This is a genomic window from Herbidospora sakaeratensis (genome assembly GCF_001570525.1).
Taxonomy (GTDB): domain Bacteria; phylum Actinomycetota; class Actinomycetes; order Streptosporangiales; family Streptosporangiaceae; genus Herbidospora; species Herbidospora sakaeratensis.
Map to the genome: position 1 here is coordinate 115344 of NZ_BBXC01000008.1, position 115343 is coordinate 230686.

The following is a 115343-nucleotide window of genomic DNA, read 5'->3' on the forward strand; positions in this document are numbered from 1 at the left end:
AAGCTGAACATGGTCGACGAGCAGAACGTGCTGCGCCTCAACCGCGACCAGCTCGACGAGTCGGGCCTCGTCGTCGCCGACGTGACCGCGCGCGCCGTCCAGCCCGGCGCCAAGGGCCTGTCGGGCGTCAACGTCGCCTTCCAGAGCGGCGACAAGTCGCCCGCCTGCCAGTGGCAGACCGACCCGCTGTGCGACGGCGGCAACTACAACAACTACACGGTCGAGGTCGTCGACCGTATGGGCGCCGACTCGTTCACGCCCGACTCGGGCGTCCTGATCGCCAAGACCAAGGACCAGGACTCCGCGCCGTTCGAGTGGGTCGTCGACGCCAACCCGCAGGACATCGGCATGACCGACTACGTCCTGCCCGACGGCACCGCCGTCCCGATCACGATCGGCGACTACCGCCAGCTGTCGGACGCCCTGTTCAAGGCCGGCGCCGACTCGGGCTCGGAGTACGAGTTCAAGGACGAGGCCAACAGGCTGCACTTCTACGTCCTGGACCTCAAGCGCGCCAAGGACGGCACGCTGTCGTACAAGGTGGCCGTGCGCTCCCTCGACGGCTCGGGCCCGCAGAAGCGCGGCGTGCGCGTGCTGCCCGCCGCCGGCATCACCCTGGGCGACGGCATGGCGACCTGCAAGTTCCCGCTGACCAACACCGGCAAGTCCGCGACCTCCACCGCGGCCCACCCGGAGGACGTGTCGGCGTACGCGAAGAGCGACGTGTACCGCCTGTCGACGACGGTGAACGGCAAGGGCTGGTCGGTCAACGTGCCGAACTTCCTGACCTCGGCCGAGTTCGGCAAGACGGTGACGGTGCCGGTCCACGCGATCAGGGCCAAGGGCGGCAGCCTGCTGGCGACGATCAAGCTGACGGCGACGTCGGAGAGCGACCCGACGAAGAAGGCCACGGCCACCTGCCTGGCCATCGGCCGGTAATGACCAGCTGAACCCGAGAACCGGGCGGCCCCTCTCCCCAGGGGCCGCCCTTTCGTTTTGCCCGACGCGCGCACGGCCCGGCCCGGTGAATCATTACGAACGCGCAGCGAGGGTCGCACTCCGAACGAGCAGAGGGAGAAGATGGCGCTACGGCCAAGGGGAGGTGAACCGTGCGGGTGAGCGGCGTTGTTCTGGCTCTGTTCTTCGGGATCTTTCTGGCCCTGCATTGGTCCGGTTCCGAATTCGAGCACGCCGATGTCACCGCCGCACCGGCATCGACCGTTCTCCCCACAGTGACACTGACCGTCATGGCGACCCCGCTGCCCGCGACCGCCATTCGCGAAAGCCCGGAAATGCCACCGACGGACGCCGCAACGTTGATGATCTGTTCCGCGGCGGCGACGCTGGCCTGCGTCACGGGGTTGCTGATGCGCCGGCGGGCCGCGTGATCAGCCTCGTCGTGGCCATAACGTGTCTGGTCGTGTCGGTCGTCGCGGTGCTTCTCGCGCGTCGCTTCCAGCACCACATCGACCAAATCGACCGGCGGCACACGGCCGTCCACGATCGGATCGACGACGTCGACGCCCGCCTGGAAAACGCCATCAGGTTCGCCGACGAACGGGCGGAACGCCAGGAAAGAGCGGCCGGGCAACGGTCCGAATTGATTCAGGAGAAACTGCGGAGCCACGCGCGTGCGCTGGAGAAAGACCTGAAAGAGATGGTCGCCGTGGAACTGGAGAAAGAGCTGGCAAGGGTGAACCAGCAGTCGACGCTTGCTGCGATCAAGGGAGAGCCCGCACCGCCCGTCCCGCTGACGGTGACCGCCGAGGTCCACAGCCCCCAGAACCTCGACGAGGGAAGGAACCGGGAACACCGGGAATCCACGCTGCGGCAGATTCTCGCGGGCGTCATGGCGATCGGCGCCGACAAGGTTATTCCCATCGGCGAGTCCTCTGGATCCTGGCACGTCCACTACCTGGTCGAGTTTCCGCTCGGCGTGACGTTCGAGAGAGTGCGCAGCGACCTCACTCAGGCGGTCTCGGGCGCCAGCGCGGATATGGCGGTCGAGAATCCCGAGAGCCAATGGACCGAACTGTTCAAGCAAGCCGCCCTCTCTCAGGCGACCTTCGCCCTCGGCCCTCTCATCGCGGCGGCCGACGAATCGGTCAGAGTCGCCGTCGCGACTGCCGATGAGTTCGCCGACCTCAGCCGCTCCGGCGCATCCGGTAGCGCTGACAGACTCAGGTCATGGCTGGACGACATCGAGGAGTCGAGAATCATCGACCTGGACTTCGGATTGTTCGACGTTCCGATCACCCGGGATCCCGTGGATCTCGACCCAAGAACCCTTTTCGACATCATCGATCGACCTTACCCAGACATCACCCGCGAGCCTGGAACACCCCCCGAACCCGAAATCATCCGCAGGCCCGAAATCGATGACCCTTGGGACAGAGGCCCAGACGGAAGAGGCCCGTTCGATTTCTGACGCCGGGAACTCTGCCGGCACGAATGGAGAAGACAGGTGTTGGCGCAGATCGGCACCATGGTCGCGTCGATTGTGGCCGCGATCGCCGCAATGAGCGTGGCCTATCTGTCCCGGCGGCAGATCCGCGTCGAAGCCGAACTCGCCCACGAGCGGAACAGGCAACTACAAGACAGCCAGGACGAGAAGGAACGGCGCCGGGAACTGCATGCCGCACGAATGCTCGCCTACACGAAGCTCCTCGCCGACATCCGCGCCGCGTCCGACTCGTTGAATCGTCACCTCGATGAGGATTCCGCCGATTCCTGGCGCGATTTCCACGGTCACCTCAACCGCCTGTCCCTGAGCCGCGAGGAGATGTTCCTCGTCGCCGGCCGAGATTCGGCCGAGGCGGCCACGTCCATCGTCGAGATCATCGTCGCGGCGGCGCTGCGCTCGGCCGAGAAGGCGGAGTGGCAGGCGCGGCTCAACGAAACGCTGGAGAAGCTGCTGACGTTGATGCGCACGGATCTGCATGTCAACTCTCACGAGATCGTGCTGGTGGATCCGAAAAGCCGTTAGTGGTCGTGGTCGAGGCCCGGTTTGTGTTCGACCAGCCATTCCAGGTTCGTCCGGCTCTCCGGGTCGGCCGGCGTGTAGACCACGATCCGTGACTCCGCCGGCGCTCCCAGGGCCAGGCTGGTGCTGATCAGGTTCAGCGTGCCCACGGCCGGGTGTTTCATGATCTTCGTTCGGGTCCATGAGCGGGCCACGTCGTGGGCCGCCCACATCTGGGCGAACTCGGCGCTCTCCAGGGTCAGCCGGTCGATGAAGGTCGTCCACGCCGGTTCGCCCAGGTGCCGTCCATACGCCGCGCGGAAGGTGGCCACCATCTGCGGCAGTTCCTCCTCGCGGTTCATGATCACCGCGCAGCAGCCGGGGCCGTTCAGCATCTGCCACAACGCGTTGCGCTCGCACCGTGGCACCGTGACCAGGCGGCAGAACAGCGCCGCGTAGGCGTCGTTCCAGGCCAGCAGGTCGTACCGGGCGTTGTAGACGGAGGCCGGGAGCGGGGCGAGGCCGTCGAGGATGTCGCGGACGGCGGGGTCGAGGTCGGCTCCGTCGGGGTCGCCGGCGGCTCCTCCGGGGACGTCGGCCAGGCGGTAGAGGTGTTCGCGTTCGGTCGCGTCGAGGTGGAGGGTGCGGGCCACCGCGTCGAGGACCTGGCCCGAGACGTTGATGGGGCGGCCCTGTTCGAGCCACGTGTACCAGGTCACGCCCACTCCGGCCAGCTGGGCGACCTCTTCGCGGCGCAGGCCGGGGGTGCGGCGGCGGGTGCCGGGCGGGAGGCCGGCGTCGGCGGGGGAGATGCGGGCGCGGCGGTTCTTCAGGAAGGCGGCGAGTTCGTGGCGGACCATAGGTGGTAGCCCCAATACCAGGATAAGCAGGCTCTTAGTAACTGGATAAGCGCAACGCCACCATACAGGGCATGTCCCTCCTCGAAACCCGGCCACGGCCCCTGCTCGGGCTCATCCTGACCGGTCAGTTCATGGCGATCCTCGACGTGTCGATCGTCAACGTCGCCGCCCCCACCATCCAGTCGGACCTCGCCGCCTCCGGAGCGGAGCTCCAGCTGATCGTGGCGGGGTACACGATCAGCTACGCGATGCTGCTGATCACCGGGGCCCGGCTCGGCGGGCGGTCCGGATATCGCCGGTGGTTCCTCGCCGGGCTCGCCGTGTTCACCGTGGCGTCGTTGCTGTGCGGGCTCGCGCCCGGGGCTGCCGCGCTCGTCGTCTTCCGGCTGCTTCAGGGCGCGGGAGCCGCCCTGATGGTGCCGCAGGTGCTCAGTCTCATCCAGGTCGGCGTTCCGCAGGCGGGCCGGGCGCGGGCGCTGGGGATCTACGCCGCCGTCATCTCGCTCGCGGCGGTCGCCGGGCAGATCCTCGGCGGGCTGCTCGTCACGCTCGACCTGTTCGGCAGCTCGTGGCGGCCGATCTTCCTGGTCAACGTGCCCATCGGGCTGGTGCTGCTCTGGCTCGGCGCCCGGAACCTGCCCGCCGACGAACCCCAGCCGGGCCGGGGGCTCGACGTGCCGGGGCTGCTCGCCCTGTCACTGGCGACGAGCCTGGTCGTGGTGCCGCTCGTGCTGGAGCGCAGCTGGGCGGTCATGATCGCGGGGGCGGTCGTCTTCGCCGGGTTCGTGGTGATCCAGCGCAGGGCCGCGCATCCGCTCATCCCGAGTCGCCTGCTCAGGGTGCCCGGGCTCGTGGCGGCGGGGGTCGCGATCTTCGGGGCGATGGCCGTGTACGGCGGCTTCCTGTTCGCCAACGCCCTGCACCTGCAGAACGACCTGCACGACTCGCCGCTGCGGGCGGGGCTGACCTTCGTGCCGATGGCGGTGGCGTTCGCGGTGGTGAGCCTCAACTGGAAGCGGATCCCGGCCGGGCTGCGCCGGCGGCTGATCGTCTCGGCCTTCGTGGTGGTGGCGCTCGGGCTGGTCGCGCTGGCCGGGGTGTTCTCCGGGGGCGGGCACGGGCTGCCGTACCTGCTGATCGTGCTGGCGGTGATCGGGGCCGGGATGGCGGGGGCGTTCAGCCCGCTCATGACGGTCGCGCTGGCCCGGGTGGCGCCCGCCGACGCGCCGGACGCGAGCGGGCTGCTCGCGATGATGTTGCAGCTGGGGCAGGTCGTGGGGGTCGCCGCGTTCGGGACGTTGTTCCTGAGCGGCGGGTCGATCTCGGTCACGATGACGTGCCTGGCCGCGACCGCGCTCGCGTCCGCCGTCGCGGCCAGGTGGCTTCGGTAGCCGCTAATAGGCGCACTGCACCACGAGGTCGTCGAGGTCCGACGTCGCGACCGACCCCGAGCCCGCCGGGTTGACGATGGAGAACCGCACCACGACGTCGGTGCGCCGGGCGGTCCAGCCCGCCGACACCTGCCGGTAGTTGCGTGTCCCGTCGGGGGTGAGCGCGGCGAACGCGATGTACGTCCACGTGTCCGGGTCGATCACCTCCACGTTCAGCGCGGTGTTCCGGCCGGTCACCGTCGCCCAGACGCCCAGGCCGCAGCGTGCGCCCGGGTGGGCGGTCACCGGCGTGAGCTGGATCGTCCGCGCGATCCAGCACCACTCGCCCGGATCCAGCGCGGCGATGCTGGCGAGTCCGCTTCCGGTACGCGGATTCAACGCCCAGCCGCCCCAGCTGGGGACGCCGCAGACGTTCGGGTCGCTGTTCGTCCACCTCAGGCGGGGGGCCGGCGGGGACTCGAAGCCCTCCGTGAGCTGCCAGATCCCGGCGGACGCGGGCGCGGCCGGGATCAGCGCGGTCGCGACGGCCGCCGCCACGAGCACGCGTAACGCTGAGCGCATCGATCTCATGCCCGCATTGTCGCCACCGCGCCCCGTGCTGTTGACCCTGGACTTTCCGCCCTCCGGCCCCAGGGTCTAGAGGCGGGCCCGCCAGATGTCGAGGGCCATGTAGGGCCGCATGCCCATCGAGGTGTACAGGCCCAGGGCGGGCGTCACGTTGTTGGTGTCGACGTCGAGGATGGTGCCGACCCGGCCGCGCCGGTAGTCGGCGGCGAAGGCCCGGCTGAGCAGCAGCTTCCCGAGGCCGCGGCCGCGGTGCCCGGGGAGCACCGCCAGGCGCTGGACGTAGCCGCAGTTCTCGTCCGGGACGAAGTTGTCGGTCCCCATGAGGGCGGCGGCCGGGCGGCCGTGCACCCGGGCCAGCAGCAGCTGACCCCAGTCGTTGCTGCTGGACGCCTCGCGCGACTCGTACCACTCGTCGTAGGTGCGCTCGTAGGCGCCGAAGTGCTCGGCGAAGCCGAGTTCCAGCACGCGGTGGACGTCGCGGAGCACGGGCTCCTTGTCGAAGGCGGCGGCCTCCACGGTCACACCGGGCAGGAACAGCACCTCCGGCTGCTCGGCGTGGTCGACGCGCATGCGGTGGAAGGTCGTCGCGTAGGTGAAGCCGCGTGACTCGACGGCCCGCCGCTGGGCGGCGTCCTGGGCGTACACCCCGATTTCGGCGGTGACGCCGGTGAAGCGGCCCAGCACCCGCTCCCACAACGCCTCGGCCGCGCCGGGGGTGCGGGCGCGGACGTCGAGCATGACCTCGTCGGTGCGGCCCTTGCGCATCGCCTGGCCGAAGCCCGTGAGGCGGCCGTCCTCGAAACAGAGCCAGCCGTCGGTCGCCGGGTCGAAGTCGGGGTCGACGAGCAGGTCGGCGACGTCGTCGAGGGTGGAGTCGGGACGGCCGACCACGATCGTGTCGAGTTCGGCGATCAGGGCGTGGATCGCCTGGGCGTCCGCCGGTTTGGGCCGCGTGAGTTCCATGGCTCTTTTATAGGATTGCCCGCTTGTCAGGGGCTTGTGAATTCATTGGAGACGGAATGGCCAGAGACCGGGCGACGGTCCGGGACGTCGCGGCGGCGACCGGGTTGTCCATCGCCACCGTCTCGCGGGTGCTCAACGGGCAGGCCAACGTCGCGCCGCACACGCGTGAGCTGGTGCTCGCCGCCGTCGGCCGCCTCGGCGACCAGGCGCCCCGGCCGCGGGCCGAGCAGGCCGCCGGGGCGGTGTTCGTGCGCTGCCCCTACCTGCTGACCGACTACTTCGGGCTCATCGTGTCGTCGGTCGCCGAGACCATCGACCTGCACGGCCGCCAGATGATCCTCAACGCGGGCGAGGCCGCGCAGCCGGCCGGGACGCTCGGCGACCTGCCGGGCCGCCCGGGCGTCGCGGGCGCGATCCTGATCCTGCCTCCGGAAGAGCCTCCTGCTCTGGTACGGCTCCGCGACCGGGGCTTCCCCTTCGTGGTCGTCGACCCCCGCACCCCGCCCGCCAAGGACATGGCCGCCGTGTCGGCCGCCCACTTCGCCGGGGGCCGGGCCGTGATGGCCCACCTGGTGGGCCTGGGCCACCGCCGGGTCGGCATCATCGGCGGCCCGGTCGAGTGGCTGGCCGCCGAGGCGCGGCTGGCCGGGTACACCGCCGCGCTGGCGGGGGCGGGCGTGCTGCCCGCCCCGGAGCTGACCCGGGCGGTGGTCGAGCCCAACACGCGCAACGGGCACCGGGCCGCGGCCGAACTGCTCGACCTGCCCGAGCGGCCGACGGCGCTGGTGGCGTTCAACGACAAGATGGCCGTCGGCGCGATGTGGGCCGCCGCCGAGCGCGGCCTGTCGATCCCGGGCGACCTGTCGATCGCCGGTTTCGACGACATCGACGTGAGCCGCGCGACCAGCCCGGCCCTGACCACGGTGCGTCAACCCCTGCAGGAGATGGGCCGCACGGCGGTCACCCTGCTCATGCGGATCCTCGGCCGGCAGGCCGTCGAGGCGCTGCACGTGTCGCTGGGGGCCGAGCTCGTGGTCCGGGGATCCACTGGACCGGTCCCGCCTGTTCCAGCTGTTTCACACTGAGCTTGACAGGATTTGTCGAGCGTGTTGTGCTGTGGCGCACAGCAAGGTTTCTTTCCTGTTTCATTTGTTACATGGTCCGCCAGCCGGCGTCCCGCGGACCGCGAAAGGAATCACGGTGTTACCTCCCCTTCGCCGGGCCGTCGCGATCAGCGCCGCCCTCGCCACCACCGCCGCCCTGCTGACGGCCCCCGCGTACGCCGCCAACGAGACCGTCAACGTCTGGCTCACCACCACCTCCGACGGGGGCGGCCGGAACGTCACCCGCGGCCTCCAGCAGCAGTCGCCCGTCACCTTCAGCACCACCGCCGGTGGGGCCACCCACACCATCACGGTGAACGAGAACACGACCTACCAGACCTTCGAGGGCGGCGGCGCGTCGATCACCGACACCACCGCCCACCTGTTCCGCGGCGGCGCGATCAGCGCGGCCACCCGTGACGCGGTGATGCGCCGCCTGTTCCACCCCGTCGACGGCATCGGCCTGTCGTTCGTGCGCAACCCGATCGGGGCCTCCGACCTGTCCCGGCCGGGCCACGTGTCGCTCGACGACACCTGCTGCAACCTCAACGACTTCGGCGCCAACGGCTACGACACCAACGTGCGGCTGCTCACCCAGCAGGCCAAGCAGCTCAACCCGCAACTGCGGGTGAAGGGCGTGCCGTGGAGCGCCCCCGGCTGGATGAAGGACAACGGCCGGATGGACCAGATGGGCTGGCTCCAGTCGCAGTACTACTCGACGTACGCCCAGTACTTCGTGAAGTACATCCAGAGCTACCAGGCGATCGGCGTGCCGGTCGATTACATCTCGGTGCAGAACGAGCCCAACTGCTGCCAGGCGGGCAACCCGACCGCGATGAACTACCCCGGCATGAGCTGGAACTCCTCGGGCCTGGTCGAGCTCACCAAGAACCACATCTACCCGGCGTTCCGGGCGGCCGGCATCACCACCAAGGTGATGGTGCACGACTGGAACTACGGCGACTACAACCAGATCGGCGCCGGCCTGCTGGCCGACCCGGCGGTGCGCAACGACCCGCTGTTCGCCGGCATCGCCTGGCACGGCTACTTCGGCGACCCGGCCGTCGGCACGCAGGTGCACAACCAGTACCCGAACGTGAACCAGTTCTCGACGGAGCACTCGGGCGGCACCTGGATCGGCAACCAGCACAACGAAGACATGTCCGACATCGTGAATTACACCCGCAACTGGTCGAAGAGCATCGTCAAGTGGTCGCTCGCGCTGAACCAGTCGATGGGCCCGCACAACGGCGGTTGCGACGTCTGCACCGGCCTGGTCACCGTCCAGGAGGGCGGCTCGCGCGCCGGGCAGGTGGACAACACGATCGAGTACTACACGACCGGCCACCTGACCAAGTTCGTGAAGCCGGGCGCGGCCCGCGTCGACTCGACCGCCAACGGCACCGTCCAGAACGTGGCCTGGAAGAACACCGACGGCACCAAGGCCCTGATCGCCCACAACGGCACCACCTCGGCGCAGTCGGTGCGGGTCAACTGGGGCAACCAGGCCTTCACCTACACCCTCCCGGCCCGGACCACCGCGACCTTCACGTGGACCGGCACCCAGAGCGGCGGCGGAGGCGGCGGCGGCACGACCGGCCAGATCACCGGCATCGGCGGCAAGTGCGTCGACGTCGCCGGGGCCAGCACGGCCAACGGCGCGGCGGTGCAGCTCTACACCTGCAACGGCACCGCCGCCCAGCAGTGGACGCGTCCGGGCGACGGCACCATCCGCGCCTTCGGCAAGTGCCTCGACGTGACCGGGCAGAGCACCGCCAACGGCGCGCAACTCCAGTTGTGGACGTGCGGCGGCACCGCCAACCAGCAGTGGACCTACACCTCGGGCCGGGACCTGGTGAACCCGGTGTCCGGCAAGTGCGCCGACGCCACGGGCAACTCCAGCGCCGACGGGACCAGGCTCCAGATCTGGACCTGCACCGGATCGGCCAACCAGAAGTGGAACGCCTAGCCACCTGAGTGACTCCTCCACCCCATGAAGGGAGTGGCTTCTCGCTAAGCCGCTGAGGCGGCCTCACGAAGGGCAAGCCCTGCCCTCAAGATGTTGATCGCCGCGTTCACGTCGGCGTGTGCGGTGTGCCCGCACGCCCCGCACGCGAATTCGGCCTGGGTGACGCGGTTCTCTTTCGCCGTGTGCCCACATCGATTGCACATACGGGAGGTGGTCGCGGGGTTCACCGCGACCACCTCCCGACCGGCGCTTTCAGCCTTGTCCACGAGGATGCGTAGGAACACCCCCCAACCCGCGTCAAGGATGCTCTTGTTCAGGCCGGTCTTGGCGGCAGCGTGGTTGGGCAGATAGCTCCCGTTCCCGTCGGGCTTGGGTGAAGCGCGCTTGGTCATGTTCACGATCTGCAGTGCCTCGTGGACGATGAGGTCGTAGCTGCGGACCAGGCGGTTGGCGATCTTGTGCGCGTAGTCGAGGCGTCGCCGACGAACCTTGCCGTGGAGCGCCGCCACACGGGCCGCGGCGTCACGATGGCGCTTGGATCCGCGACTCCTTCGCGCAAGATCTCGAGTTGCGGCACTCAGGAGTTTGACGCCGGCAGACAGGAATCGCGGATTGGCGAAGTGCTCGCCGTCACTAGTGGTGAGCAGCGAACAGACACCCAGGTCGATCCCCACAGCGGATCCGGTCGCGGGGAGCGGCTCGACCGGAACGTCGTCGCAGGACAGGAGGACGTACCAGCGAGCCCCCTCCCGCTTAACGCTGATCGTCTTGACGATGCCGAGGACGTCGCGGTGTTGATGGACCTTCACGTGGCCGACACCCTGTATGCGTACGAACGCGGTGGTCGGGTGTTCGGGCCGGGAGTTCCACCGGCAGCCGTCGCCGTCTTTGGGCCACTCGACGGTGTTGAACCGACCTCGACTCTTGAAGCGCGGAAAGCCCGGCGCGCGGCCTTGATGGATTCGTTCGAAGAACCTCCGGAACGCCCGGTCCAAGCGCCGTAAGGTGCTCTGCTGCGAGGAGAACGACCAGCGCCCTTGGCCTTGGGCGTCGTCTGCCCGGATGTGCTTCAACTCGGCCGACTGGTCGCCGTAGCGGACAGTGGTGCGCGTTTTGGCATAGACGATGCGCCGGTGTTCGAGTGCCGCGTTGTACAACTCGCGGTGGTCTTCGAGGCACTGGGCCAGTGCGATCAGTTGAGCGCCGGTCGGGCGCAGAAGGAATTTCATCGACCTACGCATGGCCCACCTCCGCCAGGTATTCAGAAAATATATATACGTCCGGTAGTCGTACACCTCCGCACCCATCGATGATAACGCCGCACCTGCGGTTGGGCCGTGGAATCACCGGAGCGGGATCATTGTCGACGTCGAGCCTTCTGGACGTCGGAGAGCGCCCAGACGCGGCCGGTCGGCGCCGGCTGCGGCGCGGTCTTGGAGTGGCGGGCGGCGCCGGGGTGGGCGGAGCCGTAACGAAAAGAGGCTTTTCAGCTCATGATCGGCTTGCCCTTGCCCTTGAAGAAGATGCCGGGGAAGCCGGCCGTCTCGAAGCCGAGGCTCGGGTTGTTCGCCAGCTTCGACCTGGTGATGCGCAGGGTGCCCGAGTTGTCGTTGCTGACGAAGAAGATCGCGCCGCCGCCCTCGTTGGCGCGGTTGTTCCGGATGGTCGAGCCGGAGATCGTGACGGTGAAGTAGTTGCCGTCCATGTAGAGCGCGCCGCCGCTGCCGCCGCCGGGTTTGCCGCTGCGGGCCGGGTTCGCGCCCGAGCCGGTGGCGCGGTTGCCGGTGAAGACGCTGTCGACGACCACCCACGAGACGCCGATGCTGCTCAGCGCGCCGCCGTTGGCGCAGGTGCCGTTGGTGAAGCGGCTCTTCCTGACGGTGACGGGCAGGTCCTTGTACTGGTCGAGCACGCGGATGGCCGCGCCGCCCAGGTCGGGGCCGCTCGCCTCGCAGCGGTTGCGGGTGAAGGCGGCGTTGCTGACCGACAGGCGCCCGCCCCGGACGAACACGGCGCCACCGCCGCCGCCCTCGGCGCGCTGCCCGATCGAGTTGCCGTCGGCGAACCCGATGTTCTTGATGGTCAGGCGCGGGGTGGCCTGGTCCTGGCAGTGGGAGGTGGTCCAGACCTGGGCCCGGTCGCAGGTGTTCATGTAGAGGATGCGGCGCTTGCCCATGCCGCTGAGGGTGACCTTGCCGCCGCCGTCGAGGATGACGTCGCGGCTGGTGTTGCGGACCTTCGCGGTGGCGGTCATCTTGATCGTGACCGGCTTCGGCCCGCACGCGAACCGGATGACGCCGCCCTTCGCGACGGCTTTCACGACCGCCTGCGAGGTGCAGCTCGCGGGGGTTCCCGTGCCGATGGTCTGTACGGCCGCCGCCTGGGCCGGGGCCGCCGGGAGCACGGAGACGAGCAGGACGGCGGGAAGCAGGAGACGCATCTGGCGAACGTTACTCCTGGGACGTTCCGGCGTGAAACGGCACGTTCCACGCCGGAACCGGTTACCACCAGGTGTTGTTGCCCCGGGCCAGCCGCCACAGCCGGTCGGTGGAGTTCTGGTCGGCGTCGAGGTGCAGCGAGTCCCAGCTGCCCCCGGCCTCCCACGTCGCGATGGTGATCGCCAGGTTCGGGTTCAGCCGGGGCCGGAAGGTCCCCCACCCGGTGGGCGCGTCGGCGTAGGTCTCCTCGGCCCGCCGCGACCAGTCCTGCGACTTCGAGCCGTCACAGGTGCGGATGACGAGCGGGTCGCCGGCCACCGGATTGGGCGTGCCCGGCTGCAGGCACTTGTTGGCCAGTTCGTTCCTGAAGACGGTGTAGCCGTCGGACCGTTCGTCGACCGTCCAGCGCGCGGTCGTGTACTGCCAGGCGGGCGACCGCAGACTGATCACCCGGGCGCCCTCGGCGGTGCCGTTGTCGGCCACCGCGAGGCGGCTGCCGTCCATCCGGTTGTAGACGCGGATGTCGGTGGTGTGGTCGGCGTACGCCGGACTCGCGGCCCCCAGCAGACAGACCACCGCGATCGGCACGATGCTTCGCACAGTCGGCTTCCCCTTCCCCAGGCGGACGCCCTTCCGGCTCCACTTATACACACCCTCCGCCGGATACCGTCGGACCTGGGATTTTCCGCACGCCCGGACGTCACCGGATGACCCCGGACGGCCACGGATTTCCCCGGAATTTTTCCGCCATATCCGCACATCGGCTCGCCGATTGAAATTCAGTAACTAATGGTGCATGCCATCACGACAGGCATTAGTCTCACAATTGCCACGGTTATCACCGCGTCCAGAAACGGATCCCCCAATGCGTGATGAGCTCGCCGGAAAGGCCTCCCGAGACCTGCTCCGCGACACGGCGGTCGGCCTGCGGGTCGACGCCGGCAACCCGTCACTCAAAGAGGTCGAGAAGGCCGCCACGGCCCTGTGCGCTGAGGAAGACCACGCGGGCTGGGTGCGGTTACCCGACTCGACCCTGTCCGACTACCTGTCGGGCCGGCGCGACGTGCTGCCCGACTGGCGGTTCATCCACACGTTCGTGGTGGTGTGCCACCGCCTGGCCATCGCCAACGGCCTCGACCCGGAGCCGCTGCGCGACCTGAAGGCGACGTTCGGCGCGTTGTGGAAGGCGGCCAAGCACAAGGAGAAGGGCTCGCTGACGGTGATCACCCCGCTCCCCTACCGTCAGTACGACATCCTGGAACCGACGATCTGACCGGGACCGAGGCGGAGGCCAGCAGCGCGAGCTTCTCGGCGTGCTCGCTGCCCGGCTCGGGATGGTAGATCACCAGCATCAGCCCGTCGGTGCCGCTGACGGCCAGCTTCTCGCGGTCGAGCCGCAGCTCCCCCACCTGGGGATGGTGGAAGGTGAGCGTGGCCCCGAGCCGCCCGGCGACGTCGTGACGTCCCCACAACCGCCGGAAGTGCTCACTGGCCAGGGAGAGCTCCCCCACGAGCTCGATGAAGCGCGGATCGTCGATGTCACTGCCGACCGACTGGCGGAACCCCGCGAGCAGAACGGCTGAGGCACGCTCCCAGTCGGGGAAGAGCGCCTGCTCGGCGGGGTCGAGGAAGACGTCGCGCAGCCGGTTGCCGCCCGCCCTCAGCCTCGGCGACAACGCCGTGGCGAGCGCGTTGGCGGCGAGCACGTCGAGGCAGCGGCCTTCGACGAAGGCGGGATACGGCAGTGCGGCGACCAGCCTCGCGGTGCTCGGGGGCACGACCTCTCTGCGGGGCCGCCTTCTGGCCCGGCGGGGCTTGTCCTCGGCCAGGCCGAGGAGGTAGGAGTCGTCGACGCGCAGGACCCGGGCGATCGACCGCAGGACCTGGGGCGAGGGATGGCGGTCGCGGCCCTGCTCCAGGCGCAGGTAGTACTCGGCGCTGATGCCGGCGAGCATCGCGACCTCCTCGCGCCGCAACCCCGGGACCCTCCGGGTGCCTTGAGAGGGGATGCCCGCCTGGTCCGGGGTGACGAGTTCGCGCCGCGCACGGAGGTATTCGCCCAGGAGGTTCGGCTCGACGGTCATGCCTTTCACGGTATTCGGCGTGGCCGGTGGGCTGCCTGTCCCTGTCGCCACCAGTGTCGGGAGGGACCTGGCTGGTCCACGGGCGCGTCGGGAGCCTTGGCGTCATGACTCAGCAACGTGTTCTCGTCACCGGCGGGTCCGGCTTCATCGCCGGGCACTGCATCCTTCGACTGCTCGACGCGGGCTACGCCGTCCGCGCCACCGTGCGGTCGCCTTCTGCGAGCAGCGCCGACCTCTCCTTCGTCACGGCCGACCTGATGGCCGACGACGGATGGGCCGAGGCCGTCGCCGACGTCGACTTCGTACTCCACGTGGCCTCTCCGGTACGCCTGGGACCGGTGGACGACGAGAACGCCGTGATCGCGCCCGCCGTGGACGGGACGCTGCGGGTGTTGCGGGCCGCGCGCGACGCCGGGGTGAAGCGGGTCGTGCTGACCTCCGCTTTCCACGCGGTCGGGTTCGGCCATCCGCCCACCGATCACGTGTTCACCGAGGAGGACTGGTCGGTTCTGGACGGTCCCGGCATGGACGCCTACGGGCGGGCCAAGACGCTGGCCGAGAGGGCGGCCTGGGAGTTCGTGGCCGAGGGGTCGATGGAGCTGGTGACACTGCTGCCCGTGGCGGTGATGGGGCCGATCATGGGCGGGGAGATCTCCGGGGCCAATCACATCGTCCGGCGGCTGCTTGACGGGCAGCTGCCGGGGTCGCCTGGGATGTGGATTCCGATCGTGGACGTGCGGGACGTGGCCGCCGCGCACGTCGTGGCGATGACCGAGGGCGCCGCGGCGGGGCACCGGTTCCTGCTGGCCGGCGAGCCTGCGGTGACGGTGCGGCGGATCGGGGAGATGTTGAGCGATCACCTGGCGGGGTCGGCGCCTGACGTGGCCGCTCGGATCGCCGGTTTGTTCCCTCCTGGCGTCGCGGAGACGGAGTCTGCCAAGAGGGTGTCCGGTGAGAAGGCTCGGCGGGTGCTGGGCTGGCGGGCGCGTGGCGCCGAGGAGGCCGTGACGGCGGGCGCGGACAGCATGATCAGGCCCAGGACTTAGTCTGCGGGACATGGATTATGTACGTTTGGGGCAAACCGGTCTAAAGGTCAGCCGCATCTGCCTCGGCATGATGAGCTACGGCCAGCCGAGCGAAGCCGCCAGCTGGATCCTCCCCGAAGACCAGTCCGAACCCCTGGTCCGCCAGGCCGTCGAAGCCGGCGTCACCTTCTTCGACACCGCCGACGTCTACTCCGCCGGCGCCTCCGAGACCGTCACCGGCAACCTGCTCAGAAAGTTCTTCGAGCGCCGAGACGACTACGTCCTGGCCACCAAGGTCTTCTTCCCCGTCCGCCAGGGCCAGAACGACAAGGGCCTGTCGCGCAAGCACATCATGGCCGCCATCGACGACTCCCTCACCCGCCTGGGCACCGACTTCGTCGACCTCTACCAGATCCACCGCTGGGACGACGAGACCCCCATCGAAGAGACGATGGAGGCCCTCCACGACGTGGTGAAGTCAGGCAAGGCCAGATACATCGGCGCGAGCTCGATGCGCGCGTGGCAGTTCGCCAAGGCCCAGCACGTCGCCGAGAAGAACGGCTGGACCAGGTTCGTCTCGATGCAGAACCACTACAACCTCCTCTACCGCGAGGAGGAACGCGAGATGATCCCGCTCTGCGCCGACCAGGGCGTCGGCCTCATCCCCTGGTCCCCGTTGGCCAGGGGCCTGCTGGCCCGCGCCGGCCAAGCCCACCACACCACCCGCCAGGACGGCGACGGCGACCGCCAGCGTTTCCTCTACGGCGGCCCCGGCGACGCAGACGTGCTGGCCAAGGTGGCAGAACTGGCCAGTGAGAGGGGCGTCGCCCCCGCCACCCTCGCCCTAGCCTGGCTGCTCCACCAGTCGGGCATGGTCGCCCCCATCATCGGCGCGACCAAGGACGGCCATGTCGCCGACGCGGTTGAAGCGGTGAACCTTGAGTTGTCGAAGGAGGAGTTGAAGGCGCTGACCAAGCCCTATCAGCCGCGCGAAGTCTCCCTCTGACCAGCTTCGTCGAGAATCGGCGATGCTGCCGACGCATCAGCAGTCCGCTGAGGGCTGCGATGCGTCCGGCCAATGCTTCGGCGGAACACTCAATGGATCGACCACGCGTAAACGAGCCGATGCGGTCGGATCAACAGCTCTCAAGGTGATCAACTGCTGGCGGTCCACGGTTTCAAGTAGCGCCAAGGCGGCGGGGAGGGCTGCGGCTACCGTGGCGATCGCAATCCCCATGCCGATGAGACCGGAATGTTTGTGCGGGTACTCGATCCGGTGGAGCCGCGATGCGGCGATGGCGGCCACCTCGCGCGGACGCTCCATCTGCCGGCCGTCATTGGTGAGTATGACGTGGAACCCCTCTGCAGCAGCACGGAGATAGAGCATCTCGTCCCGAGTTCCGGACCAGCCGGGCATATCTAGCAGGTGCACAATCTCGTGCCCCTGGATGAAGGTTGTCAGTACCCGGTGCAGAGGACGGGGGACATTCTCATCCAGCAGCAGCCTCACGCTGCTCCTTGAGTGGTTCGTAGCTGTCTACGTAGTCAGCGAAGTCTCCTGCGTCTCGCGCGGCCGTCGCCGAAACGCTCGGGTAGTAGTCGGAAATCCGCTCGGCCGACACACCGTCTCGCAGCAAGGCAGCGACATCGTCGTAGGGGACGCGAGTGCCCTCGATCACGGGGATTCCGCCTCTGACCGCCGGATCGACGGCGACATGTTCACGCGGACGGAGCAGGTCGGGGATGTGCCGCCCATCCCGGTAGAACGGCTTTAGGACGTCCACCATCTGATAAATGACAAGATTGGTTTTGTTGCGAACCAAATCGGTGGCCCGCTCCGGTTCGACTAGGTAGATCGTCGAGTCATCGGCCACCAACTGGTACGCCGACAGATGTTCGCGTTCCCCTAGATCGTCCCGCAGCGTGTCCAGGGCACGCCGGATCTTCTGGAGGGAGGTGTCGTTCCGGAGTTTCACGCAGGCTCGCAGAGCGACCAGATCGCGGAACGAGTAGAGAACCGGCCTGATGGCGGAGATCTCCGGCACCAGCACGGCGCCCCTGCTGGTGGCCCTACGCCAGTGAGCGAGTTGCTGAAGCGTGGCACCTGACAACGCCGCCGCTAGCTTCGGGCTGTAAGTCACCTGCTTCACCTCCCCTGAGCCGATCCGTCTCGGCCATCATTGCAAACGTCTGTTCTATTCGCTCGACTTACTGGCCAGTCGATTGCTCGGCTCTTGCGTTTGGCCACTCGTAGGCCACCTAACGCCGGAGGTGCACAATTACCACCTCCTTTACCGCGAGGAGGAACGCGAGATGATCCCGCTCTGCGCCGACCAGGGCGTCGGCGTCGCCCCGCCACCCTCGCCCTGGCCTGGCTGCTGCACCAGCCCGGCATGGTCGCCCCCATCATCGGCGCGACCAAGGACGGCCACATCCCCGACGCCCTGGCCGCCGTCGGCCTCGACCTCTCGGACGAGGAACTGGCCGAACTCGAGGCTCCCTACCAGCCCAGGTCAGCCCACTTCTAGAGAAGAGACGGACACCGCCCGGTACGGGTACCCGTCCTGCCCGGGCGCCTCCCATTCCAGGTCGACGGGCTGCCCGGCCGTCAGGGCCCGGTAGCCCTCGGCCTGGATGTGGCTGAAGTGCGCCCAGCACCCGCCGGGGGTCTCCGGAGAGTCGATCACTCCCCACCCCAGGTCGGCGTGCCACTCCCGTACGACCCCTCGAACGCCCATAGCCGGACGATACAGTCGCGACCATGGCGCCCATCGAGTTGTTCCACCGCGTCGCGGCCACCGTTCCGGCCTATGCCGCCTTCCTGAGGGAGCACGGCGTCGATCCCGCCGCGATCACGACGGCCGACGACTTCGCGACGCTCCCCTTCACGACGAAGGACAACTACACCCGCCGCCATCCCCTCGACGCCCTCTGCCGCGACGGCGTCCTGAAAGGCATGATCGCGGTCTCCTCCGGTTCAACGGGCGAGCCGTCGTTCTGGGCCCGGACCGCCGACGACGAGAAGGTCATCGCCGACCGGTTCGCGCAGGTCATGGACGGGTTCGGTAGAAGACCGACGCTGGCCGTCGTGTGCTTCTCCCTCGGCACCTGGGTCGGCGGGCTGTTCACCCTGGCCTGTATCCGGCATCTCCAGGACCGCGGCTACCCGATCACCGTCGTCGCCCCGGGCAACAACCCCGCGGAGATCAAGAGGGTCGTGCCGCAACTGGCGCCGCTGGCCGAGCAGACGGTCCTGTTCGGCTATCCCCCGTTCGTCAAGGATGTCATCGACACCGTCGACCTGCCCTGGACGAAGTACAACCTCAAGATCGTGACCGCGGGTGAGGTCTTCTCGGAGGAGTGGCGCACGCTGGTCGCCGAGCGGGCCGGGATCGCCGACCCGGTCAGGTCCTTCGCGTCCCTGTACGGCACCGCCGACGCCGGCGTCCTGGGCAACGAGACCCCGCTGTCCATCGAGATCAGACGGCATCTGGCCGCCCACCCCGAGAAGGCCAGGGAGTTGTTCGGGGCCGACCGGCTGCCGACGCTCGTGCAGTACGACCCCGCGGTCCGCTACTTCGAGGAGTCCGACGGCACCCTGCTGTTCAGCGGCGACAACGGCATCCCGCTGATCCGCTACCACATCGCCGACGAGGGCGGCCTCATCCCCTACCGCGAGATGCTCGAACGCGTCGGCTTCCAGCCTCGGCACGACGGTCCCGAGCTCCCGTTCGTCTACGTCTTCGGCCGCAGCCGCTTCGCGGTGTCCTTCTACGGCGCGAACGTCTACGCCGAGAACATCTCGGTCGGCCTGGAGCAGCCCGCGATCAACAGGTCGGTGACGGGCAAGTTCGTCCTGAGCGCCCCCGAAGGCGCCGACGGCCTGCACGTCACCGTCGAGCTGGCCCCCGGCCAAGAACCATCAGAAGAGCTCGCCAAGGAGGTCGCGGCCCAGATCGCCACCCACGTCAGGCGGCTGAACAGCGAGTTCGCCCACTACGTGCCCGAGCGCAGGCAGCTGCCGCTGATCACGTTGCGGCCCTACGCCGACCCCGCCGACTTCCCGCCCGGCGTCAAGCACCGCTATGTACGCTGATCGACATGGCACGGGCGAATGACGAGGCCGCTGCGGCCCTGGAAGAGTACGCCGAACTGTTCGCGCTGAACGGCGGCGACGCCTTCCGGGTGCGCAGCTACCAGAAGGCGGCCAAGTCGATCGCCGGTTACCCCGACGACCTGCGCGAGACGCCGGTGCGGCAGATCCCGGGGGTCGGCGAGGCGATCGCGAAGAAGATGGAGGAGTTCCTCGAACGGGGCAGCTTCCGCCAGCTCGACGACCTGCGGTCGAAGGTGCCCGACGGGGTGCGCAAACTCACGAGGATCCCGACGCTGGGGCCGAAGAAGGCGCTGTTCCTGTTCCAGGAGCTCGGCATCGACTCGCCCGGCGCGCTCGAACAGGCGATCGGGGAAGGCCGTCTCAAGGGGCTGAAGGGCTTCGGGCCGAAGACCGAGGAGAACATCCTCAAGGGCATCGCCCAGATGGCCGAGACCCGCGTCCACCTGGGCATCGCGGCCGAGCTGGCCGACCGGGTGATGGCCTCGCTCGACGCCGACCGCATGACCTTCGCGGGGTCGTTGCGGCGCATGCGCGACACGGTCGGCGACATCGACATCCTGGCCGTGGGTTCGCCCGAGCTGATGGAGACCTTCGCCGCGCAGCCCTACGTCACCGAGGTCATCGCGCGGGGCGAGAAGAAGACGTCGGTGCGCACCGATCGGGGGCTCCAGGTCGACCTGCGGCTGGTGCCGGAGGAGTCGTGGGGGGCCGCGCTCATCTACTTCACGGGGTCGAAGGAGCACAACGTCCACCTGCGCGAGATGTGCGTGAAGAAGGGGTGGAAGTTGTCCGAATACGGGCTCTTCGACGCCGACGACAACGTGATCGCCGCCGCCACCGAGGAGGACATCTACGCCGCGCTCGGCATGGAGTGGATCCCCCCGACGCTGCGCGAAGACGGCGGCGAGATCCAGGCGGCGCTCAAGCACGAGCTGCCCCGGCTGGTCACCCTCGACGATCTCAAGGGCGACCTGCACACCCACACCGACCTGACCGACGGCATCGCCACTCTCGAAGACATGCTGGCCGCCGCCGCGAACCGCGGCTACGCCTACTACGCCGTCACCGACCACGCCCCCGACCTGGTCATGCAGCGCATGACGCTGGAGAAGGCGCTCGCGCAGCGGGCCCGGCTCGACGAGCTCCAGAAGAGCTACCCGAACATGCGGCTGCTGCACGGCAGCGAGCTCAACATCGGGCCCGACGGGTCGGTTGACTGGCCCGAGGAGATCCTGGCGGGCTTCGACGTCTGCGTCGCCAGCGTGCACTCCCACTTCAACCAGTCGCGCGACGAGATGACCCGCCGGTTCATCGCGGCCTGCGAGAACCCGCAGGTCGACATCGTCGGCCACCCGACCACCCGCAAGATCGGCAAGCGTCCGGGCGTCGACGCCGACTGGGACGCGGTCTTCCGCGCCGCCGCCCGCACCGGCACCGCGCTGGAGATCGACGCCTACCCCGACCGCGCCGACCTGCCCTCCGACCTGGTCCGCCTGGCCCGCCACCACGGCGTCAAGTTCTCCATCGACAGCGACTCCCACGCCATCCCCCACCTCGACAACCAGAAGTTCGGCGTCGGCATCGCCCAGCGCGGCTGGCTGACCCCCGACGACGTGATCAACACCTGGCCGATCGAGAAACTGCTCCGCTTCCTGGGCCGCTGAAAAGCCTTCTTCCGTTACGGCTCCCGCCCGGCCGGCGCCGGCCACCGCCCCCCGGCCGGGCGCCGCATCCGGCGCTCCGCACCCGCTCCCGGCGGCCCGCCGTCACGCCTCAGCAGGCCGCCCGATCACCGACGGCCAGATCGCCGGGCCGCAGGACCTCGGCGTAGGCCCCCAGGCAGGGCGACCCGTCGACGCGGTTGTCCCGCAGCAGGGTCCTGACCGCGTCGGCGCGGCGTGGCAGGTCGCCGTGGGCGAGCGTCGGCACCGCGCAGCGCGGGGTCGGCGCGAGCACCCGCAGCACCACCGGCCCGACGGCGATCTCGCGTCCGGTCCAGTCGTTCTCGGCATAGGGGGTCGTGCCGGGCAGATCGAGCACCAGGTTGGGCCGGTAACGCACCATCTCCGCGCCGGCCCGATCGAGCGTGGCGGTGGTCACCAGGTGGATCGGGGCGTAGTCGACGAAGTTGCCGCCCGGCGTGCCCTGGCCGATCTGGAGGTGGATGAACGGCACGTCGGCGTCGACCCCGGCGTCCATGACCGCCTCGGGGTCGGGCCGGCCGACCGTGGCGTGCTCGGGCCGGGTGGTCACCAAACGGACCTCGCGCCCCAGCGCCCCCGAGACGGCGTCGGCGGCCTGGCCGAGCGGCACGGTCTGGCCGTTGGGACAGCGGATCAGCGTGATGCCGTCGTCCCAGTGGGCGGCGAAGCCGAGCAAATCGCGCCACAGGCGCGGGTGTTTGGCGCTGGCGACCATCCCGGTCGCCACGTCGAGCAGCGCGGCCACCCGGTCGCCTTCGACGCCCTGCTCGGTCACGGCCGCCGCCTCGACGTCCTCGCCGAGCATCGACTTGACGGGGTAGCGCCGCAGCGCCGTCACGGATCCCGGGCTCATGCCGTCGGATGGTACTTGGCGAGGAACTCGCGGATCAGCGCCGCGACCTCGTCTCCGGCGCTCTCCAGCAGGAAGTGGCCGCCGTCGAACAGGTGGACCTCCGCGTGGGGGCTGTCGCGGGCGAAGGCGCGGGCTCCGTCGGGGCCGAAGAAGGGGTCGTGCCTGCCCCACGCCGCCAGCACCGGCACCTGCCGGGTGCGCAGCCACTCGTGCAGCGCCGGATAGAGCGGCGGATTGGTGACGTAGTCGAGGAACAACCGCAGCTGGATCTCGGCGTTGCCCGGCCGCGAGATGAAGGCGTGGTCGAGGTGCCAGGTGTCGGGGCTGACGACGCTCTCGTCGGCGACGCCGGTCACGTACTGGCCGCGGATCGACTCCAGCGTGAAGGCCGAGCGCAGGGCCGCCTCGTTGGCCGGGCTCTGGTCGCGCTGGTAGTCCCAGACGGCCTGCCAGCCGGAGGCGACGAAGCCCTCGTCGTAGCCGTTGCCGTTCTGGGTGATCACCGCGACGACCGCCTCGGGGTCGCGCAGCGCCAGCCGCCAGCCGATCGGGGCGCCGTAGTCCTGGACGCCGATCGTGTAGCGGGTGACGCCCAGCTGGTCGAGCAGCCCGGCGGTCAGATCCGCCAGCGCGTCGAAGCCGTAGTCGAACGCGGTGACGGGCGGCGTGTCCGAGAGCCCGAACCCGAGGTGGTCGGGGGCGACGACCCGGTAGCCCGCCAGCTGCGGGATCAGGTTGCGGAACATGAACGAGCTGGTCGGGAAGCCGTGCAGGAGCACGATCGTCGGCAGGTCGGCTGATCCGGTCTCGCGGTAGAAGAGCCGATGCCCGTCGACCGTGGCGTACCGGTGGTGCACCACCACACTCATCGTTCTAACCACCTTTCGTCTCGATGATGGTTAGATCGTAGGCATGCGAGGTGTAACCTTGTCAACAGGCGAATGGAGGTTAGAACAACGTGGTCGACGACGAGGAGCTTCTACTTGCGCTGCTGAACACCACTCCGACCGTCTCCGGCGAGGCGCACGACCTGCTCGCCGACCCCGAGACGGCCCGCGCCTGGCTCGCCGGGCACGCGGGCGAAGACGCGCTCGGCGAGGACCTCGCCCTCCTGCGCTCCACCCGTGACACGCTGCAGGCGCTGGTGCACGACCGGGCCACCCCGGCGGCGCTCGCCCCGGCGCTCCACGGGGTCGGCTACCGGCCGGTCGCCGGAGACGCCGGCCTGACCTGGCGGCTCTCGACCCCGCCCGGCCACGCGGTGGCGGCCCGCGCCGTGGTGGCCTGGGACGCTCTGCGGCGCACCGCCCCCGGCCGGCTGCGCGCCTGCGAGAACACCGAGGAGTGCACGCTCTTCCTCATCGACCGCTCCAAGAGCAACAGCGCCCGGTGGTGCTCGATGGCCGGCTGCGGCAACCGCATGAAGGCCCGCCGTCACTACGAACGCCGCAAGAACACCCGTTGATGGATTTGCCGCTTTCCTGGTAGGAAATACATCTAGGGAAAGGGCTCCTCATGGACCGGACCGCTCTGTGCACCCTGGGCGACATCCCGCCCCTCTCCGCGCACCGCCGCCCCATCGTCAAACCGCTCCCCCACCACCTGTTCGCCGCCCACGGCGCCAGTGCCGCGACCCGCTGGGAGGCCATGGCGGGCCAGGGCTACCACACCCCGAACGACCTGTTCTTCGTCGCCAACCACACCGGCACCCCGCTCCTCGACGCCCACTCCTGGCGGTTGCGCCTGCACGGCGACGGCCTGGCCGGGCCGCGTGTCCTCACGTACACCGAACTGCGGAGACTGCCCGCCCGCACGATGGACGTCGCCATCGAGTGCGCCGACAACGGCCGCCCGCCGTGGGGCCTGGGCGGGATCGGGGTCGCGCGCTGGCGCGGCGTGCCGCTCAGAACGGTGCTCTCCCTGGCCGGGATCCGGCCCGGCGCGGTCGACGTGCTGGCCACCGGGCTCGACGACCCGGTCGACGGGCGGGGTCACGTACGGCACGTGCTGCCGCTCGCGAAGGCGCTCGACGACGTGCTGGTCGCGTACGAGATGAACGGCGTCACCCTGCCGCCCGACCACGGATATCCGGCCCGGCTCGTGGTGCCGGGATGGGCGGGCATCGCGTCGGTCAAGTGGCTCGGCGACGTGGAGGTGTCGACGGGCCCCCTGGACAACCCGTTCGCCGCCAGGGTCACCACCCCCTCGGTCAAGAGCGCGTTCGAGCTGCCGCGACCCGCCCGGATCCCGCTCGGGCGGCGGCACGTGCTGCGCGGGCGGTCGTGGTCGGGCGCGGGCGGCATCGCGAAGATCGAGGTCAGCACCGACGGCGGCCACTCGTGGCGGAAGGCCTTCCACCGCAGGGGAACCCGCGCGTGGACGCCGTGGCACCTGGAGTGGTGTCCGAGGGAGAAGGGCCCCGGCGTGCTGCTCGCGCGAGCGGTAGATCACAATGGGTACAGGCAGCCGGAGATCATGGCATACGGCAAGATGGGGTATTTGTTCGACGCCATCGTGGCGCATCCGGTGATCGTCGAGTAGCGAAGTGTTACCTTTACGGAAGGTTCGCTGCTTTTCTCGCAGCTCGGGGGGGTTTGCGGGGGGCTGGCCGCCTATGGGGGAAGTACGGGGAGCCGATTCGGCGCTGTCAGAATCGCTCCTTGGAGACGTCTTGGTAACGCCCCGGTAACCGCTCCTGAGGAGGATGGGGGCGGCATCCGGCGGAGAACGACAGGGGGAGGTTGCCCATGGGCCAGCTCACGGCACTCGACGCGCAGTTCCTCAGCACCGAGTCCGACACGACGGTCACCCACGTCGCCGGCGTCGCCGTCCTTGACGGCAGCGTCACCCGCGACCGGCTGGTCGCGCTGTTGCGCGATCGGGTGCATCTCGCGCCGCCGCTGCGGATGCGCCTCGCCGACGTGCCCTTCGGGCTCGACCGGCCCTACTGGACCGAGGACGACGACTTCGACGTCGCCGACCACGTGCACGAGTCGACCCTGCGGCACGAGGACGAACTCGCCGTCCACGTCGCCCGCCTGCACGCCCGCAAGCTCGACCGGAGCCGCCCGCTCTGGGAGATGCACCTGATCCACGGCCTGGGCGAGGGGCGCGTCGCCGTCTACACGAAGGTCCACCACGCCGCCATCGACGGCGTGTCGGGCTCGGAGATCCTCGGCGCCTTCCTCGACCTCACGCCCGAGCAGCGGCAGGTCGAGCCGCCCTCGGCCGACACGCCGCGCGCCAAGGCGCCCAACCCGGCCGAGATGCTCGCCGGGGCGTTCGGCCGGCTGCTGGCCCAGCCCGGCGACGCGGTGCGGTCGCTGACCCGCGCGGTCGCCGACCTCGACGCGATGCCCGTCTCCGGCGGCCTGCCCGGCGCCCACCGCCTGGCCAGCGCCGCCCGCCGCCTGCTGGGCGAGAAGCCGCTGCCGCCGCTGCCCTCGCTGGCCGCGCCGCGCACCCCGTTCAACGGCCCGATCACCCGCATGCGGACCTTCGCCTACGGGTCGATCGCGCTCAGCGACGTCAAGCACGTCGGCCGCTCGTTCGGCATGAGCGTCAACGACGTCGTGATGACGGTCGTGTCGGGCGCGCTGCGGTCGTGGCTGGAGGAGCACGCCGCGCTGCCCGGCCAGCCGCTGGTCGCGGCGGTGCCGGTGGCGGTGCGCACCACCAAGGGCCACGAGACCATCGGCAACCAGATCTCCGCGATGATCACCCCGCTGGCCACCGACGTCGCCGACCCCGAGGAGCGCCTGTCGGCGGTCAGGGGCCTGATGGCCACCGCCAAGCGCCGCTTCGCCGTGTCGCGCACGAACTGGCTCAACGACCTCTGCTCGGTGTTGCCCGCGCCGATCGCCGGCCTCGCGACCCCGCACCTGTTCCGGCTGGCCGGCAAGGTGACGCCCGGGGTGAACCTGATCGTGTCGAACGTGCCGGGGCCGCAACTGCCGCTCTACCTGTGCGGGGCCCGGTTGCTGGCCTACTACCCGATGTCGGTGCTCACCGACCTGACGGGCGGCCTGTCGATCACGTGCCTCTCCTACGACGGCAGCCTCGACTTCGGCGTCGTCGCCTGCCCGGCCCGGGTGCCGGACGTCTGGCGGATCATGGACCACCTGCGCGAAGCCATGGCCGAACTGGTGAAGCTGGCCGACGCCGTCGACGCGGAGTGATCTTCCGGGCAGGCTGTCCGGATGAACGTACGGGACCTCTATGAGCGCCAGGTTCGTGGGTTGTCTCCCGAACATCCGCCGTCGGGCGCCGTGGTCGAGCGCGACGGGCCTCTGGTCCGCGTCCACTACGGCACCCACGGCACGGTCGACCACGCCACGTTCGACCACGACGACCTGCCGGGGCTGATCAGGCGCCAGCAGGAGGTCTTCGCCGCCCGGTGCGAACCGGCCGAGTGGAAGGTGCACTCCACCGATCCCCCTCGGCTGGCCGAACACCTCCGGGCGGCCGGGTTCACCCCGGGTCCGGAGCGGGTCCTGCTCGCCGCCGGCGTCGAGGCCGTCCGACCGTCCACGAGCCTGCGCGACGGGACGACGATCGGCTCGCTCAGCCGATGGGATCCCCTGCCGCGGGGCGTGCCCGAGGCCGTGCCCGACCAGCGGCGGGCGCTGCGCGAACTGCTGGCCGACGGGCTCCCCGACGAGGAGTCGGACATGCGGATCTTCACGTTGGAGTGGAACGCTCACGTGCTGGGACTGCTCTGGATCGAACGGCTGGTGGGCACCGACTTCGCGGCCGTCGGCGGGATCACCGGCGACGGCGCGCGGTTGCTCCACCAGGCGGCGCGCGTGTGGGCGCCGCCGCCGGACGACGGGAGACTACGGGCGCCCCGGCGGCACACCCTGTTCCTGGTCGCCGAGGCGGCCGGTCCGCTGGTGGGCTCGTACACGGAGGCGGGCTTCGCGGAGATCGGGCGGGTGACCACCTACCGGTGGGCGCCGCCCGGCGAGCCCGCGCGGGATCGTCCCGTGGAGCACCCCGTGCGCGGCCGCGACGACGTCGAGGTCCTTCTCCGCTTCGAGGAGCGGTTCGGGGTGACCTACGAGACCGCCGAGAAGGGCATGGCCGAACCCGCCGCCTCCGCGACCTGGCATCTGGGTGACGCGGACGCACCCACGATCGCCCGGGTGGAGGAGATCGTCGAGCGGGGCCTGCGGGCCTGCGCCCGGCCGGGCGATCGGCTCTACCGGCTGAAGTGGTACATCACCAGCACCCGGATCGACCCCCTCCGTGTCGGCGGCCCGGGGCAGCCGCCGTGGACGTGCTACCCCTATCTCGACGACGAGCACGTCATCCTGGTCACCGCCGACCTGCGGATGGGCACGTTCGGGAACTGGCGGGAGTCGTCGCTCTGCGTCTTCGGCGACGACCTCGTCGGCCACGTGGACGAGGAGCTCACCGCGCTGCTCGGCACCGTGCTGCGGCGTGGTGGCCGGCCCGTCGGCAACGTCTGGTCGTTCGGCCCTCAGGCCGACTCGCGGACGATCAGGCGGGTCGGCACCGTCACCGACTCTACCTGATCGGCGCCGTCGATCAGGTCGAGCAGGATCCGCACCGTCTCTTCGGCGATCTCGGTCAGCGGCTGGCGGACGGTGGTCAGCGGCGGGTGGGTCGACATGGCGACGTCGGAGTCGTCGAAGCCGCCCACGGCCACGTCGTCGGGCACCCTGCGCCCGGCCGCGCGCAGGGTCGCCAGCGCGCCGGCCGCCATCACGTCGGAGGCGCAGAAGACGGCGTCGAGGTCGGGGGAGCGCTCCAGGAGGCGGGCCATCGCCGCCTCGCCCGACCGGCGGGTCCAGTCGCCGTGTTCGATCAGCTTCTTGGCCGCGCGGCGGCCCAGCACGTCGGTGAAGCCCTCAAGGCGCTGGATGCCGCCGGGGGTGTCCATCGGGCCGGTGATGATGGCGATCTTCCGGCGGCCCAGCTCGGCCAGGTAGCGGGTCATCTGCCGGGCTCCCCCGCGCTCGTCGCAGGCGGCGTAGGGGATGACGTTCTCCCGGCCGATCACCGCACCGCACGACACGGCCGGGATGCGCAGCCCGTCGAGGGCGTCGACGAGCGGGTCTCCGGCGTGGGTCGACTGGAGCAGCACGCCGTCGGCGTGGCCGCCCTTGACGTAGCGCAGCACCCGGTCGCGGTCGCCCGCGTCGCCCGCGATCATCATCACCAGCGACAGGTCGCGCTCGGCCAGGCGGCGGATGGCGGTGCGGATGGTGGTGCTGTAGTTGGGGTCTTCGAAGAGCTTCTCGTTGGGCTCCGAGAGGATCATGACCACCGAGCCGGCGCGCTGGGTGACCAGGCTGCGCGCGTTGCGGTTCACCACGTAGCCCGTCTCGGCGATGGCGCGCTCGGTGGCCAGCCGGGCGGCGGTGCTGACGTAGCGGTCGCCGTTGAGCACCCGCGAGACGGTCCCGCGCGAGACGCCCGCCGCCGCCGCGACGTCGTGGATGGTGGGCCGTTTCACCCCGTCATTCTCCACTAGCCCTTGACGGCTCCGCCCGACAGGTCGGTCCGCCAGTAGCGCTGCATCGTCAGGAACAGCGCGATCAGCGGGATGATCGACAACAGCGCGCCGGTGATGATCAGGTTGTAGAGCGAGGGCTGGTTGGCCCCGGCCGCGAGCAGCGTGTAGAGGCCGACGGTCAGCGGGAACTTGCCGTCGTCGCCGAGCATGATGAACGGCAGCAGGAAGTTGTTCCAGATGGCGACGAACTGGAACAGGAAGATCGTCACCATGCCGGGCACCATCAGCGGCAGCCCGACCTTCCGGAGCAGCCGCCACTCGCCGCCGCCGTCGATCCGGCCCGCTTCGAGCAGGGAGTCGGGCACGGCCGCGCCGGCGTAGATGCGGGCGAGGTAGATGCCGTACGGATGCAGGATCTGCGGCAGCAGCACGGCCCAGTAGGTGTCGGCGAGCCCGACCTTCGCGAACAGCAGGTACTGCGGCACGGCCAGCACCACCGACGGCACCAGCACCCCGCCGATCAGCACGTTGAAGATCAGGTTCCGCCCACGGAAACGATACTTGGCCAGCGCGAACCCGGCCACGGCCGACACGGCGGTCGACAGCAGCGCCCCGCCGCCCGCGTAGAGGGCGGTGTTGGCCGTCCACTTCCAGAAGACCCCGTCCCGGTAGGCGCTCAGCTCCGCCAGGTTGCCCAGCAGCCCCGACCCGGGGGTGAAGGCCCCGAGGGTGAACAGCTCCCCCGGCGACTTGGACGCCGCGACCAGCACCCAGCTCACCGGCAGCAGGCAGTAGAGCGCCCCGAGCAGCAGCACCCCGGTCGGCACGAGCCGGGTCATCGGACCTCCCCGAACGCGCGTCCGCGCACCACGCGCAGGAACCCGAACGACACCACGAGCGAGACCGCCGCGATGACCAGCGACGTCGCCGCCGCCGAGTAGAGGTCGCCGGTCACGAATGCGTCCCGGTAGACCTTCATGAGCGGCGACCAGGTCGAGCTGATCGTGTTGCTGAACGGCCGGAGCGTGGTCGGCTCGGTGAAGACCTGGACGGTGGCGATCAGCGAGAACACCGTGGTCAGCACGATCGCCGGCACCAGCAGCGGGATCTTCACCCGCAGGGCGATGGCGAGCTCGGAGGCCCCGTCGATGCGGGCCGCCTCGTAGTAGCTGCGCGGGATGGCCCGCAGGTTCGTGTAGAGGACCAGCATGTTGAACCCGGTCCCGCCCCAGACGGCGACGTTGGCCATCGAGAAGGTGACGGCCGTGGCCCCCAGGAAGTCGATGCCGCCGATCGGGGTGAGGCTCGGCAGGTAGAGGAAGCCCCACAGGAGCGAGGCGACCACCCCGGGCACGGCGTAGGGCAGGAAGATCGCGATGCGGGCGAACCGGGCCAGCCGGACGTGCGCCGAGTCGAGCAGCAGCGCGAACAGCAACGCCAGCCCGAGCATCACGACCAGCACCAGCGCCCCGTAGCCGACCACCCGCGACCACCCGGCCCAGAGCTCGCCGTCGGCGACGGCCGCCGTCAGGTTGTCGGCCCCCGCCCACACCTCCTGCCGCGACCCCTTGCCCAGGCCCAGCCCGGAGACCTTCGTGCGGCGCAGGCTCAGGTAGCCGGTGTAGCCGATGGGCAACGCGAAGAACAGCAGGAACAGCACGATCGCGGGCGCGAGGAACACCAGGGGCGCGCCACTACCGACGCGAGCGGCCGATCTCCGCACACCACCGCCGCGTGGAACGCCGTCTTCTCGGCCGGCCGTGTTCCGGCTGCTGTCGTCTTGGACGGACATCTAGCCCGCCATGGTGAAGCCGGACTTCTGCATGTCCGCCACGGTCGCGTCCTGCATCGACTTCACCGCCGTGGCGAACGGCGCCTTGTCCTTGAGCGCCTTGTCGAAGCCGTCCTTGTAGGCGTTGTAGGTCACGCCCACGTTCGGGCCGAAGGTGAAGCCACGCGCCGTCGTCCCGATCGTCGCCGCCTGCTGCCAGAAGTCGGGCTGGCTCTCGGCGAAGTAGGCCGGGGGGTCGCCCAGCGCCGTCTGGCCCTTGCCGGCCGCCGGGTACACGAACGCCTCCTTGACCAGCAGGTCGAGGGCGGCGGGGTCGGTGTTGAGCCAGGTCGCGAACTTCAGCGCGGCGGCGCGGTTCTTGGACCCCGACGAGACCGCGGTGGACGAACCGCCCCAGAAGCCGCTGTGGTTCTCCCCCGCGGTCCACTGCGGGAGCGGGGCCACACCCCACTTGCCCTTGCCGTCGGGGGCGTTGCTCTCCAGCACGCCGGGGCCCCAGACCGCCGAGGGCCAGCTGAGCTGGGTGCCGTCGTTGAGGGCCTTGTTCCACTCGGGGGTGAAGTAGGGCTGGTCGTCGATGACGCCCTCGGCGACGAGGCCGCCCCAGAACTCGGCGACCCTGGTCGTCGCGGCGTCGTCTATGCCGACCTTCCAGGAGTCGCCGGAGATCGACCACCACTGCGCGCCCGCCTGCTGGGCGAGGCCGGCGAACCAGCCGGGGTCCTTGCTGGAGAAGCTGCCCAGGTAGACCTTCGGGTCGGCCTCGTGCACGGTGCGGGCGGCCTCGGCGTACTCGTCCCAGGTCTTCGGGACGTCGATCTTGTACTTCTCGAAGAGGTCCTTGCGGTAGTAGAGCATCATCGGGCCGCTGTCCTGCGGGATGGCGTACACGCCCTCGGTGCCGAGCGTGACCAGGCCCCACAGGCCCTCGGCGTACTCGCCCTTGACGGCGGCGGTGTCGGCGGCCAGGTCGGCAACCGCGTCGGCGGCGACGAACGACGGCAGGTGCTGATATTCGGCCTGGACCAGGTCGGGGGCGTTGCCGGCCTTGGCGGCGGTGAGGAACTTGGCGGCCGCGTCGTCGCCGCCGGCCTGTTTGCTGACGGTGACCGTGATGCCGGGGTTGGCGGCGTTCCAGACCTGCGCGATCTTGTCCATGTTCGGGGCCCAGGTCCAGTACGTGAGCGTGACCGGGCCCGTGGGGGCGGCCGCTTCGGGTTCCGGGGCGGCGTCGCCGCCGCTGCTGCACCCGGCGGCGAGGGTGACGGCGAGCGCGGCGAGGGCCAGTCGGGTCGTACGCATCCGAACCTCCGGGGAGTCTCTGTGAACGTTCACAGACTGAAATCCCGGCGTTCTGCTGTCAATGCCCCGTTACATGCTCGTTAACTGGACGGCTCTCCTGCCGTGAATTACTGTGCACGTTCACAGAACCAAGCACTGGGGGGCCCGTGGCAGGCATCGCGTTCGGCGGCGACTACAACCCGGAACAGTGGCCGCGCGAGGTGCAGGAGGAGGACGTCCGGCTGATGCGGGAGGCCGGGGTGACCCTGGTCAGCCTGGGCATCTTCGCCTGGGCGCTGCTCGAACCGGCCGAGGGCCGCTACGAGTTCGGCTGGCTCGACGAGATCGTCGACCGCCTCCACGCCAACGGCGTCGCCGTGAACATGGGCACCCCGACCGCCGCGCCGCCGCCCTGGTTCACCCGCAAGCACCCCGACTCGCTGCCCGTCACCCGGGAGGGCCGCCGCGTCGGCTCGGGCGGCCGGGAGCACGCCTGCTCCAGCCATCCCGCCTTCCGCCAGGCCACCGCCGACCTGGTCACCCGGCTGGCCGAGCACTACGGCGACCATCCGGCGGTGGTGATGTGGCACGTCCACAACGAATACGGCGCCCCGCTGGGCGAGTGCTACTGCGACGCGAGCGTGGCCGCCTGGCGCGACTGGCTCCAGGCCCGGTACGCCACCCTCGACGCCCTCAACGACGCCTGGGGCACCACGTTCTGGGGCCAGCGCTACGGCGACTGGGCCGAGATCGACGCCCCCCGCTGGAGCCACACCGTGGTCAACCCGGCCCAGCGCCTCGACTACGCCCGCTTCGCCAACGACGAGCACCGCGGCCACTTCCTGCTCCAGAAGCGGCTGCTGGCCGGGAAACCGGTGACCACCAACTTCGCCGGCACGGTCAACTGCAAGTCCATGGACCTCTGGACGTGGGCCGCCGACGTCGACGTCGTCGCCAACGACCACTACCTCGACGCCGAACGCCCCGACAACCACATCCACCTGGCCATGTCGGCCGACCTCAGCCGCTCGCTGGCCGGCGGCGGCCCGTGGTTGCTCATGGAGCACTCCACCGGCGCGGTCAGCTGGCAGCGGCGCGGCATCGCCAAACGCCCCGGCGAGATGCGCCGCAACAGCCTGGCCCACGTGGCCCGAGGCTCCGACTCGGTGATGTTCTTCCAGTGGCGGGCCTCCCGGTTCGGCGCCGAGAAGTTCCACTCGGCGATGGTGCCCCACGCGGGCACCGACTCGGCGATCTGGCGCGACGTGGTGCGCCTCGGCGCGGAGGTCGGCCGGCTGGCCGAGGTCGCGGGCGCCCGGGTGACGGCCGAGGTCGCCATCGTGTGGGACTGGGAGTCGTACTGGGCGCTGGAGCTGGAATGGCGTCCGTCGGCCGAGTTGCGCTTCCTGGAGCGGGTGGAGGCGTACTACGAGGCGTTGTGGCGCGAGCACGTGACCGTCGACTTCGTGCACCCGTCGGCCGACCTCACCCGCTACCGGCTGGTGGTGGTGCCGAGCTCCTACCTGCTCACCGAGGGGGCGGCCAAGAACCTGCAGCGCCACGTCGAGGACGGCGGCACGCTCGTGGTGTCGTACTTCTCGGGCATCGTCGACGAGCACGACGCCGTGCACCCCGGCGCCTACCCGGGGGTGCTGCGCGAGGTGCTCGGGCTGAGCGTGGAGGAGTTCCACCCCCTCCGCGAGAACGAGACCGTCACCCTGACCCGGCTGAACCTTTCAGCCGCCGCCATGGGCCGCCCCGGTTCCGCCCGGAGCTGGTCGGAGCGGGTGCGGCCCGCCGGGGCGCGGACCGTGCGGAGCTTCGTCACCGGGCCGGACGCCGGATTTCCGGCGGTGACCCGGCACCGGCTCGGCGCCGGCACGGCCTGGTACGTCGCCACCGCGCCCGACGACCTGAGGGAACTGCTGGCCACGATCGCCGCGGACGCCGGCGTCGCCCGGCCGGCCGAACTGCCCGACACGCTGGAGATGGTCCATCGTGGCCCCTACGTCTTCCTCATCAACCACGCCGACGGCTCCGTCCGGGTGCCGGGCGTCACGGGTGAGGAGCTGATCACGGGCGCCTCCTTCACCGGGGAGGTGCCCGCCGGTGGGGTGTGCGTCGTGCGCACCCCCTGACACCCACCGGAGGAACCAGGTGAAACGCACCCTCGTGGCCGTCACGGCCACGCTCGCCCTGCTCGCCTTACCCGCCCCGGCGCAGGCCCAGCCGCCCGCGCCGGTCCGCGGCGCCGACGTCTCCAGCCTCGCCAAGTCCGAGGCGCACGGCGGCGTCTACCGCGACGCCTCCGGCCGGCGCGGTGACGCGCTGCGCATCATGCGCGACGCCGGGGTGAACCACGTCAGGCTCAAGGTCTGGGTGAACCCGGCCGACGGCTACAACGACAAGGCCCACGTCGTCGCGGTCGCCAAGCGGGCCAAGGCGCTCGGCATGAAGCTGCTGGTCGACTTCCACTACTCCGACTCCTGGGCCGACCCCGGCAAGCAGAACAAGCCCGCCGCCTGGGCCGCCCTCCCCTACGACCAGCTCAAGCAGGCCGTGTACGACCACACCTTCGACGTCCTGAACACCCTGAGGCGGCAGGGGGCGACGGCCGACCTCGTCCAGATCGGCAACGAGCTCAACGGCGGCCTGCTCTGGCCCGACGGCCAGTGGGACGCCTGGCCCGGCATGGCCGGGCTGCTCAACGCCGGATACGACGCCGTCAAGGCCGTCTCCCGGCACACCAAGGTCGTCATCCACCTGGCCGACGGCGGCGACAACGGCCTCTACCGGTGGTGGTTCGACAACGCCGCCACCCATGGGATCCGCTACGACGTGATCGGCCTGTCCTACTACCCGTACTGGCACGGCACCCTGGAAGCCTTCCAATACAACCTCAACGACGTCGCCACCCGCTACGGCAAGCCGGTGGTCGTCGCCGAGACCGGCTACCCGTTCACCACCGCCGACAAGGACGGCTGGGCGAACCTGGTCTACGCGGCCGAGCCCTACCCCGGCTACCCGGCGACCCCGCAGGGCCAGGCCGCCTTCCTGGCGAAGATGTACGAGATCGTCAGGGCCGTGCCGAACGGGCTCGGGCTGGGCCTGTTCTACTGGGAGGCGACCTGGACGGGCGTGCCCGGCAACGGCTGGGACCCGGCCGACCCGAGTTCCGGCAACGCCTGGGAGAACCAGGCCCTGTTCGACTACGCCGACCGCGCCCTCACGGGCCTGCGCACGCTGGGCGCCGGCCGCTGAAGGGTCCGCAGGCAGAACGCGGTGAACCAGGCTGAGACCACGATGACGCCGCCGGTGAAGAGCAGCAGGCTCCAGGCCGCCCCGCCCGCCGAGGCCATCGCGGCGAATCCCGCGTAGAAGAAGACCCCGCTGAGGGCCGAGCCGGCCGCCCATCCGGTCAGGCCCTCGGCGCGGAACCGCCGGGCCACGACGAGCGCGGCGACCGTGATTGCGGTGAAGCCGACCGCGCCGCAGGCGAAGTGCATGAGGCCCGAGAAGCTCACCTCGCCGCCCACCGGGTCGATGGTGAAGATCCCGGCGCCGGCGAGGCTCAGACCGTACAGGGAGAAGAGCACCCGGAGCAGCCCGGTGAACGCGAACGCGGCGGCCACGACGGCCAGGCCGGAGACTTCGAGGACGGCGACGTGGACCCAGCCGTGCTCGCCCAGCGACAGGGCGCTCCAGGGTTCGCGCAGGGGGTCGAAGCCGTCGCGGACGGCGATTTCGAGCAGGGAGCCGACGACGTAGAGGGGTCCGGCGAGCGCGCCGAGGAGCAGCAGGATTCGGTTCATGCCCTCCCCTCGAACGGGGACGGCGTTTTTCGACAGCCGGGCCGAGAATTTCTCAGACGTCCATGCCGAACGTCACCGACCGGCCCGACCGCTGACCGGTGGCGGTGAACTCGTGGCGCCCGTCGGGGAGGGTCAGGTGGTAGTGGAACCCCCGGAACCGGGCCCCGCCGAGCTCGTCCATCTCCATCTGCGCGGCCTCGCGGCCCGCGTTCGTCACGACGACGACCTCACCCGGCTCGAAGCCGCCGAACGTGAGGTCGACGGCGCGCAACTCCGGATTGCCCCAGATCTCCACGACGGGAGGCTTGGCGGGGTCGAACGTGGGGGCCGCCGTCTGCGGCGGGGGCGGCGGAGGGGAGGAGCTCACCGGCTCGACCACCTGCCGCATCGGGCCCGCGACCTCCGGCGTCGGGTCGGCGACCTCCTGCGTGGGAACCGCGGCCTCCCGCATCGGGCCGGCGGCGTAGATCGGGGGGACCTCCTCCGGGGAGCCGTCAGAAGAACCGGCCGTCAGGACCATCCCCACCGCGACGACGGTCGCCGCCACGGCGGCGACGGCGGCCGCGGCGACCACTTTGGCCGATTCCATGAATAGCTCCCAGCCTTTTCCCAAATGGAATTCCTAGGGAAAAGGCTAATTGATCGGAGGTCGCGAAAGAGAAACAGTTCTCGTGCGATTCACAAATGGGCCAGGGCCGTCGCCATCAGGTCGGCCACCACGTCGGCGTCGATCGTGTGCCCGGTCAAGTGGGCGATGCTCTCCTGATAGAGCAGCACCGCCGCGAAGGTGGCCGCCGCCGCCTCCAGCCGGGCCGCGTCGCCGCGCCCGCCCGGCAGCGCGAGTTCCAGCGCGAACCGCGCCCGGCGGATGATCTCGGAGTTCAGGCCGTGGATGCGGTCTTTCACCGACCGGTGCGTGTCGGCCTCGCGGAACAGGATGCGCCGCATCGACGGCGACGCCGTCAGCGGCAGCCGCCGGGCCAGCTTCGACAGGGCCCGCGCCGCGTCGCCGGGCGCGGGTTCGGGGTCCTCCTCCGTCACGAGGGTGCGTTCGTCGACCAGGGACACCAGCACGTCGATCTTGCGGGGGAAGTAGTGGAAGACGAGCCCCTTGGGGACCCCGGCGACGGCGGCGATCCGCGCGGTCGGGGTGGCGTCGTAGCCGCCGCCCGCGAACAGTTCCTCGGCGGCGTCGAGGATCCGGCTGCGCGCGTCCGATGGGCTGTCCACGCGCCGACCATAACCGCTGTCCGCACCGCCCCGACATGCCGGGAAAGGGGAGATCCGTCTTACAAACGAGAAGCCCCCGGGGGCGGGTCCCGGGGGCTTCTCTCCTGGAGGTGTTTCTGGGTGGCGTCTCTAGTGGGTCGAGGCCTTCTCGGCGCCGACGCCGGTGAGGGAGCGGACCTCCATCTCCGCGTACTTCGCGTCGTTGTACTCCTTGCTCATCCGCGTGGCGATGTAGCCGCACAGGAAGCCGATCGGGATCGAGAACAGGCCCGGGTTCTCCATCGGGAACCAGTGGAAGTCCATGTCCTTGATCAGCGAGGTCGGGCGGCCCGACACGACCGGCGAGAAGATCACCAGGACCAGGGCGGAGACGAGACCGCCGTAGATCGAGGCCACCGCGCCGGCGGTGTTGAACCTCTTCCAGAACAGGCTGTAGAGGATCGCCGGCAGGTTGCCCGAGGCCGCGATGGCGAAGGCCAGGGCGACCAGGAACGCCACGTTCTGCGCCTGGGCGAGGATGCCCAGGCCGATCGCGACCGCGCCGATGACGAAGGCGGAGATGCGGGCGACCAGGATCTCCTGCTTCTCGGTGACGTTGCCGCGCTTGAAGACGTGCGCGTAGAGGTCGTGGGCGAAGCTGGAGGAGCTGGCGAGGGTCAGACCGGCCACGACCGCCAGGATCGTGGCGAAGGCCACGGCCGCGATGACGGCCAGCAGGATCGTGCCGCCGACGTCGCCGAAGATGGCGTTGCCGATCGCCAGCGCGAGCTGGGGCGCCGCCGTGTTGCCGGCCGCGTTCTCCGTCCGGATCGCCTCGCTGCCGACCATGGCCGCCGCGCCGAAGCCCAGGACCAGGGTGAGCAGGTAGAAGGTGCCGATGATGCCGATGCCCCACAGGACCGACTTGCGGGCGTCCTTGGCGGTCGGCACGGTGTAAAAGCGGATCAGGATGTGCGGCAGACCGGCGGTACCGAGGACCAGGGCAAGGCCCAAGCTGATCAGGTCGAACTTGCCCCAGATGCCCTGGGCCTCGGTGGCGTACCGCAGGTTCGGCTCAAGGAAGGCCGCGCCCTTGCCGCTCTGCGCGGCGGCTTCGCCGAGCAGGCCGGAGACGTTGAAGCCGTACTTGCCGAGGACCAGCAGCGTCACCAGGGTCGCGCCGCCCATCAGCAGCACGGCCTTGACGATCTGGACCCAGGTGGTGCCCTTCATGCCGCCGACGACGACGTACACGATCATCAGGATGCCGACCCCGACGATGGTGAGCGCCTTGCCCGAGTCGGAGGTGATGCCGAGCAGCAGGCCGACCAGGGCGCCCGCGCCGACCATCTGGGCGAGCAGGTAGAAGATCGAGACGACGATCGTCGAGACGCCGGCCGCGGTGCGGACCGGGCGCGGGCTCATCCGGAAGGCGAGCACGTCGGCCATCGTGTACTTGCCGGAGTTCCGCATCAGCTCGGCGACCAGCAGCAGCGCGACCAGCCACGCCACCAGGAAGCCGATGGAGTAGAGGAAGCCGTCGTAGCCGTAGAGGGCGATCAGGCCGGCGATGCCGAGGAACGAGGCGGCCGACATGTAGTCGCCGCCGATGGCCAGGCCGTTCTGCGCGGCGCTGAAGGCGCGCCCGCCGGCGTAGTAGTCGGCGGCGGTCTTGTTCTGCCGGCTGGCCCAGAAGGTGATCGCCAGCGTCCCCACCACGAAGAGCAGGAACAGGACGGTGGCGAGTGTCGTGTGGCTCATTTATTTGTCCGCCTTCTCGATCTCATCGCGCAGCTCGTCGGCCAGGGGGTCGAGCTTGGCCGCGGAGTGCCGCGAGTAGGCCCACGAGATGTAGAAGGTGGACACGAACTGGAGCAGTCCGAAGATCAACGCGACGTTGATGTTGCCCAGCACCTTGATGGCCATGAAGTCGCGCGCGAACGCCGACAACACGACGTACAGGAGGTACCAGACCAAGAAGGCGACCGTCATCGGGAACGCCCACGAGCGGTAACGGCGGCGCAGTTCCTGGAACCGGTCCGTCGCTCTTATCTGCTCATATACCGACGAGTCATGTTGCTCCGTCGTCACGAGACCTCCCACGCTGTGATCTGGATCACCCACACGGTAGGAGTGGACGCTACCCCGGGAGGAGATACGGAGACCCGTCCTTCGCCGAGCAGACGGGCAAAGGCGCTCAGTGTTGTACGGCTTGCGCCGAATGGTCCGCTATCCACGACGAACGGCAGCCTTTTCGGCCGACCTCAACTGTCCGTTATGACGACCGTGGACGCCAATCGCCCCGGTCCACGTCAAGTGTCTCGGGTGTGTGGAGACGTACCATCGTGCGCGCCACGTTCGGCGGCGTCCTGGCGGGGGTCAGCAGCGACACCACGACCATGACGGAGAACGAGATAGGCACCGTCCAGGCGGCCGGTTGGGCCAGCAGCGCCCCGGCCCAGCCGCCGTGGGGCCCGCCGACGACGGTGACCAGCCCGGCCACCGCGGCCAGTCCGCCCCCGGCCAGCAACCCGGCGATGGCCCCCGACGTGGTGAGCCGCCGCCACCAGATGCCCAGCACGAGCAGCGGGCAGAACGACGAGGCGGCCACGGCGAACGCGAGCCCGACGACGTCGGCGACCGGCAGCGCCCGCGCGACGACGGCCAGCCCGAACGGCACCGCGACCCCGATCACCGTGGCGACCCGGAACGACCGCACGCCGTCGGTGAAGCGCAGGATGTCCTGCCCGAGCACGCCCGCCACCGAGACCGCCAGCCCCGACGACGTCGACAGGAACGCCGCGAACGCCCCGCCGGTGACCAGCGCGGTCAGCAGCTCCCCCGCGACCCCGGGCACCAGGTGCCCCGGCAGGGCCAGCACGACCGAGTCGGGCCCGTCGAGCGACAACGAGTAGACCCGGCCGAGGTAGCCGTAGATCGACGGCAGCAGGTAGAAGGCCCCCAGCAGCGACAACACGACCAGCGTGGTGCGCCGCGCGGCCCGCCCGTCGGGGTTGGTGTAGAACCGCACGAGCACGTGCGGCAGCCCCATCGTGCCCAGGAAGGTGGCCAGGATCAGCGAGTACGTCGCGTAGACCGGATGCTCGCGCCCGTGCAGCGGCAGCGCCCACGGGTCGTCGGCCTGCAGGCCGGGAGCGCCGTCGGCCCGCCAGGCCAGCAGCATGAACACCAGCGGCACGGCCAGCGCGGTCAGCTTCAGCCAGTACTGGAACGCCTGCACGAACGTGATCGACTTCATCCCGCCCGACAACACGTTGACCGCGACGACCCCGGCGACCAGCAGCCCTCCGGCCCACGCGGGCGCGCCGGTGATCGCCCGGAACACCATCCCGGCGCTCTGGAACTGCGGCATGAGATAGAGCCACCCGATGAGCACGACGAGCACGCTCGACACCCGCCGCACGGCCATCGACTCCAGCCGCGCCTCGGCGAAGTCGGGCAGCGTGTACGCCCCCGACCGCCGCAGCGGCGCCGACACCAGCACCAGCAGCACGAGGTAGCCGCCGGTCCAGCCGACCGGCAACCACAACATGTCGGCGCCGTAGGTGAGGATGAGCCCGGCGATGCCCAGGAAGGAGGCCGCCGACAGGTACTCCCCGCCGATGGCCGAGGCGTTCCACAACGGGGTGACGGTCCGCGAGGCGACGTAGAAGTCGGAGGTGGTGCGTGAGACCCGCACCCCGAACGCCCCGATGAGGACCGCCGCGAGCACCACGAGCACGATCGCGACGAGCGAGCTCAATCGCCCTCCACCAGCTCGGCGAACCGCCGTTCGTTGCGCTCGGCCGCCCGGACGTAGAACCAGGCCCCGACGACGAACGCGGGGTAGATGAGCCCGGCGAGCACCAGCCACGGCAGCGGCAGCCCGAGCACCACCACCTCCCGCATCGACGGGACCAGCATGAACAGTAAGGGCAGCCCGCCTATCACGCAGGCCAGCAGGGTGCAGACGAACAGCGCCAGGCGGAGCTGGGTGCGGATCAGCGAGCGCATGTAGACCTCGCCGAGCCGGGTCTGCTCGTCGATCTCCCGGGTGGCGGGATAACGCGGGCGGCGGGCGGCGCTGGTGCGGGGGCTCGTCACCGTCTCGCGGCGCGGCTTGCTCACGTCCGGGTCGTCTCCGGCGCGCGGCTGGCGGGCCGGCGCGCGGCGGCGGCGCGGCGCGGGCGGCGGGTCACTGCTCCGGCTTGGCACGGCGGGCCCGGCGGACCAGCAGGTCGCGCAGTTCGCGGGTGTGGCGGCGGCTGACCGGGATCTCGGTGTCGCCGATGCGGACCACGCAGCGGCCCGAGTCGATGTGCAGCTCGTCGATGTGCTTGACCGCGACGAGATGGCTGCGGTGCACCCGCAGGAAGCCGGCCGAGGCCCAGCGCTCCTCCAGGGCGGCGAGCGGGATGCGGACCAGGTGGCTGCCGGTCGCGGTGTGGAGGCGGGCGTAGTCGCCGCGCGCCTCGACGTACCGGACCTCGGTCGAGGCGACGAACCGGGTGACGCCGCCGAGCTCGACCGGGATGGTGTCGCTGGTCTCGGGCTCGGTGTAGGCCTCGCTCCCGGCGCAGACCCGGCGGATCGCCTCGGCCAGGCGGTCGGGGCGGACCGGCTTGAGCAGGTAGTCCTCGGCCTTGAGCTCGAAGGCGTCGACGGCGTGGTCTTCGTAGGCGGTGACGAAGACGACCTTCGGCGGGCGCGAGAACTGCGTGAGCAACCGGCCCAGCACCACCCCGTCGAGGCCGCGCATGCGGATGTCCAGGAACACGGCGTCGATGGGCCGCCCGTCGGCCATGGCCCGGTCGAGCAGCTTCAGCGCGGCGGCGCCGTCGCGGGCGGTCTGCACCTCGCCGATGCGGGGATCGGCGCGCAGGAGGTAGGCCAGATCCTCGAGCGCAGGCTGCTCGTCGTCCACGGCCAGCACCCGCAACCCGCTCACGTCCGACCCCTTCTCTCGATAAGTCCCTAGAGCGTGATAAATCGCCATTTGGAAGTCAACGTTCGTTCGGAATCGTTAACTACGAAGCTCTTCCGTTACGGCTCCGCCCACCACGGCACCACCCGCCACCCGGGGTGCGCACCGCCCCCGGCGCCAACCGGCCGCGCCGCCTCGCGCCGCGACGAGAATGTGCTTTGACCGCCGGAAGCCGGACTCCTCACCGGACCGTCACCCCCGGCCGGTACTTGGGCATCCGCATGCTGACCTTCGTGCCCGCGCCCTTGCCGGTCTCGACGATCAGCCCGAACTCGTCGCCGTAGACCTGCCGCAGCCGCTCGTCGACGTTGGCCAGCCCGACCCCCGTCGCCCGCTCCTCCCCCGCCAGCACCCGCCGCAGGTGTTCGGGGTCCATCCCGAGGCCGTCGTCCTCGACGGTGATCGAGCACTCCGACCCGGCGTCCTCGGCGACGATCGAGATCCGGCCCACCCCGGGTTTGCTCTCCAGCCCGTGCCTGACCGCGTTCTCCACGAGCGGCTGGATGCAGAGGAAGGGCACCGCCACCGCCAGCACCTCGGGCGCGATGCGCAGGGTCACCTGGAGCTGGTCGCCGAACCGGGCCCGCTCCAGGGTCAGGTAGCGGTCTATCGACCGCAGTTCCTCGGCCAGGGTCGTGTAGTCGCCGTGCCGCCGGAACGAGTAGCGGGTGAAGTCCGCGAAGTCGATCAGGAGCTCCCGGGCCCGTTCGGGGTCGGTCCGCACGAACGAGGCGATCGTCGTGAGGGAGTTGTAGATGAAGTGGGGCGAGATCTGCGCCCGCAGGGCCCGTACCTCGGCCTCCATGAGCAGGGTGCGCGACCGGTCGAGCTCGGCGAGTTCGAGCTGCGAGTCGACCCACCGCGCGACCTCCTGCACGGCCCGCACCAGCCCGGCGGAGGTGTGGTCGCCGTAGGCGGCCAGCGAGCCGACCACCCGGTCGTCGGTGGTGAGCGGGACGACGACCGCGTGCCTGATCGGGCACTCGGGCTGCGTGCAGGAGAGCTGGAGGACCTGGATGCGGCCGTCCTTGAGGGTGCTGGCCGCGTGGTCGAAGGCCTCGCGGGCGTGGTGGTCGCCGGTCCCGTCGTAGACGAGCAACTCCTCGGCGTTGGTGATCGCGATCGCCGGTGAGCCGAGGAGTTGCCGCAGATGACGTGAGGCTTTGAGGACGCCCGCCTGGGTGAGCCCGGCGCGCAGCGGCGGCGCGGCGAGGCTGGCGGTGTGCAGGGTCTCGAACGTGGCCCGTTCGGCCGGGCCGCTGCCGAGTTCCCGCCGCCCGCTGAGCACGCGCCACAACACGACCGCGGGGACGCCGACCAGGGCTGCGACCACCAGGACGGCGACCAGGGGCTCCACGTCGCGGAGCCTACCGGACCGTTTCGGGAACCTTGTCCTCGGAAACCGTTTCGTGCTCCTCGTCCAGGAGCGTGGTCTCGTCGAACGGATCCCGGCCCGACAGGACCTCCTGGGCCCGCTCCCGGTCGAACTCGCCGGTCCAGCTGCCGATGACGACGGTCGCGACCGCGTTGCCGGCGAAGTTGGTCAGCGCGCGGGCCTCGGACATGAAGCGGTCGATGCCGACGATGAGCCCGACACCGTCGACGAGCTCGGGCCGGTGCGACTGGAGGCCGGAGGCGAGGGTGGCCAGGCCCGCGCCGGTGACCCCGGCCGCGCCCTTGGACGCGATCATCATGAAGACCAGCAGCGAGACCTGCTCGCCGAACGACAGCGGGGCCCCGGTCGCGCTGGCCACGAAGAGGGTGGCCATCGTGAGGTAGATCGCGGTCCCGTCGAGGTTGAACGAGTAGCCGGTCGGCACGGTGATGCCGACGACCGGGCGGCTCACGCCCAGGTGCTCCATCTTGGCGATCAGCCGAGGCAGCGCCGACTCCGACGACGAGGTCGACAGGATCAGCAGGAACTCGCGCCGCAGGTAGGAGAACAGCGAGAGCACGTTCACGCGCGCCACCAGGTGCAGCAGCGGCCCGAGGACGACGAACACGAACAGCAGGCAGGTCGCGTAGAAGCTGAGCATGATGACGCCGAGGCTGGTCAGGGCGTCGATGCCGGTCGCGCCGACCACGGCCGCCATCGCGCCGAACGCGCCGACCGGCGCGACCCACATGATCATGGCGAGGATGCGGAAGACGAGCCGCTGGATGTGCTCGACCCCGGCCAGGATCGGCGTGGCGCGCGACCCCATCGCCTGGAGGGCGAACCCGGCGAGCAGCGCGACCAGCAGCGTCTGGAGCACCGAGCCCTCGGTGAACGCCGAGACGAGCGTGGCCGGGATGATGCCGAGCAGGAAGGCGGTGGTGTCGCTCTCGCCGCCCTTGGCGGCCTCGGCGGCGGCGGCCTCCCGCGCGGAGTCGGTAAGCTGCAGGCCCTGACCGGGGTCGACCAGGTTCCCCACGACCAGGCCGATCGCGAGCGCCACGGTCGACATGACCAGGAAGTAACCGAGGGCGAGCCCGCCGACCCGGCCGACCTTGGCGGCCTTGGCCACCGAGCCGATGCCGAGCACGATCGTGCAGAAGATGATCGGGCTGATCATCATCTTGATGAGCGCCACGAAGGCGGTGCCCAGCGGCTTCAGCGCCACCCCGAGGTCGGGGGCGAGGAAGCCGACGGCGACACCGGCGACGGCCGCGACGATGACGGCGAGGTAGAGGTAGCGCGTCTTGTCGCGTCTCACCTGGGGTTCGGTGGGTTCGGACATGGGGGTTCACTCTCCCTGGGGGGTGTCGGTCACGCGACTATCTGCCCGGGGAGTGACCTGGGTCACTATTGCGTACATTTCGTTCACCGGACCGAGTCAGGAGAGGTGAGGCCGGATGCGGCGGTGGAGCCTCGCGCGGCAGATGCTCGCGCTCCAGATCGTCGTCGTGGTGGCGACCGTGGCGGCCGGGACCGTCATGGCGATCCTGCAGACCCGTGACCTGGTCACCGAGGACGCGACGGCGGTGACCCGCGCGGTCGCGGTCAGCGTGGCGTCGGCCCCGTCGGTGCTGGCCGCGCTCGACGACCCCGACCCGACGGCCGCGCTCGAACCCTACGCCGAGAAGGTGCGGGCGGAGACCGGGGTCAACTTCATCACGATCATGACGACGGCGGGCATCCGCTACACCCACCCGACCCGCGCGGAAATAGGCAAGCCCTACCTGGGCACCATCGCGCCCGCCCTGGCCGGCCGGACCTACAGCGAGACGTACACGGGCACCCTGGGCCCCTCGACCCGCACCATCACCCCCGTGCGCGACCCGTCGGGACGGATCAGAGCGCTGGTGAGCGCCGGTATAACGGTGGAGAACATCGGCGGCCGGCTGCGCGAGCAGCTGGAGGCCGGCGTGCTCGCGGGCCTGCTCGGCCTGGCGGCCGGGACCGCGGGCACCTACCTGGCCGGCCGCCGCCTCCGCCGCCACACCCACGACCTCGGAACGCAAGAGCTGACCCGCATGTACGAGTACCACGAGGCGATCCTGCACGCCGTCCGCGAGGGCCTGCTGCTGGTCGACGGCCGCGGCGTGCTCACGTTGTGCAACGACGGCGCGCGCGAGCTGCTCGGCCTCCCGGAACACGCGGAGGGCCTGTTCGTCGAGTCCCTGGGCCTGCCGCCCTCCCTGACCGAACTGCTGTCGTCGGGCGGGAACCGGACCGACGAGATCCACCTGACCGGCGACCGGGTGCTGCTGGTCAGCGTCTCCGCCGTGCGGTCGGGCTCGCGCTCGCTCGGCACGGTCGTCACCCTGCGCGACCACACCGAGCTCCAGGACGTCACGGGCCAGCTCGACGCCGAACGCGGCTTCGCCGACGCGCTGCGCTCGGCCGCCCACGAGTCGGCCAACCGCCTCCACACGGTGATCAGCCTGGTCGAGCTGGGCCGCCCCGACGAGGCGGTGACGTTCGCGACCGAGGAGCTCCGGGCGGCCCAGGAGCTCACCGACCGCGTCGTGGCGGCGGTCCGCGAACCGGTGCTGGCGGCCCTGCTGCTCGGCAAGTCGGCCCAGGCGGCCGAACGCGGCGTGGAGTTGTCGATCACCCCGGAGAGCGAGCTCGACGACATCGGCCTCGACCCCCACGACCTGGTGGCGATCCTGGCGAACCTGATCGACAACGCCGTCGAGGCCGCGATGTCCGGCGCGCCGCCGGCCCGGGTGGAGGTGCACGTCGGCACGTCGGGCTCCGCGTGCGAGATCCGCGTCTCCGACAGCGGCCCCGGCCTCGACCCGGCCCGTGTGGAAGAGGCCTACCAGCGCGGCTGGACGACCAAGGGCGACGGCCGCGGCCTCGGCCTGCCCCTGGCTGCGCAGGCGGTGCGGCGGCTGGGCGGCACGATCGACGTGTCCGCCGGCCAGGGCGCGGTCTTCACCGTCCGGCTCCCGCTGCCCGAGAGGACGCCGTCGTGATCTCGGTGCTCGTGGTCGAGGACGAGGAGATCACCGCCGAGGCCCACCGCGTCTACGTCGACCGCATCCCCGGCTTCGAGGTCGCCGGGGTGGTCAGGTCGGGCGGCGAGGCGCTGCGTTTCCTGCGGCGGCGGCCCGTCGACCTGGTGCTGCTCGACCTCTACCTGCCCGACATGCACGGCCTGGAGGTGTGCCGGGCGATCCGGGGCGCGGGCATCCTGTGCGACGTCATCGTCATCACCTCGGCCCGCGACCTGTCGATGGTCAGGTCGGCGGTGTCGGCGGGCGTGGCGCAGTACGTGCTGAAGCCGTTCACCTTCGCCGCCCTCAACGAGAAGCTCCGGCAGTACGCCAGGTTCCGCTCGACGGTCGACGCCCCCGGCGAGGCCAGCGGCCAGGGCGAGGTCGACGACATGCTCGCCGCCCTGCGCGGCCCGGCCCGCTCCCACCTGCCGAAGGGCCTGACCCAGCCGACCCTGGAGGCGGTGGTGGCCGAACTGCGCGGCGCGTCCGACGGCCTGTCGGCGACGGCGGTCGCGACCTCGGTCGGGGTCTCGCGGGTGACCGCCCGCCGCTACCTGGAACACCTCACCGAGAGCGGCCTCGCCCGCCGCCTCCCCCAATACGGCGGCATCGGCCGGCCCGAGCTGGTCTATCAGCTCATCTGAGCGCGGATCTTGGCGGCGTACTCGCGTGCCTCCTCGTCGGAGGCGTACTTGGTGCGCGGCCAGAAGAACCCGCGCAGCCCGTCCTTCGGATTGCGCGGCACGACGTGGGTGTGCAGGTGGGCGACCGACTGGGAGACGACGTTGTTGAGGGCCACGAAGCTGCCCTTCGCGTCGAGCCCCGCCATCACGGCCCGGGTGACGGCCTGCACCCGCTCGAAGTAGGGCCCGACCTCGTCGAGATCGAGGAGGGTGACGACGTGGGTCTTCGGCACGACCAGGACGTGGCCCTTGAAGACGGGCCGGTGGTCGAGGAAGGCGAACACGACGTCGTCGTCGTAGACCCCGACGGTGTCGGCCGAACCGGCCACCATCGCGCAGAACAGGCAGTCATTCACCTTCCCGACCCTAGGTCGTGGCGGGCGCAGGACGTGAGGCGATCGGCGAGCGCGACGACGAGGTCGCGCAGTTCGGCGGGCCGCTCGACGGCGAACGGCCGGTCGAGCGAGGCGAGCACGGCGGGCAGCCAGTCGAGCCGCTCCACCCGCAACTCGACCCGTCGCCAGGCTTCGACCGCCCCGTCGTCGACCGCCTCCACGCTCGCGACGCTCTCGGGAAGGCGGGCGCGGATCTGCTCGACCGTTCCGTGGATGCGCAGAGCGACCTCGTGCCGGTGGTCCGCCGTGGCGAACGCCGACAACAACCGACGGGCCGGATCGGGATTCGCCGGTGCGTCGAACGAGCCGGGCAGGGTGCGCGCCGCGGCGATGCGATCGAGCCGGAAGACGCGATCGTCGTGGGCGGTGACGTACCAGCGGCCCGCGTGGGCGACGATCCCGTAGGCGTGCAGCGTGCGCTCGCTGCGCCGTCCGTCGCGGTCGGTGTAGCGGATCGAGACCGGACGCCGGTGCCGCACCGCGTCGGCGACGGTGAGCAGGATCTCGGCGTCGGGGGTGGCGAACGCATCGGGCCGGTCGGTGAAGGCCAGCGTCTCCAGGAGGGTGTCGAGCCGGCGGGCGAGATGCCTGGGCAGCACCCGCCGGATCTTCGCCGATGCCGTCTCGGCCGCCGTCGTCATCTCCGCTCGGCGGCCGGCGACCAGGCCGAGCAGCACGGCCAGCGCCTCGTCGTCGGTGAGCATGAGCGGCGGCAGGCGGTAGCCGGGGGCGAGCCGGTATCCGCCGTAGCGGCCGCGCACCGACTCCACGGGCACGCCGAGGTCGACCAGCTGCCCGACGTAGCGCCGCACGGTGCGCCCATCGACGCCGAGCCGGTCGGCGAGCTCGGCCACGGTCCGGGTGCCGCCCGACTGCAGCAGTTCCAGGAGCGTCAGCACGCGGCCGGTGGGTCGGGACATCTTCGCAGCTTAACCCGGATACCGGACCGATTCTGTCCGCTATTTCTCCTAGCCTGCGACGCATGGACTTCGTCTCGATCCGCATCATCACCGGCGACGTGGCCCGCCTCGTCGACTTCTACGAGCGGGCCACCGGCACGCCCGCGACCTGGGCCACCGAGGACTTCGCCGAACTCAGGACGGCGCACGCCACTCTCGCCATCGCGAGCACCCGCACCGTCCCGCTGTTCGCTCCGGGCGCCGCCCGGCCGGCGGACAACCACAGCGTGATCATCGAGTTCCGCGTCGACGACGTGGACGACACACGCCGGAATCTGACCGACGTCGTCACCGAGCCCACCACGATGCCCTGGGGAAACCGGTCGATGGTGTTCCGCGACCCCGACGGCAACCTCGTGAACTTCTTCACCCCCGCCAAGATGTGATTGAAAATTCAACAATCATCTGCTTATGATCCGGTCACTCGGAGATCTTGTTGAACCGGAAGGCAGCAGATGCTCACGTTCACGAAGCAATCCGTAATGCGCCTGGCCGCCGCGGCGTTCGCGGCGGCGGCGGTGGCCACGGCGGCGGCTCCGGCCTCCGCCGCGACCGGGCCGTCGGGCACGGTGAACTTCTACGCCGACGCGTGGTTCACCACCCAGATCGCGGCCTACGACGCCGCCACGCTGGGCAAGGGCTGCCACCGGCTGCCCTCGGTCGCGCACGCCGAATGGAACGACAGCAACGTCGCCATCGAGGTCCACACGACCACCGACTGCACCGGCCACGCCCTGCACTTCCCCGCGAACGACATCCACAGCTTCATCAGATTCGACGCGCGGAGCTTCCGCGTCGTCTGACCGGGCCACTACCACCCCACCTTGAGGGCCCCCTTCAGCAGGGCACGGGCGACGACCATGCGCTGGACGTCGTTCGTGCCCTCGCCGATGGCCATCAGCGGCGCGTCGCGGTAGAGGCGTTCGAGCACGAACTCCTGCGAGTACCCGTAGCCGCCGTGGATGCGCATGGCCTCCATCGTCGTGGTCAGCGCCATCTCGGAGGCGAAGTACTTCGCCATCGCCGCCTCCCCGGTCACCGCCCCCTGCTCCGACCGGGTCGCCGCCCAGTACGTCATCAGCCGGGCGGCCTGGATCTCGGTCGCCATGTCGGCGAGCTTCAGCTGGATCGCCTGGAACTCGGAGATGGCCTGCCCGAAGGCGGTGCGCTCCTTCGAATACGCCAGCGCGGCGTCGTAGGCGCACTGGGCCACCCCGACCGCGCGGGCGGCGATGTTGATGCGCCCCAGTTCGAGCGCCGCGAGCACCTGCTGCAGGCCGCGCCCCTCCTCGCCGCCCAGCAGCCGGTCGGCCGGAACACGCACCGCGTCGAGCACGACCTCGCACGTCTCGGTGCCCTTGTAGCCGAGTTTCGGCAGGTCGCGGCTGACCTGGAGGTCGGCCTGGTCGATCAGGAGCACCGACATGCCCCGGTGCGCGGGCGTCTCCACCGAGGTCTTCACCAGCACGGGCAGCGGGTCGGCGTGCCGGGCGTTGGTGATCCACGTCTTGGTGCCGGTGACGACGTAGTGGTCGCCGTCCCTGACGGCGCGGGTGGTGATGCCCTGCAGGTCGGTGCCGGCCCCGGGTTCGGTCAGCGCGATGCCGGTACGCCGCTCGCCCGACGCCCACCCCGGCAGGAAGTCCTCCTTCTGCTCGGCGGTCCCGTACCGGGCGACCATCCACGTCGCCAGCGAGTGGGAGCCGAGGATGCCGGCCACGCCCATCCAGCCGCGCGCGATCTCCTCGAAGACGAGGGCGAAGGAGACCCGGTCGAGGTCGAGACCCCCGTACACCTCGGGGACCGTCATGCCGAACAGGCCCAGCGACGCGAACGCGTCGACGATCTCGGCCGGGTAGCGGCCCGAGCGTTCCCATTCGGCCGCGACCGGGACGATCTCGGCGTCGACGAACCGCCGGAGGGTGCGCTGGAAGAGCAGCTGGTCGTCGGTGAGGTCGAAGTTCATGCCAGCGGGCCGTTCTTGGCGACCGGGAAGAAGCCCTTGTCGTGCGGGGCGTCGCGTTTGTAGACCAGGACCGAGCGCCGCCACGACATGACCTCGTCGCCGTCCTGGTTCAGGCCGCGGGTGCGGCAGGTGACGATCCCGGCGTACGGGCGCGACCTCGACTCGCGCGCGGCCTCGACCAGCGACTCGGCGTAGAGGGTGTCGCCGACGAAGACGGGGTGGGTGAGCCGGATCTCGTCCCAGCCGAGGTTCATCGAGGCGTTCTGGCTGACGTCGACGACCGACAGGCCCAGCACGATCGCGACCGACAGGCCCGAGTTCACGATGATCTTCCCGACCGGGGCCCGCGCGGCGAAGTGGGCGTTGAAGTGGTTCTGGTTGGTGTTCATCGTCAGCAGGGTGAACCAGGTGTTGTCCGCCTCGGAGATCGTGCGGCCGAGGGGGTGCTGGAACACGTCGCCGACGACGAAATCCTCGTAGTAACGGCCGAGATGGGCTGCGTGTACGGTCACTCCCCTATCGTCCCCAGATCTCCCCCCGAGTGATCACCCGGTCGGCCGGGAATGCCTTGGTAAACAAATGGTGAACAAAAGGCAAACGAGGGGAGATTGTTGTCCGCCTCACTGGCTGTTCTCGCCGGAGTGTTCGCGGTGGTCTCGGGGGTCAACGACGGCGGCGCGCTGCTCGGCGCCGGGCTCCGGGTCCCCGGGGTGCGCCCCCTGGTGGCGCTGTTCCTGCTGGTCGCCGCGGTCGCGGCGGTCCCGATGGTGACGTCGCGGGTGGCCGCGACCTTCACGACCCGGCTGGCGTCGCTGCCGGGCTCCGCCGGGCAGGTCGCGATGACCGTCGCGGTGGTCTGCGCGCTCGTCGTGGTCCTGGCCCTGAGCAGCCGGGGGTGGCCGACCAGCCTGACGCTGGCCATCGTCGGCGGGCTGACCGGCGCGGCCGCCGGGCTCGGGCTGCCCGTCTCGGCGGGCGCTGTCGGCCTGGTCCTGGCCGCGGGCGTCGCCGCGCCCTTCGCCGGCGCGACGGTGGCGGTGCTGGCCAGCCGCGTGGTGTCGGTGCTGGGCCGGGCGCAGTCGCTGCCGCGCCTCCACTGGGGCGGGTTCGCGGTGCAGTGCCTCGCCTACGCCGCCAACGACGGCCAGAAGATGCTGGCCGTCTTCCTCGTCGGGCTCGGCGTGGGCGGCGCCCCTCCGCTGGTCTGCCTGCTGGTCGCTGCGCTGTTCGCGATCGGGGCGGTCTACGGGCTGCCGCGCGCCGGGCACACCCTCAGCCGGCAGCTGCTGCCCGCCCGTCCGCTGCACGCCGTGGCCGCCGGGCTGGGCAGCGGCCTGTCGGTGATCGGCTGCGCGGCGGCCGGCGCGCCGGTGAGCATGACGCAGGCCATCGCGGGCGGCTTCGTCGGCGCGGGGGTGGCCGACGGGGTGCGGCGGGTGCGCTGGGCGGCGACGTCCAGGATCGTGCTCGCCTGGACGCTGACCCTGCCGGTCAGCGGCCTGCTCGGGCTGGCCGCCGGGCTGGCCGTCAAGGGGGTGACCGGATGAGACGGCTCCGGCGCGTGTTCGGCCTGATGCGGGGCCGGATGGACACCGGCCTCGCCGACGCGCTCATCGGCCAGCTCGACGCGACCCGCGAGGGCGCGTGGCTGGCCATCGCGATGAGCGGCGGCGAGATCGGCCGCACCGAGGCCCACCAGGCGATGCGCGCGATCGAGCACCGGGGCGACACCTGCCGGGCCCGCCTGGTCGCCGGGCTGGCCGGGGCGCTGGTCACCCCGATCGACCGCGAGGACCTGTTCCGGTTGTCGCGGTCGATCGACGACATCCTCGACTCGCTGCGCGACTTCGTCCGCGAATCCCACCTCTACCGGGTGCCCGGCCGCCAGCGCTTCGCCCCGATGCTCGACCAGGTCATCGTGGGCGTCGACGCGCTGGAGAAGTCGGTGCGCGACCTGGTCACCCGTTCGTCGGCGGTCGGCCACGACGCCCTGGAGGCCAAGAAGGCCGGCGGCACGATCCGGCGCATGTACCAGTACGAGATCGCCCGCATCCTCTCCTCCGACGTCACCGCCGAGGCGCTGCGCGAACGCGAGCTGGTCCGCCGCCTGGAGATCGTGGGCACCGCGATCGGCGAGGCCGCCGACGCCATCGCCGACGGCGCGATGAAGCGGTGACTACAGTCGGGGCCATGCGAAGATCACTCCCCTTCCGGCGTCTCACTCCGGCGGAGAAGCGACTCGTCGCCGCCTACCCGACGGGGGAATGGGTCGACGTCCGCCCCGAGGACGAGCGCACCACCCGTCCCAAGAACGCGGCCCCCGACGACGACCGGACCGACAGTCGGCGGGCCGATCGGGTCCGCGCCGCCTGGGCCTATGTGAACCGGAACGGGCCGGCCGATCGCGACCGGGTGGTGCGGGCCGAGGTGATCCGGGCGCTGCTGCTCGGCGCGCGGCCGGTGCTGGCCGGTCAGGTGGCCGCGGTCCGGCTCATCGGCGCCCGCGTGGTGGGCGACCTCGACCTCGCGGGGGCCGAGCTGACCACGACGCTGCACCTGATCGAGTGCCGGGTCGGCGGGGTGATCGACCTGGTCGAGGCGCAGACCAGGGCGCTGCGGTTCCGCGACTGCGACCTGCTGCGATTACGGGCCGGGCGGGTGCGGGTCGACGGCGTGCTCGACATCGGCGGCTGCGTCGTCCACGACGGCATCCGGCTCGACAACGCCCACGTCAGCGGCCAGTTGCGGATGTCGGGCTGCGAGATCGGCAGCCCGGTCCACTGGACGCTCAAGGAGGCGGGCTGGGCCGGCACCCGCTACGCCGGCGACCCCCGCGAGCAGGAGCAGCAGCACACCGCGCTCTGGGCGGGCGGCCTGGTGGTGGAGGGCGGGGCGTTCCTGCGCGGGATGACGGTGACCGGCGGCCTGCGGCTGCAGGGCGCGCGGTTCAACGGCGGGTTGTGGCTGCAGCACACCGCCATCACGGCGACCGGCCGTTACGCCGTCCACGCCGACTATCTGCAGGCGACGGTCGTGAACCTGGGCGAAGGGTTCCGCGCCGAGGGCACGACCAGCCTGCGAGGAGCCCGCATCAGCGGCACCTTGTCCTTCAACGGAGCCCAACTCAGGGCTGCCGAGCAGGTTGTGCATATTTCCCATGGCGAGGTCGGCGAGCTACGACTCACCCCTGAGTCGATCGAAGGGGATATCGCGCTTAACCACGCGCAAATCGGGGTGCTCTCCGATCGTCCGCAGAGCTACCCGGGAGCAGTTCTGATCGACGGTCTCGTGTATGGATCCCTCCGCAACCCCGCCACAATTCGCGACCGACTCGACTGGCTCACCAGACACCCCGACGGCTACCGGCCGCAGCCCTACGAACAACTGGCCGCCTACTACCGGCGGATCGGCCACGAGCACGACGCCCGGCGGGTCCTGCTGGCCAAACAGCGTGCCCGCCGGCGCACCCTGACCGTCGCCGGGCGGGCCTGGGGCGCGCTCCTCGACGCCGTCGTCGGTTACGGCTTCCGCCCCTGGCTGGCCGGGGCGTGGTTGTCGGCCCTGCTCACGGCGGGGACGGTCGTCTTCTCCCTGGTTCCCCCGGTCCAGATCGGACTGGACGAACGTCCCCGCCACTTCAACCCCTTCGTCTACACCCTCGACCATCTGGTGCCGGTCAGCCTGTTCGAGCAGCGAGCCGCCTGGGAGCCCACCGGCTGGACGATCTGGGTGGCCAACGCGCTCATCGCATCGGGGTGGATCCTGGCCACCGCGCTCATCGCGGGCGGCACGCGCGTGCTGCGCCCGGCGAACACGGCGTCCTGATCACCGCTTGCGGCGCAGCACCCGGCGGAACACCAGCAGCGCGGCGACCCCGGCCGCGACGGCCAGCACGGGGCGCTTCTTCGCCTCGGCGGTCAGGCGGTCGGTGGCGTCCTTGAACTGAACCGGCGTCACCTCGGCCGCCTTGGCCGACACGGTCTCGGTCGCACCCCTGACCCTGTCCTTCACGGCGTCGGGGATGTGCTCCTCGACGGTGGCCACCGCTTTCTGGGCGGCGTCGCGGACCTCGGGCATCTTGTCCTCCACGGTCGCGGCGACCTTGGCGGCGGTCTCGTGGAACGCCCCCTCGATCTTGGCGGCGGCCGTCTTCGCGGCGTCGGTCATCTCGTTCACTCTGTCGTTGGCCATGGGCGCGCGACTACCCGCAGGTGACGGCCTCACACGTGGTGCCGGGTGAGGTGAAAGTTTCACCTGCGGGCAGGCCAAAGGGCGGCGAATCCGGACGTCGATTGACAGGGATTCGGGCGATCCGGGCATGCTACCGGTGGGAGCGCTCCCATCCCCCCTGTGTCCCTGAGAGCTTGGAGACCCCCCGACAATGGCGATACGTGCTTATCGCAAACGCGCGCTGTGGGCGGCCATGCTGGCCGTCTGCACGGCCGCCGTGACCCTGGTCGCGCAACCCGCGTCCGCCGCCGTGACCTGCGACGTGACGTACACGACCAACGACTGGACGACCAGCCCCGGCAACGGCGGCTTCACCGCGAACATCACGGTGCGCAACACCGGCGACGCCCTGAGCAGCTGGAACCTCGGCTTCACCTTCCCCAACTCCGGCCAGCGGGTGTCTCAGGGCTGGTCGGCGAACTGGACCCAGTCGGGCGCCAACGTCACCGCCACCAACATGCCGTGGAACGGCTCGCTGCCGAGCGGCGCCAGCCTCTCGCTGGGCTTCAACGGGACCTGGACTGGAAGCAACCCCAAGCCGACGAGCTTCCGGGTGAACAACGTGGTCTGCGGCGGCACCCCCTCGCCGTCGCCCTCCCCGTCGCCCAGCCCGTCGCCGTCCCCCTCGCCGTCGCCCTCCCCCAGCCCGTCGCCCAGCCCTTCGCCGTCTCCGTCGCCGAGCCCGCAGCCTGACGGGTACGTCGTCGTCGCGCCGACGTCGGTGCTGGTCTCCGAGGGCGGCACGGCCACGGCCGGCATCTCGTTGTCGTTCCGGCCGAACTCGAACGTCACGGTCAGCGTGTCGAAGCAGAGCGGCGGTGACGCCGACCTGACCGCGGCGCCCACGTCGCTCACCTTCACGCCGAGCAACTGGAACGTCCCGCAGACCGTGACGGTGAGCGCGGCGCAGGACGCCGACTCGACCGGCGGCACCGCCCGGTTCAGCTTCTCGACGAGCGGGGGCGGGGTCTTCTACTTCTCCTCGGTCCTGGACGCCACCGAGGCCGACGACGACGGCACCACGCCCGGCAACGAGTACATCCAGCGGTTCACCACGCTCTACAACAAGATCCACGACCCGGCGAACGGCTACTTCTCGCCCGAGGGCGTGCCCTACCACTCGGTCGAGACCTTCCTGGTCGAGGCGCCCGACCACGGGCACGAGACCACGTCGGAGGCCTACAGCTACTACCTGTGGCTCGAGGCGGTCTACGGCCAGGTGACCGGCGACTGGAGCAAGTTCAACACCGCGTGGGCCTCGATGGAGAGGTACATCATCCCCTCCACGCAGGACCAGCCGACCAACTCGTTCTACAACGCCAGCTCCCCGGCCACCTACGCCGGCGAGTTCGACGACATCAGCGCCTACCCGTCGCAGATCAGCTCGGGCGTCTCGGTCGGCACCGACCCGATCGCGGCCGAGCTGCGGACGGCGTACAACACCAGCGACATCTACGGCATGCACTGGCTGCTGGACGTCGACAACACCTACGGCTTCGGCCGCTGCGGCGACGGCACGACCAAGCCGGCGTACATCAACACCTACCAGCGCGGCCCCGAGGAGTCGGTCTTCGAGACCATCCCGCAGCCGTCGTGCGACACCTTCGCGCACGGTGGCCGCAACGGCTTCCTCGACCTGTTCATCAAGGACAGCAACTACGCCCGCCAGTGGAAGTACACCAACGCCCCCGACGCCGACGCCCGCGCCGTGCAGGTGGCCTACTACGCCAACGAGTGGGCCAAGGCCCAGGGCAAGCAGTCGCAGATCGCCTCGACCGTGGCCAAGGCCGCGAAGATGGGCGACTACCTGCGCTACGCGATGTACGACAAGTACTTCAAGCAGCCCGGCTGCACCAGCACCTCGTGCCCGGCCGGTAATGGCAAGAACAGCGCCACCTACCTGCTGAGCTGGTACTACGCGTGGGGCGGCGCGACCGACTCGTCGGCCGGCTGGGCCTGGCGCATCGGTTCGTCGCACAACCACGGCGGCTACCAGAACCCGCTCGCGGCCTGGGCCCTGTCGACCCAGACGGACCTGCGTCCGCGCAGCTCCACCGGCGCCTCCGACTGGGCGACCTCGCTCACCCGTCAGCTCCAGTTCTACAAGTGGCTGCAGTCGGACGAGGGCGCGATCGCCGGCGGCGCGACCAACTCGTGGCAGGGCCACTACGCCACCCCGCCGTCGAACCTGCCCAAGTTCCACGGCATGACCTACGACTGGCAGCCGGTCTACCACGACCCGCCGTCGAACCAGTGGTTCGGCTTCCAGGCCTGGTCGATGGAGCGCGTCGCCTCGCTCTACTACGCGAGCGGCAACGCCGACGCCAAGACGATCCTCGACAAGTGGGTCGCCTGGGCGATGGCGAACACCACCATCAACGCCAACGGGACCTACCAGATCCCGTCGACGCTGCGCTGGTCGGGCGCCCCCGCCGGCAACTGGAGCTCGACCACCGGCATGCCCCCGGCCAACCCGGGCCTGCACGTGACCGTGGCCGACCACACGACCGACGTCGGCGTCGCCGGCTCGTACGCGAAGGTCCTCATGTACTACGCCGCCCGCGCGAACCACACGGGCGCGAAGAACATGGCCAAGGCGCTGCTGGACGGCATCTGGCTCAACCAGGACAGCAAGGGCGTCTCGGTGCCCGAGACCAAGGCCGACTACAACCGCATCGACGACCCGGTGTACGTGCCGCCGGGCTGGACCGGCACCATGCCGAACGGCGACGCGATCAACAGCAACTCGACCTTCATCTCGATCCGTTCGTTCTACCGGAACGACCCCGACTGGCCCAAGGTCCAGGCGTACCTGAACGGGACCGGCCCGGCCCCGACCTTCAACTACCACCGTTTCTGGGCCCAGGTCGACGTCGCCGTCGCACTGGGTGAGTACGGCCGTCTGTTCCCGAACGGCTGATCCCGCAGACGGGGGCGTGGCGGTGCCGGACCCGCCGTCACGCCCCTATTGATTGATCACAAGGAGCCCTCTCCGGAGGGCTCCTTCCTTTTGCGCGGACCTCCGGAAGTGAAACATTCAGAGCACGAATCCCCAGGTCAACGGCGTGACGACCGCCGCTTGATTGACATCTCAACCGTCGTCCACGAAATTCGGCTTGGGAGCGCTCCCACGCCCCAGATGGCGAGGGGCGCGACAGCGCCTGACCCGCTGCCGCGCCCCCGACACCCCCCTCCGTAAGGACGCTCCTATGCGCCGTACGCTCCGTATCGCGGCCGTGGCACTGGTCGCCGCCGTCACCCTGCAACCGCAGCAGGCCTCCGCAGCCGTGTTCAACTACGGCGAGGCGCTGCAGAAGTCGATCCTGTTCTACGAGGCCCAGCAGGCGGGCCCGCTGCCCTCCTGGAACCGGGTCTCCTGGCGTGGCCCCTCCGGGCTGACCGACGGCTCCGACGTCGGGCTCGACCTGACCGGCGGCTGGTACGACGCCGGCGACCACGTCAAGTTCGGCCTGCCGATGGCGGCGGCCACCACGATGCTGGCGTGGGGGGCGGTCGAGTACCGGTCGTCGTACGGGAGCCAGCTCACGCACCTGATGAACAACCTGCGGTTCGTCAACGACTACTTCATCAAGGCCCACCCGTCGGCCAACGTGCTCTACGGGCAGGTCGGCAACGGCGGGCTCGACCATGCCTGGTGGGGGCCGGCCGAGGCGATGCAGATGAACCGGCCGTCGTACAAGATCGACGCGAGCTGCGGCGGCGCCGACCTGGCCGGTGAGACGGCGGCGGCGATGGCGGCCTCCTCGATCGTGTTCCGGCCGACCGACGCGACGTACGCCAACACCCTGGTGACCCACGCGCGGCAGCTCTACACCTTCGCCGAGAACGTGCGGCGGGCCTACAGCGACTGCATCACCGACGCGGCCGGCTACTACCGCTCGTGGAGCGGCTTCAACGACGAGCTCGTGTGGGGCGCCATCTGGCTGCACCGGGCCACCGGCGAGGCGTCCTACCTGGCCAAGGCCGAGGCCGCGTACGCGAACCTGGGCACCGAGCCGCAGTCGACGACCAAGTCGTACAAGTGGACGATCGCCTGGGACGACAAGTCCTACGGCGCCTATGTGCTGCTGGCGAAGCTGACCGGCAAGCAGCAGTACCTCGACGACGCCAACCGCTGGCTCGACTTCTGGACCGTCGGGGTCAACGGGCAGCGGGTGGCCTACTCGCCGGGAGGCCAGGCCGTGCTCGATCGCTGGGGTTCTCTCCGGTACGCCGCCAACACCTCCTTCGCGGCGCTCGTGCACAGCGACTCGATCACCGACGCGACCCGCAAGGCGCGTTACCACGACTTCGCGAAGCGCCAGATCGACTACGCGCTCGGCGACAACCCGCGCAACTCCTCGTACGTGATCGGTTTCGGCGCGAACCCCCCGAAGAACCCGCACCACCGCACGGCGCACGGCTCGTGGACCGACCAGATGACCAACCCGGTCGAGACCCGCCACGTCCTGTACGGCGCCCTGGTCGGCGGCCCGCCCGACCCGAACGACGCCTACACCGACAAGCGCGACGACTACGTGATGAACGAGGTCGCGACCGACTACAACGCCGGCTTCACCAGCGCCCTGGCCCGCCTCTACGGCGAGTACGGCGGCACGCCGCTCTCCAACTTCCCGCAGCCCGAGACGGCGCCCGAGCCGGAGATCTTCACCGAGGCGTCGGTGAACGCGACCGGGTCGAACTTCACCGAGGTCAAGGTCATGGTCCGCAACCAGTCGGGCTGGCCGGCCCGGAACCTGACCAACGGCTCGTTCCGCTACTACTTCACCCTCGACGGCGACACCACCCCGGCCGACATCACCATCACGGCCAACTACAACCAGTGCAGCGCGCCGACCGGTCCCACCCAGCACTCCGGGGCGACCTACTACGTGACGATCAACTGCACCGGCCAGAACATCGCCCCGGCGGGCCAGTCGCAGCACCGCCGCGAGGTCCAGTTCCGGGTGGCCAGCTCGAAGCAGTGGAGCGCGGCCAACGACTGGTCGTACGCGGGCGTGTCGACGACGCCGGGCTCGACGCCGGTGCGGGTCACCAACATCCCGCTGTACGCGGGCACGACCAAGATCTGGGGCAACACCCCGGGCAACGACCCGTCGCCCTCGCCCAGCCCGTCGCCGTCCCCGTCGCCCTCGCCTTCCCCCTCACCCAGCCCCTCACCCAGCCCGTCCCCTTCGCCGTCGCCCTCGCCTTCGCCCTCGCCTTCGCCCTCGCCTTCGCCCTCGCCGAGTCCCAGCCCGTCGCCTTCCCCGACCGGTAAGGCCTGCACGGCGACCTACTCGATCAGCAGCCAGTGGGGCGGCGCCTTCGGCGCCGAGGTGTCGGTGCGGAACTCCGGCAGCGCCGCCATCACCGGGTGGACCGTGAACTGGACGTGGCCCAACGGCCAGAGCATCTCCCAGCTCTGGAACGGCCAGCACACCCAGTCGGGCTCGGCCGTGACGGTCCGGAACATGAACTACAACGGCAACCTGTCCCCGAACGCCTCGACCGGCTTCGGCTTCAACGCCAGCTGGAACGGCACCAACGGAGTGCCGGCGGTGACCTGCACCCCGGCCTGACCGAGCCGCCCGCCTTCCCCAGACGGACCCCTCTGGGGGAGGCGGGCCACCAACGGCCCCGCCCCTCATTCCGCAGGGGGGCGGGGCTTTCCACATGCGTTTCCTGGACGCCCGAATTGATGTGCGGCATTCTGCTCGCGTGACCGATCTGGACGATCAAGCGATTTCGCCCGCCGCATGGCGAACGGGTGAGCCGCCGGGGAAGATGTTTCTTTCCTGCACGATCCTGGTGACGCTGATGGCTTTCTACCTGACCTCCGTTCCCGACCCTTATGCGGAGGCGGGGATCTTCGGCTTCCTGGCCTGGTGCGTGATTCTTCCGACGTTCGTCGTCAAGCTGGTGCTGGCCAAACCCGGTGGCGGATCCTCGCCGGTCCCGTCGCTGCTGGTACTGGTGGTCTTCGCGGTCTGCCTGCTCGGAATGGCGTCCGACCTTCCCTACACGGCGCGTTTTGCCTTGTCGGAGAGCAGCCTGGAGGCGTACGCGCGCGACGTCGCCGGCAACGGCGCCACGACCGATTGCCGAATGGCCGGCCTCTATGACGTCTGCGACGCGCAGCCCATCACCGGCGGGGCCCAGCTCATGGTCACCGATCCGCCCATCGCGCAGTCGCGGGGTTTCCTGTGGCTTCCGGGCGGGGCTCGGCCGCCCGACGACACGGATTGCGAGACGGTCCGGCATCTGTCCGGCCCGTGGTGGTCGTGCAAGACCTGGGACGGCTGGTGACATTCCTTGGCGCTATGAGAACATCCGCGCCGGAAATAACCCGGTAGAACCAAAGGGTGGAATCGGATTCATCCCGGCGTTTCCCGCACTGGTTCCATTTCGCGGTGCGCATCGTGCTGCTGCTCGTTCTGCTCGGTGGGGCCGTGCTCGTCAGCGCCACGTTCCGGCCGTCGATCCGCACGCTCGACCAGTTCCGGTTCGCCCTTTCGGCCGGCGAGGTCGACCGGGTGACGTGGCGGGGCGACGGCGGCGAGATCTGGCTGCTGACGTGGTCGGAGTCGCCGCTGGTCTGGCACGAGGTGCAGAGCCACGGGCTGCGGGACGCCAAGGGGCCGTACACGGTCAAGCGGCTCAACGCCGACGCCTCGCGCAACCCGGTCTCGCCGTCGATCGTGCAGATCGACGACCGACGGGGCGGGTCGTTCGCGCCCTCGTGGCCGTTCCGGTTCCCCGGCGGCACGAACCTGTGGTGGCTGGCGACCGCCTGGATCCTCACCTTCCTGCTGATGCTGGGATCGCGGCCGAGGCTGGGCAACCGGTGGGCGTGGTTCTGGTTGTTCACCGTCGGGGAGATCGGCGCGCTGCTGTACCTCGTGCTGGAGCCGAGGGTCCTGTGGCAGGGGCCCGGTGCGGGGCCCGCCCACAGCAAGCCGATGACGGGCGGCACCGGCTGCCTCGCCTCGATCCTGCTGGCCATCGTCTCGCTGGGCGCCGCGTTGGGCATCGGCGAGCTGGTCCGGATGCTGCTGGGCTGACCTCGCTCCGGGGCGGCGTGGCGCGATTTGATTTACCGCGCCCCGCCCCCGAGCATGGCCGGGTGAAACCCTGGGTGAAAGTCGTCTGTCTCGTGCTGGTCGTGAGCCTCGCCGGCGCGGCGTTGTTGTCGGCCGTGAACCTGGTCGTGTCGTTCCTCTAGGCCGCCCCGATCTGGCGCGTGATCGTCGGGTCGGTGATGGCGGCGTCGTCGGCCAGCAGGAACGCCTTGCTGAGGATCAGCGACAACCGGCCGTCCTCCTCGAACGGGAGGAACAGGCCGTTCGCCGCGGCGGCCTTGGCCACGATGCACAGGTAGGCGTCGTTGGGTTCCATCAGGATGTTCGCCGAGCCCAGGTGGATCTTGTAGGTGCGCAGGTCGCCCCGGACCACCAGGAAACGGCCCGCCAGGGTGCAGCGGCCGGCGATGGCCAGCCGGGGCAGCAGGCGGGCCAGGGCGTCGCGGCGGACCTCGGCCGACGACGACAACTCGTCGAAGGAGCGCTCGGCCCAGTGGTCGCGCAGCGCGCCGGGCCCCCATTCGGCCCCGTGGGGGTCGGACATGATCGAGGTGACCCCGATGAACAGGTCGGCGTCGCGCATGGCCTCGCTGAAGACCAGCGGCGGCACCTCGGCCAGCGGCGCCTCCCGCCAGGCCTTTCCGGCCGCGCGCTCGAAGCACACGGCCCCGGTCTCCGCGTAGCCCTCCTCGTAGAGGTGGTGGCTCAGGGTGACCCGCCACTCCCCGCCCGCCAGCACCCGCCGGGCCGCGCCGTCGTCGTGACCGCCGTCCCAGAAGCCCAGGTAGTGGGAGCTCCAGCCGCGGTCTTTCAGCAACGCGCGCAGCTGCGAGTAGTGCACGATGTGCCCGTCGAACCGGCGGGAGTGGGCGCCGGCCGCCTCCTCGGCCGGGGTCAGCAGGTAGACCTCGCGGAACGCCTGCTTGAACGGCTGCCGGATCTCCTTGTCCTGGACGACCTCGCGCCACGCCCGCACCTCGTCGGCCGTGGCCCGCGCCGGATGCCACAACCGGACCGGCGCGTCGGGCACGGTCAGCCCGAGCCGGGCCTCCCACACGCCGGGCGCGACCTCGAACTCCCAGATCAGCCGGTCGGCGACCGGGTTGCCCTCCAGCTGCCGGTAGGGCGGCGGGGTCGGGCTCGTGTAGCCGGCCTCCAGCGCCCTGGCCAGCGTGGTCTGCCGCTGGGCGGCCTGCCTGGCCAGGTCTTTGAGGCGTTTCACGGCGTCGGGGTGGTCGCGCCGGACCGCCGCCGGGACCGACTTGAGCCGCCGGTCGCCGTGCCACCACGACAACTCGACGGCCCCGTCGACGGAGATCACGGCGGTGTGCTCGCCGACGGTCTCGCGGTGCCGCCCGTCGGGCATGCGGAACGCGACGTCGAGCCGATCGGCCAGCGCGGGCTCCATACGCTTGAACTTCTTGGCGAGTTCCTTGGGCACCCCGGCGTGCCGGGTGATCCGGGCGGCGGTGCGCAGCGCGGCGACCGCCTCGGGGGTCGGGTGGTCTTCGGCGGCGCGGGCGATCTCGTACAGCAGCGCCTGTGAGGGCAGGGTCTTGGCCTGCGTCGGGGCGACCGCGATGCCGCGGACCATGCGGTCGAGCAGGTCGGGCAACCAGCTCTCGTCGCGGCGCAGCGCCACCCGCGCCGCGCGGCCGAGGGCGGCGACCTCGGCGTCGTCGAAGAGCCGGGTCGTGTAGGGGATCTCGCCCGCCTGCAACCTCCGCACCCTGGCGTCGGCCGACTCCAGGGCGGTGCGCGCGAAGTCGAGGTAGCCGGGCTGCGCCGCCAGCCAGTCGAGCAGCTCGCCCGGCACCGGCGCGCGGGGCACCGAGGGCAGGTCGCGCAGCGCCTCGGCGAACCGCGCCCGCTGCGCGACCTCCCAGCCGAAGATCACCGAGTTCTCGGCGACCGCGATGGGGCCCTGGTGCCCGGCGAGATGGGCGGCCAGTTCGGCGTCCATGCCCGCGATGCCCGCCGCGACCATGGTCGGCATCGTCCACAGGCGCGGATGGCGGTCGTGCAGCGTGTTCTCGACCAGCTCGCGGGCCGCGCCCGCCATCACCCGCAGGTCGGGGATGTTGGCCCCGGCCAGGGTGGTGGTGTCGCGGGCGGTGCCGTCGAGAATGGCGTGGAGCCGCCGCGCGAGGGCCGAAAGGTCGTGGTAAACGTCCATCTCAGCCGCCGACCAGCGGCACGAGCTTGACGAACGAGACGACCGGGTCGGTCAGCAGGTCGATCTCGACGTCGAGGTCGAGGATCTGGCGGTCGCCGACCAGCAGCAGGAAGCCGTTGCGGAGGAACGCCGCCTCGGCCGCGTCGGCCTGCTTCTCCCAGTCGAGCCTGCGGGCGGTGCGCAGGCGGTAGCCGTTGAGGTCGGCCTCGGCGTCGATCGGCCGCACCAGCCCCCGGTAGTGGTGGGAGGGGGCGGCGTTGTGCCGGGCCACCTCCTCCCGCACCCGCAGCCGCACCAGCTCTCGCGCCGAGATGCGTTCGGGCAGGTCGGGCAGGGAGAACTCGGCCAGTGCGCGGCCGGTCGCGGTCTCGTCGCGGAAGGTCACCAATGCCATGGGGGGCACCCGTCGTCGTGGGGAAGATCATGTGCAGGCCCCCATTCATAGCAACGGCTCCCGACAGAATCGGGGGTAACTTGTCGGGATGCCAGTGCACGCGGTCTGGGCCGGGGGGCGGGCCGGATTCTGGGCGGAAGGTTCGCCGTGTCCCGCGACGTCGGAACACCATCCGTTCGCCGGGCCGCCCGAGGAGCTCGGCGGCCGGCCAGAAGAGGTCGTGCTGCGGTTGCCGTCCGACGCCGACGGGCCGGTGCACTCGTCGTTCACCACGGCGACCCGGTTGCGCGAGTGGTCGGTGCCCGCGGTCTTCCCGGCCGACCTGCCCGAGCTCGAAGAGCCTTCTGGTTCGGTACGTTTCCTCGCGGCCCTCGACGAGTTCGCCCGTGACCTGGTGAGAAGGGGCCGGGTGCTGCCCGGCCTGGTCGACCGCGAGGCCCGCTGGCGGCCGGTGCTGACCGGGCCCGACGCCGCCCGGGCCGCCGAACTGGCCGCCGCGATGCCGCCGGTGTTCCGCTCGGCCGACCCCCGGCCCGCCCGCGAGGTGCTGCACGACGCGCTGACGCGGCTCGCCGACCGGGCCGTGCGCGCCGCCCTGCCCGACCGCATCCTCATGGGCCACCGCCCGGGGAAACGCAGCCCCGTCGCCGACCAGTGGGCCGTGCGGCTGATCGGCGACGACGTCCACCTCGACGGCGACCTCGGCGAGCTGCGCGCCGAGCTCGACCGCTGGCACGACGCCGCGCACGCCTTCGACGGCCCGGTCCGGGTGTCGTTCCGGCTGGCCGAGACCGGCGACGACGGCTGGGAGGTCGGCTTCTCGGTGCAGTCGGCCGACGACCCGAGCCTCGACCTGCCGGCCGCCGAGGTGTGGCGGGGCGCGCGGCTCCCCGGGGTCGTCGCCGAACACGAGCTGCTCGCGGGGCTGGGCCGGGCGGTCCGGCTCTACCCGGAGCTCGACCGGGCGCTGCGCGACCCCCGGCCCGAGGGGCTCGCGCTCGACACCCGGGGCGCGTTCGGGTTCCTCAAGAACGCGGCGCCGCTGCTGGGCGCGGCCGGTTTCGGGGTGCGCCTCCCGGCGTGGGCGGGCAAGACGAAGCTGGGCCTCAAGCTCACCACCCGCACCCGGCAGGGGCCGAAGGCGGTCGGCGGCCAGGGGTTCGGCCTCGACCAGATCGTCGACTTCCGGGTCGACCTGGCCGTCGGCGACCAGGTCGTCTCCGAGGAGGAGCTGGCCGAGCTGGCCCGGCTGAAGGTGCCGCTGGTCCGCGTGCGCGGCCAGTGGGTCGAGCTCGACGACCGGCAGCTGAAGGCCGCGCTGAAGATCCTGGAGCAGCGCAGAGACGGCACGCGCACCGCGCGCGAGGTCATCAACGAGGTCGTGCTCGGCGGCGACGACGAGCTCCCGATCACGGCGGTCGACGCCGACGGGCTGCTCGGCGACCTGCTGTCGGGCGAGGCCGACCGGCGGCTGGAGCCGGTCCCGGCGCCGAAGGCGCTGACCGGAACCCTGCGCCCCTACCAGGAACGCGGCCTGGCCTGGCTGAGCTTCCTGTCGGGCCTGGGCCTGGGCGGCGTGCTCGCCGACGACATGGGCCTCGGCAAGACGATCACGACCCTGTCGCTGCTGCTGGCCGAACGGGAGCGCGGCGAAGCCGCGCCGACGTTGCTGGTCTGCCCGATGTCGTTGCTCGGCAACTGGCAGAAGGAGGCCGCGCGGTTCGCCCCCGGCCTGCGGGTGCACGTCTACCACGGGTCGGGCCGCGAGCTGGCCGACGCCGACCTCGTGCTCACCACCTACGGCACCGCGCTGCGCGACATCGGCCACCTGGCGGCGCGCGAGTGGGAGCGGGTGGTCTGCGACGAGGCGCAGGCGATCAAGAACAGCGCGGCCCGGCAGGCGCAGGCGGTCAGGTCGATCCCGGCCCGCACCCGGCTGGCCCTCACCGGCACCCCGGTCGAGAACCACCTCGCCGAGCTCTGGTCGATCATGGAGTTCTGCAACCCGGGCCTGCTCGGCTCGGCCCGCGCCTTCCGCGACCGGTTCCAGGAGCCGATCGAAGTCCGCCGCGACGAGAACGCCGTGGCCGCCCTGAAGCGCGCGACCGGCCCGTTCGTGCTGCGGCGGCTGAAGACCGACAAGACGATCATCTCCGACCTGCCCGAGAAGCTGGAGATGAAGGTGTGGTGCACGCTCACCCCCGAGCAGGCCACCCTCTACCGCGCGGTCGTCGACGACGTGATGGGCCGCATCGAGGGCAGCGAGGGCATCGAACGGCGCGGCAACGTGCTGGCCGCGATGACCCGCCTCAAGCAGGTCTGCAACCACCCCGCCCACCTGCTGAAAGACGGCTCCCGGCTGGCCGGTCGGTCGGGCAAGCTGGCCCGCCTGGAGGAGCTCTGCGAGGAGATCCTGGCCGAGGGCGAGAAGGCGCTGGTCTTCACCCAGTACGCCGAGTTCGGCTCGCTGATCCTCCCCCACCTGGAAGCCCGGCTCGACCGCCCGGTGTTGTGGCTGCACGGCGGGCTGGCCAAGAAGCGGCGCGAGGAACTGGTCGAACGTTTCCAGACCGACGACGAGCCGATGATCTTCCTGCTGTCGCTGAAGGCGGCCGGCACCGGCCTCAACCTGACGGCGGCCAACCACGTCGTCCACGTCGACCGCTGGTGGAACCCGGCGGTGGAGAACCAGGCGACCGACCGGGCCTTCCGCATCGGCCAGACGAAGAACGTGCAGGTCAGGAAGTTCATCTGCACGGGCACCATCGAGGAGCGCGTCGACGAGATGATCGAACGCAAACAGGCCCTGGCCGAACGCGTGGTCGGCACCGGCGAAGACTGGCTCACCGCGTTGTCGACCGACCAGCTCAGAGACCTGTTCACGCTCGGCCCGGAGGCGGTGGCATGAGTCCTGTCGGGAAAGACGGCTGGTTCGAGGCGGGCACCCCGATCAAGGTCGAGGGCGGCATCCGGGCGCGCGGCCGTCGGGGGACGATCGGGGAGAAGTGGTGGTCGCGGCGGTTCGTCGACATCCTCGAACGCGTCTGCGACCCCGGCCGCCTCGCGCGGGGCCGCGCCTATGCCCGCCAGGGGCAGGTCGTGTCGATGTCGGTGCGAGCCGGGACCGTCGAGGGAGTGGTCCAGGGGTCGCGGCCGGAGCCGTACAGAGTCGAGATCGAGATCGAAGCCTATGGCCAGGCCGAATGGGCCGAGCTCGAACGGGTCATCGCGGGGCAGGCCGGGCACCGGGCCCGGCTGCTGGCGGGCGAGATGCCGAAGGAACTCGACGCGCTCTTCGCCGACGCCGGATATCCGCTCTTCCCCGAGCAGGGCGAGCTGGAGATGACCTGCGGTTGCCCCGACTGGGGCAACCCGTGCAAACACGTCTCGGCGGTGCTCTACCTGCTGGCCGAGGCGTTCGACGACGACCCGTTCCTGGTGCTGGCCTGGCGCGGCAAACCCCGGGAGCAGCTCTTGGACGACCTCCGCACCCCCGCCGACGAACCGCTGGAAGACCGGCTCGCCGACTTCTACACCCTCAACGTCTCGGCCGCCCGGCTGAAGGGCCCCCGCACCCCCGACACCCCGCCCGACCTGCTGCTCAGAGCGCTGGAGCCGCCGAAGGTGAAGGTCAGGCACATCCCGCTGCTCGACCTGCTGCGCCCGGCCTACCGAGGCTTCACCGGGCCGGAGGAACCGCTGGGCGACGCCTGACCGCGGCCGGTTCGGGGGCTCAGGTGTCGACGAAGCCCTGGGGGACCATCACCCGCACCCCGTTGGGGACGGTCTTGATCACCAGGGGGGTCATCAGCCGCACCTCGCCGTCGATGTCGGCGGCCATGGGCGGGTCGGTCTCCAGGAGCATCTCCTTGCCGACCACGAACGGGCCGCCCGCGAGGCTGCGCCACTTGCCGGTGGTGGCCCGCAGGAAGGTCTCGCCCAGCAGGCGCAGCCGCTTGCCGGAGCCGAGCTGGTAGGCGACCAGGTTTCTGTTGTCGATGGAGATGTCGCTGGCGATCTGCCAGCCGCCGTGGAAACGCCCGTTGGCGATGTTGAGCTGGTGGGTGAGCAGCTCGTGGCGGCGGCCCTCGACGGTGATGAACGCCCGGAACGGCGTGTGGCCGGGCAGGATCGTCAGCGCGGTGAGCGGGTAGGCGGCCCGGCCGGCCATTCGCTTCAGCCACGGCTTGACAGTGCCGGCCACCTCGACCGACACCCCGAAGCTGGCCAGGTTGGCGAACGGGCGGTCGCCGCACAGGCCGAGGTCGATGTCGGCGACCTTGCCCTCGGTGAAGACGCGCACCGCGCCCTGGCGGGTCAGCGGCAGCCCGAGGCTGCGGGCGAAGTTGTTGGTGGTGCCCAGCGGCAACACGCCGAGCGCGACGTCGCGGTGGGCGATGTGCTTGATCGAGCTGGACAGGGTGCCGTCGCCGCCGCCCACGATGAGCAGGTCGGGACCGAGGCCGAGGGCTTCGTCGAGACGGTCGCGCAACCGCCGCGGGTCGTCGACGGGGAACACCCCGAGGGGCGAGAAGCCGGATTCGCGGATGAGCCGCACGACTTCGGCGAAGTGTTTGCGGCCCCGGCGCGATTTGGTGTTCACGACGACGGCGGCCCGGCGATTCTCCCGGATGGCCGCCGTATGGTCGAGCTTGCTCCGCACCCTGCACATGGTAGTGCCCGGCGGTCTCCCGCCGGGCACCGGTCAAGCGAACGTGATCTTAACGACTACTTCTTCGGCGGGGTCACCTGGACGATGACGCCGAGGTTCAGCGGCAGCGGGCTGACGAGCTTCAGCTTGACGCCGAGCTGCTTGCCCTCGTCACCGGGGTTGCCGGTGCCGAGCACGAACCCGTTGACGTTCTCGCCGTACAGGTCGGTGGCGGGGCTGCCGTCGGGGTTGACGATCCGGGCGGTGTACGCCTGGTTCTCCTTCGACGGCACGACCACCGAGGCGTCGCGCAGGCGGAAGTAGAGACCGTCGGGACGGTTCTCCAGGCCCGGGTACCAGGTCTTGGCGTCGGTGAACTCCTTGACCGGGTTCTGCGCGGGGAAGCTGGTGCAGTACTCGACGAACGGCTCCGCCGCCGGCTCCAGGCACTCCTTGAACGGATACGTCTTGCCGAAGCCGAAGGCGGCGTTGGCGGCCTGCGGACGCATCGGGATGTTCTTCAGGGCGCTGGGGTCCTTCGTCGCGGCGACGCCGGAGCGGCGCAGCGGCTCGAAGTGGGAGTCGACGAGCAGGAGCTGGCCCTTCGACCCGACCGACGGCAGGTTGAAGTGGTTGGCGGCCGGGTTGTTCATGCCGTACGCCGCGTCGCGCAGCCACACGAGGAGGCCGGGGGCGTTGTAGGCGACCTTCTCGACCTTCCAGGCGCCGTCGCGCTGCCAGGTGGTGTCATAGGTGTACTTGAGGCCCTGGTCGAAGCCGTCGTAGTTGCGCCACTCGGCCAGGTAGTACTGCTCGGAGTTGATCGAGCCGCCGTGGATGTTCCAGCCCGCGCCGGTCGTGTCGGTGAACGTGCCGGTGGTGGCGGTCCAGCCGTTGGCGCCGCCCTCGACGTCGTCGCTCCAGACGGTCGCGCCACCGGCGGTGACGGCGAAGTCGTCGGAGAACCAGCCGCGCTCGATGGCGGCCTCGTCGGTGTTGTACGTCAGCCGGATCTGGACGGTGGCGCCCGCGAACGGCATCAGGTCGACGTAGTCGTGCCGCCAGCCGTGGGTGTCGCCGGTCAGGCCGTACTTCTTGTTGCCGAAGTCGTGCATGCGGCCGTTCGGGTCGGCGTAGCCGTCGTCGGTGGTGACGAGGGTGCCGTCCTCGGCGTAGACCTTCTGCTGGGCCCAGGTGGCGCCGCCGTCGGTCGAGACCTCGACGAAGCCGAAGTCCCACTCCTCCTCGATGGTGTAGTCGTTCCACATCCAGAAGCGGGGGTCGCCGGTCGCCGGGACCTGGACGGTCCGGGTCAGCTTGCTGTCGGCCCACATCTGGTCGTTGTTCGACCACCACATGTTCGCGCCCGAGTGGGGCGTGGCCATGACGACGTGCTTGGACGGCAGGTTGATGCGCAGGCCGTCCTCGGTCAGCTTGGGCGTGCGCGAGGTCTGGCCGATGGTGACCAGCTTGGTCCTGTCACCGGGGTTGACGACCTCGGGGTCGACCCAGCCGAGCACCCACTTGTCCCAGAGGCCCATGTGGGTCGGCATCGACTGGAAGATCGGGCCCGAGTGGGAGCCGGTCGACATCAGGTCCCAGAACTCCACCGAGCTGTCGCCGGCGCCGGAGGCGTCGTACAGGTCGGGCAGGCCCAGGTCGTGGCCGTACTCGTGGGCGAAGACGCCGACGCCGGAGTCCTCCGGCTGCACGATGTAGTTGGCGATCTTCTTGTTGGTGCCCGGGACGGTGTAGCCGCCGGGGATGGTCGAGGAGTGCGCCCAGATGGCGTACGTGCCCTCGGCGCCGCCGCCGCCCGACTTGTCCTCACCGGCGTGCACGAGCACGAGGTGGTCGATGACGCCGTCGGGCTCCAGGACGTTGCCGTCGCCGTCGGCGTCGGCGGTGTCCTCGATGTCGTAGTCGGCCCACGGGAAGTTCGGCTGCTGCTGCGCGAGCACGTTCACCGCGTCGATGCCGAGCTGGGCCGGGCCCGCCGGGTTGTCGGGGTGGCCGGCCATCTGCTGCGGGTAGGTGCCGCACTGACCGGCGCCGTACCAGGCCTCGGAGTGGGGGACCTTCAGCCAGCCGATCGCCGCGCCCGAGACGGTGTAGGCGCCCTTCGACATCTCCTCGTACATCTTCTTCATGGTGAAGCCGGAGATGTCGATGCCCTTCTTGCCGTCGCGGGGGTCCTTGAGGTCCTTGCGGACCCGCTCGGTGATCCCGGCGTCGGAGTAGAGCATCTTGTTGAAGTGGTCGGTGCTGAAGTTCGGCACCCAGAAGGAGTTGTTGTCCTTCCCGCCGCCCGCGGCCGTGGCCGGGTCGGGGATGTTGTTGTGCAGCGGGCCGTTCAGCTTCGTGCCGGCCGGCTCGGTGACGCAGGTGTTGATGTCGGCGGTCGACACCGGGCGGACGAACCCGGAGAAGTCGTCGTTGGCGTTCTCGTTGAACTCCACCAGAAGCGTCAGCAGTTTGGCCGTGCGCTTCGTGCCCGCCTTCTTGTAGATGAAGTCGAACGGGTTCTGGCCGGTCCTGATGGCGCGGCGCTCGTTGTTGGCCAGGCCGCGGGCGGCGACGGGGTTGCCGCCGGCGTACTTGTGGTCGATCTCGTCGGCGATCGCCGCGGTCGCCTGGCGGCTGGCCTTGGCGGCCTCGCTCAGCTTCTCGTCCGAGCGGTCGGAGACGTCCGACTGCGCGCGCGGGGGCGTGTAGTTGATGTAGTGGTCGCTGAGCGACGGGATCCAGCGGGCCTCCGTGGAGTCCGCCGATGCCGGGACCGTGGCCGCGGTGAGACCCGCGGCCAGCAGCCCGAGCGCGGGCACGATGGCGGCCAACCGCCGCGCCCTGCGAGGGGATGCTGCAAAGGCTGACAAGTGAATCCTCCCTCACCCGGTAGTCAGCCGGGCTTGTCGAGGCGCGCGGGGGTGGTGCGCGCCACCGTGCGGTCATGGCGAAACCGCCACATCCGCCGCAACGGGACGTTAGATCACTCGGTAAAGGAAAAGTAAAGTGAATGGGGGATGTTGCGAAACCGATATCGACTGATCGCCTTACCGCCCTAGTCAGGGCGATTGGTACTGTTTCGGGATGTGGACGACCTCATCTCAGCGCTGCCTCCCGGACGGGTGCTGACCGACCCCGACGTGACCGCCTCCTACGCCCGCGACCGCACGTTCCTGCAGGCCGGAGCGGTTCGCGCGGTGGTCTTGGCGGAGTCGCGCGACGACGTCGTGGCGACGATGAAATGGGCCACCGCCAACGGGGTCCCGGTGGTGCCGCGCGGCGCCGGCACGGGGCTGGCCGGAGGGGCGGTGGCGGGTGACGGGTCGATCGTCCTGTCATTGGCCCGCATGACCCAGATCGTCGAGTTGTCCCCCGCCGACGAGGTCGCGGTCGTCCAGCCGGGCGTGATCACCGCCGACCTCGACCGCGCCGCCCGCGCCCACGGGCTCATGTACGCCCCCGACCCGTCCTCCTACGAGATCTCCACGATCGGCGGAAACCTGGCCACCAACGCCGGGGGCCTGCGCTGCGTGAAGTACGGCGTCACCCGCGACTCGGCGCTGGGCCTGGAGGTCGTGCTCGCCGACGGCCAGGTGGTCAACACCGGCCGCCGGACCATGAAGGGCGTCACCGGCTACGACCTGACCGGCCTGTTCGTCGGCTCCGAGGGCACCCTCGGCATCATCACCGAGGCCACCGTCCGGCTGCGCCGGGCCCCGGCGAAACCGCCGGTCACGGTGGCCGCCGAGTTCACCTCGTTGCGCGACGCCGCGGCGGCGGTGGCCGCGATCATCGCGGCCGGCTGCCAGCCCTCGATGCTGGAGCTCATCGACCGCAACACCCTCGTCGCGATCGACGACTGGCGCCACATCGGCCTGGAGCCGACGACGCAGGGCATGCTGCTGGCCCAGTCCGACGCCCCCGACGGCGAGGCGGCGGCCGACCGCATGGCCGCCCTCTGCGAGGAGCACGGCGCGACGTTCGCGGCCCGGTCGACCACCCCCGAGGAGGCCGACGAGCTGATCGCGGTCCGGCGCATGGCCTACCAGGCCAAGGAGCGCCTCGGCGAGTGCCTGACCGAGGACGTCTGCGTGCCCCGGTCGAAGCTGCCCGACATGATCGCCGAGATCGAGGCCGTCGGGCTCCGCCACGACGTGCGGATCTGCACCGTCGCGCACGCCGGCGACGGCAACCTGCACCCGGTGTTCATCTTCGAGCGCGGCCTGCCCGAACCGCCCCCGCACGTGTGGGCGGCGGCCGACGAGATCTTCCGGGCCGCGCTGGCCCTCGGCGGCACCCTCACCGGGGAGCACGGCGTGGGCCTGCTGAAGAAGCGGTGGCTGGAGCTGGAGAGCGGGCCCGTCGTGGCGTCCCTGCAGACCGGGATAAAGCAGGTCTTCGACCCCCACAACCTCCTCAACCCGGGCAAGGCCATCTGACCCACTGGTAGCGTGCTCTCCATGGTGGAAGGCGACCCCTCACGACTGGGGCCGTTCCAGATCGTCGGCCGGCTGGGCGAGGGCGGCCAGGGCGTCGTCTACCGGGGCGTGACCCCCGAGGGCGCGACCGTGGCCGTGAAACTGCTGCACACCCGGCTCAGCGCCGATCCGGCGGCCCGCGCCCGCTTCCTGCGCGAGGTCAGCCTCGCCCAGCGCGTGGCCCGGTTCAGCACGGCCCCGGTCCTGTACGCCGACCTCGCCGGAAACCAGCCCTACATCGTCAGCGAGTACGTCCCCGGCCCGTCGCTGAAAGACCTCGTCGAGCGGGAGGGCCCCCGGCGCGGCGCGGCGCTCGAACGGCTGGGCATCGCGACCGCGACCGCCCTGGCGGCGATCCACCAGGCCGGGATCACCCACCGCGACCTGAAGCCCGCCAACGTGCTGATGGGCCCCGAGGGCCCGGTCGTGATCGACTTCGGCGTCGCCAAGGCCCTCGACGCCCCGCAGGCCACGATGAGCGGCACCACCATGGGCACCCCCGCCTACCTGGCCCCCGAGTTATTGAGCGAGGCGACCGCCGGCCCCGCGTCCGACGTGTTCGCGTGGGGCGTCACGATGGTCTTCGCGGCGACCGGCCGCCCCGCGTTCGGGGCCGACTCGATCCCGGTCGTGCTGAACCGCATCCTGCACTCCGAGCCCGACCTCGGCGAGGTCGAGGAGCCGATGCGCACCCTGGTGGCGCGCTGCCTGGCCAAGGACCCGGCCGACCGGCCGACCCCCGACCAGCTGATCGCCTACCTGCGCGGCGACCACGGCGTGATCAAGGCCGCCCCGGTCAGGCGGGGCCGGATGCTGCTGGCCGGCGCGGCGGCCGTGCTGCTCCTGGGCGGCGCCGCCTACGTCGTGACCCGGCCCGAGCCCCGCACCGCGGTGGCCGCGCCGACGGCCGCCCCGGTCATCGCCCAGCTCACCCCGACCAAACGTGCCCCCCGCCCGTCGCTCTCCCCGGTCGCCGCGCAGCCCGAACCGCCCGCGCCGACGACGGAGGCCCCGACCGAACGCCCCGACGTGGTCGACAAGCCGCGCCCGAGCCTGACCCCGACGCCCTCGCCGTCGCCCAGCCCCTCGCCGTCCCCGTCGCCCTCCCCCAGCCCGAGCCCGAGCCCGGCGAAGACCAAGGAGCCCAACCCCAACACGCCCGAGGGCCTGTGCGGGGCCGGGTTCGCGGTCGTGAACCGGCACCGCTGGCAGAACGGCCGGGCCACCACCTATCTCCTGTACGAAGAGGCGACCGGCCTCAACTGCGTGGTCACCCTGTCGAAGAACGTCATCCCGGGCAGCATCAAGATGGGCGCCCTGCTGCGCGTGCAGAAGGGCGCCCACGGCAACGACTGGGGCCGCTACACCGCCTACGCCGGCCCGGTCCGCCTCCTCGCGAAGAACAAGTGCGTCGTCTGGGGCGGCGGGTTCGCCAAGGCCACCTGGCAGAGCGGCTGGACCCACTGCGGCTGACCCACTGCGGCTAGAGCAGCTTCTCGTGCCAGTCGTAGTAGAGGTAGGTGCTGCCGGGGCCGGTCAGCGTGCCGTAGACCTGCCAGAAGCTGTTCGGGGCGAGCGAGTAGCGGAAGACCTTGTCACCGGGCCGGTCGTCCTCGAACGTGCTCCAGTTTCCGTTGTTGTAGATCCGCACCTCGATCGAGAACGTCTCGCCGTCGGGGATGTCGAGGCAGATCTCATAGTCGTACGACATGTTGGCGCCGATGTTGTAGCTGCGCCCGTCGATGGCGCCCCGCTCCCAGTTGGTGGGGATGTAGCTGTGGTAGACCCGCGTGTAGCCGCCCGCCGAGCAGTCGACCGCGGCGGACGCGGGAGTGATGCCGGTGAGCATGGCGCCGAGGACGCCGACGAGAACGAAGATGGTGCGCTTCATGCCTCTCCTCATCCGTGCAGTTAGTTGAAGACTTAACTGATTCTGATGAGGTCACCACACCCGAACAAGGTCGGGTCACTCGTGCCGCCGTGAGCTGCGCCGATGATTTCCGTCTCTGAAACTAGGGTGAAAGGTGCATGTCAGGGGGTTCGGGGGTCGTCTCCCCGCGTAGAACATTAAACTCACCGAACGTGATCCAACCTCCCGACTCGGCGGAAACGCAGCAGCGACGAGCGGCGATGCTCGGCAGACTCGCCGAACTGGCGGCGGAGCACGCCAAAGCGGTCGAGGGCGGCGGCCAGAAGTACGTCGACCGCCACCACGCCCGGGGCAAGCTCCTGGCCCGCGAACGCGTGGAACTGCTGCTCGACCCCGGCGCGCCCTTCCTCGAACTGTCCCCGCTGGCCGCCTGGGGGTCCGACTTCCCCGTCGGCGCCAGCGTGGTCACCGGCATCGGCGTGGTCGAGGGCGTCGAGTGCGTGATCGTCGCCAACGACCCGACCGTCCGGGGCGGCGCGTCCAACCCCTGGACGCTGCGCAAGACCCTGCGGGCGACCCAGATCGCCCTGGAGAACCGGCTCCCGCTCGTCAACCTGGTCGAGTCGGGCGGCGCCGACCTGCCGACGCAGAAGGAGATCTTCATCCCCGGCGGGCGCGTCTTCCGCGACCTGACCCGGTTGTCGGCGGCCGGCGTCCCGACGATCGCCCTGGTGTTCGGCAACTCCACGGCCGGGGGCGCCTACGTGCCGGGCCTGTCCGACCACGTCGTCATGGTGCGGGAACGCGCCAAGGTGTTCCTGGGCGGCCCGCCGCTGGTCAAGGTCGCGACCGGCGAGGACGCCGACGACGAGTCGCTCGGCGGCGCCGAGATGCACGCCCGCGACTCGGGCCTGGCCGACCACCTGGCCGAGTCGGAGCACGACGCCCTGCGCATCGGGCGCGCCATCGTCAAGCGGCTGAACTGGCGCAAGCTGGGCCGGGCGCCGAAGCCCTCGCGGCCGCCGCTGCTCGACGAAGACGGGCTGCTCGGCATCGTGCCCGAAGACCTGCGTGTGCCGTTCGACCCGCGCGAGGTCATCGGGCGGATCGTCGACGCGAGCGAGTTCGACGAGTTCAAGCCGCTCTACGGGCCGAGCCTGGTGACCGGCTGGGCCACGATCCACGGCTACGACGTCGGCGTCCTGGCCAACGCGCGGGGCGTGCTGTTCGGCCAGGAGGCGCAGAAAGCGGCCCAGTTCATCCAGCTGGCGAACCAGTCGCGCACGCCGCTGCTGTTCCTGCAGAACACCACCGGCTACATGGTCGGCAAGGACTACGAGCGGTCGGGCATCATCAAGCACGGCTCGATGATGATCAACGCGGTGGCCAACTCCACCGTCCCCCATCTGACGGTCGTCCTGGGGGCCAGCTACGGCGCGGGCAACTACGGCATGTGCGGGCGGGCGTACGACCCCCGGTTCCTGTTCACCTGGCCGAGCGCGAAGTCGGCGGTGATGGGACCGGCGCAGCTGGCCGGGGTGTTGTCGATCGTCGGCCGGGCCGCCGCCGAGGCGCGCGGGCAGGCGTTCGACGAGGAGGGCGACGCCGCCATGCGCGCGATGGTCGAGGCGCAGGTCGAGGCCGAGTCGTTGCCGTTCTTCCTGTCGGGCCGCCTCTACGACGACGGGGTCATCGACCCGCGCGACACCCGGACCGTCCTTGGATTGTGCCTGTCCGCCATCGGCTCGGCCCCCGAGTCGCCCGCCGCCGGTTTCGGCGTCTTCCGGATGTGAGTCGAATGATCAGTCGGGTTCTGGTGGCCAACCGGGGCGAGATCGCCCGCCGGGTGATCCGCGCGTGCGACGCGCTGGGCATCGAGACGGTCGCGGTGTTCAGCCCCGCCGACGCGGGGGCGCGGCACGTCGCCGAGGCCGGGTCCGCGGTCGGCCTGGGGGACGTGAAGGCGTACACCGACGCCGGGAAGCTGGTCGCGGCGGCCAGGGCGGCCGGGGCCGACGCCGTCCACCCCGGCTACGGGTTCCTGTCGGAGGACGCCGCGTTCGCGCGGGCGGTGGTCGAGGCGGGGCTGACCTGGATCGGGCCCTCGCCCGAGGCCATCGCGGCGATGGGCGACAAGATCGAGGCCAAGGCGCTGATGGCGGAGGCCGGGGTGCCGCTGCTCCCGACCATCGCCTTTGAGGAACCACCTGCGGACCTCACCTTTCCGCTGCTGCTGAAGGCGTCGGCCGGGGGCGGCGGGCGCGGCATGCGGATCGTGCGGTCGGCCGAGGAGCTCGCCGAGGCGCTGGAGTCGGCGGGGCGGGAGGCCGCGGCGGCGTTCGGCGACGGGACCGTGTTCGCCGAGCCGCTGCTGGAGCGGGCCCGGCACGTCGAGGTGCAGATCCTCGCCGACAGCCACGGCACCGTCTGGGCGCTGGGCGAGCGCGAGTGCTCGATCCAGCGCCGCCATCAGAAGGTGCTGGAGGAGGCGCCCTCGCCCGGGGTCACGCCCGAGCTGCGGCGCTCGCTGGCCGAGGCGGCGGTGAACGCGGCCCGCGCGATCGGCTACACCGGCGCCGGGACCGTCGAGTTCCTGCTGGCCGACGGCCACTTCCACTTCCTGGAGATGAACACCCGCCTCCAGGTCGAACACCCGGTCACCGAGGCCGTCTACGGCGTCGACCTGGTGCGCCTGCAGATCGAGATCGCCGAGGGCGCGGCCCTTCCCGGCCTGCCGCCGAGCCCGGTCGGCCACGCCATCGAGGTGCGCCTGTACGCCGAAGACCCCGCCGACGGCTGGACACCCCAGAGCGGCCGGATGCACCGCTTCGAGGTGCCCGGGGTGGAGGCCGAGTTCGCCCAGGGCGGCCTGCGGCTCGACGCGGGCGTGGTGTCCGGCGACGAGATCGGCACCTTCTACGACCCGATGCTGGCCAAGGTGATCGCCTACGCCCCCACCCGGGAGGCGGCGGCCAGACGGCTGGCCACGGCGCTGGCCGGCGCGAAGCTGCACGGCCCGGCGACCAACCGCGACCTGCTGGTCCGCGTCCTGCGCCACCCCGAGTTCCGCCAGGGCGAGACCGACACGGGTTTCCTGACCCGCCACGACCTGGCCCCCCTCGCGGGCCCGGAGGAGGTGCGGTTCTCCGCGCTGGCGGCGGCCCTGGCCCTGGCCGCCCGGCCGAGGACGACGCTCGGCGACCTCCCGCCGGGCTGGCGCAACGTCGTCTCGCAACCCCAGCGCACCGCCTTCGCCGAGGCCGGCGAGGTCACCCACCTGCACACCCGCGACGGCCTGCGATCGTCGCCCGAGGCGGTCCTGGTGTCGGCCGCGCCGGAGGAGGTGGTCCTGGAGATCGCCGGCGTGCGCCGGGTCTTCGCGGTCGCCTCCTACGACGACGCCGTGTACGTCGACTCCTCGCTCGGCCCCGTCCGGCTGACCCCGCTCCCGAGGTTGCCGGAGCCCGTGGTGCAGACTCCTCCCGGGTCGTTGCCCGCCCCGATGCCCGGCACCGTGCTGCGGGTCGAGGTCGGCGTGGGTGACGCGGTGAAACCTGGGCAGACGGTCGTGGTGCTGGAGGCCATGAAGATGGAGCATCGCATCACGGCCCCCGCCGAGGGGGTGGTGGCCGAACTGACCGCCGTCGCCGGGCGGCAGGTCGACGCCGGCACGCCACTGGCCGTGATCAAGGAAGTGACACAGTGACCGAGGTCGTACATCTGACGGTCGAGCGCGGGGTGGCCACGGTCACCCTCGACTCGCCGCGCAACCGCAACGCCCTGTCGCGGCAGCTCGTCGAGGAGCTGTCGGCCCACCTGGAGGCGGCCGGGTCCGACGACGACGTCCGGGCGGTGCTGCTCACCCACACCGGACCGGTGTTCTGCGCCGGGGCCGACCTGTCGGAGGCGGCGGCCGAGGGCATGGAGGCCGGCACCCGCCGCATGATCGACCTGTTCACGCTGGTGGTCGAGCTGCCCAAGCCGGTGGTCTGCCGGGTCGCCGGCAAGGCGCGGGCGGGCGGGCTCGGGCTGCTCGGCGCGTGCGACGTCGTGGTGGCCGACGACGGCGGCGACTACGCGTTCACCGAGGCCCGCCTCGGGCTCGCGCCGGCGATGATCTCGCTGACCCTGCTGCCGCGCCTCGACGGCCGGGCCGCCGGGCGCTACTTCATCACCGGCGAGACGTTCGGCGCGATGGAGGCCGAGCGCATCGGCCTGCTGACCCGGGCGGTCCCGCTGCCGCAACTCGACGACGCGGTCGAGACCGTGCTCGACGGCCTGCGCGCGGCCTCGCCGCAGGGTCTCGCCGAGTCGAAGCGGCTGGTCACCGAGCCGGTCCGGCGGTTGCTGGCCGAACGCGGCGACGAGATGGCGACCCTGTCGGCCAAGTTGTTCTCCTCGGCAGAGGCGCGCGAGGGCATGAGCGCCTTCCTGCAGAAGCGCCCGCCCGCCTGGGCCGTCTGATGGTGCGCATCGCCAACTGCTCGGGCTTCTACGGCGACCGCCTCTCGGCCGCCCGGGAACAGGTCGACGGCGGCCCGATCGACGTGCTCACCGGCGACTGGCTGGCCGAGCTGACCATGCTGATCCTGGCCGGGAACCGGGCCAAGGGCCGCCCGGGCTACGCCACGACGTTCGTGCGGCAGCTGTCCGACGTCCTGGCGACCTGCCTCGACCGCGGCATCAAGATCGTGTCGAACGCGGGCGGGCTCGACCCCGAAGCGTGCGCGCAGGCGATCAGGGACCTCGGCCTGCCGGCCAAGGTCGCCACCGTCACCGGCGACGACCTCATGCCGCGCCTGGCCGAGCTCGGGCCGCTGGTCAACCTCGACACCGGCGAGACCCTCACGGCGGCGCCGATCACCGCCAACGCCTACCTGGGCGGCTTCCCCATCGCCGCCGCCCTCTCGGCCGGCGCCGACGTCGTGGTGACCGGCCGCGTCACCGACGCGGCCCTGGTCACCGGTCCCGGCATCTGGCGGTACGGCTGGAGCCCCGCCGACCTCGACGCGCTCGCCGGTTCGGTCGTCGCCGGGCACGTCATCGAGTGCGGCTGCCAGGCCACCGGCGGCAACTACGCCTTCTTCGACGAGATCCCCGACCTGGCCCACTGCGGCTTCCCCATCGCCGAACTGCACTCCGACGGCTCCTGCGTCATCACCAAACACCCGGGCACGGGCGGCGCGGTCACCGTGGGCACCGTCACCGCCCAGCTCCTGTACGAGATCGGCGGCCCCCGCTACCAGGGCCCCGACGTGACGGCCCGGTTCGACACGATCCGCCTCATGCAGGAGGGCCCCGACCGGGTGTCGGTGAGCGGGGTGCGCGGCGAGGCGCCGCCGCCCACGCTGAAGGCCGCGGTGAACGTGCTCGGCGGCTACCGGAACACGATGACCCTGGTGCTGACCGGCCTCGACGCCGACCGCAAGGCGAAGGTCGCCGAGGAGGCCGTCTGGGCGCGGGCGCCCCGGGAGAGCTTCGAGCAGACGTACACGGAACGGGTCGGCGACCTGCTCCGGATCACGGTCATGGACCCTGACAAGCGCAAGGCCGGACGCCTGTTCTCCTCGGCCGTGGTCGAGACGGGCCTGGCCAGTTATCCCGGCTTCTACGGCCTGACCCCGCCCGGCGACGCCTCGCCCTACGGGATCTACTGGCCGGTGGCGGTGCCCCGGGTGACCGCCCGGGTCGCCGTCGACGGCGCGGAGGTGCCGTTCGAGGAGGCCGTGCCGGAGGCGGCCGCGGCGGCTCCGGCCGACCGCGAGGAGCCCGGGGTGGCCGGGCCGTGGTTCGCCCCGCCGATGCCGATCCCGCTGACCGTCGAAGAAGAGCTCCGACCTTTGGGTCTCATCGCCGGCGCGCGGTCGGGCGACAAGGGCGGCAACGCCAACCTCGGCGTGTGGGTGCGCACCCCCGACCACTACGCGTGGCTGGAGAACTACCTGACGGCCGACCGGCTGGCCGAGTTGCTGCCCGAAGTGACCGGATTGCGCGTCGACCGCCACGTGTTCCCGAACCTGCTCGCGGTCAACTTCGTCGTCCACGGCCTGCTCGGCCGGGGTGTGGCCGCCAGCCCGCTGATGGACGCCCAGGCCAAGGCCCTCGGCGAACGCCTGCGGGCGGTTCCGGTGCCGCTGCCCTGAGTCCATACCGCAATCACAGCGAAACGTGAGCCCTCCTACAATTGCTCGCAATTGCGACTGTACGGAAGGACACCCCCTCATGCGCCTCCGCTTCCTCGGCACCACCTCCGAGGCCACGTCGTGCCCCGCCCTGTACGAGACCGACCGCGGCACCATCGTCGTGCAGGGCACGGAGGTGGTGGATCCGGAGGCCAGAGCCGATCTCCGGCATCTCGCCGACTACGAGACCGCCGTCGAGGTCCCGCGTGAGCTCCTGGTCGAGATCGCACGCAAGGTCTTGACCTGATCACGATTAGGGAGCTCCCTATGGCCTGGGCGGCGAACTGAGGTCTACCTTGGTCCGCACCATGGCGGGAGGGATCGAGTGAGCGGTTTCCAGCAGGCGCGCATCGACCTGGGCATCCAGCTCAGGCAGCTCCGGGAGGTCGCTCACCTGTCCGGCAAGGACCTCGCCGAGCGCCTCAACTGGCAACCGTCGAAGGTCTCGCGCATCGAGAACGCCCGCCAGACGCCGACCGAGGACGACGTGGTCGTCTGGGCCCAGGCCGTCGCCGCCGAACCCGGCATGGTCGACAACCTGATCCAGCAGGCGGTCGGCCTGAGCGAACGCCACGACTCCTGGAAGGCCAGGCACAAGGGCGGGCTGGCGGCGCTCCAGGAGGACGTGCGCGATCTCGAGGCGCGCATCCGCACGCTGCGGATCTTCGAGGCCGGGCTGGTGCCGGGCCTGCTGCAGACCGCGGAGTACTCCCGGCACATCTTCCAGAAGGTGCGCCGGGTCTACGAGGCGGTCGACGACGTCGACGCGGCGATCCGGGTGCGCATGCAGCGGCAGGAGATCCTCTACGACCCGCAGCGCAGGTTCACGTTCGTGGTGCCCGAGGCGGTGCTGCACGTGCGGCTCGCGCCGCTCGACGTGATGCGCGGCCAGATGGACCGGCTGCTGGCCATCACGACGCTGCCCAACGTCGAGTTCGGCGTGATCCCGTTCGAGACGGTCCTGCCGGCCACCCCGCTGCACAGCTTCGCCATCTACAACGAGGCGCTCGTCGGCGTGGCCACGTTCACCAAGGACCTGCTGCTCAGAGACCCCGACGACATCGCCTTCTACGCCCGCGCCCACGACGACTTCGCGGCCGCCGCCGTCTATCGCGACGACGCCCGCGCGGTGATCGTCCGGGTCATCGACGAATTGGGGAAACAATCCGCTGATTCGTAAGAGCAATTGCTTGCCTCATGTGACGGGAGCGTGCAATCCTTTCCTCTCAGCCGGGAGGTGATTGTGCGATGCTTGACACTTTGTGGTGTCTTGAGCGATTCGCCGATGCGACGCGGGAACACATCGACCTTTCGGTGCGCCTGCTCAGTGCCAGTCCGCCGGCGGTGCACGTCCGGAACCGTTTCTCCGACACTCTCGCCGAGACGGTGACCTGCACCGACTGCGGCGCCTTCGTGACCTCGTGGGGCTACCGCCTCGGCACGGTCGAGTCGGTCGAAGACGCCGCCGCCCGCCTCGCCTACCTGATGGCGGCGCTTCCGGCGTAGTCACGCCCCATGGTGTCGAGGTTGGTCAGGAATCGGCGCACGTCGTCGTCGCCGTGCTGGACCGACAACGTCCACTGCTCGGTCTTGCCCCAGGGCGGCAGGAAGACCCCGCCGTTGTGCTGGTAGAGCCAGTGCGCATGTCCCCATTCGCCGGGATAGTCGAGAAAATCGCGGTAGTCGCGGAGTTTCTCGTGAAATATTACTGAGCCCTTCGCGCCATATGACTGGATATATCCCGGCATGCCCCATCGCCGGAGAATGGCGGTCGCCTCTTCCGTCATAACCGTGCGCAACCGATCAAAGTGACGATAAGCGTCTGAATTGAGCACGTCCCTGAGCACGACGGCCGCCACCGCCATGGTGAGCGGATTGCCGTTGAAGGTGCCGACCTGCTCGTACACCCCCTCCGAGATCAGCCTCATCAGGTCGGGCGTGCCGCCGATCGCCCCGCACGGCAGGCCGCCGCCGAGCGCCTTGGCCAGGCAGATGAGGTCGGGGGTCACGCCCAGTAGTTCGGACGCGCCGCCCGGCGCCACCGACAACCCGGTCTTGACCTCGTCGAAGGCCAGGTAGGCGCCGTGGCGGTGCAGCAGGTCCTTCAGCTGGGCGAGGTAGCCGTCGGGCGGCGGGATGAGCCCGATGTTCATCATGACCGGTTCGAGGATCATCCCGGCGATCTCGCCGGAGTTCTCGATCAGCGCCCGCTCGACGGCCTCCAGGTCGCCGAAGGGCACCACGACGGTCAGCCGGGCGAGGTCCGGCGGCACCGAGACGCTGTAGCGCACCGAGCGGGGCCGCAGCGGCGGCCCGGCCTCCTCGATCGACGGATAGACGCTGACCTGCACGGAGTCGTGGTGGCCGTGGTAACTGCCCTCGACCTTGATGATCTTCATGCGGCCGGTGGCGGCCCGCATGAGGTGGACGGCGTCCATCGTGGCCTCGGTGCCGGAGTTCCCGAACCGCCACATCGGCAGCCCGAAGCGTTCGGCCAGCAACCGCGCCACGACCACGGCGTCCCGGGTCGGCTGGGCGAAGTGGGTGCCCTTCCTGACCCGTTCGTCGATGGTCTCGACGACGGCCGGATGGGCGTGCCCGACGAGGTTGACCCCGAATCCACCGTGCAGGTCGACGTAGGAGGTGCCGTCGAGGTCGACGACCCGGGAGCCCTGGCCGTGCGAGATCCACACGGCCCCGGGAGGGGCGTCCTGCCAGTTGGAGGCCACTCCCCCGGGCAAGACATCGGAGCATTCGGTGCGCACTCGCCGCGATTCGACGGTCCGGGCGAGGAACGCGCCTTCTTGAAGGGCGATCAGGTCGTCCAGTACGCGAGCCGGTGTCCGCTCGCTGACGACGGTCATCGTTAGATCCTTTCGGGCAGGGCCGGCGCGCGGCCCGTGAGATAAGCGGTCGCCACGGTGGCGATCCACTGGAAGGTGACGTCCTCGTCGGCGGAGAACGGCCCCGGCCGGTACCCGCGCGAGCTCACGCCCCGCTGCACCCCTTCGCAGGCCTGCCAGTCCTGGCGGTTGGTCAGATCCCAGAAGTCGACGGCGTAGCCGACGTCGGTGGTCCCCTTCGGGAACAACCACTGGCAGGTGACCTTGGTCCGGGTGGCGGTGAGCGGTTCGAGGACGTGCGTCATGACGTAGTCGGGATGGAGACTGAGCAGCAGGTTCGGGAACAGGTGCAGGTACTCGACGATCCGCAGCCGCTCGCCGGTGATGCCCGGGAGCGGCCCGGCGGCCGAGTTGCCGTCCATCGACATGGTCTCCGCGCCGTCGATGAGGTCCATGCGACCACCCGCCCACAACCCCGTCGGCACGTAGTTGTCGCCGCTGTCCGGCGGGCTGACGGCGCACAGTTCGGGGTGGATCGCCGGGCAGTGGTAACACTCGTGGTAGTTCTCGACGGCGAGTTTCCAGTTGGCGTCGAGCTCGTACTCGTGCGACGCGGCGACGTCGAGCTCTCCCAGCGTGTACGCCGCCACGATGTCCTCCAGACCGTGGAGGTAGTCGTGGATGGGCGGCGCCTGCCCGTCGGCGTTGACGAACACGAACCCGTGCCACTCGGTGACCGGGACCTCGACCAGCCCCAGCTTGGGCGCCGGCTCGCCGGGGATGCGGTGCAGGTCGCCCCGCAGGTCGTAGACCCAGTTGTGGTACGGGCAGGCGATGAACCGCCCGGTCGCCGACGAACCGCACGGCAGCAGCTCGTGGGCGCGATGACGGCAGACGTTGTAGAACCCGCGCAGGGTGGCGTCGTCGTCGCGGACCAGGAGCACGGAGTCGTCGCCCACGGCGACGGCCTTCCTGCCCCGGTTCGGGATGTCGGCCGAGCGCCCGGCGCAGACCCAGCCCCCGGCGAAGACGACCGTGCGCTCCCAGGCGAGGACGTCGTCGGCGGTGTAGGCGGCCTGCGGCAACATCTGGCCCGGGGCCTTGAGACATTCGCGGACCTCGTCGAGGTCGAGCGGCGCGGAGTTCATCGCTCACACCATCCGCTGGGAGCCTGGCCGGAACCACACCAATCGGCCGGCTTGACGGCATCCGCCTGACTGGGCGGCCAGACCACCCCGGCCTTCCCGTCTGGCTTGGCCAGCGCACTCGACAACACCTTCCGGAGAACCCGAATCATCACTTCCACCACCTCGTGTTCAATTCGCCTCGGTGCTCGTGTTCACCCGAGCACCGTTCGGGACGCGGATGCCGACGTTGCGGTGGCAAGACGCGCTGCTGCTCGTGCTCGGCAACCCCGACGACGCCCCCGCGACTCTGGTGGCGAAGCACCCGTGACGGCGCGGCACCGCAACACCCGGTTGCCGCCGCCGGCCGGGGCCGCGACCCGCTGCGGCGGGCGGGGCCGGCCAGGCGGGAGCCGTAACGGAAAGAGCTTTGAACGCGGAGGAGCCTCCGCCCGACCATGGGAAAGAGGTCCAGGCGCGGGCGCGGGTTCGGTGGAGACCTGGTGGCGTCATTTTCTGCCGCCCCTCTTGCGGTCCTTGAGGATGCGGCGGGTGGCCAGGTAGCCGGCGATGCCGGTCACGCCGCCGCCGCCGTGGGTGGCCGAGCTGCACTGGTAGAGGCCCTTCACCGGGGTGGTGAAGTCGGCGTAGCCGGGGGCCGGGCGCAGGTGGAAGAGCTGGTCCGGGGAGAGTTCGCCGTGGAAGATGTTGCCGCCGAGCAGGCCGTATTCGTGTTCCATCTGGTGGGGGCCGATGACCTGGCGGTGGAGGACCGACGCCTTGAAGCCGGGGGCCAGCTGGTCGTAGCCGTCGATGACGCGGTCGGCGTAGGCGTCGAGTCCCTCGGTGTGGGGCTGCTCGTTCCAGGTGTGCGGGACCCATTGGGTGAACATCGACATGATGTGGGTGCCCTCGGGGCAGAGCGTGCGGTCGACCGTCGACGGGATGACCGAGTCGGCGAACGGCAGGCGGGCGGCGACGCCCGACCTCGCGTCCTGGAACGCCTGCTCGACGTACTCGATGGAGTGGCAGAGCTCGACCGAGCCGGTCAGGTCGGCCTCCGGGTTGGACGGGAAGGTCGGCAACTCCGAGAGCGCGACGTTGATCTTCACGACGCCCGAGCGGGAGCGCCAGCGTTCGATGTCGCGCACGAAGTCGTCGGGCAGGTGGTCGCGGCCCACGTGGTGCAGGAAGGTGGTCTTGGGGTGGGTGGCGGCGACGACGGTGGAGGCGGTGAACTCCCTGCCGTCTTCGAGCGCGACGCCCACGGTCCTGCCCCCTTTTATGAGGATTTTTCGGACCGGGGCCTCGGTGAGCACCGTCGCGCCGAACGCCTCGGCCGAGCTGCGGATGGCCTGGCTGACCGCGCCCATGCCGCCGATCGGGTAACCCCACGACCCCATACGCCCGTCGCCGACGTCGCCGATCGTGTGGTGCATCATCACGTAGGCGGTGCCCGGTTCGGCCGGCCCGGCCCACGTGCCGATGACGCCGTTGATCGACATCACGCCCTTGACCTGGGGCGACTCGAACCATTCGTTGAGCAGGTCCTCGACCGACATGGTGAACAGGCGGACCGCGTCGGCGGTGCCCCGCGTCCGCAGGCCGCGCAGCCCCCAGGCCAGCCGGAGCTGGTCGATCAGGTCCTTCGGCCGCAGTGAGCCGACGTTGGGCGGGGTGCGCATCAGCAGCGGGGACAGCACGTCGCCGATGCCCTGGAGCCAGGCTTCGTAGCGGGGCATCGCGTCGGCGTCCTTCGTGGAGAACGCGGCGATCTGGGCGTGGTCGCGGGCCGGATCGCCCGTCTCGGTCTGCAGGGAACGGCCGTCGGGGAAGGGAACGAAGCTGGGCCCCATGGGGATCACGTCGTAGCCGTGCTCCGTGAGCCGCAGGTCACGCAGGATCGTGGGGGGCATCAGGCTCATGACGTACGAGAGAGCGGTGACCTTGAACTCGGGCCCCCACGGGGTTTCGGTGGTGGCCGCGCCGCCGGTGACCGGGCGGGCTTCGGCGACGAGGGTGGAGAGTCCGGCACGGGCGAGATAGGCCGCGGCGACGAGCCCGTTGTGCCCGCCTCCGATGATGATCGCGTCGTATGCGTGTTTCACCGGCTGTACCCCTTCTGCATGGCGTTACGACCCGGAAAACTTATGCCCGCACGCCTTGCGGCCCATGGGGGCCACACCGTCAGACTAACTGGGCAACCAGTCAGTCTGGCAAGAGGAGATTCGGTACCAGAAAAGGGAACAGCATGGATCGACGCAGGTTTCTGCTGGTCAGCGCCTTAGCTGCGACGGCGGCATGTGGAGGCGAGCGGCCCGGCCGCTCGACGGGGTCCTCCGCAGTGCCGCTCACTCGAACGGATTCACCCGGCGCCCTGCCGCTGCACGACGACATCCCTCCGATCGCGGACGGGCTCTCCCCGGAGTCCGGCGGGGTGTTGAAGATCTTGAACTATCCCGAGTACGTGTCTCCCGACGTCCTGAAGGCGTTCGGGAAGACCCACGGGGTCGAGGTCGAGCTGACGACCTTCAACACGATGGAAGACGCGATTTCCAAGCTCCGCACGCCCGGCGCCTCGTTCGACGTGTGGTTCCCGACCCCCGACGTGATCGGGAAGGCGGCCGTCGGCAAACTGCTGCTGCCGCTCAACAAGACGTATCTGGGCAATCTGGCCAACGCCTGGCCGCAGCTGCAGTCGCCCTTCTACGACGAGGGCTCGCGCTACTCCGTGCCCTACTGCGCCTACACGTCCGGGATCGGCTACCGGGCCGACGAGGTGTCGGCCAATTTCGGCTACGGCCTGCTCTGGGATCCCGCCTACAAGGGCAAGGCGTACCTGATCGACGACCACCGCGAGGGCCTGGCCCTGGCGATGCTGAAGAACGGGTCGCGGGAGATCAACACCGAGGACCCGGTGAAGATCAAGCAGGCCGGCACGTGGCTCGCGGAGCTCGTGCCGCTGATGAACATCAAGACCGGGATCGCGGCCTACCAGCTGGTGGCCGAAGGCCAGGCGACGGTGCACCACTGCTGGTCGGGCGACATGATCAACGCGCAGTCCTACCTGCCCAAGGGCGTGGACGCCGACGTGCTCGGCTACTGGTACCCCTCCGACGACCTCGGCGTGGTCGGCACCGATTCCATCGCCGTGCCCGCGTCGGCTTCGAAGCCGGTCCTCGCCCACCTGCTGCTCGACCACCTGCTGGATCCCGCGGTGGCACAGGAGAACTTCTCGTTCACCGGATATCAGCCGGCGCTCTCGGCGATCACCCCCGAGAAGATGGTCACCGACGAGTTCGTGACCGAGGGCCTGAAGTCGGCGATCGTGACGCCGGACGTGTACGCCCGCAGCCAGCAGATCTTCCAGATCTCCCCCGCGGCGGAGGCGGTCTGGCTCGACACGTGGTCGCAGTTCAAGGCAGGCCAGTGAGCGGGGACGCCGGAGGTTCCCCGGAACCGGCCCCTGCCTCGCGGCGAAATGCCGGGGCTCCTGCCCGTCGCGACCGGGGCGGCCGCCTGTGGGGTCTGCTCGCCGCGCCCGGCGCGCTCTGGCTGGTGCTGCTGTTCGCGGTGCCGTTCTACGCCATCGCCGCCGTGGCGTTCGGCTACACCGACCCGGTGTTCAACGCGCCCGTGCCGGAATGGGACCCCCGCTACTGGGACGTCACCGCGTTCACCGAGATCCTCACCCGGTCGGTCACCGGAGACCTGCGCCCCGTCTTCCTCCGCACACTGCTCTACGTCGCCCTCGCCCTGGGGTTGTGCGTGGCCATCGGCTACCCGGTGGCCTACTACGTCGCCCGGCACGCCGGACGCCGCCGGGCCCTGCTGCTCGGCCTGATCCTCGCGCCGTGGTGGGTGAACTACCTGACCCGCATGCTGGCCTGGCTGAACCTGCTCCAGGACGACGGCTACGTCAACGACCTGCTGCTGTTCACCCGCATCGTCGACGAACCCGTGCGCTGGTTGTCGGGCAACCCGGTGACGGTCGTGCTGGCGCTGGTCTACGGGTACATCCCGTTCTTCATCGTGCCGCTGTTCTCCACCCTCGACCGCATCGACCCGCTCCTGCTGGAGGCGGCGCGGGACCTCGGCTGTTCGGGACGGGGCGCGTTCTGGCACGTGACGCTGCCCCTGTCGCGTCCGGGCCTGCTGACGGCGTCGGCCATCACGGCGCTGCCGATGTTCGGCGACTACTACACCAACACCCTCGTCTCGGGCTCGCCGACCACCACGATGATCGCCAACCAGATCGAGTTCTACCTGCTCGGCGGGACGCGGAAGGAGCTGGGGGCGTCGCTCGTGCTGCTGCTGTCGGCGCTGCTCATGGTGCTGATGGTGTACTACCTGATCTCCAGCCGCCGGGCCGAGGAGGGCGTGACATGAGACGGCGACCGTGGGTGCTCGCGTCGGTGACGTGGGCCTATGTGGTGTGGTCGCTGGTGCCGATTCTGGTGGCGATCCAGTTCTCCTTCAACGACGGCCGCTCGCGCAGCACCTGGCAGGGCTTCTCCCTGCAGTGGTACTTCGGCTCGTCCGGTTCGGTGGCCGACGACCCGTCGCTGCGCCTGGCCCTGGTCAACAGCCTGACGGTCGCCGGCCTCACGACGCTCATCGCCACCCCGCTCGGCGTCGCGACCGCCCTCGGCCTGGCCCGCTGGCGGGGCCGGACCGGCCGCGTGGTCGGCGGCCTCACCCTGCTCCCCCTGGCCACGCCCGAGATCGTGATGGGCTCGGCGCTCTACCTGGTTTTCACCAACCTCTACCTGTTCGTCCCGCTGGGCCAACCGGCCCAGATCCTCGGCCACGTCACGTTCTCCGTCTCGTACGTGGTCGTGATCGTCCGCTCCCGGCTCGCGTCGATCGGCACCGACTACGAGGAGGCGGCCCGCGACCTCGGCTGCGGCCGCCTGACCGCCGTCCGGCTGATCCTGCTCCCCCTGCTCACCCCCGCCGTGTTCGCCGGCGCGATGATCGTCTTCGCGTCGTCGATGGACGACTTCGTCATCTCGGCGTTCCTGTCCCCCGACGCGTCGTCGGTGACCGTCCCCATCAAGCTCTACAGCGCGGTACGGAACGCGCCCACACCCGCACTGAACGCCCTCGCGACCCTGCTGGTGCTCGCCTCACTGCTGGCGTTGCTGCTGGGCTGGCTGGTCCAGCGGCGGACGACCCTGTTCATCATGAAGAAGTGAACGGCGCCTCCGTCACGACTGGGACGATGTCCGACGACGCGCCCTGCAACTGCCCCATGGCCGCTCCCGACAGGACGAACAGCAAGCCGACCAGGATCCAGGCCTTCCACGAGCGGACGAAGAGCAGCACCGCGGCCACGGCGGCCAGCAGTCCGAGCCCTGCCCCGATCATCCCGCCCAGGACGACGTCGCCGTCGGCGTGGTGTTCGTTTCCAGGGATGAACGAATACCTGTAGGGCTCGACGGCGAGTGCCAGGACCCCGCAGATCAGGGATACGGCATAAAGGACGGCGAAAACTCCGATTCGCAGGGCCCGCCAAGCCTTTCTCGCCTCGATCTCCTGCCCCGGAGTAGGTGGATCTCCGTAATAGGTCGTGTCAGCTGCAGACATGGTTCTCGATCGCCGTCCTGTCGGTGATGACCCGAAGTCGTGGTCGTCACGGCCCAGGGTTGCAGTTCGGGCATTGCGGCCGGAGGGATCACGCCTGATCAGTGGCTCGCCAAGGAGAAGATTCCCGGCAGAGGCGTCACAGTGATCAGCCCATCCGTGAGGAGCGGACGTCATGATCACACGGATCGACCCCGCCCTGTTCGATCTCTGGGAAGCCGTCTTCAAGGGTTGCGGTCAGGCCGACTTGCGAAGAGCGGTGACGTGTTCCGCCGGCCCGGCTCAGGCGATGACCCGGCCGACCCCGCGCCGCTCCAGCGACCGCGCGATGATCACGCGCTGGATCTCGCTCGTCCCCTCCCAGATGCGGTCGACCCGCAGCTCACGCAGGTACCGTTCGGCCACGTTGGTCCGCATGTAGCCCCGCCCGCCGAACGTCTGCACCGCCCGGTCGGCACACCGCCACGCCGCCTCCGAGGCGAACAGTTTCGCCAGGGACGCCTTCGCGTGCACGACCTTCCGGTCGGCGCCCGCGTCGGCCAGCGCCGCCACTTCGTACACCATCAGGCGGGCCGCGGCCGCGTCGGCGGCCGAGTCGGCCAGGGGGAACGCCACGCCCTGGTGGTCGATGAGCCGCGCACCGCCCTGCTCGCGCTCGCACGCCCAACCGACCGCCTCCTCCAGCAGCCTCCCCATCGCGCCGACGCAGTGGGCGGCGATGCCCAGCCGTTCCTCCACGAACCAGTTCTGCTGCAGCGCGTCGGCCTGGCCGAGGCCGCCCAGCACGGCGTCGTCGCCGACGAGCACCCCGTTCAGGTGCAGCGTCGGGTGCCCGTGCGGGAACGAGTGGGTGAAGGGCGGGTCGTCGAGGTACTCGACGCCGTCGGCTTCGGCGTCGACGAGGAACAACGTCGGCCCGTGGCCTTCTGCCAGGGCCACCACGATGTGTACGGCGGCCACGTCGCCGCTGGTCACGAACCATTTCTCACCGTCGAGCCGCCAGCGGTCGCCGACCCGTTCGGCCACGGTCGAGATGCCCGACGGGTCGGAGCCGGCGTACTCCTCGGTGACGGCGTAGGAGACCCACCCTTCGCCGAGGAGGGCGGGGCGCAGGTAGCGGGAGATCTGGTCGGGCGTGCCGGCGGACAACACGTTGTAGGCGTCCGGGACCCACCACCACAACCCGTTGGTGTTCCGCCCGAACTGCTCGTGCACCACCACGTAGTCGGTGGCCGACCACCCCTGTCCGCCGTGTTCGGCGGAGTGCCTTCCGCCGTTGAGCCGGGCCGCCAGGGCGGCCTTCATGATGACGCCGACGTCGGAGGAGGGCAGCCGCCCGCCGGCCCGTTCGGCCGACTCCTCCCGTGGCATCAGCACGTCGTCGACGAAGGCCCTGGCCCGGTCACGCAACTCGATCTGTTCGTCCGACAGCCGTATCAGCGACATGTCGCTCTCCCCACGATCCCTGACTGGCGACCCAGTCAAATCGGAGAGCGATCACCCTGTCAAGCAGGGAACGACGACCGGGGGACGCCCACTTCGCGGGCCGCCGCGATCCGGGCGTGCTCCAGCAGGCGCTTGCGCGACATCGCCCCCGAGTGGAGCGTGTAGCGCACCACGAGCCCGTCGAGCATGCCGTCGAGCCGCTCGGCGGCGCCCTGCGGGTCGTCGCAGGTGAACTCGCCGGCCTCCATGCCCTGCGCGATCACCTCGGACAGGATCTCGATCCAGCCGCCTTCGAGTTCGAGCAGGATGTCGCGGACGTGGGGCTCGCGCACGCCCAGCGCCCACGCGTCGAGCCACAGGATCCAGCTCTGGTCGGACCGCGACGACGGGATGTAGAAGCGCAGCACGCGGTCGAGCCGCTGGATGGCCGTGCCGGGGCCGGCGATGATCTCGCGCAGCCGCCGGACCTCGCTCTCGGAGGTGGCCCGCAGCATGGCGGTGATCAGGTCGTCCTTGGTGGCGAAGTGGTAGTGGATCAACCCGCCACTGACGTTGGTCGCTTTCGCGATGTCGGAGACGCGGGTGCTGGCGAGACCCCGTTCCAGCACCACACGCCGGGCGGCGTCCAGCAGTTCGGCCCGGCGCTGATCTGCCTGATCGGCCCGGCTGCTCCGGGCGCCCTCCGCGCTGCGCACCCGGCAACTCTACCCCAGCACCGCCTCGCGTTGACGACCTTCCTTGACTGCTGACTGGTTGACCAACCAGTGTGGGAGGGTGAGACCCGCGCGCCTGCTCGCTCCCCGTTCGGTCGCCGTCGTCGGCGCTTCGACCCGCCCCGGCTCCTACGGCAATCAGGCGGTCGCCAACCTGGTCACCGCCGGTTTCCCGGGGCCCGTGTACGGGGTGCACCCCACCGCCCGCGAGGTCCACGGCGTGTCGTGCGTGCCCGCCATCGGCGACCTGCCGATCGCCCCGGACGCGCTCGTGATCGCCACCCCGGCGGCCACCGTGCCGGGCCTGCTCCGCGAGGCGGGGGAACGAGGATGTGGCGGCGCGGTCGTACTCGCGGCCGGTTTCGCCGAGATCCCCGAGGGCCGCCCCCTCCAGGACGAGCTCCGCGAGGTCGCCCTCGCCCACGACCTCCCGGTCTGCGGCCCGAACGGGAACGGCGTCGTCTCGGTGGTCGGCCGGGCCCCGATGTGGGGCGACGCCTACCTGCCCAGACGCCCCGGCCCGGTGGCGCTGGTCTCGCAGAGCGGCAACGTGGCGGTCAACGCGCTGCTCAGCAGGCGCGCGCTGCGTCTTCACACCGTCGTCTCCTGCGGCAACCAAGCCGTGCTGAACGCCTCCGACTACCTCGCCGCGCTGGCCGAACTCGACGGGGTGCGCTCGGTCGGGCTCTACCTGGAGACCGAGGACCCCGGCCTCCCGGCCGCTCTCGCCCTGGCGGCCGGACACGGCATCCGCGTGGCCGTGCTGAAGGCGGGCTCCAGTGAGCGGGGCGCCGCCGCCGCCTCCGCCCACACCGGCGCGGTCGCGGGCGACCACCGCGTCCTGAAGGCGCTGGTCGAGGAGGCGGGCGGGGCCTGGGCCCGCAACCCGCACGAACTCCTGGAGCTGGCGAAGGCCCTGAGTCACTCCGGCCGGAGAACCAGGGGAACCGGGGTGCTGGTGGTGACGTGTTCAGGCGGGGACGCGGCCGTCGCCGCCGACGAGGCCGCCCGGCTCCAGGTCCCGCTTCCGGCGCTGGGCGCCGTCACGGTGGAGAGGCTCAAGGGCCTGCTTCCCGGTACGGCCACCGCCGCCAACCCCCTCGACTACACCGCCGTCATCTTCGGCGAGACCCGAAGAACGGCCGACATCATCACCGCGGCGGGCGACGACCCGGCGGTCGGGGTCGTGCTCGCCTACTACGACCGTCCAGAAGAAATGGACGCCGAGCAGACCGAAGCCTGGGACGCCGCCCTCAGCGGGATCACCCACGCGGCGGCGGATCTGGACGTCCCGGTCGTCGTGGCCGCCACGCTGCCCGAACTCATGCCGGAGGCCACCGCCGAACACCTCACCGACCTGGGCGTGGTCCCGGTCGCGGGCCTGACCGAGGGCCTGGTCTGCGCGCACGCCATGACGGCCCGCCCCGACCTGGATCGCCTGCGCGAGCTCGCCGCGTGCGCCCCCCGAAGCCCGGATCGCTGGCTCAGGGAGGTCGAGGGCAAGGCCCTCCTGAAGGCCCACGGCGTCGCCGTCCCCCGGGGCGCGGTGGCGGGAAACGCGGAGGAGGCCGAGGCGCTCCGCAAGGAGCTGGGCACGGTCGTGGTCAAGGTGGACTCCGCCGACGTCCGCCACAAGGCCGCCGAAGGCGGCGTCATCCTGGGCGTCTCCGGCGAACGGGACCTCGAACGGGCGTTGCGGCAGGTCCCGCCGCCCGTCCTGGTCGAGGAGATGGTCCCGCCGGGCGTCGAGGTCATGGTCTCGGTGCGGTACGACGCCATCACGCCGGTGCTCGTCGTCGCCCTCGGCGGGGCCTGGGTGGAGGTCTTCGGCGACGCCGCCGTCATCCCGCTGCCCGTCACGCCGGAACGGGTGGCGGGAGCCGTACGGAAACTGAGAGCCGCCAGGCTCATCCCGGACATCGAGGCACTCGCCCGGACCGCCGTCGCGATCGCCGACATGACCCGTCAGGAGGGCTTCGCGCTGGTCGAGGTCAACCCCGTCATCCTGCGGGGCCGGACCGCGACGGCGGTGGACGCCGTCATCTGCCGAGGGCTCCCTGCAGGTCCATGACGTGGTCCTGGGTCTGCTGGAGCAGGGGGCGCAGCGCCTCGGCCACGTCCGGCAGGCCCAGGGCGATGGCCTGCTCGACCCGTTCCCGGTAGCGGACCAGCTGGGTCTCCTCCAGTTCGAGGTCCAGCCGCAGCGCGGCGGCGCCGTCGGGGGTGTCGGGGATGTGCGGGACCTTCACCGAGGGGACGCCGCCGAGGAAGTCGATCTGTTCCGCCAGCGCGCTGGCGTGTTCGAGTTCCTGCGACAGGTGGGCGCGCATCTCTTCGACGATGGGCTGGTATTCGGCGCCCTTGATGGTCGCCGCGTGCTGGGTGTACTGGACGATCGAGCGGTATTCGCTCTCGAGGTCCTCGTTCAGGAGCGCGATGAATGCCTGTTTGTCCATGCGGCTGCGGCTACCCCGCGATCGCGTTCCGACACCACCCGGGCCAGGCCGCGCAGCTGGGCGATCGAGGTGCGCACGACGTCGACGCTGCTGTCGGGGTCGTCGATCCACCGCACGGACACCTCATGGATGCGCAGGCCGCGCCACTGGGCCTTGAGCAGCAGTTCGGTGTCGAAGAACCAGGCGTCGTCGGTCACGTGCGGGAGTAACTCCCGGGCGACCGGCGCGCGCAGCGCCTTGAAGCCGCACTGGGCGTCGGTGAAACGCGCGCCGAGCGAGCGCAGCAGCCGGTTGTAGGTGCGGGAGATGACCTCCCGCCGGGGGCCGCGCACCACCGAGGCGCCGGGGGCCAGCCGGCTGCCGACCGCGACGTCGCACTCGCCGGCCAGCAGCGGGGTGACGAGCGGCAGGAAGGCGGCCAGGTCGGTGGACAGGTCGACGTCCATGTACGCCACCACGTCGGCCTCGCTCCACGACCACGCCTCCCGCAGGGCCAGGCCCCGGCCCTTGGACTCCAGGCGGATCGTCCGGACGTCGTCGAGCGATCGGGCGATCGACCAGGTGGCGTCGGTCGAGCCGTTGTCGGCCACGGTCACCTGGGCCGGGAAGGGGCACTCGCGCTTGAGGAAGTCGAGCAGCGTGGACACGCTGGAGGCGAGCACCCGTTCCTCGTTGTAGACGGGCAGCACGATCTCGATCACGTGGCGGATCCGGGGAGCCGCACGGTCACCGTCGTGCCGCCCGACGGCCCGCTCGCCAGGCTCACCTCTCCGTCGGCGGCCCTGACCGCCTGGGCGACGATGGCCAGGCCGAGACCCGATCCGGGCAGGCTGCGGGCGGCGGGCGAGCGCCAGAAACGTTCGAAGACGTGCGGGAGCTCCTCGTCGGCGATGCCTGGTCCCTCGTCCCGGACGGTCAGTTCGCCGTCCCGCAAGCGGACGGTCACGGTGCCCCCCTCTGGGCTGAACTTGACCGCATTGTCCAGAATGTTAACGGCCGCGCGCTGCAACCCGCGCACGTCGCCGCACACCCGCCACGGGGACAACACCACGTCGAAGACCAGCCCGGGGCCGCGCCGCCGGGCCCGGTCGACGGCGGCGGCGACCACGTCCTGGAACTCCACGTCGCCCTGGGCCGAGGCGGTCTCCGCGTTGCGCGACAGTTCCAGCAGGTCGGCGATGAGCGAGGACATCTCCTCGAACTGCTCCTTCACGCTGACCAGCAGCAGGCGCTTGCTCTCGGCCTCCAGCGGCCGGCCGGTGTTCTCGCTGCGCAGCAGCAGGTCGATGTTGGTGCGCAGCGAGGTGAGCGGGGTGCGCAGCTCGTGGCCGGCGTCGGAGACGAGCTGCCGCTGGCGGTCGCGCGAGGCGGCCAGCGCGGCGGTCATCGTGTTGAACGCGGCCCCCAGGCGGGCGATCTCGTCCTTGCCGTCGACCGGGATGCGGACCTCCAGGTCCTCCGTCCTGGCCACGTGTTCGACCGCGCCCGTGAGCGAGGCGACGGGGCGCAGGGCCGTACGGGCCAGATAGAGGCCGGTGACGCACGCCCCGAGCACCCCGACGGCGCAGACCCCCGCGAGCACCAGGCCGAGCACCCGGAGCGAGGTGTCCATCTCGCGCGTCGAGCGGAACACGGTCAGCGCGGTGCCGGGCTTGAACCACTCGGTGTAGGCGACCACGGGCGTCTGGTACTTGCCGCGCAGCACGCCGTCGCGCACCACCGGAGGGCCCTTGGCGGCGGTGAGGACGAGTTCGGCGGGCAGCGGGTCGAGCGCCGAGGAGCCCTCCTGGCAGATCGACCCGTCGGCCTTGACGAGCTGCCAGCCGCGCCCCGACGGGTCCCACGGCTGGTCGCGGTAGTCCTGCCCGCACCGCGCCAGCGCCTGGGCCACCTGCACGTCGAGCACGGGGAACTGCTCCAGCGACTCCACCAGCTGGTCGCGCAGCTGGTCGCGGACGATGAGCCAGCTCGCCCCGGCGCAGACGGCGATGGCGACGGCCACCGCCACCGCGATCACGAACGTGACGCGCCGCCGCAGGCTCACGGCGCGGCCCTCAGCACGTAGCCGACCCCGCGCACGGTGTGGATGAGCCGGGGCTCGCCGTCGGCCTCGGTCTTGCGGCGCAGGTACATGACGTAGACGTCCAGGGAGTTGGACGACGGCTCGAAGTCGAAGCCCCACACCGCGCTGAGGATCTGCTCCCGCCCGAGCACCTGCCGGGGATGGGCCAGGAACAGCTCCAGCAGCAGGAACTCGGTCCGGGTCAGGTCGAGCTCGCGCCGGCCGCGCCGCACCTCGCGGGTGGCCGGGTTCATCCGCAGCCCCTCGAAGGCCAGCTCGTCGCCGGCCGGGGCGGCGAGCGCGCTGCGCCGCAGCAGCGCCCGGACGCGGGCCAGCAGCTCGTCGAGCTCGAACGGTTTGACCAGGTAGTCGTCGGCTCCGGCGTCCAGGCCCGAGACGCGGTCGCCGACGGCGTCGCGGGCGGTCAGCATCAGGATCGGCACGTGGTCGCCGGCCGCCCGCAGGCGGCGGCAGGTGGTGAGCCCGTCGAGGCGCGGCATCATGACGTCGAGCAGGACGGCGTCGTAGGGCTCGCGCTGGAGTTCGGCCAGCGCGGCCAGCCCGTCGGAGGCCACCCCGACCCGGTATCCCTCGAACTCCAGGCTGCGCCGCAACGCCTCGCGCAGGGCGGGTTCGTCGTCGACGACCAGGAGCCGGGGTGTTTCGTCCGTCACGTTCACACGGTAACGACCACCTCTGAGAGGACCCTTAACGTCCCAGCACGGCCATCGCCGCGTTGTGGCCGGGGATCCCGCTCACCCCGCCGCCGCGCCGCGCGCCCGCGCCGCACAGCAGCAGCCGTTCGTGGCCGGTCTCCACGCCCCAGCGGCCCCCGCCCTCGGCGTAGGGCCACGACAGGTCCTGGTGGAAGATGTGGCCGCCGGGGAGGGCGGCGTCCTTCTCGAGGTCGAGGGGGGTCTTGGCCTCCAGGCAGCCGGGCAGCAGCACGTCTTCGATGGGCTCGGCCAGCACGGAGTCGATCGAGGCGAGGGTGCGGCGCACCGCCTCCTCCTTGGCCTCCGGGCGGCCGAACAACCGCGCGGGCATGTGCAGGCCGAACAGCGTCATCGTGTGCGCGCCCGACCTGCGCAGGTCGGCGCCGAGGATCGACGGGTCGGTCAGCGAGTGGCAGTAGACCTCGGCGGGCGGCAGCGCGGGGATCTCCCCCGCCGACGCCTGCCGGAAGGCGGCGGCGAGCTGGTCGCGGCTCTCGTTGATGTGGAAGGTGCCGCTGAACGCCTCGCGCGGGTCGACCGAGCGGTCCTTCAGCCTGGGCAGCCGCTTCAGCACCATGTTGATCTTGAGCTGGGCGCCTTCGGGCCGCTCCGGGCTCTCCTCGCCGAGCAGCCGCGCGAGCGTGAAGGGGGGCAGGTTCGCGAGGACCTTCCCGCCGGTCACGGTGTGCTCGCCGCTCTCGTCCCGGTACGTCACCTCGCCGGTCGCCGGGTCGATCGCGACCACCTCGGCGTTGAGCCGGATCTGCGCGCCCGCCTTGACGGCGATGTCGGCGAGCCCGCCCGTGACGGCGCCCATGCCGCCCACCGGGACGTTCCAGTCGCCCGTGCCGTCGCCGACGACGTGGTAGAGGAAACACCGGTTGGCCAGCAGGTCGGCGTCGGGGTCGGCGAACGTGCCGATCAGGGCGTCGGTCAGCACCACCCCGCGCACCACGTCGTCGGCGAACCACTCGTTCACCACCTGGCCGATGGGCCGTTCGAACAGGTCGTCCCACGGCTCGCCGACCACCTCGCGCAGCCGCTCGCGCGGCATCAGCGGCTCGATCAGGGTGGGCGCGATCGCGGTCGCGGCGGCGGCCGTCATGGCGTAGAAGCGCCGCCAGGCGACGATCTCGTGGCCGCTGCCGGTGATGTTCGCGAACGAGGCGGCCGTACGGTCGGCGTCGCCGCCGTCGACCAGCAGCCCGGCGTCGCCGACCGGCGTGTACGACGAGAAGCGCCGCCGCCGCAGGTCGAGCGGCAGCCCGAGGTCGGTCACGACCTTGGAGGGCAGCAGGCTGACGAGGTAGGAGTAGCGCGAGACCCGGGCCTCGACGCCCGGGAACGCCTGGGCCGAGACGGCCAGGCCGCCCACGTGGCCGAACCGCTCCAGCAGGAGCACGCTCTTGCCCGCGCGGGCGAGATAGGCGGCGGCGACCAGGCCGTTGTGGCCGGCCCCGCAGATGACGACGTCGAACATGGTGGGTTCCCCTCGATTCGCGGCCGGTGCGGAGACGCGAAGAGGGCTAGAGACCGGTCTGCCAATGGGGCTGCGGCGGGGACACCATGTCCGCACCTTACATTTGTGAGTGCTCTGGGACCACCTGCGACGTATGGGGATATTTCAAATGATCAAGCGTTCCGAGGAAGTGGCGACCGCGCTCGCGGAGGGCCGTCCGGTGGTGGCACTGGAGTCGACCATCATCTCCCACGGCCTGCCCCAGCCCAGGAACCTCGAAGTGGCCCGTGAGCTCGAAGGACTCGTCAGGGCGGGCGGCGCGGTGCCGGCCACGATCGCGGTGCTCGACGGCGTGCCCCGCGCCGGGCTGACCGACGAGGAGCTGGTGCGGGTCGCCACCGAGCCGGGGCTGCGCAAGCTCGGCTTCCGCGACCTGGCGCCGTGCGCGACGCTCAAGCTGAGCGGCGCGACGACCGTCTCGGCGACCTCGTTCCTGGCCGCGCGGGCGGGCGTCCGGGTGTTCGCCACCGGCGGCCTGGGCGGGGTGCACCGCGGCTACACCTCGGTGCAGGACGAGTCGGCCGACATCGACACGCTGAGCCGCACCCGCATCACCGTCGTCTGCGCCGGCGTGAAGTCGATCCTCGACGTGCCCGCCACCCTGCAGCGCCTCGAGACCCGCCAGGTCACCGTGGTCGGCTACCGCACCGACGCCTTCCCCGGCTTCTACCTGCACACCTCCGGCGAGCCGGTCGACTGGCGCATCGAGTCGGCCGAGGAGGCCGCCGGCATCATGCGCGCCCAGGACGCCCTCGGCGGCCCCGAGACCGCCCTGATCGTCGCCAACCCCGTCCCGGAGGACGAGCAGCTCGACCCCGCCCTGCACGACCGCGTCCTGGCCGAGGCCCTCGCGGCCGCCGAGACCAGCGGAGTGACAGGTCAGGCCATCACCCCCTACTTGCTGGAATACCTGGTCGAGGCCACCCAAGGCGCCTCACTTGCGGCCAACCTCGCGGCAGTACGCGGAAACACCCGCCTCGCGGCGGAAATCGCGTCATCCTGGACGCCGGAGAATTGAGGGACATGAGGGGGCTCTTGGTGATCGGCGATGTCGTGACCGACGTCGTCGCGCTCCATTCGGAGCCGGTGGCCACGGGCACCGACACCGAGGCCGACATCACGCTGCGGCCGGGCGGTTCGGGCGCCAACACCGCCGCGTGGGCCGCCCACCTGGGCGGCGACGCCCGGTTGCTGGCCCGCGTGGGAGCCGACACGGCGGCGTGGCACCTGAACGCGCTGGGCGGCGTCAAATCCCATGTGACCGTCGACCCCGCCCGCCCGACCGCCGTGGTGATCGCCATGGTCGACGACGCGGGCGAGCGGTCGTTCCTCACCAACCGGGGCGCGGCACGGCACCTGGGCCCCGGCGACTGGACCGACGCGCTGCTCGACGGCGTCGGCTGCCTCCACCTGTCCGGCTACCTCATGTGGACGCCGGAGGGGCTGGAACTGGCCCGCATCGCCATGCGGGCCGCGAAGGACGTCGGTGAGGACGTCACCGTCAGCGTCGACCCCGCCTCCACCCGGTTTCTGCGCGAGTTCGGCGCCGAACGATTCATGGCCGAGACGCGGGAGGCGGATGTGATCATCCCCAACCGTGACGAGGCGCTCGCCCTGACGGGGGCCGCCGAGCCCGAGCGGGCGGCCGAACTCCTCGGCGACATCTACAAAACCGCCGTCGTGAAGCTCGGCCCGGCGGGCGCGCTTCTCGCCCAAGACGGGCGTATCGTTGCTCGGGCCGGTGCCGTCTCGGCGGGGCCGGCCGACCGCGTCGACTCCACGGGCGCGGGAGACGCGTTCGCGGCCGGGTTCCTCACGGCACGACTCGCGGGTTCCACCCGTTCCGAATGTCTCGAAGCGGGCTGCCGCGCAGGCCGGCGGGCCGTTGGGCTTGTCGGCGGCCGTCCTCCGGCCGTCAAGAACGCAACAGAGCTTTACCCTATTGACACCAATTGATAGCTTGCGGCGTAAGCTGCACCATTAGCAACAAGCGTCACTCTCGGGAGGGTGCGGTCAAACCGATGGACGCCGAGTCAACGATCTGCCTGAGCGATCTGGTTCCCGCTCTTCGCTGGAGCCGCCCCCAGCAGGTGGCCGAGGTGCTGGGAGACCCACGCCTCCCCGGCGGCTGGTGGGGCTCCGTCGCGCTGGGCCGTGCCCTCGGCACGACCGGAGTTGACTGGGTCTGCGAGCGGCTCGCCCGGCTCGCCGTGACCCATCTCGACCATCTGCCGCTGACCGACTTCATGCCGGCCGTGCAGGTGCACACGGTCGACCGTCAGCTGCCCGGCTGGCCCGACCCCGTCCGCTCGGTGATCATCGGGCTGGGGGGCTGGCAGCGCCTGCGCCGTCTCACCGCGGGCGACCTCGACACCCCGGCGGCGGCGGCGACGCCCGAAGTGGTGCTGACGGCGGTGTTCAAGGAGATCTTCACGCACATCCGCATCGAGATCCCCGCCGAGACCGCCGCCCCGGCCGCCGCGCAGGCGCCGGCTCCGGCGCAGCAGCCGGCCAAGTCGGTGCCGCTGTCGGCCCCGGTTCCGGCCGTCGAGGAGACCGGCATGATGGCCGCGATCCCGGCGATCCCGGCGCGCACCCAGGTCAACGGCGCGAAACCGGCCGTCAACGGCACCCCCGTGGCGCCGGCCCCGACCAAGGAGCCCGAGAAGCCCGCCCCGGTCAACATCGCCGAACACCCGATGGTCGGCCTGGTCGAGCACCTGTTCCGCGAGTGGAACCAGCTGGAGCGCGCGGTCGCCGCGCAGCGCCTGTTCGCCGCCGAGCCGATCAGCCTCCGCACCCTCGCCCACGAGCTCAACGTCGACCGCGAGCTGCTGTCGCAGGCCCAGCGCACCGCCGAGGAGCGGGTGCTGATGTGGCTGCGCTCCCCCGACTCCGCCGCCCTGACGGGTCACCTGTTCGGCCTCACCGAGTGGCTCGGCACCGCCGCCACCCAGGAGCAGCTGATCGGCGCCGACCCGTCCCACCCGATCGAGGTCCCGGCGCTGCGCACGCCCCTGTGGCGGGTCCTGGTGACCCTCATGCCCGACCGCCGGCTGCAGGACGGCTGGCTCGTCGTGGGCGACCTGGGCGGCCTGCGCGACCGCACCCGCCAGCTGCTGTCGGCCCACCCGGCCGACGCCGACGTGATCGAACTGCTCGGCCAGCTCGGCATCCGTTCCCACTCCGCCAAGGCCTGGATGGAAGCCCTGCCGAAGACTCCCGCGAACGCGACGTCCCCCCTCAACGGCGGCGCCCCGGTGGGCGACGCCCCCCTGCCGCGCCGCACCCCCGGCGCCAACGGCCACCCGGCCCGCCCGGCGGGCGTGCCGATACCGAAGATGGCCCACAGCGGCCCCGACCCGGCGACCGCGCTGGCCGCGCTCAACGCCCTCACGGGCGGCGCGCCGCGCCCCCACCTGGTGCCCAGCCCGCGCAGCACGCCGAGCCCGGCGTCCGACCCGCGCCGCTGGCAGCGCATCGACGTCACCAGCGGGCACCTGCGCGGTGAGCCGGTGGCGGTGCCCGAGAACTACGCGGCCCAGCTCGGCATGCGTCCCGGCACCCTGCTGTCGGTGACCGGCCCCGGCGACAACGCCGTGGTGCTGGTGTGGCGCGACCGGCAGCCGGTCTTCGACTCGCTGCAGCCGGTGCTGATGCGGTTGAACGCGCGGCCCGGCGACTCGGTCTACGTGACCGTCGACGGCTACCGGCTCGACGCCCAGCTGACGTCGTAGGCGCTTCCGCCCTAAGGGTTCTTGGGGCGGAGCAGCTTCCGGTAGTAGGTGGCCGACACCTCGTAGCCGGTCGCCTTGTAGAACTCGGCCGCGCGGCGCGTGGCCAGCGCGACGTATCCGGCGTCGCGGCTGCGCGCCCAGAGCTCGAACTCCGCGAGCAGGTGGCGGCCGAGGCCGTGGCGGCGGAAGCCGCTCTCGATGATCGCCTCTTCCACCCACGCGACCCGGCCGTTGGCGAACAGGGTCAGGTGGGTGAAGCCCAGGAGGTAGCCCCGCACGACGCCGTCGACGGTGGCCACCAGCAGCAGCGCCTCCTCGTTCTCGAGGAGCTCGGGGAAGGCGGCGTCGAAGGCGGCCCGCTCTGGTCGGAACGACACGGCGAATTCGCGAGCCAACGCGAAGATCTGCTCCGCGTCGGTCTTTTCTGCTCTGCGAAGCTGGAGATCACCGGACGTCATGAGGCGACTCTAGGATCCGTCCGACCTGCGCGTCCATCACCGGGATGCGGTCGGGCGGCTACTGAGTCCGTCCGAAACATCCGGCTTAAAGGAAGTTTAAGCAGGTGGGAAGTGGTACGTCCGGCCACGTACCACTGGTGGTAATGGTGCCAAACTTTCGCACTTATCCAAGCAGGATCTGGTCGCCCTCGACCTTGATCGGAACCTCGGGAAGCGGCGCCTTGGCGGGGCCGCCCTGGACCGATCCGTCGGCGATCGAGAACTGCGAGTTGTGGCACGGGCACACGATCTTGCCCGCGTCGACGCTCTTGACCTTGCAGCCCTGGTGGGTGCAGACGGGGCTGAAGGCCTTGTAGGTGCCGGCCTCCGGCTGCGTCACCACGGCCTGCTCGGTGATCACGCCGCCGCCGACCGGCACGTCGGCCGTCGCGGCGAGCGCGGCGCCGCCGGCCGCGGGGGCGTCGGTCGTGGCCGGGGGCGCGGACGCGCTGTCGGCCGGAGCCGGTTCGGCGCTGGTGGGGGCCTGTTCTCCGGAACACGCCGCGACCGCGACGCCGACCCCGGCCAGCGCGGCCGTGCCCATGACGCGACGACGAGTGACGTTCAGGTCCACTGTGATGCCCTTCATCTGGGTTACGGGGGTTGTCTCGTACACAGACAACCAGCAGCCGGGAGCGGACCCGCACGCTTGATCGGGTTTCTAAGGATTAATTAATCGTGGTCAGAGCCCTCCGAGGCCCAGTTCACGGGCGATGAGGAGCCGCTGGATCTCGCTCGTGCCCTCACCGATCTCCAGAATCTTGGCATCGCGGTAGAAGCGGCCGACGGGGTACTCGTTCATGAAGCCGTAGCCGCCGAAGATCTGGGTGGCGTCGCGCGCGTTGTCCATCGCGGCGTTCGAGGCGACCAGCTTGGCGATGGCGGCCTCCTTCTTGAACGGCAGGCCGCGCAACATCCGGTCGGCCGCGTGGTAGTAGGCCAGCCGGGCGGTGTGGGCGCGGACCTCCATGTCGGCCACCTTGAACTGCATCGCCTGGTAGTGGCCGATGGGGTGGCCGAAGGCGTGCCGCTCGGCGACGTAGCGCACCGACTCGTCGACGCAGCCCTGGGCCAGGCCGACCGACAGGGCGGCGATGGCGATCCGGCCCTCGTCGAGGGTCTGCAGGAACTGGGCGTAGCCCCGGCCGCGCTCCCCGAGGAGGTTGGCCGCCGGGACCCGGCAGTCGGTGAACGACAACTCCCGGGTGTCGCTGGACGACCACCCGACCTTGGAGTACTTCTCCGACACCCCCAGGCCGGGCGTGCCCGCCGGGACGATGATCGTGGAGATCTCCGGTTTGCCGTCGGCGCGCCGCCCGGTGATGGCGGCGACCCCGATGAAGCCGGTGATCGCGGTGCCGGAGTTGGTGATGAACGCCTTCGACCCGTTGATCACCCACTCGCCGCCGTCGAGGACGGCGGTGGTCCGCATGCCGCCGGGCACGTCGGAGCCGCCGCCGGGCTCGGTCAGCCCGAACGCGCCCAGCAGCTCGCCGGCCGCCAGCTTCGGCAACCACTCGGCCTTCTGCTCGGGGGTGCCGAAGCGGTGCAGCGGCATCGCGCCCAGCGAGACGGCGGCCTCCAGGGTGATCGCGACGCTGGAGTCGGCCCGCGCCAGTTCTTCGAGCGCCAGGCACAGGGCGAAGTAGTCGCCGCCCATGCCGCCGTGCTCCTCGGGGATGGGCAGGCCGAACAGGCCCATCGCGCCCATCTTGCGGACGATGTCGTAGGGGAACTCGCCCTTCTCGTACAGGTCGCCGATGACCGGGGCGACCTCGTCGCGGGCGAACGCCTCGACGGTCTTGCGCAGGTCTTCGTGGTCTTCGGAGAGCATTCTCACTCCTTCGTGAGGGCGCGGACCACCGCGCTGGGGCTGGGGCGGCCGAGCTTCCCGGCGAGCCAGTGGCTGGTGGCGGCCAACTGGTGGAGGTCGACGCCGTGGCGCACGCCGAGGCCGTCGAGCAACCAGACCAGGTCCTCGGTGGCGAGGTTGCCGGTGGCCGACTTGGCGTAGGGGCAGCCGCCGATGCCGCCCGCGCTGGCGTCGATCACGGTGATGCCGTGGCGCAGCGCCTCGACGACGTTGGCCAGCGCCTGGCCGTAGGTGTCGTGGAAGTGGACCGCGAGCGGCCGCTCCCGGGGGAAGGCGTCCAGCAGCGCGCCGACGTGCCCGGCGGTGGCCACGCCGATCGTGTCGCCCAGCGACAACTCGGCGCAGCCGAGGTCGAGCAGCCGGCTGCCGACGTCGACGACCTGGCCGATCGGCACCGGCCCCTCCCAGGGGTCGCCGAAGCACATCGACACGTAGGCGCGGACCGTCAGCCCGTTCTCCCGCGCCCGCCGCACCACCGGGGCGAACATGTCGAACTGGGTCTTCAGCGACCGGTTGAGGTTGCGCTGGGCGAAGGTCTCGGTCGCGCTGCCGAAGATCGCGATCTCGGTGCAGCCGAGTTCGAGCGCGCGGTCGAGCCCGCGCTCGTTCGGCACCAGCACCGGATAACGCACCTGGTCCTTCTTGTGGACGGCCCTCAGCAGCTCCTCGGCGTCGGCGAGCTGCGGCACCCACTTGGGGTGGACGAAGCTGGTCGTCTCGATGACCTTCAGGCCCGCCGCCCCGAGCCGGGCGACGAACTCGGCCTTGACCTCGACCGGCACGATCGTCTTCTCGTTCTGCAGCCCGTCGCGCGGCCCGACCTCGTAGATCGTGACCTCGTCGGGCAGATTCTCGATCTTGTACGTCATTGCGCCGCCTCCACGACCGCGAGCACCTCGTCGAGGGACACCTGCTGCCCCGCCCGCACGCGGAGGCTGACGGTCCCGCCGATGGGCGCCGTGACCGTGTGCTCCATCTTCATGGCCTCCACGATCAGCAGCGGCTGCCCCTCGGTCACCCGGTCGCCCTGCGCCGCCTTCACCACCAGGACGGTGCCCGGCATGGGACTGCGCACCGCGCCGTCACCCGCCTGGGCTGCGGCCGACCGCTCCTCGATCGGCTCATGCCTGGTGATCTTGTACGTCCGCCCTTCGGCGTGCAGCCACAGGGTGTCGCCGTCGCGGGCGGACGTGAACCGCCGGGTCACCCCGTCGTCTTCGGGCGCCTCGACGATCTCGCCGCCGACCTCCAGCAGCGCGACCGGCGGCCGGTGCCGGCCCAGCCGCCAGCCGTCGGGCACGTCCCACGGGTCGTCGGAGGCCGCCACCGGCGCGAACAGGCGCGCGGCCTCGGCGAGGACGTGCCCGGGGACCTCCGGCTCGGCCGGATCGAGCTCGCGCTCGACGAGCCCGGTGTCGAGCGCCCCCTGCCGGACCTTGTCGTTGCGCAGCAACCTCTGCAGGAAGGCCAGATTGGTGGTCACCCCGAGGATGACCGTGTCTCTCAGCGCGGTCTCCAGCCGGGCCAGCGCCTCGGTCCGCGTGGGGGCCCACGCGACGGCCTTGGCCAGCATGGGGTCGTAGCCGGTGCCGACCACCACGCCCTCGGCGATGCCCGAGTCGAACCGCACGTCGGGCGTCTCATAGCGAAGGATCGTGCCCGTGCTCGGGAGGAAACCCCGGGCCGGGTCTTCGGCGTAGACGCGGGCCTCGACGGCGTGCCCGTCGAGGCGCACGTCGTCCTGGGTGAGCGGCAGCGGCTCCCCCGCCGCGACCCGGAGCTGGAGCTCGACCAGGTCGAGACCGGTGACGAGTTCGGTCACCGGGTGTTCGACCTGGAGGCGGGTGTTCATCTCCATGAAGAAGAACTCGCCGGTCGTGCCGTGGACGATGAACTCGATGGTGCCCGCGTTGACGTAGCCGACGCTGCGCGCCGCCTCCACGGCCGCCGCGCCCATCTTGGCGCGGGTGGCCTCGTCGAGCAGCGGCGAGGGGGCCTCCTCGATGATCTTCTGGTGCCGGCGCTGCAGGCTGCACTCGCGTTCGCCCAGGTGGACGATGGCGCCGTGGGCGTCGGCCAGCACCTGGATCTCGATGTGGCGGGGGCTCTCGACGTACCGCTCGATGAGAAGGGTGTCGTCGCCGAAGGCGGCGAGCGCGGTGCGCGCGGCCGAGGCCAGCGCGTCGGGCAGCTCCTCCTTGGTGCGCACCAGCACCATGCCCTTGCCCCCGCCGCCGGCCGACGGCTTGATCAGCGCGGGGAAGTCACGGAAGTCGGCCAGGTTCGCCGACGCGCCCGGCACGACCGGGACACCCGCGGCGGCGACCGTCTCCTTGGCCCGGATCTTGTCGCCCATCGCCTCGATCGCGGCGGCGGGCGGGCCGACGAACACGATGCCGTGGTCGGCGCACACCTGCGAGAAGCGGGTGTTCTCGGAGAGGAAACCGTAGCCGGGGTGGACGGCCTGGGCGCCTGTGCGGCGGGCCGCCTCGACCACTTCGGAGGCGTCGAGGTAGCTCCCGATCTTCACCGCCAGGTCGGCGTGAACGGCATGGGCGGTGTCGCCCTCGGTGTGCACGGCCACCGACCGGATGCCCAGACGGCGCAGCGTCCGGAAGACCCGGAGGGCGATCTCGCCCCGGTTGGCGACCAGAACGGTGTCGAACATGGGCCTCACATCCGGAAGACGCCGTAGCCGACCGGCTCCAGCGGCGCGTTCGCGCAGGCCCCGAGGGCCAGGCCGAGGACGGTCCGGGTGTCGGCGGGGTCGATGACGCCGTCGTCCCACAGGCGCGCGGTCGAGTAGTAGGGGTTGCCCTGCGATTCGTACTGGGCCCGGATCGCCTCGGGATCGGCGTCGCCGACCATCGACAACACGGTCGCGGCCTGTTCGCCGCCCATGACCGAGATGCGGGCGTTCGGCCACATCCACAGGAAGCGCGGCGAGTAGGCCCGCCCGGCCATCGCGTAGTTGCCGGCCCCGAACGAGCCGCCGACGACCACGGTCAGCTTCGGCACCCGCGCGCAGGCCACGGCGGTGACCATCTTCGCGCCATGCTTGGCGATGCCGCCCTGCTCGTACGCCTTGCCGACCATGAACCCGCTGATGTTCTGCAGGAACACGAGCGGGATCTCGCGCCGGTCGCAGAGCTCGATGAAGTGGGCGCCCTTGAGCGCCGACTCGGCGAACAGGATGCCGTTGTTGGCCACGATCCCCACCGGATGACCGTGGATGCGGGCGAACCCGGTGACGAGGGTCGGGCCGTACTCCTGCTTGAACTCCAGGAACCGGCTGCCGTCGGCGATGCGGGCGATGACCTCGCGCACGTCATAGGGGGTGCGCGGGTCGGGCGGCACCAGGCCGTAGAGCTCGTGGACGTCGTACTTCGGCGCCTCGCTCTCGGTGCGCCGCCACGCCTTCGTCGCGGGTGCGAAGGTGGCCACGATGTCGCGGACGATGCGCAGCGCGTGGGCGTCGTCGTCGGCCAGGTGGTCGGTGACCCCGCTGATCCGCGAGTGCACCTCTCCCCCGCCCAGCTCCTCGGCGGTCACCTCCTCGCCCGTGGCGGCCTTCACCAGGGGCGGCCCGCCGAGGAAGATCGTGCCCTGGTTGCGGACGATCACCGCCTCGTCGCTCATCGCCGGGACGTAGGCGCCCCCGGCCGTGCACGACCCGAGGACCGCCGCGACCTGCGGGATGCCCTTCGCGGACATGGTCGCCTGGTTGTAGAAGATGCGGCCGAAGTGCTCCCGGTCGGGGAAGACCTCATCCTGCTTCGGCAGGAACGCGCCGCCGGAGTCGACCAGGTAGACGCACGGCAGCCGGTTGTCGAGGGCGACCTCCTGTGCGCGCAGGTGCTTCTTGACGGTCATCGGATAGTAGGTGCCGCCCTTGACCGTCGCGTCGTTGGCGACGACCACGACCTCGCGCCCGCTGACCCTGCCGACGCCGGTGATGATGCCCGCCGCCGGGGCGTCGTCGCCGTAGAGCCCCGTCGCCGCGAGCGGCGAAAGCTCCAGGAACCGCGCGCCCGGGTCGAGCAGCGTGTCGACCCGGTCTCTGGGGAGGAGCTTGCCGCGCTCGACGTGCCGGACCCGCGACCGCTCGGGCCCGCCCTTGGCGGCCGTGTCGAGCCGCTCGCGCAACTCGGCGACGAGCCGCTCGTTGACCTCGGCGTTCTTCTTGTACGACGCCCCGCCCGGATCACCCGAACTGGACAGCACCGGCCACACCTGTCGGCCACCTCCTTCGCATTCTCCGCGCCTCACGTTAGTCGCCATTAACATTGACGTCTACCATGGGGGCTTGTGACCACACCTACCCGGAACAGGCGGGCCGAGATCCTCGACGCCGCGGCGGCCCTCTTCGCCGAGCGCGGCTTCCACGGGGTCTCCATCGAGGAGATCGGCGCGGCCGTTGGGGTGTCGGGGCCGGCCCTCTATCGCCACTTCCGGGGCAAGGAGGCGCTGCTGACCGAGATCCTGCTCGACATCTCGGGCCGGCTCTCGTCCGCCGGTGCCACCGCCGCCGCGCTGGATCCCGCCGAGGCGCTGAACGTGCTGCTCAGAGGGCACATCGAGTTCGCTCTTGGGCATCCCGAGCTGATCCGCGTGCACGAGCGGGAGCTGCACAACGTGCCCGAGGCCGACCGGCGGGCCGTCAGACGGCTCCAGCGGCTCTACGTCGAGGAGTGGGTCGGGGTGGTGCGCGACCTCCATCCGGGGTGCGCGGCGGCCCGGGTGCGGGCCGCGGTGCACGCCGTGTTCGGGCTGCTGAACTCGACGCCCCGGAGCGTCGGAGAGCTGGGGCGGGCCGAGATGGCGGCCGTGCTGGAGGCCATGGCCCTGGCGTCGTTGCGGGCTGCTGTTAGCGGCCGTTAACGTGCGCCGGGCCAACGCCTTTACAAAGTAGATTTCTTACGTGCGGGTCACGAAGTCGGCCAGCATCCGCACCCGGTCGGCGTGCTTGTCGTGGGCGATGATGATGGGCGGCTCGTTGTAGGCCATCGCGTCGGACGACCTTCGCAGCTTCACGTACTGGCCGCAGGCGTCGATGGCGTAGGGCTCCATGTCGTCCTGGAGCGCGCCGATCACGGTGATGCCGTAGGTCTCGCCGATGCGCCGGAACAGCGCGACCGCCTCGCGGCGGTGCTCCTTGCCGAGGTTGCGGCCGAGCTCGTCGAGGACCAGCGTCAGGTGCTTGCCGCCGCTCGACGCGATGGCCGCCGCGCAGACCAGCTTGACCGCCTTCTCGTCCATCAGCGCCGTGTTGGCCCGGCGGTTGTAGGGCACGTAGCCCTGCCCCTCGCCGCGTTTCCACTTCGGCACCACCCGCCACGACCAGCGCTGCTCCGGGTCGGCCGGGGCCGCGGGGACGGGGAAGTCGAGAGCCGCGCCGTAGCCGCCGTAGCCGGTGTCGAGCCGGTCGAACTCCTCGGCCACCCGGGTCAGGCGGGCCCGGATCGCCTCGGTGAGGGTCGCGCGGTGCACGGCCGTCGACTGGGCGGCCTCCTCGGCGCCCCGGGTGGCGGCGGCCAGGTCGCGGCGGCGGGTGGTGATCTGGCTCTCGATCTGGCGGCGCTGGTGGCGTTCGTACTCCTCCTGGGCGCGCAGATAGGAGCCGAGCGCGTTGCACACCGCCTGGAAGGTGGCCAGTTCCTCGGCCGCGCGGCCGTCCTTGCGGGCGGCGATGAGGTAGACGAGCTCCTCGGGCATCTCGTCGCCGTCGTCGAAGGTGCCGCGCAGGGCGGCGTCGAGGTGGCGTTCGGCGGCCCGCCACCACTCGTCGGCGGTCAGCTCGTCGGCGGCGAGCCACTCCTGCGCGCCCTCGACGGTGCCGCCCCAGTCTCTGACCAGCTGGTCGAGCCCGAGCCCGGTTCGCTGGGCCTCGATGCGGGCGGCGCCGGCGCGGGCCTCGTCGCGGCGCGCGGTCAGGGCGTGCCGGCGGCCCTCCAGGCGGTCGGCCTCGACGTCACGGGTGCGGGCCCGGAAGTCGAGCGCGCCGACCTGCTCCTCGGCGGCGTCGAGCGCCGGGGTGAGCTCCCCGGCGGCGGCGGTCAACTCGGTGAGGCGCTCGCGCTGGGCGTCGAGCCGGGTGGCGAGCTCCGCCAGCCGGTCGGCGGCCTCGGCCCCTTCGACCCGGCGCTCGGCCGCGGCCACGCCGTCTTCGGCCCTCCGCACGGCCGACGCGGCGGCCTCCTGCGCGGCGACGGCCCGCTCGACCCGCTTGGCGGCGGCCTTGACGCGGGCGTCCCGCCCGGTGACCTGCGCCTCGGCGATCCCGACCACGGCCACCCCGGACGAGGAGACCACGACGGAACCGGGGAAGGCGGCCAGAGCCTTCGTGGCGGCGTCCATGCCGGCGGCGTCGACCACCACGGCGTCGCGCGCGCCTTCGGTGACGCCGGCCTGCTCCGCCACGTCGAGGGCGTCGAGGAGGCCGGCGCCGGGGATGCCCGCCAGGCCCAGCGCGGTGAGCTGGGCGGCGGCCGGGCCGTTCTCGGCGTCGCGCAGGGCGGCTTGGGCGGTCTCGTGTTCGCGGTCGGCGACGCCCAGGGCCTTGAGCGCCTCGGCGTGGACCGTGCGGGCCTCGGCCAGTTCGGCGCGGGCCTGGGACGGATCGCGGCCGTCGGCCCTGCGGCGCTGTTCCTCCAGGGCCGGGATCTGGGTGCGGAGCTGGTCGGCGGTGTTCTGGGCAACCGCGCGTTCGGCCTCGACGCGGGCGGCGCTCGCCTGGGTGGCGGCCAGTTCGCGGCGGGCGGTGGCCAGCGCGCGGTCGAGGGAGTCGTCGCGCAGGGCCGCGATCTCGGCCTTGACCTCGGCGATGGCCCCTTCGGCCGTCTCGGCGGCGGCGTCGAACTCGGCGCGTTGCGCGGCCAGGGCGCCCTCGGCCTCGGCGGCGTCGGCGACCCGGCGGGCCAGGCGGCCGCGCCAGTGTTTCAGGGCGTCGGCCAGGCGTTCGCGGGCCTTGTCGCGGCGGTCGAAGGCGGCCAGCAGGTGGCGCGACTCGTCTTCGAAGTCGGCCAGGCGGCGCTGGGCGTCTTCGGCCCTGACGCGTTTGGCGTGTTCGTCGCGGCGGGCCTCGCGTTCCTGGTCGAGCTCGGCGTCGAGGCCGGTCAGGGCGGCGATGGCCTCGAAGATGCGGTCGGGCGAGATCTCGTTGAGGGGCTGGGAGAGCAGGTTGGTGGCGACCTTGCTGCGTACCGACGTGGAGAGGAACGACACGCACCGGACCCGGTCGCCATAGAGCACGCGGGTCAGGTCGCGCGCGACGACGTCGCGCCGCCCCGCGCTCTTGGGCAGCCCCGCCCAGATGACGTCGGCATGGGTGACCCGCTCGGCCTCGGAGGCGGCCGTCGCCAGGTGGACCCCCTCGGCCCACCGCACCTCCAGGTGCGGCGCCTCCTGGTTGACCCGCACCCACACGGTCACCGGCACCCCCGCCGACGGCACGTCGAAGACGCCGACGATGTAACCGTGGTCGGCGCTGGCCCACTGCTGGTCGCCGTGGGCGGCCAGCTCGGCGTTGAACAACAACTCGGAGACGGCCTTCGCCCCCGAGGCGAACCGCCACTGCTCGTCACCGAGCAGCGCCGTGATCGCGGCGATGAACGACGACTTCCCGGCCCCGTTGGAGTCCTTCGGCCCGGCCCCCGCGACGACGACGAGCGTGCCCGGCACGATCGGCACGGTGTGGGTCGAAAGCCGCGAGATGTTCACGGCCTGCACCGCGACCAGCACCCGGTCGCCGACGACGTTGTCCTGCGCCGCCCGAACCGGCCGCACGTCATCGATCGGCACGACGACCTGGAACAACCCGGAGGCCCCCGGCTCCCCCGGCTTGTCTCCGCTCAGATCGACGACCTCAGTCATCCCATGCCCTTCCCGAACCGAACCCGAAGACATCCCTGCGACCCGCACCCGGCACGAGAAGCCCACCTGCCCGCGACCCGCGCCGCCGGCGAGCACTCTCCCTGACCGCCCTGCCGGAAGCTCCACGCGACTGACCGCGGCGCTGCACCAGCTGGAAGACCGAGCACCGTGCTTCCTCGGCCAGAGCCGCCGGCACGTGGCCCTCCAACGGCCAGAACACCGCGCATCATGTTTCCCCGTCCGGCGTCGCCGGCTCGTGGCGGCGGCGTTTGGCCCGGATGGCCACGGCCAGTGGCGTCTGCGGGCCGGCCGCGAGGATGAGTTCCTCCTGCAGCCGCGCCCGCGCCGCCCGGGTCAGCCGGTGGAACTGCGGGCCCGGCACGTAGCCGCCCGCGCCCTCTTCATTGGTCTTCTGCTGGGCGATCAGGCCCGCCTGCCGGAGCGAGCGCAGCGCGGCCTCCAGTTCGCCGATCGGCAGCAGGGTGCGGCGGCGCAGTTCCTCGGTCGCGACCGGATACTGCGACAACCAGGTGTCCTCGCCCAGCAGGCCCTCCGCCCGGGGGATCGCCACCGAGTGGACCAGCACGAGCGCCAGCACCGCGCGCTCGGCCTCGGGCAGGGAGGTGACCCGGTAGGCGTCGGTGTAGCCGGAGATCCACGCGTCGCGCCGCTGCTGCAGCACCCGGCCCCGGCGAGCCAGCATCTCCATCAGCGCCCGCCGCAGCGCCGGGTCGCGCAGCGCGGCGAAGCGCGCCTCGTGGACCGGCTCGGCCGCCGTCTCGACCGCCACGAACGCGGCCACCAGCTCGGCCCGCCGCCGCTCGTCGAACGCCCCGAGCAGGTCGCCGAACTCGTCGGGCCCCTCGTCGCGCGCCTCGACGACGGGCGTCACCTCGCCCGACGGCACGGGCGCGGCGATGCGCCGCATCAGCTCCCGCAGCTGGACGTGGCCGTCGGCGGTCCAGAGCACGCAGCGCGGCCCGAGCCGGAGCGTGCCGAACCCCGAGAGCACGATCCAGCCGGTGTCGTGGAGCCGCCGCAGCGCGCCCACGGCCCAGCTGCGCACCGAGTCGTCGGTGCGGCCGACCATCGTGCGGTAGCAGGCGAGCACGTCGTCGACCGCCGCCCACACCCCCGGCCACGGCTCGGCGTCGAGGTCGGCCCAGCACATGCGCAGGCAGCAGGCCAGCACCCGCCGGGTCTCCCCCGCCCGTTCCACGGGCGCGGCGGCGATCTGGTACTCCTCCAGCAACGAGGGCGACGCCCCGTCGGGCCACACGGGCACCCCGACCTCACCGACCCGGACGAACCCCGGCGGCACCGGCCCACTCAGCGCCACGAGCCCGGACGACCGCGCCTCGGCATGCGCCTCACCCATGGAACCCATCCGTGCGCTCCAGCCGGCCGTGGGACAACCAGCTCGGGTGCCCCGACGGGTCGGCCGACAAGGTGTCGGACCAGGCCAGCCGGTAGGGCGCCTCCGGATGCAGGTCGGCCGAGGCCAGGTCGGCCAGCACGCGGCGAATGGTCGACCAGTCGCCCCGCAGCACCTCCTCCAGCGCCACCGCGTCTCGGTCGCCGAGCAGTGATTCGGCCGTCTCGGTGAACCGGCCGGGGGCGTTCGCCGCCAGGGACGACGACGCGCCCTCGTCGGGCAGGGCCGAGCGTGGGGGCGCGGGACGGACCGGGACCGGGCGGGGGGCCTCGTCGACCGCGCGGACGATCGCGCCCGGGTCGTGCCACGGCGCCGCGGCGTCGAAGACGAAGCCGTCGAGGACGGCGGCGAGGCGTTCTCTGGTGGC

The 115343-nt window shown here is 70.9% G+C and carries 105 protein-coding genes (2 of these 105 cut by a window edge); 49 read left to right on the forward strand and 56 right to left on the reverse strand.

Features of this window, described 5'->3' with window-relative positions:
* The 4 genes from AW271_RS06355 to AW271_RS06370 all read left to right on the forward strand — a co-directional run.
* Positions 1–939 carry the 3' portion of a M6 family metalloprotease domain-containing protein gene (locus AW271_RS06355; protein ID WP_062333383.1) on the forward strand. 1161 nt of this gene lie to the left of the window's left edge, so the window shows 939 of its 2100 coding nt (coding positions 1162–2100); its start codon lies off the left edge, out of view; its stop codon occupies positions 937–939.
* Positions 940–1109: 170 nt separating this feature from the next.
* The gene (locus tag AW271_RS06360) at positions 1110–1388 is read left to right on the forward strand and encodes a hypothetical protein (RefSeq protein WP_157553937.1); all 279 of its coding nucleotides are present in this window, start codon (positions 1110–1112) and stop codon (positions 1386–1388) included.
* The gene (locus tag AW271_RS06365; RefSeq protein ID WP_062333388.1) at positions 1385–2428 is read left to right on the forward strand and encodes a hypothetical protein; all 1044 of its coding nucleotides are present in this window, start codon (positions 1385–1387) and stop codon (positions 2426–2428) included. Before AW271_RS06360 ends, AW271_RS06365 begins: the two co-directional genes overlap by 4 nt.
* Positions 2429–2464: 36 nt before the next feature.
* Positions 2465–2986 carry a hypothetical protein gene (locus tag AW271_RS06370; RefSeq protein ID WP_062333391.1) on the forward strand — a complete coding sequence of 174 codons (522 nt, stop codon included), beginning with the start codon at positions 2465–2467 and terminating at the stop codon, positions 2984–2986.
* Here AW271_RS06370 and AW271_RS06375 read toward each other — a convergent pair.
* Positions 2983–3822 (reverse strand): helix-turn-helix transcriptional regulator, encoded by an 840-nt coding sequence (locus tag AW271_RS06375; protein WP_062333394.1) that lies wholly within the window; start codon positions 3820–3822, stop codon positions 2983–2985. The two genes, AW271_RS06370 and AW271_RS06375, sit on opposite strands and share 4 nt — an antisense overlap.
* 71 nt (positions 3823–3893) lie before the next feature.
* Between AW271_RS06375 and AW271_RS06380 the strand changes: the two genes are divergently transcribed.
* Positions 3894–5213 (forward strand): MFS transporter, encoded by a 1320-nt coding sequence (locus AW271_RS06380; protein WP_157553938.1) that lies wholly within the window; start codon positions 3894–3896, stop codon positions 5211–5213.
* 3 nt (positions 5214–5216) lie between these two features.
* Here the strand turns inward: AW271_RS06380 and AW271_RS06385 are convergent, their stop codons facing one another.
* Entirely contained in the window at positions 5217–5783 is a 567-nt protein-coding gene (locus tag AW271_RS06385) for a hypothetical protein (protein WP_157553939.1), read from the reverse strand.
* Positions 5784–5849: 66 nt separating this feature from the next.
* Positions 5850–6743, reverse strand: a complete 894-nt coding sequence (locus AW271_RS06390; RefSeq protein WP_062333400.1) for a GNAT family N-acetyltransferase — start codon at positions 6741–6743, stop codon at positions 5850–5852.
* Between the two features lie 56 nt (positions 6744–6799).
* Between AW271_RS06390 and AW271_RS06395 the strand changes: the two genes are divergently transcribed.
* Both AW271_RS06395 and AW271_RS06400 read left to right on the forward strand, forming a co-directional pair.
* Positions 6800–7828 (forward strand): LacI family DNA-binding transcriptional regulator, encoded by a 1029-nt coding sequence (locus tag AW271_RS06395; protein WP_062333403.1) that lies wholly within the window; start codon positions 6800–6802, stop codon positions 7826–7828.
* 115 nt (positions 7829–7943) lie between these two features.
* Positions 7944–9815 carry a ricin-type beta-trefoil lectin domain protein gene (locus AW271_RS06400; protein WP_174553074.1) on the forward strand — a complete coding sequence of 624 codons (1872 nt, stop codon included), beginning with the start codon at positions 7944–7946 and terminating at the stop codon, positions 9813–9815.
* A gap of 44 nt (positions 9816–9859) precedes the next feature.
* Here AW271_RS06400 and AW271_RS06405 read toward each other — a convergent pair whose 3' ends face one another.
* The 3 genes from AW271_RS06405 to AW271_RS06415 form a co-directional block, all read right to left on the reverse strand.
* A complete protein-coding gene (locus tag AW271_RS06405; RefSeq protein ID WP_245652958.1) occupies positions 9860–11044 on the reverse strand; it encodes an RNA-guided endonuclease InsQ/TnpB family protein in 1185 nt (394 codons plus the stop codon).
* 257 nt (positions 11045–11301) lie between these two features.
* Positions 11302–12255 carry a hypothetical protein gene (locus AW271_RS06410; RefSeq protein WP_062333409.1) on the reverse strand — a complete coding sequence of 318 codons (954 nt, stop codon included), beginning with the start codon at positions 12253–12255 and terminating at the stop codon, positions 11302–11304.
* Between the two features lie 61 nt (positions 12256–12316).
* A complete protein-coding gene (locus AW271_RS06415) occupies positions 12317–12853 on the reverse strand; it encodes an RICIN domain-containing protein (protein WP_062333412.1) in 537 nt (178 codons plus the stop codon).
* Between the two features lie 265 nt (positions 12854–13118).
* Between AW271_RS06415 and AW271_RS06420 the strand changes: the two genes are divergently transcribed.
* Positions 13119–13526, forward strand: coding sequence for a hypothetical protein (locus AW271_RS06420; protein WP_062333415.1), 408 nt, complete (start codon positions 13119–13121; stop codon positions 13524–13526).
* Here AW271_RS06420 and AW271_RS06425 read toward each other — a convergent pair.
* Positions 13477–14337, reverse strand: coding sequence for a helix-turn-helix domain-containing protein (locus AW271_RS06425; RefSeq protein WP_062333419.1), 861 nt, complete (start codon positions 14335–14337; stop codon positions 13477–13479). The two genes, AW271_RS06420 and AW271_RS06425, sit on opposite strands and share 50 nt — an antisense overlap.
* A gap of 104 nt (positions 14338–14441) precedes the next feature.
* Between AW271_RS06425 and AW271_RS06430 the strand changes: the two genes are divergently transcribed.
* Both AW271_RS06430 and AW271_RS06435 read left to right on the forward strand, forming a co-directional pair.
* Complete coding sequence (locus AW271_RS06430) at positions 14442–15383, forward strand: SDR family oxidoreductase (RefSeq protein WP_062335238.1); 942 nt, start codon at positions 14442–14444, stop codon at positions 15381–15383.
* 10 nt (positions 15384–15393) lie between these two features.
* Positions 15394–16368: an aldo/keto reductase gene (locus AW271_RS06435; protein WP_062333422.1), complete on the forward strand. Its 975-nt coding sequence runs from the start codon at positions 15394–15396 to the stop codon at positions 16366–16368.
* A gap of 36 nt (positions 16369–16404) precedes the next feature.
* On the opposite strand, the gene AW271_RS06440 is transcribed toward AW271_RS06435, so the two are convergent.
* On the reverse strand, positions 16405–16872 hold the full coding sequence (locus tag AW271_RS06440) for a PIN-like domain-containing protein (RefSeq protein WP_062333424.1): 468 nt from the start codon (positions 16870–16872) through the stop codon (positions 16405–16407).
* Positions 16853–17503: a DUF433 domain-containing protein gene (locus AW271_RS06445; RefSeq protein WP_062333427.1), complete on the reverse strand. Its 651-nt coding sequence runs from the start codon at positions 17501–17503 to the stop codon at positions 16853–16855. Before AW271_RS06445 ends, AW271_RS06440 begins: the two co-directional genes overlap by 20 nt.
* A 252-nt stretch (positions 17504–17755) precedes the next feature.
* Between AW271_RS06445 and AW271_RS42210 the strand changes: the two genes are divergently transcribed.
* Positions 17756–17890, forward strand: coding sequence for a hypothetical protein (locus tag AW271_RS42210; RefSeq protein WP_245652959.1), 135 nt, complete (start codon positions 17756–17758; stop codon positions 17888–17890).
* On the opposite strand, the gene AW271_RS06450 is transcribed toward AW271_RS42210, so the two are convergent.
* Positions 17876–18100: a cold-shock protein gene (locus AW271_RS06450; RefSeq protein WP_062333429.1), complete on the reverse strand. Its 225-nt coding sequence runs from the start codon at positions 18098–18100 to the stop codon at positions 17876–17878. The two genes, AW271_RS42210 and AW271_RS06450, sit on opposite strands and share 15 nt — an antisense overlap.
* Positions 18101–18123: 23 nt before the next feature.
* On the opposite strand from AW271_RS06450, the gene AW271_RS06455 reads away from it, so the two are divergent.
* Together AW271_RS06455 and polX are read left to right on the forward strand one after the other, a co-directional pair.
* Positions 18124–19458, forward strand: coding sequence for a phenylacetate--CoA ligase family protein (locus AW271_RS06455; RefSeq protein ID WP_062333432.1), 1335 nt, complete (start codon positions 18124–18126; stop codon positions 19456–19458).
* A gap of 5 nt (positions 19459–19463) precedes the next feature.
* Entirely contained in the window at positions 19464–21143 is a 1680-nt protein-coding gene (gene polX, locus AW271_RS06460) for a DNA polymerase/3'-5' exonuclease PolX (protein WP_062333434.1), read from the forward strand.
* Positions 21144–21252: 109 nt separating this feature from the next.
* Here the strand turns inward: polX and AW271_RS06465 are convergent, their stop codons facing one another.
* Both AW271_RS06465 and AW271_RS06470 read right to left on the reverse strand, forming a co-directional pair.
* Complete coding sequence (locus AW271_RS06465) at positions 21253–22035, reverse strand: MOSC domain-containing protein (RefSeq protein WP_062333437.1); 783 nt, start codon at positions 22033–22035, stop codon at positions 21253–21255.
* Positions 22032–22904 carry an alpha/beta fold hydrolase gene (locus AW271_RS06470; protein WP_062333440.1) on the reverse strand — a complete coding sequence of 291 codons (873 nt, stop codon included), beginning with the start codon at positions 22902–22904 and terminating at the stop codon, positions 22032–22034. The genes AW271_RS06465 and AW271_RS06470 overlap by 4 nt, the downstream gene beginning before the upstream one ends.
* 89 nt (positions 22905–22993) lie before the next feature.
* On the opposite strand from AW271_RS06470, the gene AW271_RS06475 reads away from it, so the two are divergent.
* The 4 genes from AW271_RS06475 to AW271_RS06490 all read left to right on the forward strand — a co-directional run bounded on the left by AW271_RS06475 (position 22994) and on the right by AW271_RS06490 (position 27572).
* Entirely contained in the window at positions 22994–23500 is a 507-nt protein-coding gene (locus AW271_RS06475; RefSeq protein ID WP_062333443.1) for a CGNR zinc finger domain-containing protein, read from the forward strand.
* Positions 23501–23550: 50 nt separating this feature from the next.
* A complete protein-coding gene (locus AW271_RS06480; RefSeq protein WP_083976219.1) occupies positions 23551–24576 on the forward strand; it encodes a molybdopterin-dependent oxidoreductase in 1026 nt (341 codons plus the stop codon).
* Positions 24577–24782: 206 nt separating this feature from the next.
* Positions 24783–26213 (forward strand): WS/DGAT/MGAT family O-acyltransferase, encoded by a 1431-nt coding sequence (locus AW271_RS06485; protein WP_062333447.1) that lies wholly within the window; start codon positions 24783–24785, stop codon positions 26211–26213.
* Between the two features lie 21 nt (positions 26214–26234).
* Positions 26235–27572, forward strand: coding sequence for a DUF2716 domain-containing protein (locus AW271_RS06490; RefSeq protein ID WP_083976221.1), 1338 nt, complete (start codon positions 26235–26237; stop codon positions 27570–27572).
* On the opposite strand, the gene AW271_RS06495 is transcribed toward AW271_RS06490, so the two are convergent.
* The 4 genes from AW271_RS06495 to AW271_RS06510 form a co-directional block, all read right to left on the reverse strand.
* Positions 27518–28516: a LacI family DNA-binding transcriptional regulator gene (locus tag AW271_RS06495; RefSeq protein WP_218007990.1), complete on the reverse strand. Its 999-nt coding sequence runs from the start codon at positions 28514–28516 to the stop codon at positions 27518–27520. The genes AW271_RS06490 and AW271_RS06495 overlap by 55 nt on opposite strands.
* Before the next feature lie 14 nt (positions 28517–28530).
* Positions 28531–29355 (reverse strand): carbohydrate ABC transporter permease, encoded by an 825-nt coding sequence (locus AW271_RS06500; protein ID WP_062333455.1) that lies wholly within the window; start codon positions 29353–29355, stop codon positions 28531–28533.
* Entirely contained in the window at positions 29352–30197 is an 846-nt protein-coding gene (locus tag AW271_RS06505; protein WP_245652960.1) for a carbohydrate ABC transporter permease, read from the reverse strand. The genes AW271_RS06500 and AW271_RS06505 overlap by 4 nt, the downstream gene beginning before the upstream one ends.
* Positions 30198–30308: 111 nt before the next feature.
* Positions 30309–31610, reverse strand: coding sequence for an ABC transporter substrate-binding protein (locus AW271_RS06510; protein WP_062333461.1), 1302 nt, complete (start codon positions 31608–31610; stop codon positions 30309–30311).
* Between the two features lie 146 nt (positions 31611–31756).
* On the opposite strand from AW271_RS06510, the gene AW271_RS06515 reads away from it, so the two are divergent.
* Positions 31757–33727, forward strand: coding sequence for a beta-galactosidase (locus AW271_RS06515; RefSeq protein WP_062333463.1), 1971 nt, complete (start codon positions 31757–31759; stop codon positions 33725–33727).
* A gap of 19 nt (positions 33728–33746) precedes the next feature.
* A complete protein-coding gene (locus AW271_RS06520; RefSeq protein WP_062333466.1) occupies positions 33747–34850 on the forward strand; it encodes a glycoside hydrolase family 53 protein in 1104 nt (367 codons plus the stop codon).
* On the opposite strand, the gene AW271_RS06525 is transcribed toward AW271_RS06520, so the two are convergent.
* The 10 genes from AW271_RS06525 to AW271_RS06570 all read right to left on the reverse strand — a co-directional run bounded on the left by AW271_RS06525 (position 34799) and on the right by AW271_RS06570 (position 44314).
* On the reverse strand, positions 34799–35401 hold the full coding sequence (locus AW271_RS06525) for a DUF998 domain-containing protein (RefSeq protein ID WP_062333469.1): 603 nt from the start codon (positions 35399–35401) through the stop codon (positions 34799–34801). The genes AW271_RS06520 and AW271_RS06525 overlap by 52 nt on opposite strands.
* A gap of 52 nt (positions 35402–35453) precedes the next feature.
* Entirely contained in the window at positions 35454–35990 is a 537-nt protein-coding gene (locus AW271_RS06530; protein ID WP_062333473.1) for a hypothetical protein, read from the reverse strand.
* A gap of 89 nt (positions 35991–36079) precedes the next feature.
* A complete protein-coding gene (locus AW271_RS06535) occupies positions 36080–36631 on the reverse strand; it encodes a TetR/AcrR family transcriptional regulator (RefSeq protein WP_062333476.1) in 552 nt (183 codons plus the stop codon).
* Positions 36632–36760: 129 nt separating this feature from the next.
* A complete protein-coding gene (locus AW271_RS06540; protein WP_062333480.1) occupies positions 36761–38371 on the reverse strand; it encodes a monocarboxylic acid transporter in 1611 nt (536 codons plus the stop codon).
* Positions 38372–38701, reverse strand: a complete 330-nt coding sequence (locus tag AW271_RS06545; RefSeq protein ID WP_062333483.1) for a DUF485 domain-containing protein — start codon at positions 38699–38701, stop codon at positions 38372–38374.
* Positions 38702–38885: 184 nt separating this feature from the next.
* Positions 38886–40373 carry a sodium/solute symporter gene (locus tag AW271_RS06550; RefSeq protein ID WP_062333486.1) on the reverse strand — a complete coding sequence of 496 codons (1488 nt, stop codon included), beginning with the start codon at positions 40371–40373 and terminating at the stop codon, positions 38886–38888.
* Positions 40370–40738, reverse strand: coding sequence for a hypothetical protein (locus tag AW271_RS06555; protein ID WP_062333489.1), 369 nt, complete (start codon positions 40736–40738; stop codon positions 40370–40372). The genes AW271_RS06550 and AW271_RS06555 overlap by 4 nt, the downstream gene beginning before the upstream one ends.
* A 67-nt stretch (positions 40739–40805) precedes the next feature.
* Positions 40806–41558 carry a LytR/AlgR family response regulator transcription factor gene (locus tag AW271_RS06560; protein ID WP_062333492.1) on the reverse strand — a complete coding sequence of 251 codons (753 nt, stop codon included), beginning with the start codon at positions 41556–41558 and terminating at the stop codon, positions 40806–40808.
* A 217-nt stretch (positions 41559–41775) separates the two neighbouring features.
* Positions 41776–42951 carry a sensor histidine kinase gene (locus AW271_RS06565; protein ID WP_062333494.1) on the reverse strand — a complete coding sequence of 392 codons (1176 nt, stop codon included), beginning with the start codon at positions 42949–42951 and terminating at the stop codon, positions 41776–41778.
* Positions 42952–42961: 10 nt separating this feature from the next.
* Positions 42962–44314, reverse strand: coding sequence for a cation:dicarboxylate symporter family transporter (locus AW271_RS06570; RefSeq protein ID WP_062333496.1), 1353 nt, complete (start codon positions 44312–44314; stop codon positions 42962–42964).
* A gap of 115 nt (positions 44315–44429) precedes the next feature.
* Between AW271_RS06570 and AW271_RS06575 the strand changes: the two genes are divergently transcribed.
* Entirely contained in the window at positions 44430–46001 is a 1572-nt protein-coding gene (locus tag AW271_RS06575; protein WP_062333499.1) for a sensor histidine kinase, read from the forward strand.
* On the forward strand, positions 45998–46669 hold the full coding sequence (locus AW271_RS06580) for a response regulator (protein ID WP_062333503.1): 672 nt from the start codon (positions 45998–46000) through the stop codon (positions 46667–46669). The genes AW271_RS06575 and AW271_RS06580 overlap by 4 nt, the downstream gene beginning before the upstream one ends.
* Here AW271_RS06580 and AW271_RS06585 read toward each other — a convergent pair.
* Both AW271_RS06585 and AW271_RS06590 read right to left on the reverse strand, forming a co-directional pair.
* Entirely contained in the window at positions 46657–47064 is a 408-nt protein-coding gene (locus tag AW271_RS06585; RefSeq protein WP_062333506.1) for an HIT family protein, read from the reverse strand. The two genes, AW271_RS06580 and AW271_RS06585, sit on opposite strands and share 13 nt — an antisense overlap.
* A complete protein-coding gene (locus AW271_RS06590; protein ID WP_062333509.1) occupies positions 47061–48023 on the reverse strand; it encodes a helix-turn-helix transcriptional regulator in 963 nt (320 codons plus the stop codon). The genes AW271_RS06585 and AW271_RS06590 overlap by 4 nt, the downstream gene beginning before the upstream one ends.
* 62 nt (positions 48024–48085) lie before the next feature.
* Here AW271_RS06590 and AW271_RS06595 point away from each other — a divergent pair, with 62 nt between their 5' ends.
* Together AW271_RS06595 and AW271_RS06600 are read left to right on the forward strand one after the other, a co-directional pair.
* Positions 48086–48448, forward strand: coding sequence for a VOC family protein (locus tag AW271_RS06595; RefSeq protein ID WP_062333512.1), 363 nt, complete (start codon positions 48086–48088; stop codon positions 48446–48448).
* A 96-nt stretch (positions 48449–48544) separates the two neighbouring features.
* Positions 48545–48865 (forward strand): hypothetical protein, encoded by a 321-nt coding sequence (locus tag AW271_RS06600; protein ID WP_062333515.1) that lies wholly within the window; start codon positions 48545–48547, stop codon positions 48863–48865.
* Between the two features lie 8 nt (positions 48866–48873).
* Here the strand turns inward: AW271_RS06600 and AW271_RS06605 are convergent, their stop codons facing one another.
* Complete coding sequence (locus AW271_RS06605) at positions 48874–50028, reverse strand: acyl-CoA dehydrogenase family protein (RefSeq protein WP_062333518.1); 1155 nt, start codon at positions 50026–50028, stop codon at positions 48874–48876.
* Complete coding sequence (locus tag AW271_RS06610) at positions 50025–50540, reverse strand: MaoC family dehydratase (protein ID WP_062333521.1); 516 nt, start codon at positions 50538–50540, stop codon at positions 50025–50027. The genes AW271_RS06605 and AW271_RS06610 overlap by 4 nt, the downstream gene beginning before the upstream one ends.
* 99 nt (positions 50541–50639) lie before the next feature.
* On the opposite strand from AW271_RS06610, the gene AW271_RS06615 reads away from it, so the two are divergent.
* Genes AW271_RS06615 through AW271_RS06625 form a run of 3 tightly spaced genes read left to right on the forward strand, consistent with a single transcriptional unit; the run spans position 50640 to position 53853 of the window.
* The gene (locus AW271_RS06615) at positions 50640–51575 is read left to right on the forward strand and encodes an inorganic phosphate transporter (protein ID WP_245652961.1); all 936 of its coding nucleotides are present in this window, start codon (positions 50640–50642) and stop codon (positions 51573–51575) included.
* Positions 51572–52204, forward strand: coding sequence for a DUF47 domain-containing protein (locus tag AW271_RS06620; protein ID WP_062333527.1), 633 nt, complete (start codon positions 51572–51574; stop codon positions 52202–52204). The genes AW271_RS06615 and AW271_RS06620 overlap by 4 nt, the downstream gene beginning before the upstream one ends.
* 14 nt (positions 52205–52218) lie before the next feature.
* The gene (locus tag AW271_RS06625; protein WP_062333530.1) at positions 52219–53853 is read left to right on the forward strand and encodes a hypothetical protein; all 1635 of its coding nucleotides are present in this window, start codon (positions 52219–52221) and stop codon (positions 53851–53853) included.
* Here AW271_RS06625 and AW271_RS06630 read toward each other — a convergent pair whose 3' ends face one another.
* The gene (locus AW271_RS06630) at positions 53854–54219 is read right to left on the reverse strand and encodes a hypothetical protein (protein ID WP_062333532.1); all 366 of its coding nucleotides are present in this window, start codon (positions 54217–54219) and stop codon (positions 53854–53856) included.
* Between the two features lie 190 nt (positions 54220–54409).
* Here AW271_RS06630 and AW271_RS06635 point away from each other — a divergent pair, with 190 nt between their 5' ends.
* The 4 genes from AW271_RS06635 (at position 54410) to AW271_RS06650 (ending at position 61322) form a co-directional block, all read left to right on the forward strand.
* A complete protein-coding gene (locus AW271_RS06635) occupies positions 54410–57178 on the forward strand; it encodes a glycoside hydrolase family 48 protein (protein ID WP_083976232.1) in 2769 nt (922 codons plus the stop codon).
* A 289-nt stretch (positions 57179–57467) separates the two neighbouring features.
* Positions 57468–59840, forward strand: coding sequence for a glycoside hydrolase family 9 protein (locus tag AW271_RS06640; RefSeq protein WP_062333538.1), 2373 nt, complete (start codon positions 57468–57470; stop codon positions 59838–59840).
* A 139-nt stretch (positions 59841–59979) separates the two neighbouring features.
* On the forward strand, positions 59980–60567 hold the full coding sequence (locus AW271_RS06645; RefSeq protein WP_157553941.1) for a hypothetical protein: 588 nt from the start codon (positions 59980–59982) through the stop codon (positions 60565–60567).
* Between the two features lie 104 nt (positions 60568–60671).
* A complete protein-coding gene (locus AW271_RS06650; protein WP_157553942.1) occupies positions 60672–61322 on the forward strand; it encodes a hypothetical protein in 651 nt (216 codons plus the stop codon).
* A 157-nt stretch (positions 61323–61479) separates the two neighbouring features.
* On the opposite strand, the gene AW271_RS06655 is transcribed toward AW271_RS06650, so the two are convergent.
* Together AW271_RS06655 and AW271_RS06660 are read right to left on the reverse strand one after the other, a co-directional pair.
* Positions 61480–63516: a DUF4132 domain-containing protein gene (locus tag AW271_RS06655; protein WP_062333546.1), complete on the reverse strand. Its 2037-nt coding sequence runs from the start codon at positions 63514–63516 to the stop codon at positions 61480–61482.
* Between the two features lies 1 nt (position 63517).
* Positions 63518–63910, reverse strand: a complete 393-nt coding sequence (locus tag AW271_RS06660) for a hypothetical protein (RefSeq protein ID WP_062333549.1) — start codon at positions 63908–63910, stop codon at positions 63518–63520.
* Between the two features lie 88 nt (positions 63911–63998).
* Here AW271_RS06660 and AW271_RS06665 point away from each other — a divergent pair, with 88 nt between their 5' ends.
* A complete protein-coding gene (locus AW271_RS06665; RefSeq protein WP_062333552.1) occupies positions 63999–66818 on the forward strand; it encodes a DEAD/DEAH box helicase in 2820 nt (939 codons plus the stop codon).
* On the forward strand, positions 66815–67624 hold the full coding sequence (locus AW271_RS06670; RefSeq protein ID WP_062333553.1) for an SWIM zinc finger family protein: 810 nt from the start codon (positions 66815–66817) through the stop codon (positions 67622–67624). The genes AW271_RS06665 and AW271_RS06670 overlap by 4 nt, the downstream gene beginning before the upstream one ends.
* Before the next feature lie 19 nt (positions 67625–67643).
* Here AW271_RS06670 and AW271_RS06675 read toward each other — a convergent pair whose 3' ends face one another.
* A complete protein-coding gene (locus AW271_RS06675) occupies positions 67644–68582 on the reverse strand; it encodes a diacylglycerol/lipid kinase family protein (protein ID WP_062333556.1) in 939 nt (312 codons plus the stop codon).
* A 56-nt stretch (positions 68583–68638) separates the two neighbouring features.
* Positions 68639–71398, reverse strand: coding sequence for an immune inhibitor A domain-containing protein (locus AW271_RS06680; protein WP_245652962.1), 2760 nt, complete (start codon positions 71396–71398; stop codon positions 68639–68641).
* Positions 71399–71653: 255 nt separating this feature from the next.
* On the opposite strand from AW271_RS06680, the gene AW271_RS06685 reads away from it, so the two are divergent.
* The gene (locus tag AW271_RS06685; RefSeq protein ID WP_062333561.1) at positions 71654–73006 is read left to right on the forward strand and encodes an FAD-binding oxidoreductase; all 1353 of its coding nucleotides are present in this window, start codon (positions 71654–71656) and stop codon (positions 73004–73006) included.
* A gap of 21 nt (positions 73007–73027) precedes the next feature.
* Positions 73028–74518: a serine/threonine-protein kinase gene (locus AW271_RS41225; RefSeq protein ID WP_062333563.1), complete on the forward strand. Its 1491-nt coding sequence runs from the start codon at positions 73028–73030 to the stop codon at positions 74516–74518.
* A gap of 10 nt (positions 74519–74528) precedes the next feature.
* Here the strand turns inward: AW271_RS41225 and AW271_RS06695 are convergent, their stop codons facing one another.
* A complete protein-coding gene (locus AW271_RS06695; RefSeq protein ID WP_062333566.1) occupies positions 74529–74936 on the reverse strand; it encodes a hypothetical protein in 408 nt (135 codons plus the stop codon).
* A gap of 239 nt (positions 74937–75175) precedes the next feature.
* On the opposite strand from AW271_RS06695, the gene AW271_RS06700 reads away from it, so the two are divergent.
* The 7 genes from AW271_RS06700 to AW271_RS06730 all read left to right on the forward strand — a co-directional run bounded on the left by AW271_RS06700 (position 75176) and on the right by AW271_RS06730 (position 82603).
* Positions 75176–76708: an acyl-CoA carboxylase subunit beta gene (locus AW271_RS06700; RefSeq protein ID WP_245652963.1), complete on the forward strand. Its 1533-nt coding sequence runs from the start codon at positions 75176–75178 to the stop codon at positions 76706–76708.
* A gap of 5 nt (positions 76709–76713) precedes the next feature.
* On the forward strand, positions 76714–78621 hold the full coding sequence (locus tag AW271_RS06705; protein WP_062333572.1) for an ATP-binding protein: 1908 nt from the start codon (positions 76714–76716) through the stop codon (positions 78619–78621).
* Positions 78618–79379, forward strand: a complete 762-nt coding sequence (locus AW271_RS06710; RefSeq protein ID WP_062333574.1) for an enoyl-CoA hydratase family protein — start codon at positions 78618–78620, stop codon at positions 79377–79379. Before AW271_RS06705 ends, AW271_RS06710 begins: the two co-directional genes overlap by 4 nt.
* The gene (locus AW271_RS06715) at positions 79379–81058 is read left to right on the forward strand and encodes an acyclic terpene utilization AtuA family protein (protein WP_062333577.1); all 1680 of its coding nucleotides are present in this window, start codon (positions 79379–79381) and stop codon (positions 81056–81058) included. The genes AW271_RS06710 and AW271_RS06715 overlap by 1 nt, the downstream gene beginning before the upstream one ends.
* 79 nt (positions 81059–81137) lie before the next feature.
* Positions 81138–81344, forward strand: a complete 207-nt coding sequence (locus tag AW271_RS06720) for a hypothetical protein (RefSeq protein WP_030454164.1) — start codon at positions 81138–81140, stop codon at positions 81342–81344.
* A 78-nt stretch (positions 81345–81422) separates the two neighbouring features.
* The gene (locus AW271_RS06725) at positions 81423–82277 is read left to right on the forward strand and encodes a helix-turn-helix domain-containing protein (RefSeq protein WP_062333582.1); all 855 of its coding nucleotides are present in this window, start codon (positions 81423–81425) and stop codon (positions 82275–82277) included.
* A 134-nt stretch (positions 82278–82411) separates the two neighbouring features.
* Positions 82412–82603, forward strand: a complete 192-nt coding sequence (locus AW271_RS06730; RefSeq protein WP_245652964.1) for a Lar family restriction alleviation protein — start codon at positions 82412–82414, stop codon at positions 82601–82603.
* Here the strand turns inward: AW271_RS06730 and AW271_RS06735 are convergent.
* The 3 genes from AW271_RS06735 to AW271_RS06745 all read right to left on the reverse strand — a co-directional run bounded on the left by AW271_RS06735 (position 82576) and on the right by AW271_RS06745 (position 87172).
* Positions 82576–83862, reverse strand: coding sequence for an aspartate aminotransferase family protein (locus tag AW271_RS06735; RefSeq protein WP_439648967.1), 1287 nt, complete (start codon positions 83860–83862; stop codon positions 82576–82578). The two genes, AW271_RS06730 and AW271_RS06735, sit on opposite strands and share 28 nt — an antisense overlap.
* A 101-nt stretch (positions 83863–83963) precedes the next feature.
* Complete coding sequence (locus tag AW271_RS06740; RefSeq protein ID WP_062333591.1) at positions 83964–85088, reverse strand: aromatic ring-hydroxylating oxygenase subunit alpha; 1125 nt, start codon at positions 85086–85088, stop codon at positions 83964–83966.
* Between the two features lie 485 nt (positions 85089–85573).
* Positions 85574–87172, reverse strand: a complete 1599-nt coding sequence (locus AW271_RS06745) for a phytoene desaturase family protein (RefSeq protein WP_062333594.1) — start codon at positions 87170–87172, stop codon at positions 85574–85576.
* Between the two features lie 329 nt (positions 87173–87501).
* Between AW271_RS06745 and AW271_RS06750 the strand changes: the two genes are divergently transcribed.
* From AW271_RS06750 to AW271_RS06760, 3 genes are read left to right on the forward strand one after another with little or no spacing between them, the layout of a single operon-like run.
* A complete protein-coding gene (locus AW271_RS06750) occupies positions 87502–88497 on the forward strand; it encodes a polyamine ABC transporter substrate-binding protein (RefSeq protein WP_169806290.1) in 996 nt (331 codons plus the stop codon).
* Positions 88494–89453: an ABC transporter permease gene (locus AW271_RS06755; protein WP_169806291.1), complete on the forward strand. Its 960-nt coding sequence runs from the start codon at positions 88494–88496 to the stop codon at positions 89451–89453. The genes AW271_RS06750 and AW271_RS06755 overlap by 4 nt, the downstream gene beginning before the upstream one ends.
* The gene (locus AW271_RS06760; protein ID WP_063817897.1) at positions 89450–90262 is read left to right on the forward strand and encodes an ABC transporter permease; all 813 of its coding nucleotides are present in this window, start codon (positions 89450–89452) and stop codon (positions 90260–90262) included. Before AW271_RS06755 ends, AW271_RS06760 begins: the two co-directional genes overlap by 4 nt.
* On the opposite strand, the gene AW271_RS06765 is transcribed toward AW271_RS06760, so the two are convergent.
* The 3 genes from AW271_RS06765 to AW271_RS06775 form a co-directional block, all read right to left on the reverse strand.
* Entirely contained in the window at positions 90249–90653 is a 405-nt protein-coding gene (locus AW271_RS06765) for a hypothetical protein (protein WP_062333608.1), read from the reverse strand. The genes AW271_RS06760 and AW271_RS06765 overlap by 14 nt on opposite strands.
* A 279-nt stretch (positions 90654–90932) precedes the next feature.
* Positions 90933–92096: an acyl-CoA dehydrogenase family protein gene (locus AW271_RS06770; protein WP_062333611.1), complete on the reverse strand. Its 1164-nt coding sequence runs from the start codon at positions 92094–92096 to the stop codon at positions 90933–90935.
* 59 nt (positions 92097–92155) lie between these two features.
* Entirely contained in the window at positions 92156–92791 is a 636-nt protein-coding gene (locus tag AW271_RS06775) for a TetR/AcrR family transcriptional regulator (protein ID WP_062333614.1), read from the reverse strand.
* A 79-nt stretch (positions 92792–92870) separates the two neighbouring features.
* Here AW271_RS06775 and AW271_RS06780 point away from each other — a divergent pair, with 79 nt between their 5' ends.
* A complete protein-coding gene (locus tag AW271_RS06780; RefSeq protein WP_062333617.1) occupies positions 92871–94880 on the forward strand; it encodes an acetate--CoA ligase family protein in 2010 nt (669 codons plus the stop codon).
* Here AW271_RS06780 and AW271_RS06785 read toward each other — a convergent pair.
* Genes AW271_RS06785 through AW271_RS06805 form a run of 5 tightly spaced genes read right to left on the reverse strand, consistent with a single transcriptional unit; the run spans position 94849 to position 99523 of the window.
* Positions 94849–95265, reverse strand: a complete 417-nt coding sequence (locus AW271_RS06785) for a ferritin-like domain-containing protein (protein WP_062333619.1) — start codon at positions 95263–95265, stop codon at positions 94849–94851. The two genes, AW271_RS06780 and AW271_RS06785, sit on opposite strands and share 32 nt — an antisense overlap.
* Positions 95235–95966 (reverse strand): dolichyl-phosphate beta-glucosyltransferase, encoded by a 732-nt coding sequence (locus AW271_RS06790; RefSeq protein ID WP_062333646.1) that lies wholly within the window; start codon positions 95964–95966, stop codon positions 95235–95237. Before AW271_RS06790 ends, AW271_RS06785 begins: the two co-directional genes overlap by 31 nt.
* On the reverse strand, positions 95963–97309 hold the full coding sequence (locus tag AW271_RS06795; RefSeq protein ID WP_062333656.1) for a sensor histidine kinase: 1347 nt from the start codon (positions 97307–97309) through the stop codon (positions 95963–95965). The genes AW271_RS06790 and AW271_RS06795 overlap by 4 nt, the downstream gene beginning before the upstream one ends.
* On the reverse strand, positions 97306–98001 hold the full coding sequence (locus AW271_RS06800) for a response regulator transcription factor (protein WP_157553944.1): 696 nt from the start codon (positions 97999–98001) through the stop codon (positions 97306–97308). The genes AW271_RS06795 and AW271_RS06800 overlap by 4 nt, the downstream gene beginning before the upstream one ends.
* Positions 98002–98035: 34 nt before the next feature.
* Entirely contained in the window at positions 98036–99523 is a 1488-nt protein-coding gene (locus tag AW271_RS06805; protein ID WP_062333661.1) for a phytoene desaturase family protein, read from the reverse strand.
* Between the two features lie 148 nt (positions 99524–99671).
* Here AW271_RS06805 and AW271_RS06810 point away from each other — a divergent pair, with 148 nt between their 5' ends.
* The 3 genes from AW271_RS06810 to AW271_RS06820 all read left to right on the forward strand — a co-directional run bounded on the left by AW271_RS06810 (position 99672) and on the right by AW271_RS06820 (position 103299).
* Entirely contained in the window at positions 99672–100580 is a 909-nt protein-coding gene (locus AW271_RS06810) for a pseudouridine-5'-phosphate glycosidase (RefSeq protein ID WP_062333663.1), read from the forward strand.
* Between the two features lie 5 nt (positions 100581–100585).
* On the forward strand, positions 100586–101518 hold the full coding sequence (locus tag AW271_RS06815; RefSeq protein ID WP_062333665.1) for a carbohydrate kinase family protein: 933 nt from the start codon (positions 100586–100588) through the stop codon (positions 101516–101518).
* 65 nt (positions 101519–101583) lie between these two features.
* Entirely contained in the window at positions 101584–103299 is a 1716-nt protein-coding gene (locus AW271_RS06820) for a hypothetical protein (protein ID WP_062333667.1), read from the forward strand.
* A gap of 11 nt (positions 103300–103310) precedes the next feature.
* On the opposite strand, the gene AW271_RS06825 is transcribed toward AW271_RS06820, so the two are convergent.
* The 6 genes from AW271_RS06825 to AW271_RS06850 all read right to left on the reverse strand — a co-directional run bounded on the left by AW271_RS06825 (position 103311) and on the right by AW271_RS06850 (position 109950).
* The gene (locus AW271_RS06825; RefSeq protein WP_062333678.1) at positions 103311–103757 is read right to left on the reverse strand and encodes a GNAT family N-acetyltransferase; all 447 of its coding nucleotides are present in this window, start codon (positions 103755–103757) and stop codon (positions 103311–103313) included.
* Between the two features lie 163 nt (positions 103758–103920).
* Positions 103921–104385: a Rieske (2Fe-2S) protein gene (locus AW271_RS06830; protein WP_062333680.1), complete on the reverse strand. Its 465-nt coding sequence runs from the start codon at positions 104383–104385 to the stop codon at positions 103921–103923.
* A gap of 93 nt (positions 104386–104478) precedes the next feature.
* Positions 104479–105630 carry an acyl-CoA dehydrogenase family protein gene (locus AW271_RS06835; protein WP_062333682.1) on the reverse strand — a complete coding sequence of 384 codons (1152 nt, stop codon included), beginning with the start codon at positions 105628–105630 and terminating at the stop codon, positions 104479–104481.
* 2 nt (positions 105631–105632) lie between these two features.
* The gene (locus AW271_RS06840) at positions 105633–106538 is read right to left on the reverse strand and encodes a hydroxymethylglutaryl-CoA lyase (protein WP_062333684.1); all 906 of its coding nucleotides are present in this window, start codon (positions 106536–106538) and stop codon (positions 105633–105635) included.
* Positions 106535–108337 (reverse strand): acetyl/propionyl/methylcrotonyl-CoA carboxylase subunit alpha, encoded by a 1803-nt coding sequence (locus AW271_RS06845; RefSeq protein ID WP_062333686.1) that lies wholly within the window; start codon positions 108335–108337, stop codon positions 106535–106537. The genes AW271_RS06840 and AW271_RS06845 overlap by 4 nt, the downstream gene beginning before the upstream one ends.
* A gap of 5 nt (positions 108338–108342) precedes the next feature.
* Positions 108343–109950 carry a carboxyl transferase domain-containing protein gene (locus AW271_RS06850; protein ID WP_062333688.1) on the reverse strand — a complete coding sequence of 536 codons (1608 nt, stop codon included), beginning with the start codon at positions 109948–109950 and terminating at the stop codon, positions 108343–108345.
* A gap of 27 nt (positions 109951–109977) precedes the next feature.
* Between AW271_RS06850 and AW271_RS06855 the strand changes: the two genes are divergently transcribed.
* The gene (locus AW271_RS06855) at positions 109978–110550 is read left to right on the forward strand and encodes an SACE_7040 family transcriptional regulator (protein WP_062333691.1); all 573 of its coding nucleotides are present in this window, start codon (positions 109978–109980) and stop codon (positions 110548–110550) included.
* 36 nt (positions 110551–110586) lie between these two features.
* Here AW271_RS06855 and AW271_RS06860 read toward each other — a convergent pair whose 3' ends face one another.
* From AW271_RS06860 to AW271_RS06870, 3 genes are all read right to left on the reverse strand, one after another.
* Positions 110587–113541 carry a coiled-coil domain-containing protein gene (locus AW271_RS06860; protein WP_245652965.1) on the reverse strand — a complete coding sequence of 985 codons (2955 nt, stop codon included), beginning with the start codon at positions 113539–113541 and terminating at the stop codon, positions 110587–110589.
* A 226-nt stretch (positions 113542–113767) separates the two neighbouring features.
* Positions 113768–114919 carry a hypothetical protein gene (locus AW271_RS42215; protein WP_245652966.1) on the reverse strand — a complete coding sequence of 384 codons (1152 nt, stop codon included), beginning with the start codon at positions 114917–114919 and terminating at the stop codon, positions 113768–113770.
* On the reverse strand, positions 114912–115343 hold the 3' end of the coding sequence (locus AW271_RS06870) for a hypothetical protein (RefSeq protein WP_245652967.1). It continues 765 nt past the right edge of the window; 432 of the gene's 1197 nt are visible here — the last part of the coding sequence; the start codon falls outside the window, past its right edge; the stop codon is at positions 114912–114914. The genes AW271_RS42215 and AW271_RS06870 overlap by 8 nt, the downstream gene beginning before the upstream one ends.

Bases quoted from the DNA above. Each gene is read 5' to 3' on its own strand.
- AW271_RS06600 (WP_062333515.1), top strand. From the start codon at position 48,545: ATGCGCCTGGCCGCCGCGGCGTTCGCGGCGGCGGCGGTGGCCACGGCG.
- AW271_RS06770 (WP_062333611.1), bottom strand. From the start codon at position 92,096: ATGTCGCTGATACGGCTGTCGGACGAACAGATCGAGTTGCGTGACCGG.
- AW271_RS06830 (WP_062333680.1), bottom strand. From the start codon at position 104,385: ATGAAGGGCATCACAGTGGACCTGAACGTCACTCGTCGTCGCGTCATG.
- AW271_RS06635 (WP_083976232.1), top strand. From the start codon at position 54,410: ATGGCGATACGTGCTTATCGCAAACGCGCGCTGTGGGCGGCCATGCTG.
- AW271_RS06455 (WP_062333432.1), top strand. From the start codon at position 18,124: ATGGCGCCCATCGAGTTGTTCCACCGCGTCGCGGCCACCGTTCCGGCC.
- AW271_RS06490 (WP_083976221.1), top strand. From the start codon at position 26,235: ATGAACGTACGGGACCTCTATGAGCGCCAGGTTCGTGGGTTGTCTCCC.
- AW271_RS06570 (WP_062333496.1), bottom strand. From the start codon at position 44,314: ATGTCCGAACCCACCGAACCCCAGGTGAGACGCGACAAGACGCGCTAC.
- AW271_RS06525 (WP_062333469.1), bottom strand. From the start codon at position 35,401: ATGAACCGAATCCTGCTGCTCCTCGGCGCGCTCGCCGGACCCCTCTAC.
- AW271_RS06575 (WP_062333499.1), top strand. From the start codon at position 44,430: ATGCGGCGGTGGAGCCTCGCGCGGCAGATGCTCGCGCTCCAGATCGTC.
- AW271_RS06810 (WP_062333663.1), top strand. From the start codon at position 99,672: ATGATCAAGCGTTCCGAGGAAGTGGCGACCGCGCTCGCGGAGGGCCGT.
- AW271_RS06765 (WP_062333608.1), bottom strand. From the start codon at position 90,653: ATGTCTGCAGCTGACACGACCTATTACGGAGATCCACCTACTCCGGGG.
- AW271_RS06425 (WP_062333419.1), bottom strand. From the start codon at position 14,337: ATGACCGTCGAGCCGAACCTCCTGGGCGAATACCTCCGTGCGCGGCGC.
- AW271_RS06655 (WP_062333546.1), bottom strand. From the start codon at position 63,516: ATGGACGTTTACCACGACCTTTCGGCCCTCGCGCGGCGGCTCCACGCC.
- AW271_RS06605 (WP_062333518.1), bottom strand. From the start codon at position 50,028: ATGAACTTCGACCTCACCGACGACCAGCTGCTCTTCCAGCGCACCCTC.
- AW271_RS06695 (WP_062333566.1), bottom strand. From the start codon at position 74,936: ATGAAGCGCACCATCTTCGTTCTCGTCGGCGTCCTCGGCGCCATGCTC.
- AW271_RS06630 (WP_062333532.1), bottom strand. From the start codon at position 54,219: ATGGCCAACGACAGAGTGAACGAGATGACCGACGCCGCGAAGACGGCC.
- AW271_RS06670 (WP_062333553.1), top strand. From the start codon at position 66,815: ATGAGTCCTGTCGGGAAAGACGGCTGGTTCGAGGCGGGCACCCCGATC.
- AW271_RS06595 (WP_062333512.1), top strand. From the start codon at position 48,086: ATGGACTTCGTCTCGATCCGCATCATCACCGGCGACGTGGCCCGCCTC.
- AW271_RS06825 (WP_062333678.1), bottom strand. From the start codon at position 103,757: ATGACGTCCGGTGATCTCCAGCTTCGCAGAGCAGAAAAGACCGACGCG.
- AW271_RS06820 (WP_062333667.1), top strand. From the start codon at position 101,584: ATGGACGCCGAGTCAACGATCTGCCTGAGCGATCTGGTTCCCGCTCTT.
- AW271_RS41225 (WP_062333563.1), top strand. From the start codon at position 73,028: ATGGTGGAAGGCGACCCCTCACGACTGGGGCCGTTCCAGATCGTCGGC.
- AW271_RS06430 (WP_062335238.1), top strand. From the start codon at position 14,442: ATGACTCAGCAACGTGTTCTCGTCACCGGCGGGTCCGGCTTCATCGCC.
- AW271_RS42210 (WP_245652959.1), top strand. From the start codon at position 17,756: ATGGTCGCCCCCATCATCGGCGCGACCAAGGACGGCCACATCCCCGAC.
- AW271_RS06625 (WP_062333530.1), top strand. From the start codon at position 52,219: ATGCGAAGATCACTCCCCTTCCGGCGTCTCACTCCGGCGGAGAAGCGA.
- AW271_RS06785 (WP_062333619.1), bottom strand. From the start codon at position 95,265: ATGGACAAACAGGCATTCATCGCGCTCCTGAACGAGGACCTCGAGAGC.
- AW271_RS06540 (WP_062333480.1), bottom strand. From the start codon at position 38,371: ATGAGCCACACGACACTCGCCACCGTCCTGTTCCTGCTCTTCGTGGTG.
- AW271_RS06530 (WP_062333473.1), bottom strand. From the start codon at position 35,990: ATGGAATCGGCCAAAGTGGTCGCCGCGGCCGCCGTCGCCGCCGTGGCG.
- AW271_RS06395 (WP_062333403.1), top strand. From the start codon at position 6,800: ATGGCCAGAGACCGGGCGACGGTCCGGGACGTCGCGGCGGCGACCGGG.
- AW271_RS06675 (WP_062333556.1), bottom strand. From the start codon at position 68,582: ATGTGCAGGGTGCGGAGCAAGCTCGACCATACGGCGGCCATCCGGGAG.
- AW271_RS06470 (WP_062333440.1), bottom strand. From the start codon at position 22,904: ATGAGTGTGGTGGTGCACCACCGGTACGCCACGGTCGACGGGCATCGG.
- AW271_RS06700 (WP_245652963.1), top strand. From the start codon at position 75,176: ATGCTCGGCAGACTCGCCGAACTGGCGGCGGAGCACGCCAAAGCGGTC.
- AW271_RS42215 (WP_245652966.1), bottom strand. From the start codon at position 114,919: ATGGGTGAGGCGCATGCCGAGGCGCGGTCGTCCGGGCTCGTGGCGCTG.
- AW271_RS06705 (WP_062333572.1), top strand. From the start codon at position 76,714: ATGATCAGTCGGGTTCTGGTGGCCAACCGGGGCGAGATCGCCCGCCGG.
- AW271_RS06715 (WP_062333577.1), top strand. From the start codon at position 79,379: ATGGTGCGCATCGCCAACTGCTCGGGCTTCTACGGCGACCGCCTCTCG.
- AW271_RS06665 (WP_062333552.1), top strand. From the start codon at position 63,999: ATGCCAGTGCACGCGGTCTGGGCCGGGGGGCGGGCCGGATTCTGGGCG.
- AW271_RS06510 (WP_062333461.1), bottom strand. From the start codon at position 31,610: ATGCGTACGACCCGACTGGCCCTCGCCGCGCTCGCCGTCACCCTCGCC.
- AW271_RS06420 (WP_062333415.1), top strand. From the start codon at position 13,119: ATGCGTGATGAGCTCGCCGGAAAGGCCTCCCGAGACCTGCTCCGCGAC.
- AW271_RS06740 (WP_062333591.1), bottom strand. From the start codon at position 85,088: ATGAACTCCGCGCCGCTCGACCTCGACGAGGTCCGCGAATGTCTCAAG.
- AW271_RS06435 (WP_062333422.1), top strand. From the start codon at position 15,394: ATGGATTATGTACGTTTGGGGCAAACCGGTCTAAAGGTCAGCCGCATC.
- AW271_RS06590 (WP_062333509.1), bottom strand. From the start codon at position 48,023: ATGTCCCGACCCACCGGCCGCGTGCTGACGCTCCTGGAACTGCTGCAG.
- polX (WP_062333434.1), top strand. From the start codon at position 19,464: ATGGCACGGGCGAATGACGAGGCCGCTGCGGCCCTGGAAGAGTACGCC.
- AW271_RS06805 (WP_062333661.1), bottom strand. From the start codon at position 99,523: ATGTTCGACGTCGTCATCTGCGGGGCCGGCCACAACGGCCTGGTCGCC.
- AW271_RS06380 (WP_157553938.1), top strand. From the start codon at position 3,894: ATGTCCCTCCTCGAAACCCGGCCACGGCCCCTGCTCGGGCTCATCCTG.
- AW271_RS06850 (WP_062333688.1), bottom strand. From the start codon at position 109,950: ATGGCGACTAACGTGAGGCGCGGAGAATGCGAAGGAGGTGGCCGACAG.
- AW271_RS06640 (WP_062333538.1), top strand. From the start codon at position 57,468: ATGCGCCGTACGCTCCGTATCGCGGCCGTGGCACTGGTCGCCGCCGTC.
- AW271_RS06375 (WP_062333394.1), bottom strand. From the start codon at position 3,822: ATGGTCCGCCACGAACTCGCCGCCTTCCTGAAGAACCGCCGCGCCCGC.
- AW271_RS06410 (WP_062333409.1), bottom strand. From the start codon at position 12,255: ATGCGTCTCCTGCTTCCCGCCGTCCTGCTCGTCTCCGTGCTCCCGGCG.
- AW271_RS06385 (WP_157553939.1), bottom strand. From the start codon at position 5,783: ATGAGATCGATGCGCTCAGCGTTACGCGTGCTCGTGGCGGCGGCCGTC.
- AW271_RS06860 (WP_245652965.1), bottom strand. From the start codon at position 113,541: ATGACTGAGGTCGTCGATCTGAGCGGAGACAAGCCGGGGGAGCCGGGG.
- AW271_RS06835 (WP_062333682.1), bottom strand. From the start codon at position 105,630: ATGCTCTCCGAAGACCACGAAGACCTGCGCAAGACCGTCGAGGCGTTC.
- AW271_RS06620 (WP_062333527.1), top strand. From the start codon at position 51,572: ATGAGACGGCTCCGGCGCGTGTTCGGCCTGATGCGGGGCCGGATGGAC.
- AW271_RS06720 (WP_030454164.1), top strand. From the start codon at position 81,138: ATGCGCCTCCGCTTCCTCGGCACCACCTCCGAGGCCACGTCGTGCCCC.
- AW271_RS06760 (WP_063817897.1), top strand. From the start codon at position 89,450: ATGAGACGGCGACCGTGGGTGCTCGCGTCGGTGACGTGGGCCTATGTG.
- AW271_RS06500 (WP_062333455.1), bottom strand. From the start codon at position 29,355: ATGACCCGGCTCGTGCCGACCGGGGTGCTGCTGCTCGGGGCGCTCTAC.
- AW271_RS06465 (WP_062333437.1), bottom strand. From the start codon at position 22,035: ATGAGCCCGGGATCCGTGACGGCGCTGCGGCGCTACCCCGTCAAGTCG.
- AW271_RS06485 (WP_062333447.1), top strand. From the start codon at position 24,783: ATGGGCCAGCTCACGGCACTCGACGCGCAGTTCCTCAGCACCGAGTCC.
- AW271_RS06815 (WP_062333665.1), top strand. From the start codon at position 100,586: ATGAGGGGGCTCTTGGTGATCGGCGATGTCGTGACCGACGTCGTCGCG.
- AW271_RS06390 (WP_062333400.1), bottom strand. From the start codon at position 6,743: ATGGAACTCACGCGGCCCAAACCGGCGGACGCCCAGGCGATCCACGCC.
- AW271_RS06480 (WP_083976219.1), top strand. From the start codon at position 23,551: ATGGACCGGACCGCTCTGTGCACCCTGGGCGACATCCCGCCCCTCTCC.
- AW271_RS06845 (WP_062333686.1), bottom strand. From the start codon at position 108,337: ATGTTCGACACCGTTCTGGTCGCCAACCGGGGCGAGATCGCCCTCCGG.
- AW271_RS06405 (WP_245652958.1), bottom strand. From the start codon at position 11,044: ATGAAATTCCTTCTGCGCCCGACCGGCGCTCAACTGATCGCACTGGCC.
- AW271_RS06840 (WP_062333684.1), bottom strand. From the start codon at position 106,538: ATGACGTACAAGATCGAGAATCTGCCCGACGAGGTCACGATCTACGAG.
- AW271_RS06660 (WP_062333549.1), bottom strand. From the start codon at position 63,910: ATGGCATTGGTGACCTTCCGCGACGAGACCGCGACCGGCCGCGCACTG.
- AW271_RS06450 (WP_062333429.1), bottom strand. From the start codon at position 18,100: ATGGGCGTTCGAGGGGTCGTACGGGAGTGGCACGCCGACCTGGGGTGG.